This is a genomic window from Pseudomonas sp. 1152_12 (assembly GCF_052850675.1).
On sequence record NZ_VXCW01000008.1, the window covers coordinates 1 to 112023 of the forward strand.

At 57.8% G+C, this 112023-nt stretch carries 118 protein-coding genes, 4 tRNA genes and 2 pseudogenes (1 of these 124 only partly in view); 90 read left to right on the top strand and 34 right to left on the bottom strand.

The features are described from left to right. Positions 1-104: 104 nt before the first annotated feature. The 49 genes from birA (at position 105) to bfr (ending at position 35522) form a co-directional block, all read left to right on the top strand. Complete coding sequence (birA, locus tag FW764_RS16075; protein ID WP_446434755.1) at positions 105-1064, top strand: bifunctional biotin--[acetyl-CoA-carboxylase] ligase/biotin operon repressor BirA; 960 nt, start codon at positions 105-107, stop codon at positions 1062-1064. After that, complete coding sequence (locus FW764_RS16080) at positions 1054-1803, top strand: pantothenate kinase (protein WP_446434756.1); 750 nt, start codon at positions 1054-1056, stop codon at positions 1801-1803. Before birA ends, FW764_RS16080 begins: the two co-directional genes overlap by 11 nt. 7 nt (positions 1804-1810) lie before the next feature. After that, entirely contained in the window at positions 1811-2257 is a 447-nt protein-coding gene (locus tag FW764_RS16085) for a hypothetical protein (RefSeq protein ID WP_446434757.1), read from the top strand. Positions 2258-2399: 142 nt separating this feature from the next. Then, positions 2400-2484 (top strand) — tRNA-Tyr (locus FW764_RS16090). Positions 2485-2508: 24 nt separating this feature from the next. Further along, positions 2509-2582 (top strand) — tRNA-Gly (locus tag FW764_RS16095). 26 nt (positions 2583-2608) lie between these two features. Next, positions 2609-2684, top strand: a tRNA-Thr gene (locus FW764_RS16100). Between the two features lie 156 nt (positions 2685-2840). Further along, a tRNA-Trp gene (locus tag FW764_RS16105) sits at positions 2841-2916 on the top strand. Between the two features lie 45 nt (positions 2917-2961). Further along, a complete protein-coding gene (secE, locus tag FW764_RS16110; protein WP_003232399.1) occupies positions 2962-3330 on the top strand; it encodes a preprotein translocase subunit SecE in 369 nt (122 codons plus the stop codon). Between the two features lie 9 nt (positions 3331-3339). Next, positions 3340-3873 (top strand): transcription termination/antitermination protein NusG, encoded by a 534-nt coding sequence (nusG, locus tag FW764_RS16115; RefSeq protein ID WP_003176436.1) that lies wholly within the window; start codon positions 3340-3342, stop codon positions 3871-3873. 116 nt (positions 3874-3989) lie between these two features. Further along, the gene (gene rplK, locus FW764_RS16120; RefSeq protein ID WP_003176435.1) at positions 3990-4421 is read left to right on the top strand and encodes a 50S ribosomal protein L11; all 432 of its coding nucleotides are present in this window, start codon (positions 3990-3992) and stop codon (positions 4419-4421) included. Then, a complete protein-coding gene (gene rplA / locus FW764_RS16125; RefSeq protein ID WP_003232403.1) occupies positions 4421-5116 on the top strand; it encodes a 50S ribosomal protein L1 in 696 nt (231 codons plus the stop codon). The genes rplK and rplA overlap by 1 nt, the downstream gene beginning before the upstream one ends. Positions 5117-5315: 199 nt before the next feature. Continuing rightward, positions 5316-5816, top strand: coding sequence for a 50S ribosomal protein L10 (gene rplJ / locus FW764_RS16130; RefSeq protein WP_010174464.1), 501 nt, complete (start codon positions 5316-5318; stop codon positions 5814-5816). A gap of 78 nt (positions 5817-5894) precedes the next feature. Then, positions 5895-6260: a 50S ribosomal protein L7/L12 gene (gene rplL, locus FW764_RS16135; protein ID WP_083356522.1), complete on the top strand. Its 366-nt coding sequence runs from the start codon at positions 5895-5897 to the stop codon at positions 6258-6260. A 219-nt stretch (positions 6261-6479) separates the two neighbouring features. Continuing rightward, positions 6480-10553 (top strand): DNA-directed RNA polymerase subunit beta, encoded by a 4074-nt coding sequence (gene rpoB, locus FW764_RS16140; protein WP_446434758.1) that lies wholly within the window; start codon positions 6480-6482, stop codon positions 10551-10553. A gap of 64 nt (positions 10554-10617) precedes the next feature. Next, the gene (rpoC, locus tag FW764_RS16145) at positions 10618-14817 is read left to right on the top strand and encodes a DNA-directed RNA polymerase subunit beta' (RefSeq protein ID WP_446434759.1); all 4200 of its coding nucleotides are present in this window, start codon (positions 10618-10620) and stop codon (positions 14815-14817) included. A 216-nt stretch (positions 14818-15033) separates the two neighbouring features. After that, positions 15034-15405: a 30S ribosomal protein S12 gene (gene rpsL, locus FW764_RS16150; RefSeq protein WP_002555494.1), complete on the top strand. Its 372-nt coding sequence runs from the start codon at positions 15034-15036 to the stop codon at positions 15403-15405. Positions 15406-15523: 118 nt separating this feature from the next. Continuing rightward, positions 15524-15994 carry a 30S ribosomal protein S7 gene (rpsG, locus tag FW764_RS16155; RefSeq protein ID WP_002555493.1) on the top strand — a complete coding sequence of 157 codons (471 nt, stop codon included), beginning with the start codon at positions 15524-15526 and terminating at the stop codon, positions 15992-15994. A gap of 30 nt (positions 15995-16024) precedes the next feature. Next, positions 16025-18130, top strand: coding sequence for an elongation factor G (fusA, locus tag FW764_RS16160; RefSeq protein ID WP_446434760.1), 2106 nt, complete (start codon positions 16025-16027; stop codon positions 18128-18130). A 30-nt stretch (positions 18131-18160) separates the two neighbouring features. Further along, positions 18161-19354 (top strand): elongation factor Tu, encoded by a 1194-nt coding sequence (gene tuf, locus FW764_RS16165; protein ID WP_003176426.1) that lies wholly within the window; start codon positions 18161-18163, stop codon positions 19352-19354. A 159-nt stretch (positions 19355-19513) separates the two neighbouring features. Continuing rightward, entirely contained in the window at positions 19514-19825 is a 312-nt protein-coding gene (gene rpsJ, locus FW764_RS16170) for a 30S ribosomal protein S10 (protein ID WP_003186070.1), read from the top strand. Between the two features lie 81 nt (positions 19826-19906). Further along, a complete protein-coding gene (rplC, locus tag FW764_RS16175) occupies positions 19907-20542 on the top strand; it encodes a 50S ribosomal protein L3 (protein ID WP_007253310.1) in 636 nt (211 codons plus the stop codon). Between the two features lie 12 nt (positions 20543-20554). Beyond that, entirely contained in the window at positions 20555-21157 is a 603-nt protein-coding gene (gene rplD, locus FW764_RS16180; protein WP_017135963.1) for a 50S ribosomal protein L4, read from the top strand. Continuing rightward, positions 21154-21453, top strand: coding sequence for a 50S ribosomal protein L23 (rplW, locus tag FW764_RS16185; protein WP_002555488.1), 300 nt, complete (start codon positions 21154-21156; stop codon positions 21451-21453). The genes rplD and rplW overlap by 4 nt, the downstream gene beginning before the upstream one ends. Positions 21454-21467: 14 nt before the next feature. Continuing rightward, positions 21468-22292 carry a 50S ribosomal protein L2 gene (rplB, locus tag FW764_RS16190; protein ID WP_003176423.1) on the top strand — a complete coding sequence of 275 codons (825 nt, stop codon included), beginning with the start codon at positions 21468-21470 and terminating at the stop codon, positions 22290-22292. Positions 22293-22308: 16 nt separating this feature from the next. Then, entirely contained in the window at positions 22309-22584 is a 276-nt protein-coding gene (gene rpsS / locus FW764_RS16195) for a 30S ribosomal protein S19 (RefSeq protein ID WP_003232420.1), read from the top strand. Positions 22585-22595: 11 nt separating this feature from the next. Next, on the top strand, positions 22596-22928 hold the full coding sequence (gene rplV / locus FW764_RS16200) for a 50S ribosomal protein L22 (RefSeq protein ID WP_003103908.1): 333 nt from the start codon (positions 22596-22598) through the stop codon (positions 22926-22928). 13 nt (positions 22929-22941) lie between these two features. Next, positions 22942-23628 (top strand): 30S ribosomal protein S3, encoded by a 687-nt coding sequence (rpsC, locus tag FW764_RS16205; RefSeq protein WP_003176422.1) that lies wholly within the window; start codon positions 22942-22944, stop codon positions 23626-23628. A gap of 12 nt (positions 23629-23640) precedes the next feature. Continuing rightward, positions 23641-24054: a 50S ribosomal protein L16 gene (rplP, locus tag FW764_RS16210; protein WP_003232424.1), complete on the top strand. Its 414-nt coding sequence runs from the start codon at positions 23641-23643 to the stop codon at positions 24052-24054. Continuing rightward, positions 24054-24245, top strand: a complete 192-nt coding sequence (gene rpmC, locus FW764_RS16215) for a 50S ribosomal protein L29 (protein WP_002555481.1) — start codon at positions 24054-24056, stop codon at positions 24243-24245. The genes rplP and rpmC overlap by 1 nt, the downstream gene beginning before the upstream one ends. A 2-nt stretch (positions 24246-24247) precedes the next feature. After that, a complete protein-coding gene (gene rpsQ, locus FW764_RS16220; RefSeq protein WP_003176419.1) occupies positions 24248-24514 on the top strand; it encodes a 30S ribosomal protein S17 in 267 nt (88 codons plus the stop codon). A 23-nt stretch (positions 24515-24537) separates the two neighbouring features. Continuing rightward, a complete protein-coding gene (gene rplN, locus FW764_RS16225; RefSeq protein WP_002555479.1) occupies positions 24538-24906 on the top strand; it encodes a 50S ribosomal protein L14 in 369 nt (122 codons plus the stop codon). Positions 24907-24917: 11 nt separating this feature from the next. Beyond that, a complete protein-coding gene (rplX, locus tag FW764_RS16230; protein ID WP_003176416.1) occupies positions 24918-25232 on the top strand; it encodes a 50S ribosomal protein L24 in 315 nt (104 codons plus the stop codon). Between the two features lie 20 nt (positions 25233-25252). After that, positions 25253-25792, top strand: a complete 540-nt coding sequence (rplE, locus tag FW764_RS16235) for a 50S ribosomal protein L5 (RefSeq protein WP_003176415.1) — start codon at positions 25253-25255, stop codon at positions 25790-25792. A gap of 13 nt (positions 25793-25805) precedes the next feature. Continuing rightward, positions 25806-26111, top strand: coding sequence for a 30S ribosomal protein S14 (gene rpsN, locus FW764_RS16240; protein ID WP_003176414.1), 306 nt, complete (start codon positions 25806-25808; stop codon positions 26109-26111). Between the two features lie 208 nt (positions 26112-26319). Next, the gene (gene rpsH, locus FW764_RS16245) at positions 26320-26712 is read left to right on the top strand and encodes a 30S ribosomal protein S8 (RefSeq protein WP_010566853.1); all 393 of its coding nucleotides are present in this window, start codon (positions 26320-26322) and stop codon (positions 26710-26712) included. 12 nt (positions 26713-26724) lie between these two features. Then, positions 26725-27258, top strand: coding sequence for a 50S ribosomal protein L6 (rplF, locus tag FW764_RS16250; RefSeq protein WP_003176412.1), 534 nt, complete (start codon positions 26725-26727; stop codon positions 27256-27258). Between the two features lie 10 nt (positions 27259-27268). Beyond that, positions 27269-27619: a 50S ribosomal protein L18 gene (rplR, locus tag FW764_RS16255; RefSeq protein ID WP_017135964.1), complete on the top strand. Its 351-nt coding sequence runs from the start codon at positions 27269-27271 to the stop codon at positions 27617-27619. A gap of 3 nt (positions 27620-27622) precedes the next feature. Further along, positions 27623-28123, top strand: a complete 501-nt coding sequence (rpsE, locus tag FW764_RS16260; RefSeq protein ID WP_003176409.1) for a 30S ribosomal protein S5 — start codon at positions 27623-27625, stop codon at positions 28121-28123. A 2-nt stretch (positions 28124-28125) separates the two neighbouring features. Continuing rightward, complete coding sequence (gene rpmD / locus FW764_RS16265; RefSeq protein WP_003176408.1) at positions 28126-28302, top strand: 50S ribosomal protein L30; 177 nt, start codon at positions 28126-28128, stop codon at positions 28300-28302. Positions 28303-28305: 3 nt separating this feature from the next. Beyond that, positions 28306-28743 carry a 50S ribosomal protein L15 gene (gene rplO / locus FW764_RS16270; RefSeq protein WP_003176407.1) on the top strand — a complete coding sequence of 146 codons (438 nt, stop codon included), beginning with the start codon at positions 28306-28308 and terminating at the stop codon, positions 28741-28743. After that, the gene (gene secY, locus FW764_RS16275) at positions 28744-30072 is read left to right on the top strand and encodes a preprotein translocase subunit SecY (RefSeq protein WP_083356525.1); all 1329 of its coding nucleotides are present in this window, start codon (positions 28744-28746) and stop codon (positions 30070-30072) included. It abuts the gene before it with no gap. A 28-nt stretch (positions 30073-30100) separates the two neighbouring features. Beyond that, on the top strand, positions 30101-30217 hold the full coding sequence (rpmJ, locus tag FW764_RS16280; protein WP_002555468.1) for a 50S ribosomal protein L36: 117 nt from the start codon (positions 30101-30103) through the stop codon (positions 30215-30217). A 129-nt stretch (positions 30218-30346) separates the two neighbouring features. Beyond that, positions 30347-30703, top strand: coding sequence for a 30S ribosomal protein S13 (gene rpsM, locus FW764_RS16285; RefSeq protein ID WP_003210063.1), 357 nt, complete (start codon positions 30347-30349; stop codon positions 30701-30703). A 30-nt stretch (positions 30704-30733) separates the two neighbouring features. After that, the gene (rpsK, locus tag FW764_RS16290) at positions 30734-31123 is read left to right on the top strand and encodes a 30S ribosomal protein S11 (protein ID WP_002555466.1); all 390 of its coding nucleotides are present in this window, start codon (positions 30734-30736) and stop codon (positions 31121-31123) included. Positions 31124-31141: 18 nt separating this feature from the next. Next, positions 31142-31762 carry a 30S ribosomal protein S4 gene (gene rpsD, locus FW764_RS16295; protein WP_003210056.1) on the top strand — a complete coding sequence of 207 codons (621 nt, stop codon included), beginning with the start codon at positions 31142-31144 and terminating at the stop codon, positions 31760-31762. Between the two features lie 22 nt (positions 31763-31784). After that, complete coding sequence (locus FW764_RS16300) at positions 31785-32786, top strand: DNA-directed RNA polymerase subunit alpha (RefSeq protein ID WP_003176403.1); 1002 nt, start codon at positions 31785-31787, stop codon at positions 32784-32786. A 41-nt stretch (positions 32787-32827) separates the two neighbouring features. Next, the gene (gene rplQ / locus FW764_RS16305; RefSeq protein ID WP_007918448.1) at positions 32828-33214 is read left to right on the top strand and encodes a 50S ribosomal protein L17; all 387 of its coding nucleotides are present in this window, start codon (positions 32828-32830) and stop codon (positions 33212-33214) included. A gap of 242 nt (positions 33215-33456) precedes the next feature. Next, positions 33457-34902: a catalase gene (locus FW764_RS16310; RefSeq protein ID WP_446434761.1), complete on the top strand. Its 1446-nt coding sequence runs from the start codon at positions 33457-33459 to the stop codon at positions 34900-34902. Between the two features lie 155 nt (positions 34903-35057). After that, complete coding sequence (gene bfr, locus FW764_RS16315) at positions 35058-35522, top strand: bacterioferritin (RefSeq protein ID WP_015886133.1); 465 nt, start codon at positions 35058-35060, stop codon at positions 35520-35522. Positions 35523-35587: 65 nt separating this feature from the next. Here bfr and uvrA read toward each other — a convergent pair whose 3' ends face one another. Next, positions 35588-38422: an excinuclease ABC subunit UvrA gene (gene uvrA, locus FW764_RS16320; protein ID WP_446434762.1), complete on the bottom strand. Its 2835-nt coding sequence runs from the start codon at positions 38420-38422 to the stop codon at positions 35588-35590. 178 nt (positions 38423-38600) lie between these two features. Here uvrA and FW764_RS16325 point away from each other — a divergent pair, with 178 nt between their 5' ends. The 4 genes from FW764_RS16325 (at position 38601) to tam (ending at position 43055) form a co-directional block, all read left to right on the top strand. Beyond that, positions 38601-39995, top strand: a complete 1395-nt coding sequence (locus FW764_RS16325) for an MFS transporter (protein WP_446434763.1) — start codon at positions 38601-38603, stop codon at positions 39993-39995. Positions 39996-40004: 9 nt separating this feature from the next. Further along, positions 40005-40532 carry a single-stranded DNA-binding protein gene (locus tag FW764_RS16330; protein ID WP_010467282.1) on the top strand — a complete coding sequence of 176 codons (528 nt, stop codon included), beginning with the start codon at positions 40005-40007 and terminating at the stop codon, positions 40530-40532. A 121-nt stretch (positions 40533-40653) separates the two neighbouring features. Continuing rightward, complete coding sequence (locus FW764_RS16335) at positions 40654-42243, top strand: hypothetical protein (protein ID WP_446434764.1); 1590 nt, start codon at positions 40654-40656, stop codon at positions 42241-42243. Between the two features lie 50 nt (positions 42244-42293). Further along, on the top strand, positions 42294-43055 hold the full coding sequence (tam, locus tag FW764_RS16340; protein WP_446434765.1) for a trans-aconitate 2-methyltransferase: 762 nt from the start codon (positions 42294-42296) through the stop codon (positions 43053-43055). A gap of 21 nt (positions 43056-43076) precedes the next feature. Here tam and FW764_RS16345 read toward each other — a convergent pair whose 3' ends face one another. Further along, on the bottom strand, positions 43077-43637 hold the full coding sequence (locus FW764_RS16345) for a cysteine hydrolase family protein (protein WP_446434766.1): 561 nt from the start codon (positions 43635-43637) through the stop codon (positions 43077-43079). Between the two features lie 321 nt (positions 43638-43958). Here FW764_RS16345 and FW764_RS16350 point away from each other — a divergent pair. Continuing rightward, a pseudogene (locus FW764_RS16350) lies at positions 43959-44042 on the top strand (alpha/beta hydrolase); the annotation flags it as partial. A gap of 126 nt (positions 44043-44168) precedes the next feature. Here the strand turns inward: FW764_RS16350 and FW764_RS16355 are convergent. The 3 genes from FW764_RS16355 to FW764_RS16365 are packed head-to-tail and all read right to left on the bottom strand — an operon-like array spanning position 44169 to position 47150. Beyond that, positions 44169-45125, bottom strand: coding sequence for a lysylphosphatidylglycerol synthase domain-containing protein (locus FW764_RS16355; RefSeq protein WP_446434767.1), 957 nt, complete (start codon positions 45123-45125; stop codon positions 44169-44171). Further along, entirely contained in the window at positions 45115-46377 is a 1263-nt protein-coding gene (gene clsB / locus FW764_RS16360) for a cardiolipin synthase ClsB (protein ID WP_446434768.1), read from the bottom strand. Before clsB ends, FW764_RS16355 begins: the two co-directional genes overlap by 11 nt. After that, a complete protein-coding gene (locus FW764_RS16365; protein WP_446434769.1) occupies positions 46374-47150 on the bottom strand; it encodes an endonuclease/exonuclease/phosphatase family protein in 777 nt (258 codons plus the stop codon). Before FW764_RS16365 ends, clsB begins: the two co-directional genes overlap by 4 nt. 476 nt (positions 47151-47626) lie before the next feature. On the opposite strand from FW764_RS16365, the gene FW764_RS16370 reads away from it, so the two are divergent. Beyond that, the gene (locus FW764_RS16370) at positions 47627-49738 is read left to right on the top strand and encodes a mechanosensitive ion channel family protein (protein ID WP_446434770.1); all 2112 of its coding nucleotides are present in this window, start codon (positions 47627-47629) and stop codon (positions 49736-49738) included. A 538-nt stretch (positions 49739-50276) separates the two neighbouring features. Next, entirely contained in the window at positions 50277-51161 is an 885-nt protein-coding gene (locus tag FW764_RS16375) for a sugar nucleotide-binding protein (protein ID WP_446434771.1), read from the top strand. 137 nt (positions 51162-51298) lie between these two features. Here the strand turns inward: FW764_RS16375 and FW764_RS16380 are convergent, their stop codons facing one another. The 5 genes from FW764_RS16380 to FW764_RS16400 form a co-directional block, all read right to left on the bottom strand. Then, on the bottom strand, positions 51299-51997 hold the full coding sequence (locus tag FW764_RS16380; RefSeq protein ID WP_083356539.1) for an OmpW/AlkL family protein: 699 nt from the start codon (positions 51995-51997) through the stop codon (positions 51299-51301). 96 nt (positions 51998-52093) lie between these two features. After that, positions 52094-52615: a DUF3299 domain-containing protein gene (locus FW764_RS16385; RefSeq protein ID WP_446434772.1), complete on the bottom strand. Its 522-nt coding sequence runs from the start codon at positions 52613-52615 to the stop codon at positions 52094-52096. 11 nt (positions 52616-52626) lie between these two features. Continuing rightward, positions 52627-53892, bottom strand: coding sequence for an ABC transporter permease (locus FW764_RS16390; protein WP_446434773.1), 1266 nt, complete (start codon positions 53890-53892; stop codon positions 52627-52629). Between the two features lies 1 nt (position 53893). Next, entirely contained in the window at positions 53894-54604 is a 711-nt protein-coding gene (locus FW764_RS16395) for an ABC transporter ATP-binding protein (RefSeq protein WP_446434774.1), read from the bottom strand. 90 nt (positions 54605-54694) lie between these two features. Further along, a complete protein-coding gene (locus tag FW764_RS16400) occupies positions 54695-55300 on the bottom strand; it encodes a DUF2796 domain-containing protein (RefSeq protein WP_446434775.1) in 606 nt (201 codons plus the stop codon). 130 nt (positions 55301-55430) lie between these two features. Here FW764_RS16400 and FW764_RS16405 point away from each other — a divergent pair, with 130 nt between their 5' ends. Continuing rightward, on the top strand, positions 55431-55772 hold the full coding sequence (locus FW764_RS16405) for a hypothetical protein (protein ID WP_446434776.1): 342 nt from the start codon (positions 55431-55433) through the stop codon (positions 55770-55772). Here FW764_RS16405 and trxA read toward each other — a convergent pair. The 3 genes from trxA to FW764_RS16420 form a co-directional block, all read right to left on the bottom strand. Then, positions 55769-56641, bottom strand: coding sequence for a thioredoxin (gene trxA / locus FW764_RS16410; RefSeq protein WP_446434777.1), 873 nt, complete (start codon positions 56639-56641; stop codon positions 55769-55771). The two genes, FW764_RS16405 and trxA, sit on opposite strands and share 4 nt — an antisense overlap. 150 nt (positions 56642-56791) lie before the next feature. Next, on the bottom strand, positions 56792-57448 hold the full coding sequence (locus FW764_RS16415; protein ID WP_446434778.1) for a class I SAM-dependent methyltransferase: 657 nt from the start codon (positions 57446-57448) through the stop codon (positions 56792-56794). Then, the gene (locus FW764_RS16420; protein WP_446434779.1) at positions 57445-57900 is read right to left on the bottom strand and encodes a YbaY family lipoprotein; all 456 of its coding nucleotides are present in this window, start codon (positions 57898-57900) and stop codon (positions 57445-57447) included. The genes FW764_RS16415 and FW764_RS16420 overlap by 4 nt, the downstream gene beginning before the upstream one ends. A gap of 139 nt (positions 57901-58039) precedes the next feature. On the opposite strand from FW764_RS16420, the gene nrdR reads away from it, so the two are divergent. From nrdR to FW764_RS16485, 13 genes are all read left to right on the top strand, one after another. Beyond that, entirely contained in the window at positions 58040-58510 is a 471-nt protein-coding gene (gene nrdR, locus FW764_RS16425) for a transcriptional regulator NrdR (RefSeq protein ID WP_053258286.1), read from the top strand. After that, complete coding sequence (gene ribD, locus FW764_RS16430; protein ID WP_446434780.1) at positions 58507-59643, top strand: bifunctional diaminohydroxyphosphoribosylaminopyrimidine deaminase/5-amino-6-(5-phosphoribosylamino)uracil reductase RibD; 1137 nt, start codon at positions 58507-58509, stop codon at positions 59641-59643. The genes nrdR and ribD overlap by 4 nt, the downstream gene beginning before the upstream one ends. 47 nt (positions 59644-59690) lie before the next feature. Then, positions 59691-60353 (top strand): riboflavin synthase, encoded by a 663-nt coding sequence (locus FW764_RS16435; RefSeq protein WP_242152935.1) that lies wholly within the window; start codon positions 59691-59693, stop codon positions 60351-60353. Positions 60354-60368: 15 nt separating this feature from the next. Then, positions 60369-61460, top strand: a complete 1092-nt coding sequence (ribBA, locus tag FW764_RS16440) for a bifunctional 3,4-dihydroxy-2-butanone-4-phosphate synthase/GTP cyclohydrolase II (protein ID WP_446434781.1) — start codon at positions 60369-60371, stop codon at positions 61458-61460. Positions 61461-61548: 88 nt separating this feature from the next. Next, positions 61549-62025, top strand: coding sequence for a 6,7-dimethyl-8-ribityllumazine synthase (ribH, locus tag FW764_RS16445; RefSeq protein WP_122486058.1), 477 nt, complete (start codon positions 61549-61551; stop codon positions 62023-62025). Then, the gene (gene nusB, locus FW764_RS16450; RefSeq protein ID WP_446434782.1) at positions 62022-62522 is read left to right on the top strand and encodes a transcription antitermination factor NusB; all 501 of its coding nucleotides are present in this window, start codon (positions 62022-62024) and stop codon (positions 62520-62522) included. Before ribH ends, nusB begins: the two co-directional genes overlap by 4 nt. 18 nt (positions 62523-62540) lie before the next feature. Continuing rightward, positions 62541-63506 (top strand): thiamine-phosphate kinase, encoded by a 966-nt coding sequence (thiL, locus tag FW764_RS16455; RefSeq protein WP_446434783.1) that lies wholly within the window; start codon positions 62541-62543, stop codon positions 63504-63506. A 55-nt stretch (positions 63507-63561) separates the two neighbouring features. Next, entirely contained in the window at positions 63562-64287 is a 726-nt protein-coding gene (locus FW764_RS16460) for a substrate-binding periplasmic protein (RefSeq protein ID WP_446434784.1), read from the top strand. Between the two features lie 129 nt (positions 64288-64416). After that, positions 64417-65034: a GTP cyclohydrolase II gene (ribA, locus tag FW764_RS16465; protein ID WP_446434785.1), complete on the top strand. Its 618-nt coding sequence runs from the start codon at positions 64417-64419 to the stop codon at positions 65032-65034. Continuing rightward, on the top strand, positions 65031-65450 hold the full coding sequence (locus FW764_RS16470; protein ID WP_446434786.1) for an MFS transporter: 420 nt from the start codon (positions 65031-65033) through the stop codon (positions 65448-65450). The genes ribA and FW764_RS16470 overlap by 4 nt, the downstream gene beginning before the upstream one ends. Beyond that, entirely contained in the window at positions 65447-66247 is an 801-nt protein-coding gene (locus FW764_RS16475; RefSeq protein WP_446434787.1) for a cobalamin-binding protein, read from the top strand. The genes FW764_RS16470 and FW764_RS16475 overlap by 4 nt, the downstream gene beginning before the upstream one ends. 266 nt (positions 66248-66513) lie before the next feature. Then, positions 66514-66750: a hypothetical protein gene (locus FW764_RS16480; RefSeq protein WP_446434788.1), complete on the top strand. Its 237-nt coding sequence runs from the start codon at positions 66514-66516 to the stop codon at positions 66748-66750. Positions 66751-66786: 36 nt separating this feature from the next. After that, the gene (locus tag FW764_RS16485; RefSeq protein ID WP_446434789.1) at positions 66787-67293 is read left to right on the top strand and encodes a lipoprotein; all 507 of its coding nucleotides are present in this window, start codon (positions 66787-66789) and stop codon (positions 67291-67293) included. 9 nt (positions 67294-67302) lie between these two features. On the opposite strand, the gene FW764_RS16490 is transcribed toward FW764_RS16485, so the two are convergent. The 6 genes and pseudogenes from FW764_RS16490 to FW764_RS16515 form a co-directional block, all read right to left on the bottom strand. Further along, a complete protein-coding gene (locus FW764_RS16490; protein WP_446434790.1) occupies positions 67303-69204 on the bottom strand; it encodes a TonB-dependent receptor domain-containing protein in 1902 nt (633 codons plus the stop codon). A gap of 158 nt (positions 69205-69362) precedes the next feature. After that, a complete protein-coding gene (gene dxs, locus FW764_RS16495; protein ID WP_446434791.1) occupies positions 69363-71261 on the bottom strand; it encodes a 1-deoxy-D-xylulose-5-phosphate synthase in 1899 nt (632 codons plus the stop codon). Between the two features lie 110 nt (positions 71262-71371). Beyond that, entirely contained in the window at positions 71372-72259 is an 888-nt protein-coding gene (gene ispA / locus FW764_RS16500; protein WP_446434792.1) for a (2E,6E)-farnesyl diphosphate synthase, read from the bottom strand. Beyond that, positions 72256-72498, bottom strand: coding sequence for an exodeoxyribonuclease VII small subunit (locus FW764_RS16505; RefSeq protein WP_446434793.1), 243 nt, complete (start codon positions 72496-72498; stop codon positions 72256-72258). Before FW764_RS16505 ends, ispA begins: the two co-directional genes overlap by 4 nt. Before the next feature lie 100 nt (positions 72499-72598). After that, a pseudogene (locus tag FW764_RS16510) lies at positions 72599-72760 on the bottom strand (DUF4172 domain-containing protein); the annotation flags it as partial. 51 nt (positions 72761-72811) lie between these two features. Beyond that, complete coding sequence (locus FW764_RS16515; protein ID WP_446434794.1) at positions 72812-75979, bottom strand: hypothetical protein; 3168 nt, start codon at positions 75977-75979, stop codon at positions 72812-72814. 495 nt (positions 75980-76474) lie between these two features. Between FW764_RS16515 and FW764_RS16520 the strand changes: the two genes are divergently transcribed. From FW764_RS16520 to FW764_RS16555, 8 genes are all read left to right on the top strand, one after another. Beyond that, entirely contained in the window at positions 76475-77164 is a 690-nt protein-coding gene (locus tag FW764_RS16520) for a YjfI family protein (protein WP_446434795.1), read from the top strand. Positions 77165-77181: 17 nt separating this feature from the next. Beyond that, positions 77182-77880 (top strand): PspA/IM30 family protein, encoded by a 699-nt coding sequence (locus tag FW764_RS16525; RefSeq protein ID WP_446434796.1) that lies wholly within the window; start codon positions 77182-77184, stop codon positions 77878-77880. Positions 77881-78130: 250 nt separating this feature from the next. Further along, on the top strand, positions 78131-78691 hold the full coding sequence (locus FW764_RS16530) for a rhomboid family intramembrane serine protease (RefSeq protein ID WP_446434797.1): 561 nt from the start codon (positions 78131-78133) through the stop codon (positions 78689-78691). A gap of 54 nt (positions 78692-78745) precedes the next feature. After that, the gene (locus FW764_RS16535; protein WP_446434798.1) at positions 78746-79780 is read left to right on the top strand and encodes an ion channel; all 1035 of its coding nucleotides are present in this window, start codon (positions 78746-78748) and stop codon (positions 79778-79780) included. Next, positions 79767-80441: a DUF2491 family protein gene (locus FW764_RS16540; protein ID WP_446434799.1), complete on the top strand. Its 675-nt coding sequence runs from the start codon at positions 79767-79769 to the stop codon at positions 80439-80441. Before FW764_RS16535 ends, FW764_RS16540 begins: the two co-directional genes overlap by 14 nt. Before the next feature lie 15 nt (positions 80442-80456). Then, positions 80457-80885 carry a DUF350 domain-containing protein gene (locus FW764_RS16545; protein WP_446434800.1) on the top strand — a complete coding sequence of 143 codons (429 nt, stop codon included), beginning with the start codon at positions 80457-80459 and terminating at the stop codon, positions 80883-80885. Positions 80886-80903: 18 nt separating this feature from the next. Continuing rightward, positions 80904-81617, top strand: a complete 714-nt coding sequence (locus FW764_RS16550; RefSeq protein WP_446434801.1) for a DUF1190 domain-containing protein — start codon at positions 80904-80906, stop codon at positions 81615-81617. Positions 81618-81629: 12 nt separating this feature from the next. After that, positions 81630-82787 carry a glutathionylspermidine synthase family protein gene (locus tag FW764_RS16555; protein ID WP_446434802.1) on the top strand — a complete coding sequence of 386 codons (1158 nt, stop codon included), beginning with the start codon at positions 81630-81632 and terminating at the stop codon, positions 82785-82787. Positions 82788-82971: 184 nt separating this feature from the next. On the opposite strand, the gene ycaC is transcribed toward FW764_RS16555, so the two are convergent. Continuing rightward, positions 82972-83604, bottom strand: coding sequence for an isochorismate family cysteine hydrolase YcaC (gene ycaC / locus FW764_RS16560; protein ID WP_446434803.1), 633 nt, complete (start codon positions 83602-83604; stop codon positions 82972-82974). A gap of 452 nt (positions 83605-84056) precedes the next feature. On the opposite strand from ycaC, the gene FW764_RS16565 reads away from it, so the two are divergent. Beyond that, complete coding sequence (locus FW764_RS16565; protein WP_446434804.1) at positions 84057-84293, top strand: DUF6124 family protein; 237 nt, start codon at positions 84057-84059, stop codon at positions 84291-84293. A gap of 271 nt (positions 84294-84564) precedes the next feature. Here FW764_RS16565 and FW764_RS16570 read toward each other — a convergent pair whose 3' ends face one another. From FW764_RS16570 to exaC, 9 genes are all read right to left on the bottom strand, one after another. Next, positions 84565-85335, bottom strand: a complete 771-nt coding sequence (locus FW764_RS16570; protein ID WP_446434805.1) for a LexA family transcriptional regulator — start codon at positions 85333-85335, stop codon at positions 84565-84567. Positions 85336-85549: 214 nt separating this feature from the next. Further along, complete coding sequence (gene ppa, locus FW764_RS16575) at positions 85550-86077, bottom strand: inorganic diphosphatase (protein WP_003176323.1); 528 nt, start codon at positions 86075-86077, stop codon at positions 85550-85552. Between the two features lie 93 nt (positions 86078-86170). Then, on the bottom strand, positions 86171-87001 hold the full coding sequence (locus FW764_RS16580; RefSeq protein WP_446434806.1) for a M90 family metallopeptidase: 831 nt from the start codon (positions 86999-87001) through the stop codon (positions 86171-86173). Between the two features lie 6 nt (positions 87002-87007). Then, on the bottom strand, positions 87008-87664 hold the full coding sequence (locus FW764_RS16585) for a DedA family protein (RefSeq protein ID WP_446434807.1): 657 nt from the start codon (positions 87662-87664) through the stop codon (positions 87008-87010). Positions 87665-88016: 352 nt separating this feature from the next. Beyond that, positions 88017-88475, bottom strand: coding sequence for a GNAT family N-acetyltransferase (locus tag FW764_RS16590; protein WP_094953341.1), 459 nt, complete (start codon positions 88473-88475; stop codon positions 88017-88019). A 97-nt stretch (positions 88476-88572) separates the two neighbouring features. Beyond that, positions 88573-89403 carry an ethanolamine ammonia-lyase subunit EutC gene (gene eutC / locus FW764_RS16595; protein ID WP_094953342.1) on the bottom strand — a complete coding sequence of 277 codons (831 nt, stop codon included), beginning with the start codon at positions 89401-89403 and terminating at the stop codon, positions 88573-88575. Beyond that, on the bottom strand, positions 89400-90794 hold the full coding sequence (locus tag FW764_RS16600) for an ethanolamine ammonia-lyase subunit EutB (protein ID WP_446434808.1): 1395 nt from the start codon (positions 90792-90794) through the stop codon (positions 89400-89402). The genes eutC and FW764_RS16600 overlap by 4 nt, the downstream gene beginning before the upstream one ends. 63 nt (positions 90795-90857) lie before the next feature. Further along, on the bottom strand, positions 90858-92291 hold the full coding sequence (gene eat / locus FW764_RS16605; protein WP_446434809.1) for an ethanolamine permease: 1434 nt from the start codon (positions 92289-92291) through the stop codon (positions 90858-90860). Positions 92292-92417: 126 nt separating this feature from the next. Beyond that, a complete protein-coding gene (gene exaC, locus FW764_RS16610; RefSeq protein ID WP_446434810.1) occupies positions 92418-93938 on the bottom strand; it encodes an acetaldehyde dehydrogenase ExaC in 1521 nt (506 codons plus the stop codon). 277 nt (positions 93939-94215) lie between these two features. Between exaC and FW764_RS16615 the strand changes: the two genes are divergently transcribed. The 7 genes from FW764_RS16615 to FW764_RS16645 all read left to right on the top strand — a co-directional run bounded on the left by FW764_RS16615 (position 94216) and on the right by FW764_RS16645 (position 104066). Next, positions 94216-96123 (top strand): sigma-54-dependent Fis family transcriptional regulator, encoded by a 1908-nt coding sequence (locus FW764_RS16615; RefSeq protein ID WP_446434811.1) that lies wholly within the window; start codon positions 94216-94218, stop codon positions 96121-96123. 248 nt (positions 96124-96371) lie between these two features. Then, positions 96372-96962: a hypothetical protein gene (locus FW764_RS16620; RefSeq protein WP_446434812.1), complete on the top strand. Its 591-nt coding sequence runs from the start codon at positions 96372-96374 to the stop codon at positions 96960-96962. Positions 96963-97216: 254 nt separating this feature from the next. Then, positions 97217-100417 (top strand): hypothetical protein, encoded by a 3201-nt coding sequence (locus tag FW764_RS16625; RefSeq protein ID WP_446434813.1) that lies wholly within the window; start codon positions 97217-97219, stop codon positions 100415-100417. Between the two features lie 336 nt (positions 100418-100753). Continuing rightward, positions 100754-101575 carry a hypothetical protein gene (locus FW764_RS16630; protein ID WP_446434814.1) on the top strand — a complete coding sequence of 274 codons (822 nt, stop codon included), beginning with the start codon at positions 100754-100756 and terminating at the stop codon, positions 101573-101575. A gap of 238 nt (positions 101576-101813) precedes the next feature. Continuing rightward, a complete protein-coding gene (gene mpl, locus FW764_RS16635) occupies positions 101814-103163 on the top strand; it encodes a UDP-N-acetylmuramate:L-alanyl-gamma-D-glutamyl-meso-diaminopimelate ligase (protein ID WP_446434815.1) in 1350 nt (449 codons plus the stop codon). Then, positions 103160-103789 carry a flavin prenyltransferase UbiX gene (gene ubiX, locus FW764_RS16640; protein WP_017735613.1) on the top strand — a complete coding sequence of 210 codons (630 nt, stop codon included), beginning with the start codon at positions 103160-103162 and terminating at the stop codon, positions 103787-103789. The genes mpl and ubiX overlap by 4 nt, the downstream gene beginning before the upstream one ends. Next, on the top strand, positions 103782-104066 hold the full coding sequence (locus FW764_RS16645; protein ID WP_446434816.1) for a YceK/YidQ family lipoprotein: 285 nt from the start codon (positions 103782-103784) through the stop codon (positions 104064-104066). Before ubiX ends, FW764_RS16645 begins: the two co-directional genes overlap by 8 nt. 112 nt (positions 104067-104178) lie before the next feature. Here FW764_RS16645 and FW764_RS16650 read toward each other — a convergent pair whose 3' ends face one another. The 3 genes from FW764_RS16650 to FW764_RS16660 form a co-directional block, all read right to left on the bottom strand. Next, a complete protein-coding gene (locus FW764_RS16650; RefSeq protein WP_134660531.1) occupies positions 104179-104820 on the bottom strand; it encodes an oxidoreductase in 642 nt (213 codons plus the stop codon). Between the two features lie 29 nt (positions 104821-104849). Further along, on the bottom strand, positions 104850-106568 hold the full coding sequence (locus FW764_RS16655) for a C13 family peptidase (protein WP_446434817.1): 1719 nt from the start codon (positions 106566-106568) through the stop codon (positions 104850-104852). A 105-nt stretch (positions 106569-106673) separates the two neighbouring features. Further along, entirely contained in the window at positions 106674-107129 is a 456-nt protein-coding gene (locus FW764_RS16660; RefSeq protein WP_083356598.1) for a MaoC family dehydratase, read from the bottom strand. Positions 107130-107286: 157 nt separating this feature from the next. Between FW764_RS16660 and FW764_RS16665 the strand changes: the two genes are divergently transcribed. The 3 genes from FW764_RS16665 to FW764_RS16675 are packed head-to-tail and all read left to right on the top strand — an operon-like array spanning position 107287 to position 108968. Beyond that, on the top strand, positions 107287-107640 hold the full coding sequence (locus FW764_RS16665; protein ID WP_446434818.1) for a CidA/LrgA family protein: 354 nt from the start codon (positions 107287-107289) through the stop codon (positions 107638-107640). Then, positions 107637-108353: an LrgB family protein gene (locus tag FW764_RS16670; protein ID WP_446434819.1), complete on the top strand. Its 717-nt coding sequence runs from the start codon at positions 107637-107639 to the stop codon at positions 108351-108353. Before FW764_RS16665 ends, FW764_RS16670 begins: the two co-directional genes overlap by 4 nt. A 21-nt stretch (positions 108354-108374) precedes the next feature. Beyond that, positions 108375-108968, top strand: coding sequence for an LON peptidase substrate-binding domain-containing protein (locus FW764_RS16675; RefSeq protein ID WP_446434820.1), 594 nt, complete (start codon positions 108375-108377; stop codon positions 108966-108968). Here FW764_RS16675 and FW764_RS16680 read toward each other — a convergent pair. Together FW764_RS16680 and FW764_RS16685 are read right to left on the bottom strand one after the other, a co-directional pair. Next, entirely contained in the window at positions 108962-110278 is a 1317-nt protein-coding gene (locus tag FW764_RS16680; protein WP_446434821.1) for a bifunctional DedA family/phosphatase PAP2 family protein, read from the bottom strand. The genes FW764_RS16675 and FW764_RS16680 overlap by 7 nt on opposite strands. A 75-nt stretch (positions 110279-110353) precedes the next feature. Then, positions 110354-111037 (bottom strand): DNA-3-methyladenine glycosylase, encoded by a 684-nt coding sequence (locus FW764_RS16685; protein WP_446434822.1) that lies wholly within the window; start codon positions 111035-111037, stop codon positions 110354-110356. A 173-nt stretch (positions 111038-111210) separates the two neighbouring features. On the opposite strand from FW764_RS16685, the gene FW764_RS16690 reads away from it, so the two are divergent. Continuing rightward, a protein-coding gene (locus FW764_RS16690; RefSeq protein ID WP_446434823.1) for a glutamate-5-semialdehyde dehydrogenase crosses the window boundary here: on the top strand, positions 111211-112023 show its 5' portion. Its footprint extends 453 nt past the window's final position; only the first 813 of its 1266 coding nucleotides appear in the window; its start codon is at positions 111211-111213; the stop codon falls past the right edge of the window.

Consider the following 112023-nt stretch of genomic DNA (forward strand, 5'->3'; position numbering starts at 1 on the left):
GGAATGGGCTCATCTCAGCGGGCATCAATGCTAAACCCTGCCCTTTCTATGCAATGGCCTTATGCATGGCTATCATGCCTGCCTCATTGTGAGGCGATATTTGCATGCTGACGTTGTTAGAACTTCTGAAAGATGGCCGATTCCATTCCGGAGAAGCGCTGGGTGCCGCCTTGGGCGTCAGCCGCAGCGCTATTTGGAAGCAGCTCCAGCATCTCGAAGTAGAGCTGAATCTGCCCATTCACAAAGTCCGTGGTAAGGGGTATCAACTTGCGGCCCCGTTGGTGTTCTTAAATGCAGGGGAGATTGAGGCGAATGCCGCCCCTCTGGCGTGGCCTGTTTACATCTATGACTCTGTTGACTCCACGAATGCTGAGGCTTTGCGTCTGGTCGAGGCAGGCGGCGCTGCGCCGTTTCTGGTGCTTGCGGAGCAGCAAACGGCGGGAAGAGGTAGGCGAGGCCGTAAGTGGGTGAGCCCGTTCGCTCAGAATGTCTATTACAGCCTTGTATTGCGCATCGAGGGTGGGCTGCGACAGTTGGAAGGCCTTAGTCTCGTCGTCGGGTTGGCAGTCATGCAGGCTCTGCGTGAATTGGGTGTGCAGGGGGCGGCCTTGAAGTGGCCTAATGACGTCTTGGTTGGGCACAAGAAAATTGCCGGAATCTTGCTTGAGTTGGTTGGCGATCCTGCGGACATCTGCCACGTTGTTCTCGGCATAGGAGTTAACGTCAATATGCAGCAAGCGGCTGAGGTTGATCAGCAGTGGACCTCGGTGCAATTGGAGGCTGGTTCTCCCGTCGACCGCAATTACTTGGTTGCACAGCTAAGTCTGCAGCTGCAAAGTCACCTTGAGCGTCATAATGCCTTTGGTTTTGGCGAGCTCCAGGAAGAGTGGGAGCGGAATCATTTATGGCAGGGCAGGGCCGTCTCCCTCATTGCGGGCGTCAACCAGATTGACGGGGTTGTGCTGGGGGTCGACCACCGGGGCGCGCTACGCCTGAGCGTCGACGGTGTCGAGCAAATATATAGCGGTGGTGAGTTAAGCCTGAGGCTGCGTGATGATTCTTGAGCTCGACTGTGGAAATAGCTTTATCAAATGGCGTGTGCTCGATCCACAGGTGGCTGGCACCTCTGTGGAGGGTGTTGTCGATTCGGATCTGGCGTTGATTGAGAGTCTGATAGCGGTTCCAGGGTTGTTGTTGACGCGTTGCCGTCTAGTGAGTGTACGTGCTTCGGAGGAGACCGCTAAGCTGGTTGCTGCACTGCAAGAAGCCTTTGGTGTCACCGTCTCCTGTGCTACTTCAGCGCGAGAAATGGCAGGGGTGCGCAATGGCTATGAAGAGTTCGAGCGCCTTGGACTTGATCGTTGGTTAGCTATGTTGGGTGGATTCAAGTTGGCATCAGGTGCTTGTCTGGTGCTCGATTTTGGTACAGCGGCGACAGCGGACTTTATTGCTGCTGATGGCAAGCATCTCGGCGGCTTTATATGTCCAGGCATGCCCTTAATGCGCAGCCAGTTGCGAACGCACACCCGCAAGATTCGCTACGACGACGCTGCGGCCGAGCAGGCCATGGCGCGCCTCTCGCCGGGCCGGACAACCGTTGAGGCTGTCGAGCGAGGCTGTACGTTGATGCTCAGAGGGTTTGTATTGACTCAGTTGGAGCTGGCTCGCGGCTATTGGGGTGATGACTTCACTGTTTTCCTGACCGGGGGGGATGCTGACCTGGTCGCGGATGCTGTGCCGCAGGCACGCTTTATTCCTGATCTGGTCTTTGTCGGTCTGGCGATGGCGTGCCCTTTGTCCTGAGGTATTTATGCGTTGGCTATTTTTGCTTTTGCTCGTTCTTAATGCCTTCTATTACATATGGCATCAACAAGAAGCGCCTCTACGTGCCAAGGATGTCACGCCCCTGAGTCTCTACCGAGGCTCTCAGCAGGGCATTCGCTTGTTGAGTGAGTCCTCTGATTCGGTGGTCCGTCGTGGCCGAGCGAAAGCCCCTGATTCACAAAATACTTGCTTATACATAGGCGGTTTCGCTGATCAGCGGCAGGCGCAGTCCCTTGAGCAGCGCCTGATGAGTCTGGATATAAAGGCTAAGGTGCAACTGCTGAATGAGCCTGACGTTTCCGGCTACTGGCTCCGTGTGGCTCCTGAAAGCAGGCGCCTGGCCGATGATCTGCCCTTTGAATACCTTGCTAAGGAATTCAATGAGTTAAAACATAAAATAATGTTGTGCGAAGGCGTTGCAACTGTCGAATAGTTTGCATAGAATGGCGCCCGCTTCGCAGTGAAGACCTTTACGGTCTACAGCGTGAAGCGAAGGTCAACGCAGCTAACCTCATATTTTTAATGAGAAAATGCTTGACAGAAGGTCGGCGTGATGTAGAATGCCGGCTCGCTTAGGAGGGGTTCCCGAGCGGCCAAAGGGATCAGACTGTAAATCTGACGTCTACGACTTCGAAGGTTCGAATCCTTCCCCCTCCACCATTTTTAGCGTGAGCTGCAAGCTCCGCGGGTATAGTTTAGTGGTAGAACCTCAGCCTTCCAAGCTGATGATGCGGGTTCGATTCCCGCTACCCGCTCCAAGTTTGCAGGTTGTGCACGGTGTTTTGCTCTTGTAGCTCAGTTGGTAGAGCACACCCTTGGTAAGGGTGAGGTCAGCGGTTCAAATCCGCTCAAGAGCTCCATATAACAAGGCAGATATGAAAATATCTGCCTTTGTTTTAACGGCTGCCTCGGCTTGATTATGTCTGGCTTTATCATCAGGTGATTTCAAGTCTGTTGGGGTTGGTTGTTGTAATGTCTTTTTCAGGTCTGCATAATGGTCGGCCTGATTTTGTTTTAGGTCAGTAGCTCAATTGGCAGAGCGACGGTCTCCAAAACCGTAGGTTGGGGGTTCGATTCCCTCCTGACCTGCCAGATTCACGTGGTGTATCTGGCTTTCTTTTCACAGGATCTTCATAGATGACTCCTAAGGCTGAAGCTCAAAGCTCTCGTTTCGATCTCGTCAAGTGGCTGGTCGTAGTCGCGTTGGTGGTCGTAGGCGTTGTCGGCAATCAGTATTATTCTGCTTCGCCGATCCTGTACCGTGTCCTCGCTTTGCTGGCCCTTGCTGCTGTAGCTGCCTTTGTAGGCCTGCAGACTGCCAAAGGCAAGTCTTTCGCGGTCCTGGTAAAGGAAGCTCGCACCGAAATCCGTAAAGTCGTTTGGCCGACTCGCCAAGAAACCACGCAGACCACGTTGATCGTTGTGGCTGTTGTTCTGGTTATGGCGTTGCTGTTGTGGGGGCTTGATTCCCTGCTCGGCTGGCTTGTTTCCTTGATTGTTGGCTAAGGGTGTCCCGTGGCTAAGCGTTGGTACGTTGTGCATGCTTACTCGGGTTACGAGAAGCATGTTATGCGCTCTTTGCTGGAGCGCGTAAAGCTGGCAGGCATGGAAGATGGCTTCGGCGAAATTCTGGTTCCCACTGAAGAAGTGGTTGAAATGCGGAATGGTCAGAAGCGCAAGAGCGAACGCAAGTTCTTCCCTGGCTACGTGCTGGTTCAGATGGACATGAATGAAGGTACTTGGCACTTAGTCAAGGATACCCCTCGTGTCATGGGCTTCATTGGCGGTACTGCCGATAAGCCTGCTCCTATCACCGATAAAGAGGCGGAAGCGATTCTGCGTCGTGTTGCTGATGGTAGCGACAAGCCTAAGCCGAAGACGTTGTTCGAGCCGGGTGAGGTTGTTCGTGTCACAGATGGTCCGTTTGCTGATTTCAACGGCACCGTCGAAGAAGTTAACTACGAAAAGAGCCGGATCCAAGTGGCAGTGCTCATTTTCGGTCGCTCTACTCCGGTAGAGTTGGAGTTCAGCCAGGTCGAGAAGGTCTAGCTGAGCAAGCATCCCAACCCCGCAGCCTAGGCTGTGGGGTTTTTTCGTCACTGGGATAAACGCGCAAGTAGCCGGGGAGCCTTTCGAGGCGTTCGAACCCGTAATTGGAGTGCCTCATGGCCAAGAAGATTACCGCTTACATCAAGCTGCAAGTGAAGGCCGCTCAGGCCAACCCAAGTCCACCTGTCGGCCCGGCTCTGGGTCAGCACGGCGTGAACATCATGGAATTCTGCAAGGCCTTCAACGCCCGTACTCAGGGTCTTGAGCCAGGTCTGCCGACTCCAGTGATCATCACTGTATACAGCGACCGTAGCTTCACTTTCGAAACCAAGTCGACCCCGGCTTCGGTTTTGCTGAAGAAGGCTGCAGGTCTGACTAGCGGTTCCGCTCGTCCTAACACCGTTAAGGTTGGCACCGTGACTCGTGCTCAGCTGGAAGAAATCGCGAAAACCAAAAACGCGGATCTGACTGCAGCTGATATGGATGCAGCCGTGCGTACCATCGCCGGTTCTGCTCGTAGCATGGGCCTTAACGTGGAGGGTGTGTAATGGCTAAGCTGACCAAGCGTCAAAAGGCTATCGCCGGCAAAATCGAAGCAGGCAAGGCCTACAATTTTGTAGACGCTGCTGCCCTGCTGACCGAGCTGTCGACTGTCAAGTTCAGCGAGTCCGTTGACGTTGCTGTAAATCTGGGTGTTGATCCGCGTAAATCTGACCAGGTCGTTCGTAGCGCTACTGTGCTGCCACACGGTACTGGCAAGACTGTACGTGTTGCTGTCTTCACCCAAGGCCCGGCAGCTGAAGCTGCTCTGGCCGCTGGCGCTGACCGCGTTGGCATGGACGACCTGGCTGCCGAAATGAAAGGCGGCGACCTGAACTATGACGTAGTTATTGCTTCCCCGGATGCAATGCGCGTTGTAGGTCAGTTGGGTCAGATCCTCGGTCCACGTGGTCTGATGCCTAACCCTAAAGTCGGCACCGTAACGCCAGACGTAGCTACCGCGGTTAAAAACGCCAAGGCTGGTCAGGTTCGTTATCGCACCGACAAAAACGGCATCATTCACACCTCCGTTGGCAAAGTCGGCTTCGACGCAGTCAAGCTGAAGGAAAACGTTGAAGCCCTGATCGCTGATCTGAAGCGTATCAAGCCAGCTTCCTCGAAAGGTATCTACGTCAAGCGCGTTACCCTGAGCACCACTATGGGCCCAGGTCTGGTCATCGACCAAGGCTCGCTGGACGTATAAGACATAAGTTGGCGCAAGCGATTGCGGCAACTGAAAAAATTGGGGTCCCTGCCTGGCGGGGGCTATCCAAGACCGTAGGCGGCGCAAGTCTTAAACCACAAGCCTACGCAGATGGTGCTCCCGGTTCCTTACCGAATCAGACACCAAAACGACATCCGGCTTCGGCCAGATGAAACGGTAACAAGCAGGAGTTAAACCCGTGGCAATTAATCTCGAAGACAAGAAGGCCATCGTCGCTGAAGTCAACGAGGCTGCCAAAGCTGCTCTGTCCGCTGTCGTGGCTGATGCCCGTGGTGTGACAGTAGGCGCTATGACCGGACTCCGTAAAGAGGCTCGTGAAGCTGGCGTATACGTACGTGTAGTACGTAACACCCTGCTCAAGCGCGCTGTTGCTGACACTGAATACAGTGTCCTCAACGACGTGTTCACCGGCCCGACTCTGATCGCGTTCTCCAAAGAACATCCAGGCGCTGCTGCCCGTTTGTTCAAAGAATTCGCCAAGAGTCAGGATAAGTTCGAGATCAAGGCAGCTGCGTTCGAGGGCAAGTTCCTCGCAGCTAACCAAATCGACGTACTGGCAACACTGCCGACCCGTAACGAAGCTATTTCTCAGCTGATGAGCGTGATTCAAGGCGCTACCAGCAAGTTGGCTCGTACTCTGGCTGCAGTTCGCGAGCAAAAAGAAGCTGCCGCAGCCTAAGGCTGAGCATCTCCTTTCGCGTATTTTTGTTTATTTCGATGGCCGCGTAGGCCGTCCCCCAATTCAGGAAATACAGTAATGTCTATCTCCCAAGAAGATATCCTCAACGCCGTAGCTGAAATGTCGGTTCTGCAGGTTGTTGAGCTGATCAAAGCTTTCGAAGAAAAATTCGGCGTTTCCGCTGCCGCTGCTTCCGCTGGCCCAGCTGTTGCTGCTGTTGCTGCTGAAGAGCAAACCGAATTCAACGTCATGCTGCTGGAAGCTGGCGAGAAGAAAGTGAACGTGATCAAGGCAGTACGTGAACTGACCGGTCTGGGCCTGAAAGAAGCCAAGGCAGTAGTTGACGGCGCTCCTGCCCAGGTTCTGGAAGCAGTGTCGAAAGACGCCGCTGACAAAGCCAAAGCTACTCTGGAAGAAGCAGGCGCTAAAGTCGAGCTGAAGTAAGCATCGACCTTGCGTCTCCAGCCCAAGCGTTAAGCTGAAGGCTGATGGCTGGTGGCTCTTGCCACCGGCCTTTTTCCGTTCTTGGCTGTCGACTCGGTCGCCGCCATTAACGCGCTGTAGCCACCCGATGCGGTGGTGCAAACCATGGGGTTTGCAAGATTTTCTGGCTGCTCCCGTCGGGAGGGCCAAACAAGCAGGTGACCAAGCTGGGGAACGCTGATGGCTTACTCATATACTGAGAAAAAACGTATCCGCAAGGACTTTAGCAAGTTGCCGGACGTCATGGATGTCCCGTACCTTCTGGCTATCCAGCTGGATTCGTATCGTGAATTCTTGCAGGCGGGAGCGACCAAAGATCAGTTCCGCGACGTGGGCCTGCATGCGGCCTTCAAATCCGTTTTCCCGATCATCAGCTACTCCGGCAATGCTGCGCTGGAGTACGTGGGTTATCGCCTGGGCGAACCGGCATTTGATGTCAAAGAATGCGTGTTGCGCGGTGTTACGTACGCCGTACCTTTGCGGGTAAAAGTCCGTCTGATCATTTTCGACAAAGAATCGTCGAACAAAGCGATCAAGGACATCAAAGAGCAAGAAGTCTACATGGGCGAAATCCCACTGATGACTGAAAACGGTACCTTCGTTATCAACGGTACCGAACGCGTTATCGTTTCCCAGCTGCACCGTTCCCCGGGCGTGTTCTTCGATCACGACCGCGGTAAGACGCACAGCTCCGGTAAGCTCCTGTACTCCGCGCGGATCATTCCGTACCGCGGCTCGTGGTTGGACTTCGAGTTCGACCCGAAAGACTGCGTGTTCGTGCGTATCGACCGTCGTCGCAAGCTGCCGGCCTCGGTACTGCTGCGCGCGCTCGGCTATACCACCGAGCAAGTGCTGGATGCTTTCTACACCACCAACGTATTCAGCCTGAAGGATGAAACCCTCAGCCTGGAACTGATTGCTTCGCGTCTGCGTGGTGAAATTGCCGTCCTGGACATCCAGGATGAAAATGGCAAGGTCATCGTTGAAGCTGGCCGCCGTATTACTGCGCGCCACATCAACCAGATCGAAAAAGCCGGTATCAAGTCGCTGGACGTGCCCCTGGACTACGTTCTGGGCCGCACTACCGCCAAGGTCATCGTTCATCCGGCTACAGGCGAAATCCTGGCCGAGTGCAACACCGAGCTGAACACCGAGATCCTGGCAAAAATCGCCAAGGCTCAGGTTGTTCGCATCGAGACCCTGTACACCAACGACATCGACTGCGGTCCGTTCATCTCCGACACACTGAAGATCGACTCCACCAGCAACCAATTGGAAGCGCTGGTCGAAATCTATCGCATGATGCGTCCTGGTGAGCCACCAACCAAAGATGCTGCCGAGACCCTGTTCAACAACCTGTTCTTCAGCCCTGAGCGTTATGACCTGTCTGCGGTCGGTCGGATGAAGTTCAACCGTCGTATCGGTCGTACCGAGATCGAAGGTTCGGGCGTGCTGTGCAAGGAAGACATCGTCGCGGTACTGAAGACCCTGGTCGACATCCGTAACGGTAAAGGCATCGTCGATGACATCGATCACCTGGGTAACCGTCGTGTTCGCTGCGTAGGCGAAATGGCCGAAAACCAGTTCCGCGTTGGCCTGGTGCGTGTTGAGCGTGCGGTCAAAGAGCGTCTGTCGATGGCTGAAAGCGAAGGCCTGATGCCGCAGGATCTGATCAACGCCAAGCCAGTGGCTGCGGCGGTGAAAGAGTTCTTCGGTTCCAGCCAGCTCTCGCAGTTCATGGACCAGAACAACCCGCTCTCCGAGATCACCCACAAGCGCCGTGTTTCCGCACTGGGCCCGGGCGGTCTGACCCGTGAGCGTGCTGGCTTTGAAGTTCGTGACGTTCACCCGACTCACTACGGTCGTGTATGCCCGATTGAAACGCCGGAAGGTCCGAACATCGGTCTGATCAACTCCCTGGCCGCCTATGCGCGCACCAACCAGTACGGCTTCCTTGAGAGCCCGTACCGTGTGGTGAAAGACGCTTTGGTCACCGACGAGATCGTGTTCCTGTCCGCCATCGAAGAAGCTGATCACGTGATCGCTCAGGCTTCGGCCACGATGAACGACAAGAAAATGCTGATCGACGAGTTGGTAGCTGTTCGTCACTTGAACGAGTTCACCGTCAAGGCGCCGGAAGACGTCACCTTGATGGACGTATCGCCGAAGCAGGTAGTTTCGGTTGCAGCGTCGCTGATCCCGTTCCTGGAACACGATGACGCCAACCGTGCGTTGATGGGTTCCAACATGCAGCGTCAAGCTGTACCCACCCTGCGTGCTGACAAGCCGCTGGTAGGTACCGGCATGGAGCGTAACGTAGCCCGTGACTCCGGCGTTTGCGTCGTGGCTCGTCGTGGTGGTGTGATCGACTCTGTTGATGCCAGCCGTATCGTGGTTCGTGTTGCCGATGACGAAGTTGAAACTGGCGAAGCCGGTGTCGACATCTACAACCTGACCAAATACACCCGCTCCAACCAGAACACCTGCATCAACCAGCGTCCGCTGGTGCGCAAAGGTGATCGAGTGCAGCGCAGCGACATCATGGCTGATGGCCCGTCCACTGACATGGGTGAGCTGGCGCTGGGTCAGAACATGCGCATCGCGTTCATGGCCTGGAACGGTTACAACTTCGAAGACTCCATCTGTCTGTCGGAACGAGTTGTTCAAGAAGACCGCTTCACCACGATCCACATCCAGGAACTGACCTGTGTGGCGCGTGACACCAAGCTTGGGCCAGAGGAAATCACTGCAGACATCCCGAACGTGGGTGAAGCTGCACTGAACAAACTGGACGAAGCCGGTATCGTTTACGTAGGTGCTGAAGTTGGCGCAGGCGACATCCTGGTGGGTAAGGTCACTCCGAAAGGCGAGACCCAACTGACTCCGGAAGAGAAGCTGTTGCGTGCCATCTTCGGTGAAAAAGCCAGCGACGTTAAAGACACTTCCCTGCGCGTACCTACCGGTACCAAGGGTACTGTCATCGACGTACAGGTCTTCACCCGTGACGGCGTTGAGCGTGATGCTCGCGCACTGTCGATCGAGAAGACTCAACTCGACGAGATCCGCAAGGACCTGAACGAAGAGTTCCGTATCGTTGAAGGCGCGACCTTCGAACGTCTGCGTTCCGCTCTGGTAGGCCACAAGGCTGAAGGCGGCGCAGGTCTGAAGAAAGGTCAGGACATCACCGACGAGATCCTCGACGGTCTTGAGCACGGCCAGTGGTTCAAACTGCGCATGGCTGAAGATGCTCTGAATGAGCAGCTCGAGAAGGCCCAGGCCTACATCGTTGATCGTCGCCGTCTGCTGGACGACAAGTTCGAAGACAAGAAGCGCAAACTGCAGCAGGGCGATGACCTGGCTCCAGGCGTGCTGAAAATCGTCAAGGTTTACCTGGCAATCCGTCGCCGCATCCAGCCGGGCGACAAGATGGCCGGTCGTCACGGTAACAAAGGTGTGGTCTCCGTGATCATGCCGGTTGAAGACATGCCGCACGATGCCAATGGCACCCCGGTCGACGTTGTCCTCAACCCGTTGGGCGTACCTTCGCGTATGAACGTTGGTCAGATCCTTGAAACCCACCTGGGCCTTGCGGCCAAAGGTCTGGGCGAGAAGATCAACCGTATGATCGAAGAGCAGCGCAAGGTCGCAGACCTGCGTAAGTTCCTGCACGAGATCTACAACGAGATCGGCGGTCGCAACGAAGAGCTGGACACCTTCTCCGACCAGGAAATCCTGGATCTGGCGAAGAACCTGCGCGGCGGCGTTCCAATGGCTACCCCGGTGTTCGACGGTGCCAAGGAAAGTGAAATCAAGGCCATGCTGAAACTGGCAGACCTGCCAGAAAGCGGCCAGATGCAACTGTTCGACGGCCGTACCGGCAACAAGTTTGAGCGCCCGGTTACTGTTGGCTACATGTACATGCTGAAGCTGAACCACTTGGTAGACGACAAGATGCACGCTCGTTCTACCGGTTCGTACAGCCTGGTTACCCAGCAGCCGCTGGGTGGTAAGGCTCAGTTCGGTGGTCAGCGTTTCGGGGAGATGGAGGTCTGGGCACTGGAAGCATACGGTGCTGCTTACACTCTGCAAGAAATGCTCACAGTGAAGTCGGACGATGTGAACGGTCGGACCAAGATGTACAAAAACATCGTGGACGGCGATCACCGTATGGAGCCGGGCATGCCCGAGTCCTTCAACGTGTTGATCAAAGAAATTCGTTCCCTCGGCATCGATATCGATCTGGAAACCGAATAACACGTGACGCGAATCGAGAGCGGGGCTGTTTAGCCCGCTCTCTGCTCCGCCAGGAGGAAAGGCCTTGAAAGACCTACTGAATTTGCTGAAAAACCAGGGTCAAGTCGAAGAGTTCGACGCCATCCGTATTGGACTGGCATCGCCTGAGATGATCCGTTCGTGGTCGTTCGGTGAAGTAAAAAAGCCGGAAACCATCAACTACCGTACGTTCAAACCTGAGCGTGACGGCCTGTTCTGCGCCAAGATCTTTGGCCCGGTTAAGGATTACGAGTGCCTGTGCGGTAAGTACAAGCGCTTGAAGCACCGTGGTGTGATCTGCGAGAAGTGCGGCGTTGAAGTTGCACTGGCTAAAGTTCGTCGTGAGCGCATGGCCCACATCGAGCTGGCTTCGCCGGTTGCCCACATCTGGTTCCTGAAATCGCTGCCGTCCCGTATCGGCTTGCTGATGGACATGACCCTGCGTGATATCGAACGCGTTCTCTACTTCGAGAGCTATGTCGTTATCGATCCAGGCATGACCACCCTTGAGAAAGGTCAACTGCTGAACGACGAGCAGTACTTCGAAGCGCTGGAAGAGTTCGGCGACGATTTCGATGCCCGCATGGGTGCCGAAGCTGTCCGTGAACTGCTGCACGCTATCGACCTGGAGCACGAGATTGGCCGTCTGCGTGAAGAAATTCCGCAAACCAACTCCGAAACCAAGATCAAGAAGCTGTCCAAGCGTCTGAAGTTGATGGAAGCCTTCCAGGGTTCCGGCAACTTGCCAGAGTGGATGGTGCTGACCGTTCTGCCGGTTCTGCCGCCAGACCTGCGTCCGCTGGTACCGTTGGATGGCGGTCGTTTCGCGACTTCCGACCTCAACGACCTGTACCGTCGCGTGATCAACCGTAACAACCGCTTGAAGCGTTTGCTCGATCTGTCCGCTCCGGACATCATCGTGCGCAACGAAAAGCGTATGTTGCAAGAAGCTGTCGATGCGTTGCTCGACAACGGTCGTCGTGGCCGCGCTATCACCGGTTCGAACAAGCGTCCTCTGAAATCCTTGGCTGACATGATCAAGGGTAAGCAAGGTCGTTTCCGTCAGAACTTGCTCGGTAAGCGTGTTGACTACTCCGGTCGTTCGGTAATTACCGTAGGCCCGACCTTGCGTCTGCACCAGTGCGGTCTGCCTAAGAAGATGGCGCTTGAGCTGTTCAAGCCGTTCATCTTCGGCAAGCTGGAAATGCGCGGTCTCGCGACCACCATCAAAGCGGCCAAGAAAATGGTCGAGCGCGAACTGCCAGAGGTTTGGGACGTTCTCGCTGAAGTGATTCGCGAACACCCGGTTCTCCTCAACCGTGCACCGACCCTTCACCGTCTGGGCATCCAGGCGTTTGAACCGGTACTGATCGAAGGTAAGGCTATCCAGCTGCACCCTCTGGTCTGTGCTGCGTACAACGCCGACTTCGACGGCGACCAAATGGCCGTGCACGTACCGCTGACACTGGAAGCCCAGTTGGAAGCGCGTGCGTTGATGATGTCGACCAACAACATTCTGTCGCCAGCCAACGGTGAGCCAATCATCGTTCCGTCGCAGGACGTTGTATTGGGTCTGTACTACATGACCCGTGAAGCGATCAACGCCAAGGGCGAAGGTCGTGTGTTCGCTGACCTGCAAGAAGTTGACCGTGTGTTCCGTGCCGGCGAAGCCGCACTGCATGCCAAGGTCAAAGTGCGGATCAACGAAACCGTCAACGACCGTGACGGCGGCAGCGTGACCGGTACTCGTATCGTCGACACCACTGTCGGCCGTGCGCTGCTGTATCAAGTTGTGCCAAAAGGTCTGTCGTACGATGTCGTCAACCTGCCGATGAAGAAAAAGGCGATCTCCAAGCTGATCAACCAGTGCTACCGCGTGGTTGGTTTGAAAGAGACCGTGATCTTCGCCGACCAGTTGATGTACACCGGTTTTGCTTACTCGACCATTTCCGGCGTTTCCATCGGTGTTAACGACTTCGTTATCCCGGATGAAAAAGCCCAGATCATCGGTGCTGCTACCGATGAAGTGAAAGAAATCGAGAGCCAGTACGCCTCTGGCCTGGTAACCCAGGGCGAGAAGTACAACAAAGTGATCGACCTTTGGTCCAAGGCCAACGACGAAGTGTCGAAGGCGATGATGGCTAACCTCTCGAAAGAGAAGGTTATCGACCGTCACGGCGTAGAAGTCGATCAAGAGTCGTTCAACTCGATGTACATGATGGCCGACTCGGGCGCACGGGGTTCTGCTGCGCAGATCCGTCAGCTCGCCGGTATGCGTGGCCTGATGGCCAAGCCGGATGGTTCCATCATCGAAACGCCGATTACTGCGAACTTCCGTGAAGGTTTGAGCGTACTTCAGTACTTCATCTCCACTCACGGTGCTCGTAAGGGTCTTGCGGATACCGCGTTGAAAACCGCTAACTCCGGTTACCTGACTCGTCGTCTGGTAGACGTTGCGCAAGACTTGGTTGTGACTGAAGTCGACTGCGGCACCGAACACGGTCTGCTGATGACTCCGCACATCGAAGGCGGCGACGTTGTAGAGCCACTGGGTGAACGCGTACTGGGTCGAGTAATCGCCCGCGACGTATTCAAACCAGGTACTGAGGAAATTATCGTTCCTGCCGGCACGCTGGTAGACGAGAAGTGGGTCGAGTTCATCGAACTCAACAGCATCGACGAAGTGATTGTTCGCTCGCCGATCAGCTGCGAAACCCGCTATGGCATTTGCGCCAAGTGCTACGGCCGTGACTTGGCTCGTGGTCACCAGGTGAACATCGGTGAAGCGGTTGGCGTTATCGCTGCCCAGTCCATCGGTGAGCCGGGTACCCAGCTGACCATGCGTACGTTCCACATTGGTGGTGCGGCAAGCCGGACCTCCGCAGCTGACAGTGTTCAGGTGAAGAATGGTGGTACCGTCCGTCTGCACAACCTGAAACACGTTGAGCGAGTGGATGGTTGCCTGGTTGCTGTGTCCCGTTCCGGTGAGCTGGCAATCGCTGATGACTACGGTCGTGAGCGCGAGCGTTACAAGCTGCCGTACGGTGCCGTGATTTCGGTTAAAGAAGGTGACAAGGTCGACGCTGGCGCAATCGTGGCCAAGTGGGATCCGCACACTCACCCAATCGTTACCGAAATGAAAGGTACCGTGACCTACGTGGGCATGGAAGAAGGCATCACGATCAAGCGTCAGACTGACGAATTGACCGGTATGACCAACATTGAAGTACTCGACGCGAAAGATCGTCCAGCTGCCGGTAAAGACATCCGTCCTGCCGTGAAGATGGTCGATGACAACGGCAAGGACTTGTTGCTGCCAGGTACTGACGTAATCGCTCAGTACTTCCTGCCAGCCAACGCCCTGGTCGGTGTAGCGGATGGTGCGAAGATCGCGATCGGTGATGTTATCGCTCGTATCCCGCAAGAAACTTCGAAGACCCGTGACATCACCGGTGGTCTGCCGCGTGTTGCCGACTTGTTCGAAGCTCGTCGTCCGAAAGAGGCGTCGATTCTGGCTGAAGTCAGCGGCACCATCGCGTTCGGTAAAGAAACCAAAGGCAAGCGCCGTCTGGTCATTACCCCGAACGACGGTAGCGATCCGTACGAAGAGCTGATTCCGAAGTGGCGTCACCTGAACGTCTTCGAAGGCGAACAGGTAAATCGCGGCGAAGTTATCTCTGACGGTCCGAGCGATCCACACGACATCCTGCGTCTGCTGGGTGTGAGTGCGCTGGCCAAGTACATCGTCAACGAGATCCAGGACGTTTACCGTCTGCAAGGCGTGAAGATCAACGACAAGCACATCGAGACCATCCTGCGTCAGATGCTGCGTAAAGTTGAAATCGCTGAATCCGGCGATTCCAGTTTCATCAAGGGCGACCAGATGGAACTGACTCACGTATTGGTAGAAAACGAACGTCTGGGCGCGGATGACAAATTTGTCTCCAAGTTCACTCGTGTGTTGCTGGGTATCACCAAGGCGTCGTTGTCCACTGAGTCGTTCATCTCGGCGGCCTCTTTCCAAGAGACCACTCGTGTACTGACCGAAGCAGCGGTAACCGGCAAGCGCGATTACCTGCGCGGCCTGAAAGAGAACGTGGTCGTGGGTCGTCTGATCCCGGCTGGTACCGGTTTGGCTTACCACAGCGAGCGTAAGCGCCGCCGTGATGCTGACAAGCCGCTGCGCGTAAGCGCCAGTGAAGTGGAAGCTGCGCTGACCGAAGCGCTGAACTCAAGCGGTAACTGAGTTCTGCGATAGATAAGTCTGGGCCCTGGCAGCCCCATTCGTCGGATCGAGGCAGTTTTGCCCCGGTTCGATGAGAGGGGAGGTCGGGGCCTTGCCTTGACTGGGGGCAAGATCCTCTTTAGACTCTTGTACCCCTAAATTTGGCGGGAATTCGTTCCTGCCATTTTGCTTTTCTTGCAAGACAATAGCGTCGCAAGACAACAGTGGAGCTAGTAGATGGCAACTATCAACCAGCTGGTACGTCAGCCGCGTAAGCGTATCGTCGAGAAATCCGACGTACCTGCGCTGCAGAACTGCCCGCAACGTCGTGGCGTATGCACTCGCGTGTATACCACTACGCCGAAAAAACCTAACTCGGCACTGCGTAAAGTATGCCGTGTGCGTCTGACCAACGGTTTCGAGGTTTCCTCGTACATCGGCGGTGAAGGCCACAACCTGCAAGAACACAGCGTGGTACTGATCCGCGGCGGTCGTGTAAAAGACTTGCCAGGTGTTCGTTACCACACCGTACGCGGCTCCTTGGATACTTCCGGCGTTAAAGGTCGTAACCAGGGTCGTTCGAAGTACGGTACCAAGAAGCCTAAGTAGTAGCGGCTTTTTGTAAAACTGAATCATCTTATTTTCTGAGTCGATAAGAGTAAGGTCGGAGGCGTCCCGAAAGGGCACTGATTCCGAGCGAACCTGAAGACCGTTTGAGGGCTTATCCATGCCAAGAAGACGCGTAGCAGCCAAGCGCGAAGTGCTTGACGATCCAAAATACGGAAGCCAAATTCTGGCCAAGTTCATGAACCACGTGATGGAAAGCGGCAAGAAAGCCGTTGCCGAGCGTATCGTTTATGGCGCGCTGGAAAAGGTTAAAGAACGCAAGAACAGCGACCCCCTGGAAATCTTCGAGAAAGCTCTCGACGCCATCGCTCCGCTGGTCGAAGTGAAGTCGCGCCGTGTAGGCGGTGCTACTTACCAGGTTCCGGTTGAAGTTCGTCCGTCCCGTCGTAACGCTCTGGCAATGCGCTGGTTGGTAGACTTCGCCCGTAAGCGCGGCGAGAAGTCTATGGCCCTGCGTTTGGCTGGCGAACTGTTGGACGCTGCTGAAGGTAAAGGTGCTGCTGTTAAGAAGCGTGAAGACGTGCACCGTATGGCTGAAGCTAACAAAGCTTTCTCGCACTACCGCTTCTAATCTTAGCTTCACTAATTTTGCGAGGGCTTTATGGCTCGTACTACTCCGATTAGCCGCTACCGTAACATCGGTATTGTTGCTCACGTGGATGCTGGTAAAACCACCACCACCGAGCGCGTACTGTTTTACACCGGCAAAAGTCACAAGATGGGCGAGGTGCATGACGGCGCCGCGACCACAGACTGGATGGTTCAGGAGCAGGAGCGTGGTATTACCATTACTTCTGCTGCTATCACCGCCTTCTGGAAGGGTTCCGAGAAGCAGTACAAAGATGAACACCGCTTCAACGTAATCGATACTCCGGGCCACGTAGACTTCACCATTGAAGTTGAGCGTTCCCTGCGCGTACTCGACGGCGCTGTCGTTGTGTTCTGCGGTACCTCGGGTGTTGAGCCTCAGTCGGAAACCGTATGGCGTCAGGCCAACAAATACGGCGTTCCACGTCTTGTTTACGTAAACAAGATGGACCGTGCTGGTGCGAACTTCCTGCGCGTGATCGGTCAGATCAAGCAGCGCCTGGGTCACACTCCGGTGCCAATCCAGTTGGCTATCGGTTCCGAAGACAACTTCCAGGGTCAGATCGATCTGTTGACCATGGAAGCTGTTTACTGGAACGATGCTGATAAGGGTATGGTTCCTGTTCGTAAGCCTATCCCTGCTGAGTTGCAGGAACTGGCTGACGAATGGCGCAACAACATGGTTGAAGCTGCGGCCGAAGCCAACGAAGAGCTGATGAACAAGTACCTCGAAGGTGAAGAACTCACCAACGTGGAAATCAAGGCTGCTCTGCGTCAGCGTACTATCGCTGGTGAGATCGTCTTGGCTGTTTGCGGTTCGTCGTTCAAGAACAAGGGTGTTCCCCTGGTTCTCGATGCTGTGATCGACTACCTGCCTGCGCCAATTGATATTCCTGCCATCAAGGGTACTGACCCGGATGACGAGAGTATCGAGTTGGAGCGTCATGCAGACGACGCAGAACCGTTCTCCGCTCTGGCATTTAAAATTGCCACTGACCCATTCGTGGGTACCTTGACCTTCGTCCGCGTTTACTCGGGCGTGTTGAACTCCGGCGACGGCGTGATCAACTCGGTTAAGGGTAAGAAAGAGCGCGTGGGCCGTATGGTGCAAATGCACGCAAACGCCCGCGAAGAGATCAAGGAAGTACGCGCTGGTGACATCGCGGCCTTGATCGGCATGAAGGACGTCACCACCGGTGAGACTTTGTGCAACGCTGACAAGCCAATCATCCTGGTTCGCATGGACTTCCCGGAGCCGGTTATTTCGGTTGCCGTAGAGCCTAAGACCAAGGATGACCAGGAAAAAATGGGTATCGCTCTGGGCAAGCTTGCTCAGGAAGATCCATCTTTCCGCGTAAAAACTGATGAAGAGACGGGTCAAACGATCATCTCTGGTATGGGCGAGCTGCACCTGGACATCCTGGTTGACCGGATGCGCCGTGAGTTCAACGTCGAAGCCAACATCGGTAAGCCTCAGGTTTCCTATCGTGAGCGCATCACGAAAAACTGTGAAATCGAAGGCAAGTTCGTTCGTCAGTCCGGCGGTCGTGGTCAGTTCGGTCACTGCTGGATCCGTTTTGCTCCTGCTGACGAAGGTCAGGAAGGTCTGCAATTCGTGAACGAAGTAGTGGGTGGTGTTGTTCCTAAGGAATACATCCCTGCTATCCAGAAGGGTATCGAAGAGCAGATGAAGAACGGTGTTGTTGCCGGCTATCCGCTGATCGGCCTGAAAGCAACCGTTTTTGACGGTTCTTACCACGACGTCGACTCCAACGAGATGGCGTTTAAGGTGGCTGCTTCCATGGCAACCAAGCAACTGGCCCAAAAGGGCGGTGGTGAGTTGCTTGAGCCAATCATGGCGGTAGAAGTTGTTACACCTGAAGACTATATGGGTGATGTCATGGGCGACCTTAACCGTCGTCGCGGCATGATCTTGGGCATGGAAGACACGGTTTCCGGCAAAGTGATTCGCGCCGAGGTTCCGTTGGGTGAGATGTTCGGTTATGCGACCGACGTTCGCTCCATGTCTCAGGGTCGCGCAAGCTACTCTATGGAATTCAAAAAATACAACACAGCTCCGGCGCACATCGCTGAAACTGTATCCAAAAAACAAGGCTGATTCAGTCCTTTAGGCAAGGAGTTAATTGTCGTGGCTAAAGAAAAATTTGATCGTTCCCTACCGCACGTCAACGTTGGCACCATCGGTCACGTTGACCACGGTAAAACCACTCTGACTGCTGCTCTGACTCGCGTTTGCTCCGAAGTATTCGGTTCGGCAATCGTTGATTTCGATAAAATCGACAGCGCACCAGAAGAGAAAGCTCGTGGTATCACCATCAACACCGCGCACGTTGAATACAACTCGCTGATCCGTCACTACGCTCACGTTGACTGCCCAGGTCACGCTGACTATGTGAAGAACATGATCACCGGTGCTGCCCAGATGGACGGCGCAATCCTGGTTTGCTCGGCCGCTGATGGTCCGATGCCGCAAACCCGTGAGCACATCCTGCTGTCCCGTCAGGTAGGCGTTCCGTACATCGTGGTTTACCTGAACAAGGCTGACCTGGTAGACGACGCTGAGCTGCTGGAACTGGTTGAGATGGAAGTGCGCGATCTGCTGAGCACTTACGACTTCCCAGGCGACGACACTCCGATCATCATCGGTTCTGCTCGTATGGCTCTGGAAGGCAAAGACGACAACGAAATGGGCACCACGTCCGTTCGTAAACTGGTTGAAACTCTGGACAGCTACATCCCAGATCCAGTTCGTGTTATCGACAAGCCGTTCCTGATGCCAATCGAAGACGTGTTCTCGATCTCCGGTCGCGGTACTGTTGTGACTGGTCGTATCGAGCGCGGTATCGTTAAGGTTCAAGATCCACTGGAAATCGTTGGTCTGCGTGACACTACCGTCACCACCTGCACCGGTGTTGAAATGTTCCGTAAGCTGCTCGACGAAGGTCGTGCTGGCGAGAACTGCGGCGTTCTGCTGCGTGGTACCAAGCGTGACGACGTTGAGCGTGGCCAGGTTCTGGTTAAGCCAGGTTCGGTTAAGCCGCACACCAAGTTCGAAGCTGAAGTATACGTACTGAGCAAAGAAGAAGGCGGTCGTCACACTCCGTTCTTCAAAGGCTACCGTCCACAGTTCTACTTCCGTACTACTGACGTGACTGGTAACTGCGAGCTGCCGGAAGGCGTAGAAATGGTTATGCCAGGCGACAACATCAAAATGGTTGTTACCCTGATCAAAACCATCGCAATGGAAGACGGTCTGCGTTTCGCTATTCGCGAAGGCGGCCGTACCGTTGGTGCTGGCGTTGTAGCTAAAATCATCGAGTAATTATCTCTTTTGAGATTGCCTTGATGTTTTGAAAAGGCCCCCGCTCAGCGGGGGCCTTTTTTATTGGGTTGACACCTATCTGGGCCGTCTATAGAATTGCGCCTCCTTTTAACGGGCGTATTGCGCTCGCTGGGAATAGCAGCCGGAGTCTGAAATCCAATGCAAAATCAGCAAATCCGTATCAGGTTGAAGGCTTTTGACCATCGCCTGATCGACCAATCCACCCAGGAAATCGTGGAAACCGCGAAACGTACTGGTGCTCAAGTGCGTGGTCCAATTCCACTGCCTACCCGTAAAGAGCGGTTCACCGTTCTGGTCTCCCCGCACGTCAACAAAGACGCGCGTGACCAGTACGAGATCCGTACTCATAAGCGTGTACTGGACATCGTCCAGCCAACGGATAAAACCGTTGATGCGCTTATGAAGCTTGATCTGGCGGCCGGTGTGGAAGTACAGATCAGCCTCGGCTAAGACTTGGGTCTTAGTCGTGTAACGCTCTGAAATGGGCGGCCATAGCGGGTGAAAGCCCCGTACACTCATGAGGTTTACAACATGACTATTGGTGTAGTCGGTCGTAAATGCGGTATGACCCGTATTTTCACCGAAGAAGGTGTCTCCATTCCGGTCACGGTCATTGAGATCGAGCCGAATCGCGTCACCCAGTTCAAAACTGAAGAAACCGATGGCTATCGTGCAGTGCAAGTCACTGTCGGCGAGCGTCGTGCTTCGCGCGTGACTGCTGCTCAGGCAGGTCACTTCGCTAAAGCAAACGTTGCAGCTGGTCGCACTGTTATGGAGTTCCGTCTTGAAGAGGGTGACTACCAGGCTGGCGATCTGATCAACGCTGAAATCTTCGCTGCTGGTCAGCTGGTTGATGTAACCGGTCAGTCCAAAGGTAAAGGCTTCCAGGGTACGATCAAGCGTTGGAATTTCCGTGGCCAAGACAACACTCACGGTAACTCCGTCTCCCACCGCGTCCCGGGCTCTATTGGCCAGTGCCAGACTCCTGGTCGTGTATTCAAGGGCAAAAAAATGTCCGGTCATATGGGCGCTGAGCGCGTGACCGTGCAGTCCCTCGAAGTAGTGCGCGTCGACGCTGAACGCAATCTGTTGTTGGTCAAGGGTGCTGTTCCTGGCGCTACTGGCGGCAACCTGGTTGTACGTCCAGCGGCCAAGGCTCGCGGTTAAGGGGAAGCTGACATGCAATTAAATGTAAATGACGCTCAAGCGATCGAAGTTTCCGAACTGACATTTGGCGGCGAATTCAACGAGACGCTGGTTCACCAAGCAGTCGTGGCCTACATGGCTGGCGGCCGTCAAGGTAGCAAGCAGCAAAAGACCCGTTCCGACGTTCGTGGTGGCGGTAAGCGCCCATGGCGTCAGAAAGGCACTGGCCGTGCTCGTGCCGGTACTATCCGTAGCCCAATCTGGCGCGGCGGTGGTACCACTTTCGCAGCTCGTCCACAGGATCACACTCAGAAGCTCAACAAGAAGATGTATCGCGCAGCTCTGCGCTCCATCCTTGCTGAACTCGTGCGTACTGATCGTCTGGTCGTGGTTCAGGACTTCGCTGTTGAAAGTCCAAAAACCAAAGATCTGCTGGGCAAACTGAACAACATGAGCCTGACCGATGTTTTGATCGTGTCTGAAGCTGTTGATCAGAACCTGTACCTGGCTGCTCGCAACCTGCCACACGTTGATGTACGTGATGTGCAAGGTTCCGATCCAGTTAGTCTGATCGCATACGACAAGGTGTTGATCACCGTGTCGGCCGTGAAGAAATTCGAGGAGCTGCTGGGATGAACCAGGAACGCGTATTTAAAGTTCTGCTTGGCCCGCACGTTTCCGAAAAGGCTACGGTTCTGGCTGACAAGAAAGGCCAGTTCGTTTTCAAGGTTGCAACTGACGCAACCAAGCTGGAAATCAAGAAGGCCGTCGAAAGCCTGTTCAGCGTGAAAGTAGAGCGTGTTACTACCCTGAATGTTCTGGGTAAGAGCAAGCGCACTGCTCGCGGTCTGGGCAAGCGTAATGACTGGAAGAAGGCAGTTATCTCCCTTCAGCCAGGCCAAGATCTCGATTTCAGCAGCAGTGCTGAGTAAGGAAGGGGTGCATCATGGCAATCGTTAAATGCAAACCGACTTCCCCTGGCCGCCGTTTTGTGGTCAAGGTGGTCAACCAGGAGCTGCATAAAGGCGCTCCTCACGCACCGCTGCTCGAGAAAAAATCGAAGACTGGTGGTCGTAACAACAATGGTCGTATTACCACTCGTCACATCGGTGGTGGCCATAAGCAGCATTATCGTCTGGTCGACTTCCGTCGCAACGACAAAGATGGCATCTCTGCCACTGTCGAGCGTATCGAATACGATCCAAACCGTACTGCTCACATCGCTCTGCTGTTGTACGCAGATGGCGAGCGTCGCTACATCATCGCGCCTAAGGGCGTGAGTGCTGGCGACCAGCTGATCGCAGGTGCTCTGGCGCCGATCAAGCCGGGTAACGCTCTGCAGCTGCGTAACATTCCAGTTGGTAGCACCGTACACGGCATCGAATTGAAGCCAGGTAAAGGCGCGCAAATCGCTCGTTCCGCTGGTGCTTCGGCTCAGCTGATCGCTCGTGAAGGTGTCTACGTGACCCTGCGTCTGCGTTCTGGTGAGATGCGTAAAGTGCTGGCTGAATGCCGCGCGACCCTGGGTGAAGTCTCGAACTCCGAGCACAGCCTGCGTTCGCTGGGTAAAGCTGGTGCCAAACGCTGGCGTGGCGTTCGCCCAACCGTTCGTGGTGTTGCCATGAACCCGGTTGACCACCCACACGGTGGTGGTGAAGGTCGTACCTCTGGTGGTCGTCATCCGGTATCGCCATGGGGCTTCCCGACTAAGGGCGCGAAGACTCGTGGTAATAAGCGTACCGACAAAATGATCGTCCGTCGTCGCAAGTAAATAGAGGGATACGACAGTGCCACGTTCTCTGAAAAAAGGTCCTTTTATTGATCTTCACCTACTGAAGAAGATCGAAGTGGCGGCGGAAAAGAACGATCGCAAGCCGGTGAAAACCTGGTCGCGTCGTTCGATGATCCTGCCACAAATGGTCGGTCTGACCATCGCTGTACACAACGGTCGCTTGCACGTCCCAGTTCTCGTGAACGAAGACATGGTCGGCCACAAACTAGGCGAGTTTGCCGGTACCCGCACTTATCGTGGGCACGTGGCAGACAAGAAAGCCAAGCGTTAAGGGGTTAGGAAATGGAAGTAGCCGCTAAGTTGTCGGGCGCTCGAATCTCCGCCCAGAAAGCCCGCTTGGTCGCCGACCAGATCCGCGGGAAGAAGGTGGGCGAAGCGCTCAACCTGTTGGCTTTCAGCAGTAAGAAAGCCGCCGAGATCATGAAGAAAGTGCTGGAGTCGGCCGTAGCCAACGCCGAGCATAACGAAGGCGCAGACGTTGATGACCTTAAAGTCAGCACCGTTTTCGTCAACGAAGGGCGTTCGCTGAAGCGCATCATGCCACGTGCCAAAGGCCGTGCTGATCGCATCGTCAAGCGGTCTTGCCATATCACTGTCAAGGTTGCTGACAAGTAACGGAGTCGAAGAGATGGGTCAGAAAGTACATCCCATTGGCATTCGCCTGGGAATCGTCAAGGAGCACACCTCCGTCTGGTACGCAGACGGTCGGACTTATGCGGACTATTTGTTCGCTGATCTGAAGGTGCGTGAGTATCTCCAAGACAAACTAAAAAGCGCGTCCGTAAGCCGTATCGATATCCATCGTCCGGCGCAAACTGCACGTATCACCATCCACACCGCTCGTCCAGGTATCGTTATCGGGAAGAAAGGTGAAGATGTTGAGAAACTGCGTCAGGACCTGACCAAGCAAATGGGTGTGCCTGTGCACATCAATATCGAAGAGATCCGTAAGCCGGAGCTCGACGGTATGCTGGTTGCGCAGAGCGTAGCTCAGCAGCTGGAGCGTCGCGTAATGTTCCGTCGTGCTATGAAGCGCGCCGTACAGAACGCCATGCGCATTGGTGCCAAAGGCATCAAAATCCAAGTGAGCGGTCGTCTCGGCGGTGCTGAAATCGCACGTACTGAATGGTATCGCGAAGGTCGTGTGCCACTGCACACCCTGCGTGCCGACATCGACTATGCCAACTACGAAGCTCACACCACTTACGGTGTGATCGGTGTAAAGGTTTGGATCTTCAAAGGCGAAGTAATTGGTGGTCGCCAAGAAGAACTGAAACCACAAGCACCAGCGCCTCGTAAAAAAGCTGCTAAGTAAGGGGTACGCCAAATGTTGCAACCAAAGCGTACGAAGTTCCGCAAGCAGATGACAGGCCACAACCGTGGTCTGGCTCAGCGCGGTAGCAAAGTCAGCTTCGGCGAGTTCGCGCTGAAGTCTGTAGCTCGTGGTCGTCTCACCGCTCGTCAGATCGAGTCAGCGCGTCGTGCACTGACCCGTCACGTTAAACGTGGCGGCAAGATCTGGATCCGTGTATTCCCGGACAAGCCGATCTCCAAAAAGCCTCTCGAGGTTCGTATGGGTAAAGGTAAGGGTAACGTGGAATACTGGGTAGCCCAGATTCAGCCAGGCAAAGTCCTGTATGAAATCGAGGGTGTAACTGAAGAGCTGGCGCGTGAGGCTTTTGCCCTGGCTGCTGCAAAGCTGCCGCTCGCCACCGCCTTTGTTAAACGGACGGTGATGTGATGAAAGCGAATGAACTTCGTGAAAAATCCGCACAGCAGCTGAACGAGCAACTGCTCGGCCTGCTGCGCGACCAGTTCAATCTGCGTATGCAGAAAGCAACTGGCCAGTTGGGGCAGTCTCATCTGCTCTCGCAAGTTAAGCGTGACATCGCTCGCGTGAAGACTGTGCTCAACCAGCAGGCAGGTAAGTGATCATGGCTGAAGCCGAAAAGACTGTCCGTACGCTGACTGGCCGTGTTGTCAGCGACAAGATGGACAAAACCATCACCGTTTTGATCGAGCGTCGCGTTAAGCACCCGATCTACGGTAAATATGTTAAGCGTTCGACTAAGCTGCACGCGCACGACGAAACCAACCAGTGCCACATCGGCGACAAAGTCACTATTCGTGAAACTCGTCCGCTGGCCAAGACCAAGTCTTGGGCGCTGGTTGATGTTCTCGAACGCGCTGTGGAAGTCTAAGGACTAGGGGTCGGAGAAATTATATGATTCAGACTCAATCCATGCTCGATGTGGCCGATAACAGCGGCGCTCGCCGTGTTATGTGCATCAAGGTGCTGGGTGGCTCCCATCGTCGTTACGCTGGTATCGGTGACATCATCAAAGTTACCGTTAAGGAAGCAATTCCTCGCGGTAAAGTGAAAAAAGGCCAAGTGATGACTGCTGTTGTAGTCCGCACTCGTCACGGCGTGCGCCGTGCAGATGGCTCCATTATCCGCTTTGATGGCAACGCTGCTGTTCTTCTGAACAACAAGCAAGAGCCGATCGGCACCCGTATCTTTGGGCCAGTGACCCGTGAGCTTCGTACTGAGAAGTTCATGAAGATCGTCTCGCTCGCCCCAGAAGTGCTGTAAGGAGATCCGACATGCAAAAGATTCGTCGTGACGACGAGATCATCGTGATCGCCGGCAAAGACAAAGGTAAGCGCGGTAAGGTGCTTAAGGTTCTCGCGAATAACCGTCTGGTTATTGGTGGTCTGAACCTGGTTAAGCGCCATACCAAGCCTAACCCTATGTCGGGCGTACAAGGCGGTATCGTCGAAAAAGAAGCTCCGCTGGACGCTTCTAACGTCGCCATTTTCAACGGCGAAACCAACAAGGCTGACCGCGTTGGTTTCAAAGTTGAAGATGGCAAGAAAATTCGTGTCTTCAAGTCGACCCAAAAAGCGGTTGATGCTTGAACACTGCTAGGTAGAAGACCATGGCACGACTAAAAGAGATTTACTGGAAAGAAATCGCACCGAAGCTTAAGGAAGAACTTAAGCTCTCGAACGTGATGGAAGTTCCACGCGTTACCAAAATCACCCTGAACATGGGTCTGGGCGAAGCGGTCGGTGACAAAAAAGTCATCGAGCACGCTGTCGCTGACCTGGAAAAGATCACCGGTCAAAAAGTCGTTGTGACTTACGCTCGGAAATCCATCGCTGGCTTTAAAGTCCGTGAAGGTTGGCCGATCGGCGTCAAAGTGACTCTGCGCCGTGAGCGTATGTACGAATTCCTGGATCGTCTGCTGTCGATCTCCCTGCCTCGGGTCCGCGACTTCCGCGGCCTGAATGCCAAGTCCTTCGATGGTCGTGGTAACTACAGCATGGGCGTGAAAGAGCAGATCATCTTCCCGGAAATCGACTACGACAAGATCGATGCTCTCCGCGGTCTGGACATCACCCTGACCACCACTGCCAAGAACGATGATGAAGGTCGCGCCCTGTTGCGTGCTTTCAAATTCCCGTTCCGCAACTGATTGGAGTAGGACCATGGCCAAGATGAGCATGAAAAACCGCGAGCTGAAGCGTCAGCTCACGGTTGCCAAGTACGCCAAGAAGCGTGCAGCACTGAAAGCAATCATCGTTGATCTGAACGCAAGTCCAGAAGCACGTTGGGAAGCGACAGTTGCTCTGCAGAAGCAGCCACGTGACGCAAGCGCTTCGCGCATGCGTAACCGCTGCCGCCTGACCGGTCGTCCACACGGCGTTTACCGCAAGTTCGGCCTCGGCCGTAACAAACTGCGTGAAGCGGCAATGCGTGGTGACGTACCAGGTCTGGTTAAAGCCAGCTGGTAAGTACTTTCAACGTCCAGGTGGGCAGAATCGCAAGATACTGACCGCCGGTGACCTTGAATCTGGAACAAGCCCCTTTTGGGGCTTGTTTCATTTCCGGAGTATGTCTAAAATACGCGGCTCGCCTGAGCCCGTGTTTTTTATGCTCGGAGATTCTCGGCGACATATATAGCCGCAAGGCTAATTTTTTTGTATTAGGAGCGTCTAGCCCATGAGTATGCAGGACCCGTTAGCGGACATGCTAACTCGTATCCGTAATGCCCAGATGGCTGAAAAGTCCGTCGTAAGCATGCCATCTTCCAAGTTGAAGGTAGCTGTTGCCAAAGTCCTGAAAGACGAAGGCTACATTGCGGGTTATCAGATCAGCAGCGAAACCAAGCCACTGCTGTCCATCGAGCTGAAGTACTTCGAAGGCCGTTCGGTCATCGAGGAAGTGAAGCGCGTTAGCCGTCCAGGCCTGCGTCAGTACAAGTCCGCCGAAGATCTGCCGAAAGTTCGTGGCGGTCTGGGCGTGTCTATCGTCTCCACCAACAAAGGTGTGATGACGGATCGTGCTGCGCGCGCTGCCGGTGTCGGCGGCGAAGTTCTTTGCACTGTGTTCTAAGGGGGGATAAGCATGTCTCGCGTCGCTAAGAACCCCGTTAAGCTGCCAGCCGGTGTCGAAGTAAAATTCGCAGGCCAACAGCTTTCGGTGAAGGGTGCCAAGGGCACTCTTGAACTGAACATCCATTCGTCCGTTGAGATCGTTGAAGAAGCTGGTGAGCTGCGTTTCGCTGCTCGCAATGGCGATCAACAAACTCGCGCAATGGCCGGTACCACGCGTGCGTTGGTAAACAACATGGTCCAAGGCGTAAGCCAAGGCTTCGAGCGCAAGCTCCAGCTGGTCGGTGTTGGTTACAAAGCGCAAGCAAAAGGCACGGTTTTGAACCTTGCCCTTGGCTTCTCGCACCCAGTGGATTACGAACTGCCGGAAGGCATCACCGCTGAGACCCCTAGCCAAACCGATATCCTGATCAAGGGTATTGATAAGCAGCTGGTAGGTCAGGTGGCCGCTGAGATCCGCGACTTCCGTCCACCAGAGCCGTACAAAGGCAAAGGTGTGCGCTACGCGGACGAAGTCGTCCGTCGTAAAGAAGCCAAGAAGAAGTAGGGCATAGCAAATGACCGACAAAAAAGTTACTCGACTGCGTCGCGCTCGCAAAGCACGCCTGAAAATGCACGAACTCGAAGTCGTGCGTCTCTGCGTGTACCGCTCGTCGCAGCACATCTACGCCCAGGTCATCTCGGCCGACGGCAACAAAGTCCTGGCAAGCGCCTCGACTTTGGATAAAGAACTGCGTGATGGTGCCACCGGCAACATCGACGCGGCCACAAAGGTTGGCCAGCTGGTCGCTACACGTGCTAAGGCCGTGGGCGTCTCGCAAGTGGCTTTCGACCGCTCTGGCTTCAAGTACCACGGTCGCGTGAAAGCGCTGGCTGATGCTGCTCGTGAAGCTGGGCTGGAGTTCTAAGTTATGTCAAATAACGACCAAAAGCGCGACGAAGGCTACATTGAGAAGCTGGTTCAAGTTAACCGCGTAGCCAAAACCGTTAAAGGCGGCCGTATCTTCACTTTCACCGCGTTGACCGTGGTGGGTGATGGTAAAGGGCGCGTTGGCTTCGGCCGTGGCAAGTCACGTGAAGTGCCTGCTGCGATCCAGAAGGCAATGGAAGCTGCTCGTCGCAACATGATCCAAGTTGATCTGAACGGCACCACGCTGCAGTACGCAATGAAGTCCGCCCATGGCGCTTCGAAGGTGTACATGCAGCCTGCTTCTGAAGGTACCGGTATCATCGCTGGCGGCGCTATGCGTGCTGTCCTCGAAGTTGCTGGCGTTCAGAACGTTCTGGCCAAGTGCTACGGCTCGACTAACCCGGTAAACGTGGTTCACGCCACTTTCAAAGGTTTGAAAGCTATGCAATCTCCTGAGTCCATCGCTGCGAAGCGTGGTCTGACTGTCAAGGAGATCTTCTGATCATGGCTACCGTTAAAGTAACGCTGATCAAAAGCATGACCGGCCGCATCCCTAACCACAAACTGTGCGTTAAAGGTTTGGGTCTGCGTCGCATCGGTCACACTGTAGAAGTCCAGGATACTCCCGAGAATCGCGGGATGATCAACAAGGCTTACTACATGCTGCGTGTAGAGGGTTAATCGATGAAACTCAATGATCTGAGTCCAGCGCCGGGTTCCCGTCGCGAAAAGCATCGTCCGGGCCGTGGTATCGGTAGCGGTTTGGGTAAGACTGGTGGCCGTGGCCACAAAGGTCAAACCTCCCGCTCCGGTGGCACCATCGCTCCAGGCTTTGAAGGCGGTCAACAGCCGCTGCATCGTCGCCTGCCTAAGTTCGGTTTCGTATCCCTGAAAGCCATGGACCGCGCAGAAGTGCGTCTGTCCGAGCTGGCTAAAGTGGAAGGCGACATCGTTACTGTGCAGACCCTGAAAGATGCCAACGTGATCAACGTCAACGTACAGCGTGTGAAAATCATGCTGTCCGGTGAAGTGACTCGCGCTGTCACTATCGGCAAGGGAATCGGCGCCACCAAAGGTGCGCGTTCGGCTATCGAAGCAGCTGGCGGCAAGTTCGAGGAATAAATGGCTAAGCAAGGTGCTCTCTCAGCGCTCGGCAAAGGCGGTATGTCTGAACTTTGGGCTCGTCTGCGTTTTCTGTTCCTGGCGATTATCGTCTACCGAATAGGCGCACACATCCCGGTTCCAGGTATCAACCCGGACCGACTCGCAGACCTGTTTCGACAGAATGAGGGGACCATTCTTAGCTTGTTCAACATGTTTTCTGGCGGCGCGCTGGAACGGATGAGCATCTTTGCACTGGGGATCATGCCGTACATTTCGGCATCGATCATCATGCAACTGATGACCGCCGTCAGCCCGCAGCTGGAGCAGTTGAAGAAGGAAGGTGAGGCTGGCCGTCGCAAGATTAGCCAGTACACCCGCTACGGCACTGTCGTCCTCGCCCTGGTTCAAGCTATCGGCATGTCCGTCGGCTTGGCGGGGCAGGGGATTGCGTTCACTGCTGACTTTGGCTTCTATTTCGTCGCGGTATCCACTTTTGTGGCTGGTGCGATGTTCATGATGTGGCTGGGTGAGCAGATTACTGAGCGTGGTGTTGGTAACGGTATCTCGATGTTGATTTTCGCAGGTATCGTCGCCGGTCTTCCGCGAGCAATTGGGCAGTCTTTCGAGTCTGCGCGTCAGGGTGATATCAATATTTTCGCCTTGGTTGCTATCGGTTTGCTGGCAGTAGCGATTATCGGTTTTGTGGTGTTCATTGAGCGTGGTCAGCGACGTATTGCTGTTCACTACGCCAAGCGTCAGCAGGGCCGTAAGGTCTTTGCTGCGCAGACCAGCCACTTGCCGCTGAAAGTGAATATGGCCGGTGTTATTCCGGCAATTTTCGCGAGCAGCATTTTGCTGTTTCCGGCTTCGTTGGGTACCTGGTTTGGTCAGTCTGAAAATATGGGCTGGCTGCAGGACCTCTCTCAGTCGATCGCTCCTGGTCAGCCGTTGAATATTCTGCTGTTTAGTGCAGGGATTATTTTCTTCTGCTTCTTCTATACGGCGTTGATGTTCAATCCGAAAGACGTAGCGGAAAACCTGAAGAAGTCCGGTGCCTTTATTCCGGGTATCCGTCCAGGTGAGCAGTCTGCGCGCTACATTGATGGCGTTCTGACTCGTTTGACCCTGTTCGGTGCTCTATATATGACGGCCGTGTGCTTGTTGCCCCAGTTCTTGGTGGTTGCAGCAAACGTTCCGTTCTACCTTGGCGGGACCTCGTTGCTGATCGTGGTCGTGGTTGTGATGGACTTCATGTCCCAAGTACAATCGCACCTCGTTTCGCACCAGTACGAATCCCTGATGAAGAAAGCCAACCTGAAGGGCTACGGCAGCGGCATGTTGCGCTGAGTACCCCATAAGGTTCGAGGAGTTGGTGATGAAAGTTCGTGCATCGGTGAAAAAGCTGTGCCGTAACTGCAAGATTATTCGCCGCGAAGGTGTTGTTCGAGTAATTTGCAGCGCGGAACCGCGTCACAAACAGCGCCAAGGCTGAGTGTGATCCGCTTGAAGCCCGGCAGCTAGTGCGCTGCCGGGTTGATTATTTGTTATTACAGCGATATTATCTCGCGCCCTATTTCTTGGCTTCCGGGGCGTAGGTAGCTGTCAATTGGAGTCCCACTGAATGGCCCGTATTGCAGGCGTTAACATTCCAGATAACAAGCACACTGTTATCTCGCTGACCTACATCTATGGTGTTGGTCGCACTACTGCGCAGAAAATTTGCGCAGACACTGGGGTAAACCCAGCCGCTAAGATCAAAGATCTGAGCGACGAGCAGATTGAGCTGTTGCGTGGCGAAGTGGCGAAGTTCACCACTGAAGGTGACCTGCGTCGCGAAATCAACATGAAAATCAAGCGTTTGATGGACCTCGGTTGCTACCGTGGTCTGCGTCATCGTCGTGGTCTTCCAGTACGCGGTCAGCGTACCAAGACTAACGCGCGTACCCGTAAAGGTCCGCGTAAGCCGATCCGCAAGTAATCGCCCACGCGAATCGACAGGAAATTAATCATGGCAAAACCTGCTGCTCGTCCTCGTAAAAAAGTTAAAAAGACAGTGGTTGATGGCATCGCCCACATCCATGCATCTTTTAACAACACAATCGTGACCATCACCGACCGTCAAGGTAACGCGCTTTCTTGGGCTACCTCCGGTGGTTCGGGTTTCCGCGGTTCCCGCAAGTCCACCCCGTTTGCTGCTCAAGTAGCTGCTGAACGTGCTGGCCAAGCTGCGCTGGAATATGGCCTGAAAAACCTCGACGTTAACGTCAAAGGTCCAGGTCCAGGTCGTGAGTCTGCTGTCCGTGCTTTGAACGGCTGTGGCTATAAGATCGCCAGCATCACCGACGTGACGCCAATCCCGCACAACGGGTGCCGTCCGCCGAAGAAGCGCCGCGTGTAATCCAGGAGATTGTAAAGAATGGCTCGTTACATTGGTCCAAAATGCAAACTCGCTCGTCGCGAAGGCACCGATCTCTTCCTGAAGAGCGGCGTGCGCGCGATCGAATCGAAGTGCAACATTGAAGCAGCACCTGGTATCCACGGCCAACGCCGCGGTCGCCAGTCCGATTACGGCACCCAACTGCGTGAAAAGCAGAAGGTCCGTCGTATCTATGGCGTTCTCGAGCGTCAGTTCAGCGGCTACTACAAAGAAGCTGCTGGCAAAAAAGGTGCAACCGGTGAAAACCTGCTGCAACTGCTCGAATGCCGTCTGGACAACGTTGTATACCGTATGGGCTTTGGTTCGACTCGTGCCGAATCCCGTCAGCTGGTATCGCACAAATCCGTCAGCGTAAACGGCCAAACCGTTAACGTTCCGTCTTACCAGGTTCGTGCTGGTGACGTAGTCGCGATTCGCGAGAAAGCAAAAAACCAACTTCGCATTGTCCAAGCTCTCGATCTGTGTGCCCAACGTGGCCGCGTAGAATGGGTAGAAGTAGACACTGAGAAGAAGTCGGGCGTTTTCAAGAACGTTCCTGCTCGCAGTGATCTGTCCGCCGACATCAACGAAAGCCTGATTGTCGAGCTCTACTCCAAGTAAGGGCTAGAAAATAGGTGCATCCATGCAGATTTCGGTAAATGAGTTCCTGACACCCCGCCACATTGATGTGCAGGTTGTCAGTCCAACCCGCGCCAAGATCACTCTCGAGCCTCTCGAGCGTGGTTTTGGCCACACCCTGGGCAACGCGCTGCGCCGCATCCTGTTGTCCTCAATGCCCGGCTGTGCAGTAGTCGAGGCCGAGATTGACGGTGTGCTCCACGAGTACAGCGCCATCGAAGGTGTACAGGAAGACGTAATTGAAATCCTGTTGAACCTTAAAGGTCTGGCTATCAAGCTGCACGGCCGTGACGAAGTTACGCTGACCTTGTCGAAGAAGGGTTCGGGGGTGGTTACCGCTGCCGATATTCAGCTGGATCATGATGTCGAGATCGTTAACCCCGATCACGTAATCGCTAACCTGGCGTCTAACGGCGCCCTGAACATGAAGCTCACCGTAGCTCGTGGTCGTGGTTATGAACCGGCCGACTCGCGTCAGAGCGATGAAGACGAAAGCCGCAGCATTGGTCGCTTGCAGCTTGACTCTTCGTTCAGCCCGGTTCGCCGTATCGCATACGTGGTTGAAAACGCCCGTGTCGAGCAGCGTACTAACCTGGACAAGCTGGTTATTGATCTGGAAACCAACGGTACTCTGGATCCTGAAGAGGCAATCCGCCGCGCTGCAACCATTCTGCAACAGCAGTTGGCTGCGTTCGTCGACCTCAAAGGTGACAGCGAACCAGTGGTAATCGAGCAGGAAGACGAGATCGATCCGATCCTGCTTCGCCCGGTTGACGATCTGGAACTGACTGTACGTTCGGCTAACTGCCTTAAGGCGGAAAACATTTACTACATCGGCGACCTGATTCAGCGTACCGAAGTAGAACTGTTGAAGACTCCGAACCTGGGCAAGAAATCCTTGACTGAAATCAAGGACGTTCTGGCCTCCCGCGGTCTGTCCCTCGGCATGCGCCTCGACAACTGGCCGCCTGCAAGTCTTAAGAAGGACGACAAGGCGACTGCCTGATCGTCGTAATCACCGAACGTGAGTTTGGTAAGGAATGAACCATGCGTCATCGTAAAAGTGGTCGTCACCTGAGCCGTACCAGCTCGCACCGCAAGGCCATGTTTCAAAACATGGCGGTGTCGCTGTTCGAGCACGAGCTGATCAAAACTACACTGCCGAAAGCTAAAGAACTGCGTCGCGTTGCTGAGCCGCTGATCACTTTGGCCAAGACAGACAGCCTGGCTAACCGCCGTCTGGCTTTCGACCGTACTCGTTCGAAAGCTATCGTTGGTAAGCTCTTCAACGACCTGGGCAAGCGTTACGCTACCCGTGAGGGTGGCTACCTGCGCATCCTCAAGTGCGGTTTCCGCACTGGCGACAACGCGCCTATGGCGTACGTCGAGTTGGTTGATCGTGCTACTGCCGGCGAAGCTGTAAGCGCCGAGTAAGACGACAGTCTGCAACGAAGAACCGGGCCTAGTGCCCGGTTTTTTGTGGGCGACTGAAAAGCTGTCTATATTCCTTACGTCGCTGCCGATGCTCTTATTAAACTAATAGCTACTTGCTGGGGTGCGTCGTTAGTTATTTTCTATCAGAGTCCATGATTTAATGCATTTGATGGTGTCATCTTGATGGTCAATACTCCCTCCAAGCCGATGAGTCGGCAGTTCCTAGACTGACCTGAGGAAGATTGAGCATGAGTAAAATTCTTACTACCGCCAGCGGTGCACCCGTTGCGGATAACCAGAACTCTCGTACCGCCGGCCCGCGCGGCCCCTTGCTCTTGGATGACTTTCATCTGATCGAGAAGCTTGCGCACTTCAACCGTGAAAACATCCCGGAACGCCGTGTGCATGCGAAAGGTTCGGGTGCACACGGTACGTTCACCGTGACCCGAGATATTACCCAGTACACCCGCGCAAAGCTGTTCGAATCCGTCGGAAAAAAAACGCCAACCTTCCTGCGTTTCTCTACGGTAGGCGGCGAACGTGGTTCAGCGGATACAGCTCGCGATCCGCGTGGTTTCGCTTTGAAGTTCTACACCGAAGAGGGCAACTGGGACATCGTTGGCAACAACACCCCGGTGTTCTTCATCCGCGACCCGCTGAAGTTCCCTGACTTTATTCATACCCAGAAGCGTTTGCCGCAAACCAATCTGAAAAGTGCACAGATGGTATGGGATTTCTGGTCACTGTCTCCCGAGGCGCTGCACCAGATCACCATTCTGTTCTCAGATCGTGGCACTCCAGATGGCTACCGCCATATGCACGGTTTCGGCAGTCATACCTATAGCCTGATCAACGCCAAGGGTGAACGTCACTGGGTGAAGTGGCACTACAAAACCAAGCAAGGTATAAAAAACCTGACGCCTGAGGAGGCGACCCGCATTGCCGGCACTGATCCTGATTACGCTCAACGTGACCTGTTCAGCGCTATTGAGCGCCGAGACTTTCCCAAGTGGAGCGTCAACATTCAGGTCATGACCGAGGCTCAGGCCGTTGCTCACTACGAAAACCCGTTTGACGTGACTAAAACCTGGTCACAGCAGGAGTTTCCGTTGATTGAGGTTGGCGAACTGGAGTTGAACCGTAATCCGCTGAATTACTTTGCTGAAGTCGAGCAGGCATGCTTTGGCCCAAGCAATATGGTTCCGGGCGTCGGCCTGTCGCCAGACCGCATGCTGCAAGGCCGTGTTTTTGCTTATGCCGACGCTCACCGCTATCGTGTCGGAACCAACCACCAGCAGTTGCCGGTCAATGCCCCGTTGAGTCCGGTTAGCAACAATCAGCGTGACGGTGCAATGTCCCTTGGTTTCGGTGGCGCGTCTCCTAACTATGAACCAAACAGCGTCGTTGGTACCCCACAACAGGCGCCTCAGTACGCTGAGCCGCCTCTGGCGCTGAATGGTGCGGCGGATCGTTACGATCAGCGTGAAGACACCGATTACTACAGCCACGCCGGCGCGCTTTTTCGCCTGATGGACGATGGTCAGAAAACCCTGCTGATCAACAATATTGTCGGTGCGATGACTGGAGTGACTAGCGATGTGGTTCAGCGGCAGCTGCAACACTTTGTCAAAGCTGATGCTGATTACGGCCAACGCATCGCAAGAGGATTGGGCGTAACAATTAACTGACTCTAAACGATAAGCAGAACCGCCCTCATTTGGGCGGTTTTTGCGTTATTTCAGCTATTTTTCACCGGAAATCTTCACTTTTCTGCCGTTGATCCCGTGACCTCCAGGTCATCATGGTTCAAACTACAGACTTTAAAGCAGGGAGATGTAGGGCGATGCAAGGTCACCCCGACGTAATCGATTACCTCAACACGTTGCTGACGGGCGAACTGGCAGCTCGTGACCAATATTTTATCCACTCGCGCATGTACGAAGACTGGGGCTTTACCGAGCTCTACGAGCGTATCAACCACGAAATGGAAGAAGAGGCGCAGCACGCCGACGCATTGATGCGCCGCATCCTGATGCTCGAAGGCACGCCGCGTATGCGCCCAGACGACCTGGATGTGGGCACCACGGTGCCTGACATGCTCGCCGCTGACCTTCGCCTCGAGTACAAGGTGCGTGCCGCGCTCTGCAAGGGCATCGAACTCTGCGAGCAGCACAACGACTATGTCACCCGCGAGATTCTGCGGGTGCAGTTGAATGATACCGAAGAAGATCACACCTACTGGCTGGAAAAGCAGTTGGGCCTGATCAAGCTGGTTGGCCTGGAAAATTACCTGCAATCGCAGTTCTGATTCCCGGTTACATAAAAGCCCCTGTCACCGCAACGTGACAGGGGCTTTTTCATGCGCCCGATAAATCAGGCTTTGTCGCGCGCCAATAACGGCTTCAAGTAGTAACCGGTATGTGACTGCGGCATCTCCGAGACCTGCTCCGGCGTACCCACCGCAATGATCTGGCCGCCTTTGGAGCCACCTTCCGGCCCCAGGTCCACCAGCCAGTCGGCAGTCTTGATCACATCCAGGTTGTGCTCGATCACCACCACCGTGTTGCCGTGATCGCGCAAGCGATGCAGCACGTCCAGCAATTGCTGGATATCCGCGAAGTGCAGACCCGTAGTCGGCTCATCAAGGATATACAGGGTCTTGCCGGTATCGCGTTTGGACAGCTCGCGTGACAGCTTCACCCGTTGCGCCTCGCCACCGGACAACGTAGTCGCCGACTGCCCCAGCTTGATGTACGACAGGCCCACATCCATCAACGTCTGCAGCTTGCGCGCCAGCGCTGGAACTGCGTCGAAGAACACCCGCGCTTCCTCGATGGTCATCTCCAGAGTCTCGTGGATGCTCTTGCCCTTGTACTTGATCTCCAAGGTTTCGCGGTTATAACGCTTGCTTTTGCACACATCGCACGGCACGTAGATATCCGGCAGAAAGTGCATCTCCACCTTGATCAGGCCATCGCCCTGGCAGGCTTCGCAGCGACCACCCTTGACGTTGAACGAGAACCGCCCAGGCCCATAGCCCCTCGAGCGGGATTCCGGAACGCCAGCGAACAGCTCACGAATCGGCGTGAACAAGCCGGTATAGGTCGCGGGGTTGGAGCGCGGTGTACGGCCGATCGGGCTTTGGTCGATGTCGACGACTTTGTCCAGATGCTCCAGGCCCTTGATGCTGTCATGTGCGGCCGCTTCCAGAGTGGTCGCGCCGTTCAAGGCGGTAGCACTCAGTGGGAACAGCGTGTTGTTGATCAACGTTGACTTGCCCGAACCGGAAACACCGGTGACACAGGTCAGCAGGCCCAGGGGAATTTCCAGGTCGACATTGCGCAAGTTGTTGCCGCGTGCGCCCTTGAGGTGCAACGCCATCTTCTTGTTGCGTGGCGTACGCTTGGCCGGCACTTCAATCTTCACGCGGCCGGACAGGTACTTGCCGGTCAACGAGTCCGGGTGAGCCATAACTTCGGCAGGCGTGCCCTCGGCAACGATATGCCCACCGTGCACACCGGCGCCCGGGCCGATGTCGACCACGTAGTCGGCCAAGCGAATCGCGTCTTCATCGTGCTCGACCACGATCACCGTGTTGCCGATGTCCCGCAGATGCTTCAGCGTTCCCAGAAGGCGATCATTATCCCGCTGGTGCAGGCCAATCGACGGTTCATCGAGAATGTACAACACGCCCACGAGGCCGGCACCAATCTGGCTGGCCAAGCGAATCCGCTGGGCTTCACCGCCAGATAAGGTATCCGCGCTACGATCCAGCGACAGGTAATCCAGGCCGACGTTAACCAGGAACTGCAGGCGCTCACGGATTTCCTTTAGGATCTTGTCGGCAATCTCCCCGCGGCGTCCTGTCAGCTTGAGCCCGGCAAAATACTCACAGGCATCGCCGATCGGCAGGTTGGTCACCGCTGGCAACGTCTTCTCGCCCACCCACACATGCCTCGCCTCACGACGTAGGCGAGTGCCGCGGCAGTCCGGGCATGGCTGAGTGCTGAGGAACTTGGCCAGCTCTTCGCGCACACTTGCCGACTCAGTCTCGCGGTAGCGGCGTTCCAGGTTCGGCACGATGCCTTCGAACGGGTGCGAGCGCTTGACGATATCGCCACGGTCGTTCAGGTATTTGAAGTCGACGTTCTGCGAGCCGCTGCCGTGCAGGATGACCTTTTGCTGATCCGCCGGTAGCTGGTTGAACGGCACTTCCAGACTGAATGTGTAGTGGGACGCCAATGAGCCCAGCATCTGGAAGTAGTAGACGTTACGCCTGTCCCAGCCGCGTATCGCACCCTCCGCGAGTGTCAGGTCGCCATTGACCAGGCGCTTGATGTCAAAGAACTGCTTTACCCCAAGGCCATCACAGGTCGGGCAGGCGCCGGCTGGGTTGTTGAAGGAAAACAGCTTGGGCTCCAGCTCGCTGATGGCATGGCCACAGATCGGGCAGGCAAAGCGCGCGGAAAAAATGATCTCTTCGCCCGGCTCGTCATCCATCGGTGCAACCAGTGCAATACCGTCCGCCAGCTTCAGCGCAGTCTCAAACGATTCGGCCAGGCGTTGCTGCAAGTCGGCGCGTACTTTGAAGCGGTCGACCACCACGTCAATGGAGTGCTTTTTCTGCTTGTCGAGCTTCGGCGCTTCGTCCAGTTCGTAGAGCTTGCCGTTGATGCGCGCGCGAACAAAGCCTTGCGCACGCAGCTCTTCGAAGACCGAAAGATGTTCACCCTTGCGCTCGCGAATCACGGGTGCCAGCAGCATCAGCTTGGCGCCCTCCGGCTGGGCAAGCACCAGGTCGACCATCTGGCTGACGGTCTGGGCTTCCAGGGGAATATCGTGGTCCGGGCAGCGCGGAATACCCACACGTGCATACAGCAGACGCAGGTAGTCGTAGATTTCAGTAATGGTGCCCACGGTAGAGCGTGGGTTATGGGAGGTCGACTTCTGCTCGATGGAGATGGCCGGCGACAGACCTTCAATGGTGTCGACGTCAGGCTTTTCCATCATCGACAGGAATTGCCGGGCATAGGCCGACAGCGATTCCACATAGCGACGCTGGCCTTCGGCATACAACGTGTCGAAAGCCAGGGACGATTTGCCGGACCCCGACAAACCGGTGATGACGATCAGTTTGTCCCGGGGCAGGGTCAGGTCGATGTTCTTCAGGTTGTGGGTTCTAGCCCCACGAATCAGGATCTTGTCCAAGATGGCCTCGCACGGCGGGCGTAAATAATGCAGGAGTATACGGCTAAAGACTGGATGAATATACACTGTCACATTGCCGGGTGCAGCCTTACATGAAAGCTGCGTGGCAAAGCGCCGCATATACCCTCTCAATCGATGGGACTGGTAGAATCGCCGCCGGTTCACACGAGGTTTTTCCATGCACGATCCCCACAGCGAACGCATGAGTAGCGGCGAGACCCGAGCGGCAAGTGGTCTGGCCCTGGTGTTCGCCTTCCGTATGCTTGGCATGTTTATGGTGTTGCCGGTGCTGGCGACCTATGGAATGGATCTCGCAGGCGCGACCCCCGCCCTGATAGGCTTGGCGATTGGCGCCTATGGCCTGACCCAGGCCCTGTTTCAGATTCCGTTCGGGATCATTTCCGACCGTATCGGCCGTCGTCCGGTTATTTACCTGGGGCTTATCGTGTTTGCCTTCGGCAGCGTGCTCGCGGCGCAGTCGGATTCGATCTGGGGTGTTATCGCCGGGCGTATCCTGCAGGGCGCCGGTGCGATTTCCGCCGCTGTCATGGCGCTGCTCTCGGACCTGACCCGCGAACAACACCGCACCAAAGCCATGGCTATGATCGGCATGACCATCGGCCTGTCGTTTGCCGTGGCCATGGTAGTTGGCCCATTGCTGACGCGCGCATTCGGTTTGCACGGGCTGTTTCTCGCCACCGGCGGTATGGCATTGTTCGGGATTGTGATCGTGGCCTTCATGGTGCCGCGCTCCACCGGCACCTTGCAGCACCGCGAGTCCGGCGTGGCGCGCAAGGCATTGTTGCCGACACTCAAGCACCCGGACCTGCTGCGCCTGGATTTGGGTATCTTCGTGTTGCACGCAATGCTGATGTGCAGCTTCGTCGCGCTGCCACTGGCCCTGGTGCAAAAAGCCGGGCTGCCCAAGGAGCAGCATTGGTGGGTCTACCTTACCGCGCTGCTGATCTCGTTCTTCGCCATGATCCCGTTCATTATCTACGGCGAGAAGAAACGCAAAATGAAACGAGTTCTCCTGGGCGCCGTCGCGACATTGATGCTCACTGAGCTATTCTTCTGGCAGTTCGGCGACAGCCTGCGGGCGCTGGTAATCGGCACGGTGGTGTTCTTCACCGCGTTCAACCTGCTGGAGGCCTCATTACCTTCGCTGATCAGTAAAGTTTCACCGGCCGGTGGCAAGGGCACGGCGATGGGGGTGTATTCCACCAGCCAGTTCCTGGGCTCTGCGCTGGGCGGCATAATGGGTGGCTGGGTGTTCCAGCATGGCGGTTTGTCAGTTGTGTTCCTCGGATGCGCCGGGCTGGCTGCACTTTGGCTGGCCTTTGCTGTTACCATGCGCGAACCTCCCTACGTCACAAGTCTGCGTTTGCCGCTATCGCCCGAGGCGATCCGTGAGAGCGGTCTGGTAGAGCGCCTGAAGGCCGTCGTAGGGGTAACAGATGCAGTTGTGGTCGCTGAAGAGGCGGCCATTTACATCAAATTGGACACCGAATTATTGGATCGCGCGACGCTTGAGCAACTGGTCAACCCAGTGCCGACAGCGCGCCCAGCTTAGGAGAACGTTATGGCCCGTGGGGTTAACAAAGTCATATTGGTCGGTACATGCGGCCAGGATCCCGAAGTTCGCTACTTGCCTAACGGTAACGCCGTGACCAACCTGAGTCTGGCGACCAGCGAACAGTGGACCGACAAGCAGACCGGCCAGAAGGTCGAAAAGACCGAATGGCACCGTGTGTCGATGTTCGGCAAGGTTGCAGAGATCGCCGGTGAGTACCTGCGAAAAGGTTCGCAGGTCTACATCGAAGGCAAACTGCAAACCCGCGAGTGGGAAAAAGACGGCATCAAGCGTTACACCACTGAAATCGTGGTAGACATGCAAGGCACCATGCAACTGTTGGGCGGTCGTCCACAGCAGGGCGATCAACAAGGCGGGGGCAATAACTACCAGCAGTCCGCTCCGGCCCCACGCCAGCAGGCTCCGCGTCCGCAGCAGTCGGCACCGCAGCAATCGCGTCAGGCGCCGCCGCCACAGCAGGCTGCTCCTCAGCCGGCTCCGGATTTCGACAGCTTTGATGATGATATTCCGTTCTAACCCGGCAGTCCCAGCGTTTGCCGAATGTGAAAATAAAGCCCCTGACGTATGGCGTCAGGGGCTTTATTTTTGCCTGTAGAAATGGCCTGGGCCTCTGCAGTACCACGTAATGGATAACAGGATGGAACAGGAGTTGAAAGTGGGTGTTGAAACGGATGTACCGCACGCTTTATCGCAGGCCTTGGAGTCCTTTCGAGACCAGGCTCAGGATGCCGAAGAACGAATTGAGGAAGCCGTCGAAAAAGTCAGGCAGCTTGAAAAGGATCAGGCAACTCAACTGGCCAATCTAAAATATGAGCTGAGTAAAGAAATTCTAAAGCAAGCTAACGCCCCCATCACTAGGGCTACCCAAGCGCTCGTCTTTATCATTTCGGTCGTGGTGGTGGGCGGGTCTACGCTGACCTACTTCGTCAGTAACAATTTGCAGACAACCTTTGAGTCGCAAATGAAACATCAGGTTGAGTCCTGGCTTTCATTGGAGAACGAGTCCTCAATTGCGAGCAGAACGCTGGATGCCTATCGAACCCGGGCATTGCTTGATTCCTACATGATTCAGCTGGCCCGTCAAAAGGCCTCGCGCGGATCGAGCGTGCGGCTGGACTTCAGAAAGGGCGATCAAGACAGGTTGTTGTCGATAATCGAGTCGATTGATTCGCAAGCCTCTGACTTTCTCGATGCGCTCAATCTGCTTTCGGTTTCCCGCGGAGGCTGGGGATTCGGGGCTCGTAACGATTCGGTCAGCCAGCGCTTGAGAGCACTGTTTAAGAGTGCTGAGTTTGACATCAATCGTAAGCTCTCCATTCTTAACGTTATGGACCGTGACGAAGGCTTGATGCCTGTGGCAGCCGATATCATCGAGGACCCTAGTCAGCCGCAGCCACTTAGGTTTCAGGCGTTTAGAATGTTTCAGAACGAGGGCCTTGATACCAGCAATGGAGTGCTTGCTCACCGCTATGCGTTGCAGCAACTCACGTCCTCTCAGGACCCGGACCGTGCAATGGAAGTGGTGCAATATCTGGCAAAGATCGACCCCTTCAGTCAATCGTTAGCGGCCTTTCTCCAAACACTTGATGAGCAGCCACGCGCCTCGAAAATCGTGCTGCGCATGGCGGCAGCTGACGGTTGGATTAGCCTGTTACCTGACACCAGCTTTCAGTCCATGGTCGATATTGATAGGACGAACCCGCCAGCGGACCGGGAAAAATTACGCCAATTGATCGCCACAAACCTCTCCTTGGCCATGGGCGATGGCTTGAGTATGGGCGTCGTAGAGAATAATTACGGTAGGCCGGCGCTCTCCCTGCATTTCTTTAACACTTCCGGATCCCGGCGCGACATAGATTTCCGTCTCGACCGGCTGTTCACTGATACCCAACTGCTAAGTGCGTTGTTCGAGATAGAGCAACCGAATAACCTGGCGTCATTCGTGGGTTTCTTTAATACGGTCTATCACGACGAAGGCATTACCAATCTGCGTTTGAAAGTGCCTGTCGCGGCATTTGATGTTGCGCAAAGGCAGGCGCTGGGAGATCAAGTAGAGGTCCAGTTGAAGGTTTCGCCGGAGGGTGTCGTCAATTATCGGTGGACGGACCGTGACGGCAACGTTCATCAGCAGCCACAGCTCGGAGCCTTTAAACCTACAGATATCAAGATTGTGTTTGATCGCGACTACCTGCTCTACAAAGCACCCTACGATACGTTGATGTTTTAACTGCCTGAGCTGGGTGCCTTTTAAATCAACGCTTAGAGAGGAACTCCCGCATGACCTGGTCAGCCAAGCAGTACACGATGTTTGAACAGCAGCGCACCCGTCCCGTCCGTGACTTGGTCGCGGCCATCCCCACTACGGATGTGCGTGCCGCCGTCGACCTGGGCTGCGGCCCTGGCAATTCCACCGAGGTGCTGGCCGAGCGTTTTCCGCAGGCACACGTCACCGGCCTGGACAGCTCCGACGATATGCTTGTCGATGCGCGCAAACGCTTGCCGGCGCTGAACTTCGAATTGGCGGATATCGGCGCCTGGAGTCCGGCACAAAAATTCGACGTGATTCTGGCCAACGCTTCCCTGCAATGGCTGCCGAACCACGCCACACTCTATCCGCACCTGGTCAACCAACTGACGCCCGGTGGCACGCTAGCGGTGCAAACCCCGGACAACCTTGATGAACCGGCGCACCGCCTGGCCCGCGAAGTCGCAGCCGAGGAGCCGTGGGTGGCGAAGATCGGTTCGGTCAAACACAATGAGCGGCATACCGCGAGCTACTACTACGAGTTGCTGAGTAAACACTGCGGCACCGTTGACGTCTGGCGCACCACCTACCTACACCCGCTGGCGGACCACGCGGCCGTAGTGGAATGGTTCAAGGCTTCAGCGTTGCGGCCCTTTCTCGCACCGTTGAGCGATAGCGAAAAAGCCGCCTTCCTACACGAATACGAGGGTCGGATTACCCAGGCTTACCCAGCGCTGGCCGATGGCACTGTGTTGCTGCCATTTCCTCGATTGTTCATCATCGCGATCCGCTGACATGCGGTAAACAAGTGGCGGTTATACCGCCGCTTGCGCTTTCAAATACTCATCCGTCGACACCACGCCCGCATAGCCAAAGGCCAGCGACGCCATATAGGCCCCATGCACCTGCGCCGCGGGAATCACCTGCCCATTGAACTCCAGGTCTCGCGTTGCACACGCATCATGCAGCACGGTGACCTTGTAGCCCAGGTCCGCAGCCGCACGCACCACCGCGTCGATGCACATATGGCTCATGCTACCGACGACCACCACTTCGGTAATGGCGCGTTGTTCCAGCAACGCGCGCAGATCAGTGCCGCGAAACGCGTTCACGAAGTGTTTAAGCACCACGGGTTCATTCGCCTCATTCAGCACCTTGGCATGCAAGTGCGCGCCCTCGGAACCCGGCGTGAAAAACGGCGCGTCTTCAGAGGTGAACTCATGGCGCACATGAATGACTGCATAGCCCGCCTGACGAAAGGCCTGCAACACCTGCGCGGCCTTGTCTGCCGCTGCTTCTACGCCTTCGAGCGGCCACTTGCCTTGTGGGAAGTAGTCGTTCTGGATGTCGATCAAGATGAGCGCTTGCTTGGCCATGCGTGATGCCTCGTGATAGGTGGAAGAGCTCCAACATTTTAGCGGGTGCTGGGGCTAGGGCCGGGTGAGTCGTGCAAAACGCCGCGCGTTTAAAGCCGCATCGTGCAGAGTCAAGCAGGCTTACTGCCACTACTTTTCCAGTAACCGGTTGATTTAACAACCCTCCTTTACGCCGCGCTTTGGCTTGATCCCTGCAACCTTCTCTGCACACATAGGCGGGGACGCATGACCCCAACTCAACGCAAGAAAATCGTGGTTGCTCAGTCCACACGAGAGGGCGCACCACAGCACGAAGTCGAAGCCAACCGCACCCCGGTGTCCCAGCAAGCCTGCACCTCGATCCTGGTGGACTGGATTACCGAGATGGTCGTGAGCGAACGGTTGAGCATTATCCAATCCCGCTGATGATGCAGTGCTCTCCAGGGCCCCTTCGTGAGCAAGCTCGCTCCCACCTTCGACCGGGTACATCCTTGAAATAGGGGCAAAATGTGGGGGCTCGCTCGCTGAGAGGGCGGTCCTGTCAACACTCTATCAAGCAGGTGTCTTCCTGACCCGCAACGCCTTGGCCTTAGCCTCAACCCCGAGGTACATCACCAGCGCAATCAACAGCGGCAAAATAAAGTAGATCGCCCGGTAGGCAATCAACCCCGCGAGCAAACTGCCCCGCGACGCCTCATGCTGCAGCAGTCCGATAAACACAGCTTCCAGCACCCCGAGCCCCGCCGGGATATGAGTGACCACACCGGCAATCGCGCTGATCAGCAACACCCCCAACACCAGTGGATAGTCCAACTTGGCCGGTAACAAGGTAAAGATCACTGCCGCCATCAATGACCAATTCAACGCGCCCAACGCCAACTGCAAACAGGCCATGCGCAAAGAAGGCAGGTTGATCTCGATGCCCTTGATCGACCACGCGCGCTTTTTTGAAAACCGGCACGCCCCGAGATAACCCAGGCTGACCAACACCAGCAGCACCCCAATGCCCTGCAAGGCAAACGTGCTGACTTTCCAGCCCGGCGGCATGGTCACCCACCCGCTGGTGAACACCACGCCGGCCAGTGCCATGTAGCCAAACCAATTGGTGGCCAGGCTCAGGCCAAGAATCTTGGCGATATTGCCGGTGCTCACCCCGAGCCGCGAATACAGTCGATAACGCATGGCGATCCCACCGACCCAAGCGCTCAGGTTGAGGTTAAACGCATAGCTGATAATCCCCACCGGCAGGATCTGCTTCCACGACAGAGATTGGCGAATGTAAGTGCGGCCGATCAGATCGAAGCTGGCGTAGACCAGAAAGCTGCACAAGGTCAGCGCGCCAGCGATCAACAGCGTACGTAGTTTGAAGTCACCCAGCGTGCCCAGCACTTCGCTCCAGTCGATGCGCCGGGCGAGCAAGGTGAACAGCACGATCAGTATCAGAAAGAAGGCGATCGTCAGCGGTTTCTTCCAGCGCGTGAGGCGCGAGCCGCCGGCCTTAGCGGTCATGGGCCTGGCTCTGAAAGGGTTTCAAACGCGGTTTGTGCGCCGGTAGCCAGCCCGTCAATGCGGGGAAATGGCGCATCACATGAAACACCAGAAACCCCACGGTCAACCGCCATAACCACAGGCGTGGCTTGCGGTTTTCCGGCATGGTCTGACAATGGTTTTTCGCGAGTATTTCGAGGCGCTCGTACAGTTGCTGATTGAACGCACGGTCGCGAATCAGCACGTTGGCCTCCAGGTTCAGTGACAGGCTCAAGGGGTCCAAGTTGCTCGAGCCCACGGTGCTCCACTCGTCATCCACCAACGCGACTTTACCGTGCAGCGGTCGCTGGCAATACTCGTGAATCACCACGCCATCCTTGAGCAGATAGTCGTAGAGCATGCGCGCCGCCAGCTTGGCCAACAGCACATCCGGCTGGCCCTGCATGATCAGTTGCACGTGCACGCCACGGCGCGCGGCATTGCGGATCTCGCGCAGCAAGCGGTAGCCGGGGAAGAAGTAGGCGTTGGCAATCACCACGCGTTTTTGCGCCTTGCTCAGGGCGTGGACATACGCCTCTTCGATGTCGTCGCGGTGCTGCACGTTGTCGCGATAAATCAGGCGCACGAGGCCTTCGCCGTCAGCATTCGTCCACAGCGCCGGACGTTGCTGGCGCCGTCGCCAGCCGCGCCGGGAGCGAACCTGGCGACCGCTTTGTGCGAGGGCAAAGTGGTGAAGGTCTGACACTGCTGGGCCGATGATTTGTACGGCGTAATCCTGCTTGGCTTCGGGACCGAAATCAGCCAAGTGATCAGCCGAAAAATTGATCCCGCCAATAAACGCCACCGTCGCGTCCACTACTACAATCTTGCGATGCAGACGACGAAACCAATTGGTGCGAACCCCCAACATTTTCGGCGCCGGGTCGAACATCTGCACCAACACGCCCGCCTGCGCCAACTCGCCGAGAAAGGCAGGGCTCAGCTCGCCGCAGCCGAACCCATCCAGGCTGGCCACCACCTTCACGCCGCGCTGCGCCGCCTCGATCAGAATGCCTTTGAGTTCATGACCGACCTTGTCTTCAAAAAGAATAAACGTCTCCAGCAGAATCTCCCGCTGCGCCTCGCGCATCGCGTCAAACACCTTCGGAAAGTACGCCTCGCCGTTCTCCAGCAGCTCGATCTGGTTGCCGCCTTGCCAGCCATAATCGAGATCACGCGCCTTGGACTCATCCGGCGGCTGATCGGTGGCGATGTGCTCTACCGCGACGTTCATAGCTCGATCTCCACTGACAGCGGCACGTGGTCCGACAGGTGGGACCAAGGCCGGGTGGTGAGCACTCGGGGGTTATGAACCTTCAGGTTGCGCACATAAATGCGATCCAGCGGCAGCAACGGTAAACGCGCCGGGAACGTGCGCGCGGGCTTGCCATTGGCTTCGACGAAGACTTCCTTGAGGCCGCTTTGGCTCAGGTCGGCCTTCTGGCGCCAGTCGTTGAAATCACCGGCGACCACCAGCGGTGCGTCAGCGGGGATTTCGCTGATGCGCTGTTGGAGCAAACACAATTGCTGCTGGCGATGCACCTCGCGCAAACCCAGGTGCATGCAAATGGCATGCACCTCCTGCCCGGTGTTTGGCAGGCGCAACACACAGTGCAATAGGCCACGGCTTTCATGGCCGCTTTGCGAGATGTCGAGGTTGTCATAGCGCACGATCTGGAATTTCGACAGCAGCGCATTACCGTGGTCGCCATGCGGGTAAATCGCGTTACGCCCATAGGCGAACTGCGGCCAGATGCTGTCGGCGAGGAATTCATACTGCGGCATTTTAGGCCAATCGCTGTAGCGCTGTGGATGGCGTTCGTGGGTGCCGTGAATTTCCTGCAGGAACACCATGTCGGCACCCACGCTGCGCACCGCTTCACGCAACTCGGGCAGGATGAAGCGTCGATTCAACGCGGTGAAGCCCTTGTGAATATTCACCGTCAGCACCGTGAAGCGGGTGATGGCTGTGGTGGGCGTGGCGGGGATCAATTCCGGATGAGTCATGGCAGCCCCCCAGGCTCCGCCAACCTGCCCGGCGCAAATTGAAATTCGCTTTTCGGGGTCAGCCTGTCGGGGTAGACGCCCTCGCGCCAGCCGGAAATGCCGATGTAAATCGCCGCCATGGTTGCTCCCGTGGATGTAGGGGTCAAGTGACCTCCGTTTTGGGATGACTGCCGTTTTTGCCGGAAAGTTTCCACGGTCCTACAGACGGTACACGGTAAAGAAATGTGCGAGCAGGCAAGCCCGGACATTAGATTAATGGTGTTGCTGAATCAGTGCCCCGTAACCATGCGCTTAGAGCTCTCGACATACACCGGCCCCGGCATCCCGCGATCCCCCCGTTAATCGCCGCAATGGTCAATCTGAGGCTTCAATCAGGCGTGCAGTGTCGGAGGTTGGCTTGTGCGGACAACGCCAGGGAACGATCAGGATGAAAACCCGTCAGTTCCTTACAGACCCTGCTGAAGGAGCGCGGTGTTTTGCTGAATCTAAAGGCTGCATTACTGCTCGGGGCGCTGCTGTTTTGTGGTAGCGGTGCACTGCACGCGGCGGCGCCCGCGCCCGCGCCCGCACCGCAAACGCCCGCTAAGCCGGAGTTGTTGGTAGAGGGCGGCTTGCTCGGCGCTATCAGCTCCAGCATCGACGACGTTCAAGATAAACTCGACCGCAATCAACATCTCATCGACGCCTGGCGTTTACGCGCCGATCGTGCGGCGGACGAAGTAGGGCGGTTGGTCGGCCAGACCGCCGAACGTTCGCCATGGAGCGCGGCCGGTGACTTCCTGTTGCTGTCCGGGGTGTGGGGTGGCACCTTTGCGGTGTTGACGCTGCTGGGGCGATTTATGGTGCAACGCTTGTCTCGGCGGCATTTCGTCGAACAGCGCGAGCGCCTGCGAGCGGTACTTGGGTATGTGGTGCCCTATACGATGGCGGCTATTATCTGCCTGCCGCTGACCCTCTACGTCAGCCACTTCTTGCCCACGTCGGTGGGGCGCGCGCTGGCGCTGTGTTTCGCCTACGCGACCAGCAGCGGCATTTTTTCCACGTCAATGTTGTTGTGCGTCAACGTCATGTTCAACGTCGGTCACAAACGCCCCGCGGTACGGATCATTCGTGATTATTGCCCCAAGCCGCTGTTCCTGATCGGGTTCCTCGCCGCCCTCAGCGACGCGCTGACCAGCCCGCAAATCGCTCGGCAACTGGGTGGCAATATCACCAGCAGCATCGCGGTATTCACCGGCCTATTCGCGGCGCTGATTTTCGGTGTGTTGGCGGTGCGCCTACGCCGTCCGGTGGCGCATTTGATTCGCAATCGGCCACTGGCCCAGCGCCTCAAACACCCAGAGATGCAGCAATCGCTGCGGGTGTTTTCCGGGCTGTGGTATTGGCCGATTCTATTGATGGTGCTGGTCTCTGGCATCAACTTGATCGGCGCTGGCGACGATAACCAGAAGGCCCTGCGCTGCGCGTTGTTCACCACCCTCTTGCTGATCGGCACGGTGTTTCTCAGCACGGTGTTGCAGCACCTGTTCAAATCCCGCAGCCAGGTGGCGATTCAGCGCAGCAGTGCCTACAAGGAACGTTTCCTCAGCCTGTTACACGCGATTTTGCGCATCGCCATGGCCATCGCCTTTATCGAAATCCTCGGGCGCATTTGGGGTATTTCGCTGTTCGAGTTCGCCCAGCGCAACTCGGTCGGCCGAGCGATCAGCGATTCCCTCAGCAGCATCGGCCTGATCCTGCTGGTGACCTGGCTGTTCTGGGTCGTGCTCGACACGGCGATCCAGGAAGCGTTGAAACCACCGGTGAATAAACGCTCCAGCCGCCAGCCGAGTACGCGGGTCAAAACCATCCTGCCGCTGTTGCGTAATGCGGTGAAAATCGTCCTGGTGGTGATCTGCGCGATCACCACCATGGCCAATCTGGGCATCAACGTTGCGCCGCTGCTGGCCGGTGCCGGCGTGGTCGGCCTGGCCATCGGTTTCGGTTCCCAGCAACTGGTGCAAGACGTGATCACCGGTCTGTTCATCATCATCGAAGACACGCTGTCCATCGGCGACTGGGTGGTGCTCGACTCCGGCCACGCTGGTACGGTCGAAGGCCTGACCATCCGCACCCTGCGTCTGCGCGACGGCAAGGGTTTTGTGCACTCGGTGCCGTTCGGGCAGATCAAGGCGGTCACCAACCAGTCACGGCAGTTTGCCTATGCGTTCTTCTCGGTACAGTTCACCTATGACACCGACGTGGACAAGGCCTTGGAGCTGATCCGCGAGGCCGGGCAGTCGATTCGCGACGACGTGTTCCTCAAGTACAACCTGCAAGGGCCGCTGGAGGTGTTTGGCGTCGACAAAATGGACCTCAACGGCGTGGTGCTGACCGCGCAATTGCGCACGGTATCGGGTGGGCAATATGCGGTGAGCCGCGCGTTCAACCAGCGGTTGAAAAAGCGTGTGGATAACTGTGATGAGGTGCACTTCGCGCAAACTTATCCACAACCGGTGTGGTTGCCTAAGCGCACAGCCGAGCTGGATGAGCCGGATGCCGAGGTGCAGGCTTCGGTGGTGTTGACCGAGCAGCCCAGGTCTCAATAATTCGTGGTGGCCGTGCGGGCCTCATCGCGGCTTAGGTATCTACGCAATTTTTTGTGTTGCGCTAAGCTTTTTTACGGGGTTTTTAGGTAGATATGAGTACATATCCGTTACCCAAATTACGGATACATACCCAGCGCCCCCGCGACAACCAAAGAATTCAACCCATAAAAAGATGTGTAGATACCTAAGCCGCGATGAGGCCAGTGCGGTCAATACAGATTTCACTGCCTGATCAACTTCTCCTGCACCGCCTACTGATCCCGCGCCACTCACCGCCGGCACCTTACTGCCCGGCAACAGTGTGCCGACAAGGTGCTGACGGCGGGGTGAAAGCCGTCCAAGACCGTGTCGGTCGATTCAGGAAGGTTCATAACCCTCATATGCAACCAGCGGTGCCAAGTTGCAACCCCGCACTTTATCCGTGACGGTTGCGCTACAAACCCGCAAAATGCAACGATTCTGGAATAAACCTACGGCAGGCGTTACCCGCCCGTCGATAATAACCATCGTTCCAAACAGACCGGGCCTGCTCAATACTATGCGAATGCGCCTTATGTTACTGGGCGGCGGGAATGCCCTCGGGCAGGCGCTGATTCGCCTCGGTGCAGAGGAAGACATCGGTTTCCTCGCCCCCAAACCGCCCCAAGACGGCTGGGATGCCGCGAGCCTTACCCAACTGCTCGACGACACCCGTCCCGATGCGTTGATCAACCTCGCCTACTATTTCGACTGGTTCCAGGCCGAAGCCGTCAGCGAAACCCGTTTGGCCGCCCAGGAGTTTGCTATCGAGCGCCTGGCCGAGCTGTGCCAACACCACAGCATCACCTTGCTGCAACCGTCCAGTTACCGCGTATTCGATGGCTCCCGCGCGACCGCCTACAGCGAAAAAGACGAGCCGGTGCCTCTGGGCCTGCGCGGCCAGGCGTTGTGGCGCATCGAACAGAGCGTGCGCGCCACGTGCCCGCAGCATGTGTTGCTTCGCTTTGGCTGGTTGCTCGATGACAGCGTCGACGGCACCCTCGGGCGCTTCTTGGCCCGGGCCGAGAAGCCGGATGAGTTACTGATGGCCGATGATCGGCGCGGCAACCCGACGCCGGTGGACGATGCCGCGCGGGTGATCATTTCGGTGCTCAAGCAACTCGATTGCGCGGCGCCGCTGTGGGGCACTTATCACTACGCCGGGCACGAGGCGACCACGCCGTTGGCGCTGGGCCAGGCGATTCTTACCGAAGCGCGCAATTTCCACCCGTTGGCGATTGAATCCCCTACAGCCCAGGCCCATGCGGCCCGGCCGGATGCGGCGGATGAACCGCAACATGCGGTGCTGGCTTGCAAGAAGATCCTGCACACCTTCGGCATCAAGCCACGAGCGTGGCGGGCGGGGTTGCCGGCGTTGCTGGATCGGTTCTACCGGCGCAGCTGACACCACACAAACCAAAAATGTAGGAGCGGGCTTGCTCGCGAATGCGCAGTGTCAGTCAACAACTCAGTCGACTGACCCTCCGCTTTCGCGAGCAAGCCCGCTCCCACATGGGTTATGCAGTGTGACTTAAACCGGGTTTAGAACTTGTAGCCGATACCGACCATGTAAACCATTGGATCGACGTCCACATTGACCTTGGCGCGGGTGCCTTGGCCCAGCGCGTTATTGTCCACGGTGGCCTTGGTGCTGATGTCGATGTAACGCGCCTGGGCGTTGATCATCCACTTGTCGTTGATCATGTAGTCGGCACCGATCTGTGCGGCCCAGCCCCAGGAATTCTCGGCCTTGAAGTTGCTGAAACCGGCTTGTTCCGCGCGGCTGCTGACGTGCTCGTCGTAGATCCAGGTGTAGTTGATACCGGCGCCCACGTACGGCTGGAAGGCGGATTTATTGTCCAGTGGGTAGTACACGACGCTCAAGGTTGGCGGCAGGTGTTTCAGCGTACCGAGCTTGCCGTTGGCAGCGCCGAGGGCCGTGTTCTTGATCTTCACGTCATGCTCGAACGGTGTGGCCGCCAGCAATTCGATACCAACGTGGTTGGTCAGCATGTAGGCGAAGTTGAGACCCAATTGAGTGTCGCTGCTCATGGTCGCCTTGCCGCCCAGGTTGGTGCCCGCCAAAGGGCCCTGATCAACCTTGACGCTGCTGCTGTCTGCCTTCGGATTCACGGTGATTGCACCGGCTCGAATCAGAATATCGCCCGCTTCATGAGCATGGGCAGCAGGGGCGCAGAGGGCGAGCGCGACAAGGGACGCGCCGAGCAGGGACTTGTTCATGGGAGCTCCAGAGGATGTATTAAAAGAGATACATCCAATGGTAAAGATCGTTCCTGTCTGGCTTTTGACTCAGCTCAATGAAACCGTAATAACCCGCTACTCTTGAAGTTCGTAGACGTAAATTTTCTGCGCATCCATCTGATAACCGGCATCCGCCAACTCACTCGACGACGGCTTGACCTGCATCTCGCCCTCGATCCAATACGGCTGGTACAGCTCATCGAGCTTCACCCCGATTTCGCTTTTCACATGCACGATCTGGTTTGACGGTGGCGGCGGCACATGGATGCACGCGCCGAAATAGGGAACTAGCAAAAACTCGGTGGTACGCCCTTCTTCGCTGACTTCCAGCGGCACGATATAACCCGGCAAACGGATGTGCTTACCGTTGAGGCTCTGCACCACCGGTGCGTTGGGCAAGTCCTGTTTGGCGGCCGGCGCCGACTCGACCGACAACGCGTCGGCCATGTTCGACAGGTCGTGCAGCGGCTTCATATTGGGAATTTCCGGCGGCGCATCCGGCGGGATCATCTCCTGCCAGGACAGGTCCTTGGGCTGATCTTGCGCCCAGGCGGGCACCACCACCAACAGCAACAATGCAAACAGGGCACGACGCATCGACGCCTTCCTTATAAACGTATGGACAGGCCATCGGCCAGGGATTGTCTGTAGGCGCGCCACGCGGGCACGCTGCCCATCAACAGCGCCGCCGCGAGGATACCGGCGAGCAACGTCCATTCATATTCGCTGGGCCACGACATCGGCAGGTCCAGGCCATAGTTGGCCTGCAAATACCCGCGCGACGCGGCGATGCACACGTACAACAAGCCGACGCCCGCCACCACACCGGACAAGGCCAGGGCGAAGGCTTCGAAGATCAGCAAGGTTGCAATATGCCACGGCCTGGCGCCCACCGAACGCAGGATCGCCATTTCGCGGCGGCGCTCGTTGAGGCTGGTGAGGATCGCCGTGAGCATGCCAATCAACCCCGTCAGCACCACGAACAGCGAGATCACGAACAGCGCTTTTTCGGCGGTGCCCATCATGCTCCACAGCTCTTGCAGGGCCACGCCGGGCAGGATCGCCAGCATCGGTTCACCGCGGAAATCGTTGATCTCGCGTTGCAGGGCGAAGGTGGAAATCTTGTTGTTCAGGCCGAGCATAAACGCGGTAATGGCTTGCGGGGTCAGGTCCATGTTGCGTGCCTGATCGGCGCTGATGCGGCCTTTGCCTTGGGCCGGCACACCGTTGTGCCAGTCAATATGAATCGCTTCCATACCGCCGAGGCTGATGTGCAGCGTACGGTCAACCGGCGTGCCGGTGCGCTTGAGAATGCCGACCACGGTGAACGGTTTGTCATCGTGTTTAACCAGGCTGACCACCGCGACACCGTGCGCCAGTACCAGCTTGTCGCCCAGCTTGTAATGCAGCGCATCGGCCACTTCGGCACCGAGCACCACTTCAAATGGGTCGGTGGCGAAGGCGCGGCCGCTGGCCAGTTCGAGGTGTTGCTTGCGGCCGTACTGGTAGTGCTCGAAGTAGGATTCGTTGGTGCCCATCACCCGATAGCCACGGTGCGAGTCGCCGAGGGAAATCGGGATTGCCCATTTCACCTGCGGGCTGGCGGCGAAGTGTTCAAAGCTGTCCCAACGGATGTTGTTGGTGGCGTTGCCGATGCGGAACACCGAGTACAGCAGCAAGTTGACCGAGCCCGAACGCGCGCCGACGATCAGGTCGGTGCCGCTGATGGTGCTGGCGAAACTGTTGCGCGCTTCAACCCGTACGCGTTCCACCGCGAGCAACAAGCAGACTGAAAGCGCGATGGCGAAGGAGGTGAGGATCGCGGTAAAGCGGCGGTTAGCCAGGCTGGCCATGGCTAGACGAAACAAATACATCTCAAACCTCTGCGGGCGTGGCGGCGCGATTGAGTTCGGCCAGCGACAGGTGGCGGTCGAACAGCGGCGCGAGGCTCTGGTCATGGCTGACAAACAACAGGCTGGCACCGGCGTCACGGCATTCGGCAAACAACAGCTGAATGAAGGCTTCGCGGGCGTCGTAGTCCAGGGCCGAAGTGGGTTCGTCGGCGATCACCAGCTCTGGTTGGCCGATCAGCGCGCGGGCGGCGGCTACACGTTGTTGCTGGCCGATAGACAGCGAGTCTGCGCGGCGCTCCAGCAGGTCTTTGTCTTTGAGGCCCAAATGCGCGAGCAAGGTCGCGGCGGCCTTGTCGACACTGCCGTGGCGCTGAATCGCCCGTTGTGCGCGCAGTTTGGAAAAGTGACACGGCAGCTCGACGTTCTCGCGCACCGACAGAAACGGCAGCAAGTTGAACTGCTGGAAGATGTAGCCGGTGTGGTCCACGCGAAAGCGGTCACGAGCGCCGGCCGACAGCTTGGTCAGCTCCTGGCCGAGCAGGCGAATGCTGCCTCCAGTGGGTTTCTGCACGCCGCCCAAAAGCCCGAGCAGAGTGGTTTTGCCACTGCCGCTGGGGCCTTTGAGAAACAGGGTTTCGCCAGCTTCCAGGCGGAATGCGGGGATGTCCAGCAACTGCGGGTGGCCGGGCCAGTTGAAGCCCAGGTCGGACAGTTCGATTAACGCTTGGGTCATGGGGAATCAGTGTCGCCTGGTTGTAGGAAATAGCGCCGATCAACTGTGGGAGCAGGCAAGCCAGCTCCCGCAGTGATTGGTTTTTTCAGATCAGAACTTCAGGGTGGCTGCCTGGGCTGTTGCTTCCACACCTTGCTGGCCGCTTGGGCCGATCAGTTGTACCTGAATTTTCTGGGTAGCGGGGAAGGTCTTAAACACCTGGCTCAGGTCCAGCTTGCTCAGCGCCGTCGGCGTGGCGCAGGTGAACTGGTAGTGCGCGTGGATTTCGCTGTGGTCGTGATGATGCGCGTGGGCGGCTGTGCCTTTGCCGTCGGTGGCGTGGTCGTCATCATCGTCGTCGTGCTCGGTTTCAGGCTTGTCGCCGAACAATGGGCTGTTGAGTTCCTGGGAGCTGATCACGCAACCTGCGGACTTGGGCAGGTTGAACAGGGCCAGCGGGTTTTCCAGCTGTTTGCGTGCGGCGGCGACCTTAGCCTTGTCGGCGGCGGTGGTTGCCAGGTGTTCGAAACCCACCAGGTTCATCGCCGGGCTGTCTAGCTCAAGCTCCAGGGCCTGGCCGTCGAGCACTGCGTTGAGGCGGCCGACGCCGTGTTCATGAGCGCCGAGGCTGCCGTGCTCATGGTCATGATCGTCGTGAGCATGGGCGATAGCCAATGGCAACAGGGCAAACGGCAAAGCAAGCAGCAGACGGCGCATGAGAGGGCTCCAGAACATGAAAGTTTTGTTATGTGATCTTATAACAATAGTCGCAGAGTTTGACCGCCCGCTTGGCGTTGCGCAAGCCGCGTGGGAGCATGCCGGTCAGAAAAGTGCAGGAGTAAGGACGATGTTGCGAATTCGTGGAACCATCGGCGACCTGCCGGTGGACTTGACCCTGGAGCTGGACGACGGCGATTGGGCGCGCTTGGGCGCCCACTTGCAGGCGGCCCCCGCGCCGAGCGAGCCAACTGCTGCGCCGGTCAAACAGAACGATGATCTGTGGCAGAGCGCCCAGGACCTGTTGCGCAAGGCCAGGCAACTCAACGGGCTGGAGTTGCTCGACCAGTTGGAAGGCTTGGCCGGCGACGCCGCATCAGGCAAGCGCCTGCTGGTGCGCCTGCGCCATAGCGCCCATGTGAAAGTAGCCAGCGGCGGGGATACGCCGCTGTACAGTTGGATCGGCGATTAATACAGCGCGGCGAACAACTTGCGGCGGTACACGGTGACCAGCGGGTGGTCATTGCCGAGCAGTTCGAACACCTGCAGCAAGGTCTTGTGCGGCAGGCCTTCGCTGTAGCTGCGGTTGCGGATAAACAGTTTGAGCAAGCCTTCCAGCGCCGCATCGTATTGCTGGCGCGCCAGTTGCTGAATCGCCAGTTGGTAGGTCGCTTCATCGTCCTGCGGGTTTTGCGCCAGGCGGCTTTTCAATTCGGCGGCGTCCGGCAGGTCTGCTGCCTGGCGCAGGAAGGTGATTTGCGCCTTGGCCCCGGCGAGGGCGGCTTTGTGATCATCGCTTTTCACGGCGTCGAGCACGCTCTGGGCTTCGCCCAATTCACCGCGTTCGGCCAGGCAGCGCGCGTACAGGATCAGGGCGGCGGCATTGGTGTTGTCCTCACCCAGCAGCACGACCAGCACCGCTTCGGCGTCGCTGATACGGCCTTCGGCAAACAGCGCCTGGGCCTGTTCCAGCGGGTCAGCCGCGGCGGGCGGCGGCATCTGCACATGTGGCTCCAGCATCGCCCGCACCGCCGACTCCGGCTGCGCTCCGGCAAACCCATCCACCGGCTGGCCGTCCTTGAACAGCACCACGGTGGGCAGGCTTTGAATGCCAAAGCGCGCGACGATATCCTGCTCGGCCTCGCAATCGACCTTGGCCAGCAGCAACTCGCCCTGATAACTCTCGGCAATTTTCGCCAACATGGGCATCAACGCCTTGCACGGCGCGCACCACTCGGCCCAGAAATCCACGAGTACGGGTTTTTCGAAGGAGTTCTGGATAACCGCCTGGTCGAAGTTGGCGGTGGTGACGTCGAAAATGTACGGCGTGGGCTCACTCATGGGGCATCTCGAATAAAGCGGGAATGGGGCAACTATAAGGGCTGGCGTGGTTGGCTGAAAGCGTGGTTGATTCAAGATCGCTCTCGCAGGCACGCCAGCGCCCACAGAGGGGCGCGGTCAACTGTGGGAGCGGGCTTGCCCGCGATGGCCTCAAGGGCGCCGCGAATGGTACAGGCTCACCTTGCGAAACTCCCAAGGCTCGGCCAAGTCGGGCAGCGTCAGCGCATCAAGGATTCCCAGACGCTGATAAGCCGGGTGCTGGAAGTCCCGCACCCGCGAGTCCGCCACCAGGGCTTCACGGCCGCGCGTCAGGAATTGATCCAGCAGCGGCAGGTTGGCGCGGTCGTAGAGCACATCGGCGACCAGGATCAGGTCGAAGCGGTCGGCTTCGGCGAAAAAATCCGCTGAATAACCCAGCGCCACACCGTTGAGATCAGCATTTGCCCGGCAGGACGCCAAGGCCAATGGATCAAGGTCGCAGACCACCACTTCCTGTGCGCCCGCTTTGACGGCGGCGATCCCGGCCACGCCGGAACCGGCGCCGAAATCCAGCACACGTTTGCCGGCGACCCACTCCGGGTTCGCCGCCAGGTAGCGCGCCAGCGCCAAACCGCTGGCCCAGCAAAAACTCCAGTACGGCGGCTCATGCAGGATGCGCCGGGTTTCTTCGGGGCTGAAGGCGCGGTCCATGTTGTCCGCGTCCAGCAGCCACAACGATAACTCGGTGCCGGGCAGCGGGCAGGCTACCAAGTGTGCGTCGCCGATTAGTTCGCTGAGGGCTCGTTGCAAGTCCAGCGGTGGCGTCATGGTGCTTTGACGAGTTGCAGGGGACCGGTGGTCTGGGTAATCGCCTGTGAGATGTGCACGGCGGGCAGGTGCAAGATCAACTGACCGGACTGGCTGGCGCGCCCACGCAGTTCAACGCGTGCACCGGCCGGGAAGGCTTCGGGGTTGAAGCGCAGGCGGAAGGCCAGGGGCTTGCCGTTGCCGCTCAATACGCTGCTTGCGAGCAGTTGCTGCGGGCGATTGCGCTCGTCGATCACCAGCAGCGCCAGTTCGACTTCGGCACCGGCAGGGATGTTGGTGAGGTTGCCATTGATTTCCCGTTGATAGGCCGGCAGGGGGCCGAGGTCTTCAATGCCGGGGACTTTTTTCTCTTGGGCGGGCGTTGGTTGAGGCGTCGAAGGCTTGGTGGCTTCGCTGCTGCAGGCGACCAGAAAACTGAACAGGGCGAGTAAAACAAGTGGTCGTAACTGCATGTACGGCTCCAGAAAGGACAAAATCCGTGGCTTAAAAAATATGAAACATAATAGTCAGCCTATATACCGTAAAGGCTATGGCTTGTCTTGCCACGGGGATGCGCTACCATGGCCCTCCCTTTTTTTGTTGCCTGCCACCATGCACTGTCCCTTCTGCGGTGCCAACGACACCAAGGTCATTGACTCGCGTCTGGTCGCCGAGGGCGATCAAGTACGTCGCCGGCGCGAATGCCTGGCCTCTGGCTGCGGTGAACGTTTCACCACCTTCGAAACCGCCGAACTGGTACTGCCACGTCTGATCAAGTCCGACGGCAGCCGCCAACCTTTCGACGAAGAAAAACTGCGCGCCGGTATGCAGCGCGCCCTGGAAAAACGCCCGGTGAGTGTCGAGCGGCTGGAGGCGGCGCTGGCGCATATCAAGCACAAGCTGCGCGCGACCGGCGAGCGCGAGGTCAAGAGCCTGGTGGTTGGAGAACTGGTGATGGGCGAGCTGCAAAAGCTCGACGAAGTCGCCTATATCCGTTTCGCCTCGGTGTATCGACGCTTCCAGGACCTCAATGAGTTCCGCGAAGAAATCGACCGCCTGGCCCGTGAGCCGGTCAAGAAATGAACCCACCCTCTGCTGAACAGGCTGTGCTCGACGCCCATTACATGGCCCGCGCCCTCGAATTGGCGCGCAAGGGCCTGTACACCACTCATCCTAATCCGCGTGTGGGCTGCGTGATTGTGCGTGATGGGCAGATTGTCGGCGAAGGCTGGCACGAGCGCACCGGCGAACCCCACGCCGAACCGAATGCGCTGCGCGCCGCTGGCGACAAGGCGCGCGGCGCCACGGTCTACGTGACGTTGGAACCTTGCAGCCATCATGGGCACACACCGCCGTGTGCCGACGCACTGGTGACTGCCGGTGTTGCGCGGGTGGTGGCCGGGATGGAGGACCCGAATCCTGAAGTGGCCGGACGCGGTTTGCGGCGTTTGGCGCAAGCGGGTATCGAAACCCGCAGTGGCGTGCTGGAAAGTGAAGCGCGCGCGCTGAACCCGGGTTTCCTCAAACGCATGGAACACGGCCTGCCGTTTGTGCGGGTCAAGCTGGCGATGAGCCTGGACGGCCGCACCGCGATGGCCAGCGGTGAAAGCCAATGGATCACCGGCCCAGCTGCCCGCGCCGCCGTGCAGCGCCTGCGTGCCGAGGCCAGTGTGGTGTTGACCGGTGCTGATACCGTCTTGGCCGACGGCGCCCGGCTGACCGTACGTGCCGCCGAACTGGGCCTGGACGAAGTCACCACGGCGCTGGCCATGTCCCGCCCGCCGTTGCGCGTGTTGATCGACGGGCGCCTGCGGGTGCCGCTCAACGCGCCGTTCTTTAAGGCTGGCCCGGCGTTGGTGATCACCTGTGTGACGCCGGAAAACCAATTCCCCCGTGGCCCCGAGTGCCTGGTTGTGCCGGGCGTTGACGGTCAGGTTGACCTGCGTTCGGCGCTGGTCGCTCTGGCCGCCCGTGGCGTCAACGAAGTGTTGGTCGAAGCCGGGCCGAGCCTGGCGGGCGCGTTTGCCCAGCAAGGGCTGGTGGACGAGTACGTGATATTCGTCGCCGGCAAGTTCCTCGGCTCTGCCGCCCGGCCTTTGCTGGACTGGCCGCTTGAGAAACTGGCCGATGCCCCCCCACTCAAGATCACTGAAATGCGCGCTGTTGGCGATGACTGGCGAGTCACTGCCATACCTATGCCGGCAGCGAGCGTATAATTCTGACCGGGCGCTCAAACGCCCGTCCCGTTTTCCAGGAGAAGGCCATGTTCACCGGCATTATCGAATCCATCGGCAGCATCCGTGCCATGACCCCCAAAGGCGGCGATATCCGCCTGCTGGTTGAAACCGGCAAGCTGGACCTCGGCGACGTCAAGTTGGGCGACAGCATTGCCGTAAGCGGTGTGTGTCTGACCGTCATCGAGCTGCCGGGCAACGGCTTTGCCGCAGATGTCAGCCGGGAAACCCTGGACTGCACCGCGATGAACGACCTCAAGGCTGGCAGCCCGGTCAACCTGGAAAAAGCCCTGACCCCGACTACCCGCCTGGGCGGCCACTTGGTCAGCGGCCACGTCGACGGCGTTGGCGAAGTGGTTTCGCGTAGCGAAAACGCGCGCGCCGTGGAGTTTCGCATCCGTGCGCCAAAAGAACTGGCCAAGTACATCGCCCACAAAGGCTCGATCACCGTCGACGGCACCAGCCTGACCGTGAACGCCGTGAATGGCGCCGAATTTGAACTGACCATCATTCCCCACACCCTGAGCGAAACCATCATGGCGTCCTACCAGCCAGGTCGCCGGGTGAATCTGGAAGTCGACTTGCTTGCCCGTTACCTGGAGCGCCTGTTGTTGGGCGATAAGGCCGCAGAGCCAGCATCTGGGAACATCACTGAAAGTTTTCTGGCCGCTAACGGCTACCTGAAATCCTGACCAAGGGGGTGCCGCGTGGCGCTCAATAGCATCGAAGAACTGGTTGAAGACATCCGCCAAGGCAAGATGGTCATCCTGATGGATGACGAAGACCGTGAGAATGAAGGCGACATCATCATGGCCGCCGAAGCCTGCAAAGCTGAGCACATCAACTTCATGGCCAAGCACGCTCGCGGGCTGATCTGCATGCCCATGAGCCGTGAGCGCTGCGAATTGCTCAAGCTGCCGCTGATGGCGCCGCGCAATGGCTCGGGGTTTGGTACCAAGTTCACCGTATCGATTGAAGCGACCACCGGCGTGACTACTGGTATTTCCGCGGCCGACCGTGCACGTACCGTGCAGGCCGCCGCCGCGAAAGACGCCAAGGCCGAAGACATCGTCAGCCCAGGCCACATCTTCCCGCTGATGGCCCAGCCGGGCGGAACCCTGGCCCGCGCCGGCCACACCGAAGCGGCCTGCGACTTGGCACGCATGGCCGGTTTCGAGCCGAGCGGCGTGATCTGTGAAGTGATGAATGACGACGGCACCATGGCCCGTCGCACTGAACTTGAAGCGTTTGCCGCCGAACACAGCATCAAGATCGGCACCATTGCCGACCTCATTCACTACCGTATGATCCACGAACGTACCGTTCAGCGGATTGCCGAGCAGCCGCTGGACAGCGAACTGGGCCAATTCAATTTGGTGACCTACCGTGATTCAGTGGAAGGCGACGTGCACATGGCGCTGACCCTGGGCAAAATTTGCGCTGAAGAGCCGACCCTGGTGCGCGTGCACAACATGGACCCGTTGCGCGACCTGTTGATGGTCAAGCAACCGGGCCGTTGGAGCCTGCGCGCCGCCATGGCGGCGGTCTCCGAGGCAGGCAGCGGTGTGGTGTTGCTGTTGGGCAACCCGGTGGATGGTGACGTGTTGCTGGCGCATATCCGCGAAACCGCCGATCAGGTGCCAGTGAAAAAACCGACGACCTACAGCATCGTCGGTGCCGGTTCGCAGATCCTTCGCGACCTGGGCGTGCGCAAAATGCGCCTGATGAGCGCACCGATGAAATTTAATGCGATATCCGGTTTCGACCTGGAAGTTGTAGAATACGTGCCCTCCGAATAAAGGCTGGCGATTTTTGCCCCTTGTTCGCGGTTAAAACATCACTGAGGGACGCACTTTTCGCGTCCCGGCTCTTTAAGAGATTTGTCGAATGACCCTGAAGACCATCGAAGGTACCTTCATCGCCCCCAAAGGCCGCTATGCCCTAGTGGTTGGCCGTTTCAACAGCTTCGTGGTTGAAAGCCTGGTAAGCGGTGCCGTTGACGCCCTGGTTCGCCACGGTGTGAGCGAGAGCGATATCACTGTCATCCGTGCCCCTGGCGCCTTCGAAATTCCACTGGTTGCGCAAAAAGTTGCACAGCAGGGTGAATACGCGGCGATCATCGCCCTGGGCGCGGTCATTCGTGGCGGCACTCCGCACTTCGAATACGTGGCCGGTGAATGCACCAAGGGCCTGGCCCAGGTGTCCATGGAGTTCGGCGTGCCAGTCGCTTTCGGCGTACTGACCGTAGATTCCATCGAACAAGCCATCGAGCGTTCCGGCACCAAGGCGGGTAACAAAGGCGCTGAAGCTGCTCTGTCCGCGCTGGAAATGGTTAGCCTGCTGTCGCAGTTGGAGGCCAAGTGATTTCCGACGAAAGCGATCAGTTCAACCCTAAGGACCCGCGCCCCTCCGACGCTGGTAAGCCATCCAAGAGCGAAAAGCGCCGTGGCGCCCGCCAGCTCGCGACTCAGGCGCTTTACCAGCGCCACATGTCTAAAACCTCGCTGAACGAGATCGAAGCGCAGTTTCGCGTCGATAACGACTTTACGTTTGCCGACCAGAACTACTTCCACGACATCCTGCACGGTGTGCATGCCAATCTGACCGAGATCGACACGGCCCTGGCACCTTGCCTGGACCTGACCATCGAAGAACTGGACCCGGTTGAATTGTGCGTGATGCGCCTGTCCACCTGGGAGCTGCTCAAGCGCGTCGACGTGCCGTATCGCGTGGTGATCAACGAAGGTATCGAGCTGGCGAAAGTCTACGGTTCGACCGACGGCCACAAGTTCGTCAACGGCGTGCTCGACAAACTGGCCCCGCGCCTGCGTGAAGCCGAAGTGAAGGAACACAAGCGCTAAGTAGCGCTTGAGTCCCGAATGGGCGAGTTTGAGCTGATCCGCCAATTCTTCGCCGCCGCGCCCTGTGCGCAAGGCGGCGAAGGCATTGCCTTGGGGATCGGCGACGACTGCGCCTTGCTGACGCTCCCCGCTGGGGAGCAGTTGGCAATCTCCACCGATACCTTAGTTGCCGGCGTGCATTTTGCCGACCCGTGTGACCCGTTCCTGCTCGGCCAGCGCTCGCTGGCCGTAGCCGTGAGCGACTTGGCCGCCATGGGCGCCCATCCCCTTGCCTTTACCCTTGCCCTTACCACGCCGACGGTCGATGCCGATTGGCTGCAACGCTATGCCCAGGGTTTGAACGCCATGGCGCAAAGCTGCGGCGTGGGTTTGGTCGGTGGCGACACCACGCGCGGGCCGCTGAGCCTGACGCTGACGGTATTTGGCCGTGTGCCTGCCGGGCAGGCGTTGACGCGTGGCGGCGCGCAGCCGGGCGATTTACTGTGTGTGGGTGGAGAACTGGGCAATGCGGCGGGGGCTTTGCCACTGGTGTTGAAACAACGCACGGCTGACGCCTCCCTCGCCGAACCCCTGCTGGCCCATTACTGGTCGCCACAACCACAGCTGGCGCTGGGCCTGGCTTTGCGGGGTAAGGCGACATCCGCCATGGATATCTCCGACGGGCTGTTGGCCGATTGCGGGCATATCGCCAAGGCATCGGCTGTCAGCCTGCTGATCGAGCGCCAGCGGTTGCCGTTGTCCAAGGCCTTGTTGGCGTTTGTCGGCGATGCCGAGGCGCGCGTGGCGGCCTTGAGCGGAGGCGACGACTACGTGTTGGCGTTTACCCTGCCACCTGCCGAGCTGGCGCCCTTGTTGTCCGATGGTTGGCCGATCAACGTGATTGGCCGGGTGGAGGCCGGGCAGGGTGTAACGCTGCTCGATGCCACTGGGCAAGACATCACCCCGGTCGTGCGCGGCTATCAGCATTTTCGCGAAACGCCCTAAACCGGCCACCTGCGCTACCCTTTATACGGTTGTCACGGTGTAGGAGGTTGTCACCATGGATGTACGCCGCCGCTTGCTGGTTATGCTGTGTGCCGTCGTGTCGCTGGTGCAGGCGCAAGAAGCGACGGTGCCTGGCAAGATGGTGCTGGCCAGTGAGGAATGGAGCGACTACACCAACAAAGATGGCAGCGGTCTGGGGTGGGATTTAGTGCGACAGATCTTTGAGCCGGTTGGTATCACCGTGCAAACCCGCAGCGAGCCCTATACCCGCTCGATCGGCCTGGCTCGGCGTGGCGAAGTGGATGGCTGGCTCGGCTCTTACCGCGATGAGGCCAGCGGCGTGTCGTACCCGCACTGGAACTTCGACGCCGACCACATCTACGCTCTGGGCTTGGCGACTACGCCGACGCCTAGCATTGCCACGCTGGGCAACTACCGTTTGGCCTGGGTGCGCGGCTATAAGTACGAGAAGTACCTGCCGAATCTGCGCCGATTTCATCAGGTCGAACGCCGAGACGGCATTTTGCCCATGCTGCAGCACGCTCGCGCCGACTTCTATATCGATGCGCTCACCGAAGCCAAGTACGTCTTGAGTCAGTCTGATGACCCGTCGCAATTCAAGCTTACGCATATCGCCGAACTGCCGCTTTACATAGGCTTTGCCGACACTGAGCGCGGGCGGGCATTGATGGAGGTGTATGACCAGCGCATGGCCGCCTTGGTTAAAAGTGGTGAGCTGAAGCCGATTTTCGACCGCTGGAAACAGCCGTACCCGTTTTGACTCGCATAGAACCGAGACGAAGGCCAATCGAACCGATTGATCTTTATCAGCGATAATTCAGCTTAAGCGTCTGTAGGAACCTGCTGTTACAATGGCGCCCTCTGTGAAATCTGAAATCAGGAGCACACGGTGCCCGTCGTTTTCGTCGCCGCTTCCAAGCTGCCTACCCCTTTTGCCACGTTCACCATGAACGGCTTTCTCGAAGAAGCCACTGGGCGCGAGCACGTCGTGCTCAGCCTGGGTGACCTCACTGACGGCGCGCCGGTGCTGGGTCGCGTGCACTCCGAGTGCCTGACTGGCGATGCGTTGTTCAGCCAGCGCTGTGACTGTGGTTCGCAACTGGAAGCCGCCATGCGCGCCATCGCCCGAGAAGGCCGTGGCGTGTTGTTGTACTTGCGCCAGGAAGGCCGTGGCATTGGCCTGATGAACAAAATCCGTGCCTACGAGCTGCAAGACGGCGGCGCCGATACCGTTGAAGCCAACGAACGCCTGGGTTTCGCCGCCGACCAGCGTGACTACGCGATCTGTCTGCCGATGCTTGAGTACCTGGGCGTGAAGTCCCTGCGCCTGATGACCAACAACCCGCGCAAGGTCAAAGCCTTGACCGAAATGGGCATCACCGTGGCCGAGCGCGTGCCACTGCACACCGGGCAAAACCCGCACAACAAACTCTATTTGGCCACCAAAGCCAGCAAGCTCGACCACATGATGGGCAACGAGCATCAGGGCGAGGTCGACCGCGCGTGACCCGTGGTCAGGTGAAACGCCGGCTGTCCTTCAACTGGTGGCAGTACCTGGCCCTGGCATTGCTGCCGCTATTTGTGATCAACCTGGTGTTTGGCCAGGCCGAACCTTTGCTTCCCGTGTTGGCTATGCCGTTCTTTATTGCAGGCGTGGCCTCAATGTTTCTGAGCCTGCGTTATTTTCATGGCTATAAACACGCGCTGATCGCCACCGCCAAAGCCCTCGACACCGCTGAAGAACCGGCTGCCTGGATTACCCTCGCGGCCCGACGTCGCACGGCTTTGCTGGTGGCGGCGATACCGGCCTGGATCGGCGCGCTGGCGGTGTTTGTCGGCCTGGAAGCCGTGCCGCTGTTCCTGCTGGCGCTGTCGACGCTGGTACTGTTTTACCTCTACCGCATCCCGCGTCAATTGGGATGATGCGCTACTGGCTGGCGGTGCTGCTGCTGGCAGTCAGTGCCCAGGCGTTGGCGGTCGAGCGCGTCGTCAGCCTGGCGCCGTCACTCTCTGAAATCGTGCTTGAACTGGGCGCCGCCGACCTGCTGGTGGGCGTGCTCGATGGCGGCGAACGCCCGGCGGCATTGGCGCAAGTGCCCTCGGTTGGGCAATACGGGCAATTGAACATGGAGCGCCTGCTCAGCCTCAAGCCTGACCTGATCCTGCTCTGGCCCGGCAGCGTTGGTCCTGCGCAACGCGAGCAGTTGCAGCGCCTGAATATCCCCGTCTACGTCGCCGAACCGCATAGCCTTGAACAGCTGACGTCCCAGATCCAAGCCATCGCTCAACAACTGGGCCGTGAAGAGGCGGGTCGACAATTAGCGGCGCAGTTACGCCAGCGCCTGGCCGAACTGCGCCAACGCTATCAGCGTGCCGAGCCCTTACGGGTGTTTTACCAAGTGTGGAACCAGCCGCTGTACACCGTGGGCGGTGGGCAAATCATCAGCGATGCGCTGAGTGTGTGCGGCGCGCGTAATGTATTCGACGACCTGAAGCTGCCCGCGCCACAGGTCAGCATTGAGTCGGTGTTGCAGCGTAATCCGCAGCTGATTCTGGCTGCCGATCAGGTGCAACTCGATGCCTGGAAGGCCTGGCCGCAAATAGCGGCGGTGGCCGAAGGCCGGTTGCAGATAGTCCCGGACAAGGGGCTGGAGCGGCCGAGCGGGCAGATGATCGAGGCTATCGCGAAGCTCTGTCAGTCAGTGGCCCCCCAGCGCTGACAATCCGTTGTGTTTCCATCCTGGTCGGTGCGATTGATCTACCAAGATGTCGGACTTTGCCTCCAGATTTACGCACCCAGGGTTGCTAGTGTCGCCGGTCCCCCATTCGGGTTAATTAGGCAGCATAAGGACACATCATGCGTTATCTCTTCGCGTTTGCGGGTACAGCCCTCGTATTGACGCTGATAAGCGGGTGCGATCTGTCACAAAGACTCTCTGAGCTCAGGACATTTGGTAACCATCCTATAGTCGACAGGACTTCTTCGATGGACAGCACCCAGCAAGACATCCTGAACATTCAGAAACCCACGAAAATCACCTCTATCCGTGGCGGCACCGCACAGTGCTTCGACTACGCATTGGCGCGTGATGGAAAAAGCGCCGATTATTTCGTCTCTTTCACCTCCAGTGGGTGGGTTAACGCCTGGGGCTACGCAACCTGCAGCACCGCGTTGGCCGAGGGTAGCCTGGCGTCCAATGAGCGGGTCAGCAGGAAATACTGATCATTGATGCTGTGTTGCGAGGGTGGCGCGTGAGCGTTGATTGCGCTGCAACGCTCGCGTGAACGTTACGTGTTCTCCTACCGGTTATTAAGAGTTGTCCATCGGGTAGTTTCGGCGCCAGGGCGATACGCTGCTGTCCGCGATGCGTGCTGCATAGCGATCGTTCAAAAACAGGAGGTGGCCATGCGCCGTTTGATATTCGGTATTTCTACCGCTCTTTTGCTCACCGGTTGCAACACACTGGAAGGCGTCTCAACGTTGATGGATTTCAGCAACCACCCCGTCGCAGCCAAAGCCGCAGAGGGCAGCAGGGCTACAAAGCAGGACATTCTTGCGATCCAGCAACCCACGCGCGTTACCCCGGTTCGCAATGGCAGTTCACAGTGCTTTGACTATGAGTTGGAAAACAAAGGTAAGAAAAAGGATTTGTATGTCGGCTTTACCGATACGGGCACCGTCAACGCATACGGGTACATAACCTGCACGGAAGCCATCAAGGCCGGCTACCTGAACAGCAACGCGCCTTCCCGGCAGATTTACTGAGCCGGATCGTTACAGCTGCGGTGTCCACGTCAGGCCCAGCATCCAGGTCTGGCCCTCTTCGCGGTAGTCCTGATTATTGGAAAAGTCGGGCGAATTGTAGCTGTAGCGAGCACGTGCATACTGGCGGTCCAGCAGGTTGTCGACCTTCAGCGAAACACGGACTTCATGAGTGATCGCCCAACTGCCACGTACCCCGAGTAGCGCATAACCGCCCAGGCGATTGCGGTTGTCTTCATCGTCATAGCTGCTGCTGATGGCTTGCCAACTGGCACCCACACCCAACTTATCGAATTGCCGGTCCAGATCCAGGCTCAAGGTGCGCCGTGCGCGACGCGCCAGGGTGTGGCCGGTATCGCGGTCGCGCGGGTCGATAAATGCCACGCCCAGGTTGCCCTGCCAGCCAAACAGTTCCTGCTTGAGCGCCGCTTCAAAGCCATTGATGCGTGCCGACGCCACGTTTTGTGGCTTGTAGTTACTGTCGGCAACGATCGCGTCGCTTAAATCCGTGCGGTACAGCGAAGCTTCCAGGCGCGTACTGTCACTCAGTTGGCTACGCCATTGCAGCTCGTAGCTTTTCGAGGTCTCGGGCAGCAGGTTGGGGTTGCTGTACCTGGTGTCGGGGTAATAAAGGTCGTTGAAGGTCGGCGCACGGAAGCCTTCGCTGTAGCTCAGCAGTACGTCATTGTCGGCGTTGATCGGCACGGTAAGGGTGCCGCTCCAACTGTTCTGGCCACCGAATTGCTGGTTCTGGTCGCGGCGCAGGCCCAGTTCGGTGGAGAACCACTCGCCGTGGAAACGATGCTGCACAAAGGCGGCCCGGTTCCAGCGGCTGTTCTCGGTAAAGGCGCTGGAGCCGTTGAAGCGGTCTTCGTACCAGTCGCCGCCGAGGATCAGGCTGTTTTGCTCATCCAGCGTCAGGTCGTTTTGCCAGTTGACCGAGTCGCGGTAGGTGTTGAACACGCTGAAATCATCACTGAGCTTATCGCGCTTGGTATCACGGTTCTCGCTGTGGCCCAGCTCCAGGCGCGACTGCCAGCGTTCATTCAACTTGGCGTCGACATAGCCGCTGGCGCTGCTCACGGTGTAGTCGGTGTAGGGTTTTTGCCCAACTGTCTGTTCGGTAGTGGCGTCGTAGCGACCAAAGCTGTTGTCGTATTCCGACTTGCCGCGGTTATCCAATAGGTTGAAACCCACTTCCAGCTCATCTTTGAAGGCATGGCTGAGGTTCAGGCTGATGGACTGATTGCGATAGGCATCATGGTCGCCATCGCTGGGGAACGATTCGTGTGTAGCGTTGATACCCGCCGTGTCATCCAGGCTCGCTCCCACGTTGAAGCGCGTGTGCTCATCACCGCCAGACAGGCCAAGGCTGCGCTCCCAGGTCTGGTGGCTGCCAAACCCCAGTTTCAAGCGTGGCTGCAGGCCCTGCTCGGCATTGCGCCGGGTAAAAATCTGGATCACCCCGCCAATCGCGTCGCTGCCGTAGATCACCGAGCGCGAGCCGCGCAGCACTTCCACGCGTTCAATCTGGTCGACGTTCAGGTATTGCAGCCCGCTGTCGCCGGAGGTGGTATTGGCGATGCGCTGGCCATCGACCAGTACCAGGCTTTGTGCGGCCTTGGTGCCGCGAATGAAAATCCCCGGCAGGCTACTGCGACCACCGGTGGGCGCGACTTGCACACCGGGCACGCGGCGGAGCAAATCGCTCACGCTGGTGGGTTGCAAGCGGTCGATGTCATCGCGGGTAAACACGGTGTTGGCGGCGCTGCTGTCATTGCGCGCCTGGACCTGGCGGTTGGCGCTGATCACCACGTTGGCAAGTTTCAGCGCATCGTCACGCTCAAAACTGTCGGCCAACAGGTCAGTGGCGGGAAGCAGCAGCAAGGGCAGGGCGAGGTGAAGGCGGTTCATGGGCTGTCCATAGCATTTAAAAATGGCACAAAAACCAATGTGGGAGCGGGCTTGCTCGCGAATGCGGTGGCACATTCAACATCCCAGTTGACTGACACTGCGCATTCGCGAGCAAGCCCACTCCCACATTTAGTCCCGGTTTCCACCGGGAGGTCGGGTTACAGGCCCAGCAGCGCCATGCGCTCGCGCACCGAAGCCTCAATCCCGGCTTCATCCAGCCCACACTCAGCCAGCATCTGCGCCGGCTTGGCATGTTCGACATACACATCCGGCAAGCCCAAGTGCAGCACCGACTTGAGGATGTTCTCGCGCGCCAGGAATTCACTGACCGCCGCACCGGCGCCGCCCATGATGGCGTTTTCTTCGACGGTTACCAGTAACTCATGGCTACCGGCGATCTCGCGCACGAGTGCCTCGTCCAGCGGTTTGACGAAGCGCATGTCGACCACAGTGGCGTCGATCTTCTCGGCCACCTTCAGCGCTTCGGCCAATTGCACGCCAAACACCAGGAACGCCGTCTTGCTGCCTTGGCGCCGCACGATGCCTTTGCCGATCTCAATCGGTTCAAGGTCTTTCTCGATCACGGCATTCGGGCCATTACCGCGCGGGTAACGCACGGCAGCGGGGCCGTTGTACAGGTGGCCAGTGCTAAGCATCTTGCGCAGTTCGTTTTCGTCGCTTGGCGTCATCACCAGCATGCCGGGGATGCAGCGCAAGTAAGACAAGTCGAAGCTACCCGCGTGCGTCGGGCCGTCTTCGCCGACCAAACCGGCGCGGTCGATGGCGAACAGTACGTCAAGGTTCTGCACCGCTACGTCATGCACCAGTTGGTCATAACCGCGTTGCAGGAAGGTGGAGTAGATCGCTACCACCGGCTTGGCGCCTTCACAGGCCATGCCGGCAGCGAACGTAACGGCGTGCTGCTCGGCAATTGCCACGTCGAAATAGCGCAGCGGGAAACGCTCGCTGAACGCCACCAGGTCGGAGCCTTCCTTCATCGCCGGGGTAATGCCCATCAGGCGCGGGTCGGCGGCAGCCATGTCGCACAGCCATTCGCCAAACACGCCGGAATACTTCGGCCCGCTGGCTTTTTTCGGCGCGGCGGCGGGGGCGTCCAGCGGGTCGAGCTTGGTGATCGCGTGGTAACCAATCGGGTCGACTTCCGCCGGGGCGAAGCCTTTGCCTTTTTTGGTGACGATATGCAGGAACTGCGGACCTTTGAGGTCACGCATGTTACGCAGCGTGGCGATCAGGGTGGGCAGGTCATGGCCGTCTATCGGGCCGATGTAGTTCCAACCAAGCTCTTCGAACAGGGTGCCGGGCACCAGCATGCCTTTGGCGTATTCTTCGGTACGCCGAGCAATTTCCCACGCGCCGGGCAGACGCGAGAGCACCTTCTTGCTGCCTTCGCGCATGCTGGCGTAAGTGCGGCTGGAAAGGATTTTTGCCAGGTAATTCGACAGTCCACCGACATTGCGCGAAATCGACATGTCGTTGTCGTTAAGGATCACCAACATGTTGGCGTTCACTTCCGGCGCATGGTTCAGCGCTTCGAAGGCCATGCCGGCAGTCAGTGCGCCATCACCAATCACCGCAATCGCCTTGCGCTCACTGCCTTGCAGTCGGGCGGCAATCGCCATGCCCAGTGCGGCACTGATGGAGGTGCTGGAGTGGCCGACGCCAAAGGTGTCGTACTCGCTTTCTGAGCGGCGTGGGAAGGCGGCCAGGCCGTCTTTCTGGCGCAGAGTGGCCATGCGCTCGCGACGGCCGGTGAGAATTTTATGCGGATACGCCTGATGGCCCACGTCCCACACCAGCCGGTCGTCCGGGGTGTCGAACACGTAATGCAGGGCAATAGTCAGCTCGATGACGCCTAAGCCGGCACCGAAATGCCCACCGGTCTGACCGACCGTGTAGAGCAATTCCAGGCGCAACTCATCGGCCAGGGTTTCCAGCTCGGCTTCACCCAGTCGACGCAGGCCGTCCGGCGTGGCAGCACGGTCGAGCAGGGGCGTGGACGGGCGCTTGCGGGGAATCTCTTGAAACGTCGTGGGCATCAGGCGAATCGTTATAGGTATAGAAGAGGCGGCAGTTTACCTCAAGCCGTGCAAACTGCCCACGCAGAGCGCCGAACTTGGCCGATATGCGGCTGCAATGGCCGCCGTTATCAGTGGCGGCGTTCGACGATATACCGCGCCAGGTCACGCAATGGCTCAGCCGCCGCGTCGAAAGGTCGCAGGGCGTCCAGGGCTTGGTCGCGCAGTTCCAGGGCATACGCCTTGGCGGCTTTGAGGCCGAGCAGGGCCGGATACGTCGGTTTATCGCGTGCGGCATCCGCACCTTGGCGTTTACCCAGGGTCGCGGTATCACTTTCAACGTCGAGAATGTCGTCCTGCACCTGGAACGCCAGGCCGATGGCCCGCGAATAGGTCTGCAGTGCGGTCAATTGCTCAGCTTCGGCACGGCCACTGGCCAGGGCGCCTAAGTGCACGGCGGCTTCGATCAGCGCGCCGGTCTTATGGCGATGCATGTGTTCGAGGGCTTGCTGGTCCAGCTTGAGGCTGACCGAACCCATGTCGATCGCTTGCCCGCCGACCATGCCGGCCGGGCCTGCGGCCAGAGCGAGGGCGGTCACCATACGCAGGCTGATCTCAGCGTTCACGCTGTTCAGGCGCGGGTCCAGCAAGGCGCTGAATGCCAGGCTCTGCAGGCCATCACCGGCCAGGATCGCATAGGCCTCATCAAAGGCTTTGTGGGTGGTTGGCTGGCCGCGACGTAAATCGTCGTCGTCCATTGCCGGCAAATCGTCATGCACCAGGGAGTAGGCGTGAATCAGCTCAACCGCACACGCCGCGCCATTGGCTTGCTCGGCACGCACGCCCAAGGCTTCACAGGCCGCATATGCCAGCAACGGGCGCACGCGCTTGCCGCCATTCATCACGCTGTAGCGCATGGCTTCATAGAGGCGATTCATTTGCGGGCTTGGCGCAACAAACAAGGGCTCGAGCGCCGCATTCACCCGGGCTTGGCTACTGGCCTGATACGCGTCGATCATTCGGGCTGTTCCGCATCGAAAGATTCTTCGGCCAACTCCCCGTCACGTTCCAGCAATACCTGGACCTTCTGCTCTGCCTGCGCCAATGCGCTCTGGCAGTCGCGCGTCAGGCCGATGCCTTGCTCAAACGCTGTCAACGAGTCCTCCAGCGACAACTCGCCGTTCTCCAGACGCTCGACCAGGGTTTGCAGGTCGGCGAGGGATTGTTCGAAATCGAGTGCAACTTTTTTGCGGGCCATGGCGGCTATTCCGGTAGACGGTAAACCGGCGCGACACTAGCAGACATGGGGATTGTGGGCAAATGAGTGGGTGGCTTCAGTCGCTTCAGTCATTGATTTGCTAGCGCGTACTACGGCCTCCGCCAGGCAAACGGACCAGACAGTTTTTTTCCAACAGGTCAGTAAGATGCCGGGTTGTGGTGGCCTTGGACGCCTTCGCTACTGCCTGGTACTGCGCGGCGTTGGTGCCGTGTTCGAAGCTTTTTTCATCGCCGTCGAACAGGCCAGCTCCCACAGGGGGATTTGCGCTTGCAGGATAAACGTCTACCTGAAATCAAGCCGTGTGCTTGCTCCCTGTCTCCATGTCCGTGCTGCCCCAAGGCCGCCAGTCGTCGGTGTGCCGCTCACTGCCATGCGGCCCACTGGAACTGGTCCCGCCGGCCAGGAATTTCTCCCACAGGTTCTTGCTGTCCGGGTCGCTGTCTTTGTGCAGGTACGGCGCCAATCGCGCCAAGGAGCTGCCTTTTTTGTCTTTGGTTTCCTTGAAGTGTTTCCACTCGTCCGACTGATACTCGAACATCGATTTGTCGTCCGGCGTGTCGCGGCCGCCGTACATGTAGGTTGCATAACGCGCGTATTCGAGCTTGTCGCCCCAGTCCTCCTTGGTCACGCCAGCGTCGGCCAGGTCCTTGAAGAACTTGCCTTGTGAGTCGGTCAGCTTTTGCATTTTTGCGTGTTCGACCGCCTCGGCAATCAGGGTGCCTGCGACCCCGAAGATCACACCTGCCACGGCGAAAATCGGACCTGCAACACGCGCGCCGATGGCGAGCCCACGTATAACCGTCGCGGCAACATCACCGGCCAGTTTGCCTGCCAGATGAGCACCTTTGGGGGCGAACATCGCGATGGTATTGGCGATCGCCATACCGGTACCGGACGCACCACCGCCCAGCGTGAAGGCAGCGTCAGTTTTTTCCAATGCGGTCTTGGCATTTTTCAGTTTGCGCGCGCCGGAAACGATGTCCATCACGCCGCCGGTCAAGTCCAGGCCAGCACCGCCCATAAAGCGCAGGAACGAGCGCCCGGAGGCGATCGCAATTTCGGATTTTGACGCCGGAGTACCTTTGCCGGGAATGTCCTTGACGCCCATGTGTTCGCCAAGGGATTTGGCGGCGTTGTTGTACTCCTTTACCTCGTCGGCCGACAGGTTGCCCACGTCGAGTTTCTTGAGGGTTTCGGATGACTCTTTGACGCGGGTGCTGATGGCGGCGGCCAGTGCGTCAGATTTTTTAGTGGCTTTTTTACCCCAGATATCCGGGAGATTCTCATCAAGCAGGCCCAGCCAATCAGTGGCTTTGCTTTTTGCCGGGCCTTTATTCTCTTTGTTCACGTCAGGGTCATCGGGCTCAGTGCCACCCAGGGTTTTCGCAATATTCGAACCGAACTTGAGGAAGTCGTTCGTAAAGCTCAAACCGGCGACCAGGTCTTTCGCGGCGGCGATTTTCTGGTCGTCGGTCATGTTGCCGCCGCCATTGGCGATCTGCAGGGCGCCGCTGACCAGGTTCATGGTGCCCGCCATGGCACTCAGCCCGCCAGTGGAGCTGGCGGTGTGCAGCACCTTCTTCAAGGAGCCTGCGGACGCCTCGCGCTTATCGCCCAGGCCCTTCAACTGAGTGTCGACCACCTTGTCGATGGCTTTCGGGTCGCCGCTGGCGGCGGCGAGACGAATGGCGGCTGCGATCTGTTTGTTTTCGGCCGGAGTCAGCCCTTTGATATGGCCGTCGAGGATGTCGATCTCATCCTTCATCTTCTTGTACATGTCGTAGGTTTTGTCGCCCTTGTCCAAGCCACCGAGGACGGCGTTGATACCGCCCTTGATCATCGTGAACGAGGCCTTCAGGCCGCTTTCGGCATTTTCCGGCGAGACCTTGTCGGGGTTTTCCATATAGGTGTCGAGTTGGTGCGTCATCATGTTCTGGTCGAACGTCTGACGGCGCGCGGTGTAGCTGTCCGGTTCGAGAATGCGCAGCGACTCGAAATAGCGGTCTACATCCAACTCGGCTATTTCAGCTTTTTTCGGATCGCCCGAGTCATTCATCGCGATTACATACTCTTCGAAGTTCAAGTTGGCATCACGGGTGCCCTCTTTGAAGAGTGCGGGGAAGACTTGTTCGCGCACGTCGTTGAGTCGATCTTCCGACAAACTACCGACACTTTTCTTTAGTTCTGCATCGTAACGGTCCTTAATGCCTTCTTTGCCCATCAATGTGGAAATTTCTTTGGCGAGTTTGTCCTCGTCGACCATTTCCTTGACGTCTTTGCCGTTCAACTTGGTCGGGCTCTTATCCGTCTCACGGTAAGTGCCGCTGCCCAGGTTGATGCTCTCGGCGTAGCCGTACAAGTCGTAGCCGCTATCCAGTGCGGCCTGGGCGTCCATCAGCTTGACGATCTTGGCTTCATCCGAGTCTTCGGTCAGCTTGCCGCTCTTGATGTCATCGCGAATACCCTGCACAAAGTTCTCGGCCGTCTGGCCGCCCACGGTCTTGTCGTTGGGCAACTCCATGTCCATCAGCCCTTCGGCACCGAAGGTGGGGATGTTGTACTTGTCGCGCAGGGCCTGTACGTCTTCGGGCTCATCGGGCGGCGCGGCCTTGTCGGTGTGGGTCGCGTCTTTGACGTGCATCAGGTCGCCTTTGAGGCTTGAGTAGCCGTACTTGCCGAAATCCTGCAAGCGGCCAGCCTCGGTGCCGTGGCGGGCTTCTTTGTCTTTGGTGAAGCCATCGATGCTGTCGTTGTCTTTGTTGCGGGCGTCGTAACCGGTCAGCAGTTTGCCGTTTTCGTCAATGCTGACCACGTGCTCCAGCACCTGGGTGGCGCGGTACGCGGCGTCGGCGTCATTCTCGAAATCACCCACTTGCTTCTTGAGGTTGTCCTTCACACCGCTCTGGTTGCCGAGGTTTTTCAACAGCGGTGTGGCGTCGATAATCTCTTTGGCCGAGCGCGTGTCACCGTCGGGGCGCTTCTGCCTGTCGCCCAAGTCGGACTTGACCACCTCGCCGCGCAGGCTCGAATAGCCATACTTGCCAAAGTCCTGCAGCCGGCCCGCCTCGGTACCATGACGAGCTTCGCCGTCTTTGGTAAACCCGTCGATGCTGTTGTTGCCGACATTTTCACCATCGGTAAGCTTGCCGCTCTCATCGACGTACTCCACATGCTCCAGCACTTTGGAGGCGCGGTAGGCGGCATCCGCGTCTTTCTCAAAATCACCGACCTGCTTCTTAAGGTTGTCCTTCACTCCGCTTTGATTGCCGAGTTGCGCGAGCAGCGGCGTGTCATCAATGATTTGCTGGGCTGAGCGGTTGTCACCTTCCGGCCGCTTCTGGCCTTTGCCCAGCTCATCCTTCGGTGCAGACGCTTTTTTGACCGATTTTTCCCAGGCAGCGACGGAGCTTTTATTATTGACCGCGGCGTCTTTTGGGGTCGTTTCTACCTTCGCTACCATGGTGCTTCTCCTGATGTGATTGTTGCACCGAGCCCTTTTTAAACGCGCAGGGCCGCACAACTTCCTGGTTAACTACCCGAGGCTGTTTATTGAATAGCAAGAGGGCGGCCTTAGTGGCTCGGCCGCTGTACATGAATGCTATGAACTGCAATGTCACGGAACTTAGCACGGGCCTTTGCCCAATTTGCAAAGCCTTCACAACAATTCACAACGCCAAGGCTATTTCGGAACATTTATGCAGTAAGACAGGCACACGCAAAAAAGTCCGCCGTTCAAGGCGGGGTTATCGTAGAGCGCGGCGCTCTGGGGGGGATGAACTGCCTGCGCCGAATAACCGTTGATCAGATTGAGAGGTTGGCAGGGCTACTCTTGAGCGAAGGGGGATTTCGGCGGTGTTGAGCACCGGGGGAAAATCTCACGCGTGAGCTATTGAGCCTTATGAGAATTACCTGTAGATTTTCTCACGCGTGAGTTTTTCACAACGAGGTCAGCACCATGAAAAGCAGCTCTCCATCGAACCCGCAAGCCGGGGTCGATACCGATTCCGCAAGCCGCAAGGGAGAGCGCTTGAAACCGCCTGCGAAAAAGCCATCGAGCTTTTACATGAAGCAGATGCGCGCGGGCCTGGCGGCCGCCGGGTATGTGAAACACGAGACTTGGGTGCTTCCCGAAAATCGAAGCCTGCTCAAGCAAATGGAGAAACAGCTTCGCCAACCGATTCTGGCTGGCTCATTCATGTCGGAGAATTTCATGAGCGCAGGTACTAACTGGAATATCGATCGCCTCTTCACGGCGCTTCAGGCCTTGGATGAAGTGGTTTCCAACGACATTACGCTTTCTCTCGTTCAAGGCTCCGAGTCCAGCATCAAGCTGGAAATGAACGACTTCGGGGGCCTGCCGATTTACATCGCGGTGGTGGGCGAGCAGATCATCGTGGACACCGTGCTGGTCGACGTCGAGTCCATCAGCGACGTAACGGCGTTCAATGACGCGGTGCTGCGCAGCCGGGAGATGTTCCCGTTGTCTTCGATCGGTATCGAGTCCATGCCTAACGGCCAAGTTGTTTACAACATGTTCGGCGCGCTGAGTTCCGACTCCAGCCTGACCAACATCGTGACCGAGGTGAAAACCCTCGTCGACAACGTGCAGCGCGCCAGCGAAGCCTTTGAACGTTTCTTCAACTAATTATTCGGGAGTATCCAATGACTCAGTCCATCTGGAGCAAATTGTTCACTGCGGTACGTGGCGGTGCCAGCGAAGTCGGTGAATCGATCGTCGACCAACAAGCCCTGCGCATCCTCGACCAGGAAATTCGCGACGCTGACAGCGCGCTGGCCAACGCCAAGCGTGAACTGGTCAGCATCATGGCCAAGCACAAACTGGCGGCTGATCGCGTCAGCGAGTACGACGCCAAGATCAAGGACCTGGAGTCCAAAGCGATGGCGGCTATCCAGGCCAATCGTGAAGACCTGGCGATGGAAGTTGCCGAAGCTATTTCAACCCTGACCAACGAACGTGATGTCGAGCAAAAGCAGACCACCGAGTTCGGCGGGTACGCTGAGAGCATGCGCAAAGACATCACCAAAGCCGAAAGCCGGATCAAAAGCCTGCGCCAGCAAGTGGACATGGCCAAGGCGCGCGAAAGCGTACAGAAGGCCCAAGTCAGCGCGTCCATCGCCAATGGCGGTGCCAACGGCAAGCTGGAAACCGCCGTCGGGACGCTGAACCGCTTGCAAGCCAAGCAGCAGCAACGCGCCGCTGAACTGCAAGCCCAGGATGAGCTGGCGGATGCATCCACGGGTACTGACCTGGAGCGCAAGTTGCGCGAAGCCGGTATCACGCCGGACACAGGCAGCGCCAATGCGATTCTGGAACGCCTGAAGCAAAAGTCGGCTGAGTAAACAACGCCGCAGCAGGAAGGGCAGGTCAGTTAAGTGGACGAAATGCTCAAAGCAGTGAAGATCAAATGTGGGAGCGGCGGTGCGACGATTCGACTTGCTCGCGAATGCGTCGGCCCGGCAAGCATTGATGTTGGCTGACCCACCGCTTTCGCGAGCCAGTCGAATCGTTGCGCCGCCGTTCCCACAGGGTCGTTGCGCTTAACTGACCGGCATTAAGGTCTGCCCTTCCTTTTTCTACGTCGAGGTCAGGATGGATACCCTGAAGGGTTTCAAAACAATCGCAGGCTTGGCGCTCTTTATGGTCGTCCTGCAACTGATCAATGTAGCCACCGGTTACAGCCTCATGGTATTCGGCCTGATCCCGAGAACGGTGCAGGGGCTGTTCGGCATCCTCGCCTCACCTTTTTTACACGCGTCCTTCGCGCACCTGAGCGCCAACCTGATTGCCTTTTTGGTACTGGGCACCCTGGTCATTGTCGAAGGGCTCAACCGGTTCATCGCCGTCAGCGCGATCATTATTCTGCTGGGCGGCTCGCTGGTCTGGCTGTTCGGTTTTACCGGCGTACACGTCGGTGCCAGCGGCTGGGTATTCGGGCTCTGGGCCTACCTGCTGTCTCGCGCCTGGTTCCACCGGAGCTGGAGCAACCTGATCACGGCCGCTGTCGTGGCGCTGCTGTATGGCGGGCTGATCCTTGGCTTCCTGCCGCGCCAGGGGATTTCCTTCGAAGGCCATCTGTTTGGTGCGCTCGCCGGGTTTATTGCGGCCAAAGTACTTCTCTCTACGCCGCGCAGCAGGTTTAATGCCGGGTGAATGCTGAGGCGATGACGTCATCAGGAATCAAGTACCCAGGGAATCAGGGACGATATGTCGATTTTTCTTTTGTTGCGTCTCTACGCGTCCTCCCTCTTTCACCGCTTCGGTTGGGCAGGGCTGGTCATTGCCTTGGGTGTACACCTGGGCACGGCGTATCTGGGTTTGGTGTTTCTGGGCGAACAACACCTCACCGCTCCCGCCACGTTTATTTACTTCTATCTCACCACCACGCTCACTGTCGGCTATGGCGACCTCGCACCGCAGACCTCGGCGGGGCGAATTTTTGTCGCCACTTGGGTCATGCTCGGGGGCATTGCGCTGCTGACGGCAGCCATCGGCAAAACCACCAGCAGTGTTATTGATGCATGGAGAAAAGGCATGAAGGGCAAAGGCAATTTCACCGGCAAGGTCGGCCACACCGTGCTCATCGGCTGGGAGGGCGCGTCCAGCGAGCGGGTCATTGAGTTGTTGCTTCAAGATGAAACCTCGAGCGACAACCTGATCGTCATCTGCGACTGCACGCTGGAAGAAAACCCGATGCCTGGAAAGGCGGCGTTCATCAGAGGCGAAAGCCTGTCCTCCACCGCATTACTACTGCGTGCAGGTGTTCCCGGTGCCGAGCGGGTGCTGGTGCGAACCCCGTCCGATGACCTGACACTGGCCACCGTGTTGGCGGTGAATCAGTTGAGCCCTGTGGGGCACGTGGTCGCCCACTTCAATGAAAGTGAAATTGCCGCACTCGCCAGCTCCTATGCGCCCAGCCTGGAATGCACCTCAAGCATGGCCATCGAAATGTTGGTGCGCGCCTCTCAGGACCCAGGCTCGTCCGTGGTCATCAATGAGCTGCTGTGCGTGGGGCAGGGTGCTACCCAATACCTGATGAAATTGCCCGAGGCCTTTGAGGCAACGTTCGGCGACCTGTACACGCACATGAAAGAGCAGCACAACGCCACCCTCATCGGCTATCGCGCCAAAGGAGCTCAACAACCGTCAATCAACCCGCCTGGCGCCACCCGCGTTGAAGGCGGCGAACTCTTCTACATCGCCTCTACCCGCCTCAAGGAAATCTCCAATGGGATGGTTTAAACAGTTGATGGGGCTTGAAGCCCCACACGCGAAATCTGAGTCGAAATGGACTGCCGGCGAAGCTCTGCCAGTCACCGGCCCATTGGGCCTGGCACCGGGCAAAGGCGTGATATTCGACACGAGCCTGAAATTGCTGCTCGATGAGAACTCCACGGTAGTGATCCCCGGCTCCCAGGAAATCTGGGCCAACGGCACCGTTGATCTCGGGCAATCGACCTGGCTGTCGCGCTATTACATGAACGACGAAGATTACTGGCTGCAGGTGCACACCACTGGCGAGATCGCCGGGCAGGTCGAATCGGTGATCCTGTTCAACTACCTGAGCGTCGTCACTATCAGCAGTGAAGCGGAACTGCGTCGGCTGGCCGGGCCACAGAGCCTGATCGGGCTGCCGACCTACACCCATAACGGCGTCGAATACGCCCGTGTATGGGGCAGCGAGCCTGGCCAGACAGAACTGGTGGCCATGAGCGAACAGGTGATAAACCCCGAGAACACCTACACCGTCGAGCACCGTTCGATGCTGTACGCCCGCGAGACAGGTCTGACCGATCGTCGAGAGTTTCTGCTGTTTTCCGTCGAAGAAGACGCTGAGGGCTCCATCAGCTTGAGCACCTCGCTGGGCATTTCGCTTTACACAACCGACTTGAATGCGCTCTAAAAAAGGAAGAAGTCCATGCTAGAAGCTCTCTCCATCTCCCTGAACAAAGCTGCGGTGCTTGGGTTTGTCACTTACATCCTCGGCGCAGCGGTCATCTTCGCGCTGTTCCAGTTCATCTACACCCGCGTCACCCCGCACAAGGAGTTCGAACTGATCCGTGCGGGCAACGTGTCGGCGGCGATCGCCCTGGGCGGTGCCATCATCGGTTTCGCCATTCCGGCCAGCAACGTCATTGCCTATTCGATCAGCATCCTCGACTTCGTCGTCTGGGCTGTGATCGCAGCCCTCGTCCAACTGTTGGCCTTTTTGGTGACCAGCCTGGTGCTCAAAGGCGCGTCCGAGCGCATCAAAAACGGCGAACTTGCGGCCGGTATCTACGTGGCCGCCGTGGCCATCAGCGTCGGCATGTTGAATGCTGCGTGCATGACGCCCACCCAGAACTGATTGCGCACGGAGCTCCCGATGAAACGAAGCAAGTACGTCCAGCTGTCGCTGGCAGCGTCGGTCGCCATGGCGATCTCTGGCTGTGGGCCGACGGAAAAAACCTACGATTTGCAAAAGAAGTACAACTTCCAGTCTGTGCAGCAATGCGCCGATGAAAAGCTTCCGGTAGACGTGTGCTCGGATGCCTACATGACGGCCATGGCCGAGCATCGGCGCATTGCCCCGGTGTACGACAGCCAAGCTGATTGCGATGCCGACTTTGTCGCCGACTGGTGTCAACAGGACTCCAGCGGCAAGTTCATCCCAAGGCTGGGCGGTTTCGAACTGACCGCAGCCGGCCAAGTGACGCAATCGCAGGTCGATGCGGCCAATGCTCAAGCCGGCGGTTCCCAAGCGAACAGTGGCGGCTCGGGTTTCTCCACCAGCAGCCTGCTGACGGGCCTGCTGATCGGCAACATGCTCAGCAACAACCGCAACAGCTACCGCTCCGAGCCCGTGTACCGCTATCGCGATGATCGCGGCAACTACGGCAACTCGACGCTCAATCAGCGTGTCTCCAATGGGGCAACCTTCGGCCGCTCCAACCAGGCCCGGTACGGCAGCAGCAACTACACGAGCACGCTTCGTTCCTCCAGCAAGCCGGTGTCCGTGGCGTCCTCTACCTCCCGTGGCGGCTTCGGCAGCAAGGCCAGCGCACGCAGCGGCTGGGGCGGCGGCGGGTCGAGCAGTTAAGGAAACCGGGCGATGAAAAAGATCCACTGCGCAGAGCGTCATGACTGGAAACAGACCGCCGATAGCCTCGGCTTTCTGTTCCACACCATCGACGACGAACCTTACTGGGACGAGCGCGCGTATTACCAGTTCACGCTCCAGCAAATCGAGCGCGACCTTGAAGACCCGACCACCGAGATTCATGACATGTGCATGGACCTCGTGGCCCGCGTGGTGCAGAGCGAAGAACTGCTTGAGCGGCTGAGCATCCCCGCGCCGTTCTTCGACATGATTCGAACCTCATGGCTCGAAGGCCACCCGCACCTGTACGGGCGCATGGACTTCTCCTACAACGGCACCGGGCCCGCCAAGCTGCTCGAACTCAACTACGACACGCCGACCAGCCTCTACGAGGCCGCGGCGTTTCAATGGGGTTGGCTGGAACAGTGCATTGAACGCGGCCTGCTGCCCAAGCATGCCGACCAGTTCAACAGCATCGACACCAAACTGCACCAGGCCTTCGCCCAATTGCAGGTTAACCAGCCGTTCTACTTCGCCTCGATGAAAGACTCGGTCGAAGACAAAGGCACCACCGACTACCTGCGCCTCGTCGCGGAAAAGGTCGGCATCGAATCACGCCACATCGACATCGAAGACATCGGCCTGACCAGCGACGGCCGTTTCGTCGACCTCGAAGATCGCTGGATTCCCCACCTGTTCAAACTGCACGCCTGGGAATTCATCTTTCACGAGCCCTTCGGCGCCGCGATTGCCCAGTGCGATACCCAGTTCTTCGAGCCCGCCTGGAAAGCCATCCTCTCCAACAAAGGCATCCTGCCGCTGTTGTGGGAATTCAATAAAGGCCACCCCAACCTGCTCGCGTCCCACCTGGATACCGACCCCGGCAAAGCCGTGCCAAAGGGCTGGGTGCGCAAACCGTTCTTCTCCCGCGAAGGCGCCAACATCGAACTGCAAACCGCCGACGGCCTGATCGTAAAAGAAGACGGCCCCTACACCGACGCGCCGTTCATCCTCCAGGAATTCGCACCGCTACCGCGCTTTGGTGACAGCTACACACTGATCGGGTCCTGGGTGATCGGCGATCAAGCCGCAGGGATTGGCGTGCGAGAAGACAATAGCTTGATCACCAAAGACTCCAGCCGTTTTCTCCCGCACCTGATCCTCGACTGAGTGAGTTAAAGGCAAACACCAACGCAATGCTCAAAGCAGCAAAGATCAAATGTGGGAGCGGCGGTGCGACGATTCGACTTGCTCGCGAAGACGGTGTGTCAGTCACCTAATATATGACTGATTCACCGCCATCGCGGGCAAGCCCACTCCGACAGTTTTTTGCCAGCCACACAGCCCCTCAACCTCAGCCCTGACGCGCCGTCACCGCCGCATACCCATTCATCAAATTGCGGTAGTTAGGAATCCGCTGAGACAACAAATTCCCCAACCCTTCCATGTCATTGCGCCAGTCACCCTGCAACTCACACGCTACCGAAAACCAATTCATCAACTGCGCCCCCGCCTGCGTCATCCGGCTCCACGCCGCCTGCTGCACCGTGGTATTAAACGTGCCCGACGCATCCGTCACCACAAACACCTCAAACCCCTCCGCCAGCGCCGACAACGTCGGGAACGCCACACACACATCCGTCACCACACCCGCAATGATGATCTGCTTACGCCCAGTCGCCTTGACCGCCTTAACGAAATCTTCGTTATCCCACGCATTAATCTGACCAGGACGAGCGATATACGGCGCCTGCGGGAACATCTCCTTCAACTCCGGCACCAACGGGCCGTTAGGGCCTTGCTCGAAACTGGTGGTGAGGATCGTCGGCAAGTTGAAGAACTTGGCCAAATCCGCCAGGGCCAGCACGTTATTCTTGAACTCGTTGGGGGAGAAGTCCTGCACCAGCGAGATCAGGCCGGTTTGGTGGTCGACCAGCAGAACTACGGCGTCGTCTTTGTTCAAGCGGTTGTAGGTTGCAGTGCTCATGGTTGAAGTCCTTTTTTTTGGTTGGGTTGGTTGGGTGGTGTGTTCAACATGGGCACAGATTAATGGGTGGGAAGCGGGGGGATAAATCGGGTAGAAGGGGTAAGACTGTCAACTCAGAGATGACAATGGTTGGACGGCCAGCAGTACCCGTCCCTTTCATTTGAAGGACGTTTCCTAGAGAATCCCAGCGGCTTGCGCCAGCAAAATCCCGCGACTAGGCTGCGGACCGTCACTGCACATTCAGTGATCGGGTTTAGTCGCCCGGATTCGATTGGCGCATAAGCAATTCATGAGTCAGGCACCCCTTCGCCTGCATCTTATGGTGGCTGTGCGCAGGGCACCTCCGGGTGCGCCGGGTTCCCAATCGACCGGTCGACTAACCTGCGTACAGCTGCCGCCTTTCGTTTAGTCGCGGATCTTGGCAGCTCCAAATTATCGATTGGAGTTTTGCTATGGATAACGTTGTTTCGGATTTGCCAGCGTCGGCCGCGACTAAGCCATTTACTGTCAATGAAGAGCTGAGCTTTGAAGATGCCTGGGTGCGAGTGGCCGAGTTGCTGCAGTGTGCGGTGGCTACATCGCAAGCACTTGGTGAACCACTGGGTGCGCCGCATCGGGCGGTGATGCATTTAGTGGAGATGGCGAAGATGGTGGCAGATCGGGCTGTGGAGTGTTTGCAGCCGAGGTGACCCGCCTTTGCTTATCCAATTGTCCAACAGCCGTTTGGACAATTGGTTTGTATTTCTCACGGGCATTAAAAAGCCGGCTTGTGGCCGGCTTCTCGGGGACTGCCTCAGCTTGTTTTTGACAAACCTCACCAGCCTTCAAATCGCTCAGCCAACATCACGTCTGGCTGAATAGTAGGGGGCATCCGCGGGAACTCCTCCGCATCGCCAAGCAGGGTGGATAGCGCAAAGCCACCCCCTGCCAAATGTGCGGCGCATGATACCCACATTCACCTCACATGCCTACCTCCGGGTCCGATTTAGAGCCTTCCCAGCCCAACAAGTGTTCGTCCAATGGCACCGGTCGGCGGTTGTTTAGCGTGGACCACCAGAACACCCACCCGATAATCTCGAAGTTTTGCTCAAAGCGTTGTTCGTGGGTGAGGTATTCGTCGGGGTGTTCGCTGGCGTTGTGGCTGCGCATGCGCAGCCCACCGCCGGGGCGGTTGTAGAGGTATTTGATGCGCAGCATGCCGTCGTGTTCGACGGCGTAGATTTCGCCGTCGGTGATTTGCGTGCGGCCGCGGTCGATGGCGAGGGTGGCGCCCTGTTGGATGATGTCGATCATGCTGTTGTCGACCATGTAGGCGCCTACGGCGCGGTCGGGGTTTACGTTGAGGGTTTCGAGGGTGTGCAAGGAGACGCGGATGCGTTCGTTGGAGGTGAAGGTTGGGTGGAGGGCGATCTCCACGTCGATTTTTTCCGGGGGGCAGGCCGGGCCTGTGAGGTATTTGCCGCTTTCTTCGCGGGCGAGCAGTCCTTTGGTGGTGTCGGGGCCTTCGAGCAGGAAGTTGGCCGGGGGGTGTTTGAGGCCTTCGCCGGTGCGTAGCCAACGGCTGGAGACGCAGAGCAGTTCTGCGATCTCGTTGAGTCTGCCCATGGGCACGCCGCGTTTGAACCAGTTGTTCACGTGTTGAGGCGTGACGCCGCGGTTCTTGGCGAAGTCGGAAGCGGAAAGATGAACTTCCCGCAGTAGTGCTTTTAGTCGATCACCTGATGTATTCATAAACAACGAGTTTACTGGCGGGGAAAACACATCAAATAAACCATGCGTTGAATTTCGCGTGTAGGTATTTGCTTAGTTGTAGGGCGATATTTCAATGTTTTTGCTTTATTAAACGCATAGAGTTAAACATTGAACTTTCGGTTTATTTTTTCCCACAAAAAAAGCCCCGAGTAGTCGGGGCTTTTTTGATTGCCGGGGCAATGAGGAGCGGGTATCAGCCTTTGTAGGCAGCGACCGACTTCATGATCTCGGCACGGGCGGCGTCTGCGTTGCCCCAACCGTCGATCTTCACCCATTTGCCTTTTTCGAGGTCTTTGTAGTTCTCGAAGAAGTGCTTGATCTGTTCCAGCAGCAGTGGCGGCAGGTCAGTGTATTCCTTCACGTCCACGTACAGCTGGGACAGCTTGTCGTGTGGCACGGCGATAACTTTGGCATCGCCGCCGCCGTCGTCGGTCATGTTCAGGATGCCGACTGGGCGCGCGCGGATCACCGAGCCAGGGGTAACCGGGTAAGGGGTTACGACCAGCACGTCGAGGGGGTCACCGTCGTCAGCCAGGGTGTTGGGGATGAAACCGTAGTTGGCCGGGTAGAACATCGGGGTGGCCATGAAACGGTCAACGAACAGGCAGTCGCTGTCTTTGTCGATTTCGTATTTGATCGGCGCGTGGTTGGCCGGAATTTCGATGGCGACGTAGATGTCGTTCGGCAGGTCTTTGCCAGCCGGAATCTTGCTGTAGCTCATTGGGCGATGCCCCCGTAGTTGGCCATGGAACATGGCCGGATTGGCCTAAAAGTGGCGGCGATTATAGGCATATTCTGACGCCGATGCCATGCGTCAGACGTCGTACGGCGCGTGGCGTTCCGTCTGATAGCGTGCATCGCTGGCCTGCAGTTGGTGCAGGCGGGCCAGGGGGTCCTGGCGATAAAAGCGGCTCAGTTGCGCGTACACCTGCGGATAACGGTTGGTCAGTAAGTCTGGGGCGCTGAAAAAATATTCGCTGGTGACGGCAAAGAACTCTGCCGGGTTTTCGGCGGCGTAAGGGTCTATTTCGGTGTCTGCGTCCGGGTGGGCGTCCAGCTGGCGATTGAGGTCGTCAAACGCGCTTTGCATCACGCTGGCCCATTCCTGCACGCGCATGTCGTGGTGCAGCGGCGGCAGGCCGTTGGCGTCGCCGTTGAGCATGTCCAGCTTGTGGGCCAGCTCGTGGATCACCAAGTTGTAGCCTTCCCATTGGCCGCTGGCCAAGACGCCAGGCCAGGCGAGGATCACCGGGCCTTGTTGCCAGGCTTCGCCGCTGTGTTCGCCGTCCCACTCGTGCTCGACGCCGCTGGCATCGCGATGACGCTGGGGGCTGATGAAATCGTCGGGGTACAGCACGATTTCGTGAAAGCCTTGGTACCAGTCGAGGTCGCCGAGGTTCATCAACGGCAGTTGCGCCTGGGCGGCGAGCAGCAGGCGTTGTTCCTGGTGCAGGTCGACGCCGGGCAGGGCGGTGAGGTGTTTTTCGGCGAGGAACACCACGCAGGCTTCGCGCAGCCACTGGTCTTGCTCGGCGCTGATGCCGTCGAGGAAGGTCAGGTGGTGGCGCACCCGTTGCCAGGTCTCATCGGCAATCGGGTGCTTGGCCAGCAGGCGCCGGCGACGCCAGGCGCTGAGGGACCACATCGCAGGTTACTGCGGTTTGGCTTCGGAGGAGTTGCTGCCAAAACGGCTGCGGACTACGCCGATGATCATCGGCACCAGCGACAGCAGGATGATGAACACCACCAGCAGCGACAGGTTCTTCTTGATAAACGGCACGTTGCCGAAGAAGTAGCCCAAGGTCACCAGGCCGCCGACCCAGATCACGGTGCCGAACACGCTGAACCCAAAGAAACGAGGGTAAGGCATTTTGGCGATGCCAGCGACGAACGGTGCGAAGGTGCGCAGGATCGGCAGGAAGCGCGCCAGGGTCACGGTTTTGCCGCCGTGCTTGTCGTAGAAGTCGTGGGTTTTTTGCAGGTAGTCGCGGCGGAAGATTTTCGAATTCGGGTTGCTGAACAAGCGCTCTCCGGCTGTTCGTCCGATCACGTAGTTGGTGCTGTCGCCGAGGATTGCCGCCAGCATCAGCAGGCCGCCGAGTAAGACTGGGTCCATGCCGCCGCCTGCGGCCACGGCGCCGGCGATAAACAGCAACGAATCACCCGGCAGGAACGGCATGACCACCAGGCCGGTTTCGCAAAAAATCACTAGAAACAGAATGGCGTAGATCCACACTCCGTAGTTTCTTACCAGCATGTCGAGGTACACGTCGAGATGCAGAATAAGGTCGATCGGGTTGAAATCCATGGATGGCACCTGTGTGAATGGCCCGGCTCAGCAGGCCAGTGCGGGGGCTACGGGTAAGTAAGGCTACGAATGTATGCCGTATTTCTTACAATCCTGAAAGGTCGGCATTATACGTATTGGAAGGTGAAAAGCGTGTGGGTTTTGTAGCGGGGCGTTTCGTGATATTCGCTCATCAATTCACTGCAGATCTGAAGCAACCCTCAGAGGCCCCGCATTCCTTCAGGTGTAATTTGGCGTTTGCTTTTGGGGCTGCTGTGCAGCCCAACGCGAGGCCAGCCCGCTTGCCACAGGAAGCGGGCTGGCCCAGGGACGCTCATTTGCCACGCTGGGAAGCAGAAGGGATTCGGCGTTATCAGTCCTCACTGATCGGCAACACGTAGTTCTTGAACTCCGTATCTTCACGAAACCCAATCGACTCATAGGTCTTCTGTGCCACGTCGTTGTCACTGCTGGTCGACACTCGCAGCCGCACGGCGTGGGTCTCTTTGGCCATTTTCTTGGCCGTGCGCATCAGGTTGTCGGCCACCAGTTGTCGGCGGGCGTCTTCGGCCACGTAGATGTCATTGAGGATCCACACGCGTTTAAGCGACAGCGAGGAATAGCTCGGGTACAGCTGGCAAAACCCCAGCAGTCGTTTGTCGTCATCATCAGCCAGGGCCAGGTAGATCACCGACTCCTTACGGCGCAGGCGCTTTTCCAGAAAGGCCCGCGACGAGTCTGGGAACGGCAGCGCCCCGTAGAACTCGCGGTACTTGACGAACAATGGCGTCAACAGGTCCAGGTGTTCCAGGGTCGCTTGAGTAATCCGCATGCCAGGCCTCAACTTCCAAAGGGGTGATGACCACACACGCGGCCGTGACTGGATGCTGCCTAATGGCGCAAAAAAGCGCAATCATGCGGCTGATAGGTCATTCTGGTGGGCTGAGCAGGAAATTGCCTTTCATCAGGTCAGGATCATCCGATTCGATGGTCTGTACCTGCGCCTCGTCCTTGAGATTGACCCCCGACAGCTGCCGACGACACGCCTCTTTCATCAAGTAAAGCAGGCGATGCGCGGCCATGCCGTAGCTCAAACCCTCAAGGCGCACATTAGAGATGCAGTTGCGATACGCATCGGTGAGGCCGACTTTGGGGTTGTAAGTGAAATACAGCCCCAGGCTGTCCGGCGAGCTGAGCCCTGGCCGTTCGCCAATCAAAATCACCACCATCTTGGCGCCCAGCAACTGGCCGACTTCATCCGCCACCGCTACACGCCCCTGTTCCACCAGAATCACCGGCGACAAGGACCACCCTTCGGCGTGAGTCTGTTCCTCCATCCGTGTAAGAAACGGCAGCGTGTGTTTATGCACGGCCAGCGCCGACAGCCCATCGGCCACCACCACGGCCAGGTCCACGCCGCCAGGGTTGGCGGCGGCATAGTCGCGCAGGCTTTGCGCCGACTCGTCACTCAAGCGCCTCCCCAGGTCTGGGCGTTGCAAATACATATGCCGGTCCACGGCGGCGCTGTGCAGCAACAAGCTGTCACGGCCGCGCTCGGCCATTTGGCTGCTGAGCGCTGCGTGGTCGAAAGGCAGGTGCACGGCATCACGCGCCTGGGCGTGGGCGAATTGAAAGTCCAGCTGCGCGCTGGTGGGAATGCTGGTGCCGGTGCGGCCCAGTGCGATGCGCGCCGGGGTCAGGCGGCGCAGCTCTAGCCACGGGTTATCAGGCAATTCTACTTGCACAGGCGGCTCCTTCATCCCAATTGCTTCAAGGCGTGGCGAAACGCCGGTGGCAGGCTGCTGCCGAAGTGCACCTTGCCGTCGGCTTGCGTGAATATGCCCATTTTCGCCAGCCACTGTTCAAACTCCGGCGCCGGTTTTAAACCCAGTGTTTGGCGGGCGTATAACGCGTCGTGGAACGAGGTGGTCTGGTAGTTGAGCATGATGTCGTCGGAGCCGGGGATGCCCATGATGAAGTTGATCCCGGCCACGCCCAGCAGGGTCAGCAGGGTGTCCATGTCGTCTTGGTCGGCCTCGGCGTGGTTGGTGTAGCAGATGTCGCAGCCCATCGGCACGCCGAGCAGCTTGCCGCAGAAGTGGTCTTCAAGGCCCGCGCGGATGATCTGCTTGCCGTTGTACAGGTACTCAGGGCCGATAAACCCTACGACGGTGTTGACCAAAAACGGCTTGAAATGCCGCGCCACCGCGTAGGCGCGGGTTTCGCAGGTTTGCTGGTCAACGCCAAAGTGCGCGTTGGCCGACAAGGCGCTGCCCTGGCCAGTTTCGAAGTACATCAGGTTCTGGCCCAGGGTGCCGCGGTTCAGGCTCAAGCCCGCGTCATAACCTTCCTGCAGCACGCTGAGGCTGATGCCGAAACTGGCGTTGGCGGCCTCGGTGCCGGCAATCGACTGAAACACCAGGTCCAGCGGCACGCCACGGTTGATGGCCTCGATGGAGGTGGTGACGTGGGTCAGCACGCAGGCTTGGGTGGGGATTTCGTAGCGCTGGATGATCGCATCGAGCATCTCCAACATGGCGCAGATCGAGGCGATGCTGTCGGTGGCCGGGTTGATGCCGATCATGGCGTCGCCGTTGCCGTAGAGCAGGCCGTCGAGAATGCTCGCGGCAATGCCTGCTGGTTCGTCTGTAGGGTGGTTGGGTTGCAAGCGCGTCGACAAGCGCCCGCGCAGGCCCAGGGTGCCGCGAAACTGGGTGACCACGCGGATCTTCTGCGCGACCAAGACCAAGTCCTGCACGCGCATGATCTTGGAGACGGCGGCGGCCATTTCCGGTGTCAAACCGGGCGCCAAGGCGCGTAGGGAGTGTTCGTCGGCCGCTTCGCTGAGCAGCCAGTCGCGCAGGCCGCCGACGGTCAGGTGGCTGACCACGCTAAACGCCTGTTTATCGTGGGTGTCAATGATCAGCCGGGTGACTTCGTCGCTTTCGTAGGGGATCAGCACTTCTTCGAGGAAGTGTTTCAACGGGATATTCGCCAGCGCCATCTGCGCCGCCACCCGTTCGCCGTCGTTTTGTGCAGCGACGCCGGCGAGGAAGTCGCCAGAACGCGCCGGGCTGGCCTTGGCCATCACGTCCTTGAGGCTGTCGAAGCGGTAGGTTTGTGCACCCACCGCGTGGGAAAAGCTTGCCATACAGTGTCTCCTTGGCGACGCGGGCAGGCTGTGAGTAAGCGCCCGCGTCGAGGTTTACGGCAGTTAGTGCAAGGCGGCCTCTGCGGCCTGGATCGCCGCGAATTCTTCTTCCGGCGTACCTGCTACCAAGTGATGCCGGCTGTAGAAAGCAAAGTAAGCAATTAATACTCCATAGATGATCGCGGCGCCAATCACCACCCGTGGATCCACCAGAAAGCCCGCCACTACGGCCACGCAGGCCAGTATCAGCGCAACGCCGGAGGTGAAGATGCCGCCCGGCGTGCGGTATGGCCGGTCCATTTTGGGGCGGCGGATGCGCAAGGTGATGTGCGCGGCCATCATCAGCACGTAGGAGATGGTTGCGCCAAACACCGCCACCAGAATCAGCAAGTCGCCCTGACCGGTCAGCGACAGGCCAAACCCGATGATGCCGGGGATCACTAACGCCAACACTGGCGCCTTGCTTTTGTTGGTCTGCGACAGCTTGCGTGGCAGGTAACCGGCGCGAGACAAGGCGAAAATTTGCCGCGAATAGGCGTAGATAATCGAGAAAAAGCTCGCGATCAGTCCAGCCAGGCCAACCAGGTTGACGAAGCTGCCCATCCAGGTCGAACCGCCGTAGGACAATGCCAATGCTTCAACGAGAGGGTTGCCCGACTTGATCAGGGCGTAAGTACCCGCGCCGCCCGGTGCGATCACCAGAATCAGCAGGGCAAAACTGGTCAGCACCACAATGGCGCCGATCAGGCCGCGCGGCAGGTCACGTTTGGGGTTCTTGGTTTCTTCGGCGGCCAACGGCACGCCTTCGACGGCGAGGAAAAACCAGATGGCATAAGGAATCGCCGCCCACACGCCGACGTAGCCGAACGGCAGGAAGGTGCTGGCGCCTTTGGCCTCGGTCACTGGGACATCCAGCAAATTGGCGACGTTGAAGTGCGGCACCATCGACACCAGGAACACACCCAAGGCAATCGCCGCGACGGCGGTAATCACAAACATCAGTTTCAAGGCTTCGCCCACGCCGAAGATGTGGATGCCGATAAAGATGATGTAGAACGCCAGGTAAATCATCCACCCGCCAATGCCGAACAACGACTCGCAATACGCGCCGATAAACACCGCGATGGCGGCGGGGGCGATGGCGTATTCGATCAGGATCGCGGTGCCGGTGAGGAACCCGCCCCAAGGGCCAAAGGCGCTGCGGGCAAAGCCGTAGCCGCCACCGGCGGTGGGGATCATGGACGACAGTTCGGCCAGGGAAAAACACATGCACAAGTACATGGTGGCCATGAGCAGGGTGGCGAGGAACATGCCGCCCCAGCCACCTTGGGCCAGGCCGAAGTTCCAGCCGGCGTAGTCGCCGGAGATCACATAGGCAACGCCAAGGCCAACTAACAGCACCCAGCCGGCGGCGCCTTTTTTCAGTTCGCGTTGTTGGAAGTAGTCGGTGCCGACTTTTTCGAAGTCGACGGATGAGCCAGTGGGTTCGCTAGGCATGGGGAAGCACCTTCATTGTTATTGTTCTAATTCGGCATCTTTGTGCCGAATGCGAGTTACAAGTACGTACGAAGAGCCCGCTCCCACATTTTTAAGTGCATTTCAAATGTGGGAGCGGGGTGTCAGTTAGAAAAAGCCCAACGGATTAATGTCGTAGCTCACCAGCAAGTTCTTGGTTTGCTGGTAGTGGTCCAACATCATCTTGTGCGTCTCACGGCCCACGCCCGACTTCTTGTAACCGCCGAACGCGGCGTGCGCCGGGTACAGGTGGTAGCAGTTGGTCCATACGCGGCCCGCCTTGATCGCGCGGCCCATGCGGTACGCGCGGTTGATGTCACGGGTCCACACGCCGGCGCCGAGGCCGAACTCGGTGTCGTTGGCGATTGCCAGGGCTTCGGCTTCGTCCTTGAAGGTGGTGATGCTCACCACCGGGCCGAAGATTTCTTCCTGGAACACGCGCATTTCGTTGGTGCCCTTGAGCAGGGTCGGCTGGATGTAATAACCGCCGGCCATGTCGCCGGTGAGCTGCTCGACCTTGCCGCCGGTCAGCAGTTGCGCGCCTTCGCCCTTGGCGATTTCCAGGTAGGAGAGGATCTTGTCGAACTGTTGCTCGGAGGCCTGGGCGCCGACCATGGTGTCGGTGTCGAGCGGGTCGCCGCGTTTGATCTGCTCGACCTTTTTCATCACCACCTTCATGAAGTCGTCGTAGATCGACTCTTCCACCAGTGCGCGCGATGGGCAGGTGCACACCTCGCCTTGGTTGAAGAACGCCAGCACCAGGCCTTCGGCGGCTTTCTCGATAAACGATGGTTCGGCTTTCATGATGTCAGCGAAGAAGATATTCGGCGACTTGCCGCCCAGCTCAACCGTGGACGGAATAATGTTCTCGGCCGCCGCGTGCATGATGTGCGAGCCCACGGGGGTTGAACCGGTAAAGGCGATCTTGGCGATGCGCTTGCTGGTGGCCAGGGCTTCACCGGCTTCTCTGCCGAAACCGTGCACCACGTTCAGCACGCCCGGTGGCAGCAGGTCGCCGATCAGTTCCATCAGCACGTTGATGCCCAGCGGGGTTTGCTCGGCGGGCTTGAGTACCACGCAGTTACCGGCGGCGAGGGCTGGGGCGAGTTTCCAGGCGGCCATCAGCAGTGGGAAGTTCCACGGGATGATCTGGCCGACCACGCCCAGCGGCTCATGGAAGTGATACGACGCGGTGAGTTCGTTGATTTCGGCGCTGGTGCCTTCTTGGGCGCGGATGCAGCCGGCGAAGTAGCGGAAATGGTCGGCCGCCAGCGGGATGTCGGCGTTGAGGGTTTCACGCACGGCTTTGCCGTTGTCCCAGGTTTCGGTGATGGCCAGCAGTTCGAGGTTCTGTTCGATGCGGTCGGCTATTTTCAGCAGCACCAGCGAACGGTCCTGAGCCGAGGTTTTACCCCAGGCATCCGCGGCGGCGTGGGCGGCGTCGAGGGCTTTGTCGATGTCTTTGGCTGTGGAGCGCGGGAATTCGGCGATTGGCTTGCCGTTGACAGGCGAGGTGTTGGTGAAATAGTTGCCGTCCACCGGCGCGACGAATTCGCCGCCGATGAAGTTGCCGTACTTGGCCTTGAACGAAACGATTGCGCCTTCAGTACCGGGATGTGCGTAACGCATGATGGTTATCTCCTGCTTTTATGTTTATTGGAGTACAGCGGTATTGCGCTTGATAAAGCGTAGAGCAAAGGTCGGGCCACTGCTTTGCAGGCCAGGCAAATCAAGGGGTTGGGCTTTGTTGCAAGGCGTTGCTGTGACAGGCGTGGTACAGGCAGCGTGACAGTTTGTGCCAAAAACGGTACAGCCTGTGACCGGGGGGCTGCTCGCGATTGCAATGGCCGGATGGCTGGGGGATGCTGGCTGTTCTCAAGCAGTACGCAGGGAGAATAATAAGAACATGCATAACGATCATTTCAGCCGCCATGCCCAGCAAGTCCTCACCGTCACCCGTGGTCAGGACCTTGCCCAAGGCCCCGGCAGTGACCCGTCCATCGCCCGCTCCTGGCTGCGGTGCCTGGAGGACTATCACCTCGACCCCGCGTTGAGTATCGCCCCCACCGTGCTCGAACACGGCCGCCTGCTGGAGAGCCGCGAACGCCTGCAGCAGGTGCTGCACATCGCCGGCAGTGAGATGAATAGCCTGCATCAGCAGCTTTCCGGCGCCGGCCACGCGGTATTGCTCACCGATGCGCGTGGGGTGATTCTCAACTGTGTCACAGCGCCGTCCGAGCGTAAGGTTTTTGAGCGCGCCGGGTTGTGGTTGGGGGCTGATTGGAGCGAGGCGTGCGAAGGCACCAACGGCATCGGCACTTGTCTGGTGGAGCGCCAGTCCCTGACCATCCATCGTGATGAGCATTTTCGTGGCCGTCATACTGGCCTGACCTGTTCGGCCAGCCCAGTGTTTGATCCACACGGTGAGCTGCTGGCCGTGCTGGATGTGTCATCGGCGCGCGAAGCGGTCTCGCGTCAGAGCCAGTTCCATACCATGGCGTTGGTAAACCTGTCGGCGAAGATGATCGAGAGTTGTTACTTCCTGCGTCATTTTGAAAACCATTGGCTGCTGCGGTTTCACCTGCAGGCGGAATCCGTGGGGCTGTTCAGCGAAGGGTTGTTGGCGTTCGATGGCGAAGGGCGTATTTGTGCGCTCAACCAAAGTGCGCTGAACCTGCTGGGGCAGATACGTAGCGGTTTGCTGGGGCAACCGGTGGAGGCTTTTTTCGACTGTTCCCTCGACCAGTTACTCAGCCGGGCCAGCGCCAATGCCACTGCGAGCTGGCCGTTGCGTACACGTGATGGCCGGCACTTATTCGCCGCGCTACGTGGCAAGGCGCACGGCGTGCCAGCGCCGCTGGCCAAGCCCGAGGCGCCACGCCTATCGGGTATCTGCCTGGGTGATCCCGCGCTGCAGAATGACTTTCGCAAGGCTGTGAAGGTCTTCGAGCGCGACGTGCCACTGTTAATCAACGGCGAAACCGGCAGCGGCAAAGAAGCGTTTGCCAAGGCCGTGCACCAGGCCAGTCAGCGTGCCGACAAGGCGTTTATCGCCCTCAATTGCGGCGCCATACCGGAAAGCCTGATCGAAAGTGAATTGTTCGGCTATCGCGGCGGCAGCTTCACGGGTGCCCGTAAGGAAGGGATGCAAGGCAAGCTGCAACAGGCGGATGGCGGCACGCTGTTCCTAGATGAAATCGGCGATATGCCCCTTGCCCTGCAGACCCGTCTATTAAGAGTGCTGGAAGATCGCATGGTGGTGCCCATCGGCGGTGAGCCCCAGGCGGTGAACGTCAGAATTATCAGCGCCACCCATCGCAATCTGCAGGCGCGCGTGCAGGACGGCGATTTCCGCGAAGACTTGTATTACCGGCTCAATGGCCTGGAAGTTGCTCTGCCGCCCTTGCGCGAGCGCAGTGACAAGGAGCAATTGCTGGATATGCTGCTGCTACAGGAAGCTGGGGGGCAAACGGTGGTACTCGACGGTGCTGCTCGTCAGGCACTGTTGGCGTTCGCTTGGCCGGGCAACGTGCGTCAGTTACGCACAGTGCTGCGTACACTGGCCGCCCTTTGTGAGGATGGAAAGGTCCGTGTCGCGGACCTACCGATGCTCATCCGGCAGGCACAACCTGAGCGGGTGATTGAAGCGGGTACGACATTCGCCTTAGGTGATGCAGAGCGTCTTACGCTGCTTAATGCACTGGAGCTTCAATATTGGCACATGACTCACACGGCAGCCTATTTGGGCATCAGCCGAAATACGCTTTACAGAAAGTTGCGCAAGTATGGAATCGCTCGTGGCTCGTTAACTTAACTTACAAGCTTTTAGGGAGCTTCCAATAGTGGGTGAAATATTAACGGTGAGGGCGATACGTTCAGTAACTTGGTAGCATCGTGTTGCATTGTAAGGGAAGGCTTTAATTCCGCTGTCTACAGACAAGGTAATGCTACTAAGTGAGATATTGTGGTACATGTTGGTGCGAGCATATCGTGTCATTTGTGGGCAACGCCACCACTCAATGTACGAACGGTAGGTGACCGTTTTTACACTGAGGTGACCAAATGAATAACATCAACAGCCCTTCCGGCCAAGCGGGTATAAATCCTGCTCTGGTTGCGCAGTCCACACCGGGGCGGTGGCGCACACAACTGGATAATGCATTCAAAAGCCCTGGCTTCTTAGGGGGGGCAAAGGACCAGGGGCTTGATACGACTGAGCTGAAGTTGAACCCTTCTACCGGGGAACTGACAGGCACTGTCGAAAAAATGCCTTATGCGTCGCGACGATCGCCAGAAGCATTGCCACAACAGCACATAGCGTTAGGAGATAACGTTAACACCCATGCGCTGATTAAGGCACCGGAGTTACAGGCTGACGACCCCAGGGGCAGAATTGATTTAAGCAAGGTCATCGTCCCCACCGATCCTCTCTCCACATATTGTCGCGAGCGTGATGAACCTCTCGGCGAGGTGAGCGTGGTCGACCCTCTGAAGGCTTATGCGCTGCATGTGCCAAAGAAACTAGAGCAAGCAAGTAATTTGGCGAACACGCTGCCCTTTAATCTTGCCCACAGAGGGCCTGGGGAGCACAAAGGTTGTGCGCCGTTTTTGATCAGGTCGTCGGACGCTGCCGTCCAGGCGCAGACAGTTTGATGGGGCGGTGAGCAGGCGAACTTCCCAGCAGTATAAGGCAGACGATAAAAGATAATCCGGCTGCGGTACTGGATAAGCTCATTCGGTGACAAGACGCGATGCAGTATCACACCTATTAGTTGCTTTTTTCGCGAGGAACTATTCTGGCGATAGTGTTCACCTAAATAGGGAACCTTATGAAGGCGTTAGGGGAGGCGGCTACAGCAGTCAGTGAGTGGTCAAGTGCCCCTGTTATTTTATCCGCGAGGTATCAAATGGCGGCTGTTTCGAGTTTTAGTTCAAGACCGATCTTTCTAAGTCATGTTGCCGCGCCGGCTGAAACCGTCGTCGTACCTGTCGTAAGGACCGCCACGGCGCACACGGATGCAGTCGCAGCACTGCCTGACAGCCCCGAAGTTCGTGCACATGCTGATGCTCAGTTGGCACAGTCTTTCGCAAGAGCATTGGCTACTCGTTCCTATCAGACCTCAATGGCGCCGCCCAATGTCCAGGTTCCTCTACAGTCCACACTCGGGCGTTGGCGCACTCACCTGGACAGCGCGTTCAAAGGCCCTGGCTTCTTGGCATGGGCGAAAGAGCAGGGGCTTGATACACGGCGCTTGAAATTGGATCCCGCCCGTGGGGAGCTCAGCGGCAGTGTGGACGGCAAGACGCAAACCTTTTCCTTAACGGACGATTCGGGCTGGTCCGATGTTTCCCGAACACTGTTGTCGATTGCCAAAGTGATCGCACCTGAAGCCGGGCAGGCGTTCAGTTACCCTTGGCCCGAAGGCGAAGTACCGTTCTACACGGTGGGGCGTTTTTACAATGAGCCTGTAGACCTCACGCCAGCGCAATTCACCTTGCACCGCAAGAAGTTGCTGAAAAACGTAGGGTTTGAATTCCCGCCCTTGGCGTATGCGTCGCTACGTTCGGCAGAGGCGATAGCAGGCCTGAGCGAGGCGCTGGGTGACGACGCTGACCGCCATGCGCTTATCTGCGCACTGACGTCTCAGGTGGATGATGCTGCTGGGAAAATCGACCTGGATAAAGTCAATATCCCCATTGATCCGCGCTCGAGCCGGTTTAAAAGCGAGCACCTGCGTGAGATGACCGTGGCGAACATTCTGACGCAAGATGGAAATAGAGTGCCCGTTAATAGTAAGCAGGCACTCAGTGTGGCTCTGGCGCTGTCTTTTGATCTTTCCCATCGCGCGCCGCGGATGGACGCTGGTGGGGTAAAGCCTCTGGCGGGAATATTGGGTGCCACTTCACTGCGCAAGATGCGAACACGGGTAGCTGAATGGAAAAAGAGACAACGTACTCACGGTTCAAATCCTCAGGCCGGGGGGGGAGCAGGCAGCTTATTAAGTAGGTTGATTGATGCGCTTCCTGAGAGAGCAAGGAAGGGGGTTGCGAGTAACCCATCGTTAGCACTGGACCTGCTCATTCGGTCAGCCGAGGCGCAGGGGTTGGGTAAAGAGATACAAGAAAAGCTAAAGTTAGTTGAGACACCGACCAGTGCAATTGAAAGCGTGAGTGCAGCGCTGGTGCAGGAACTTGATCCTGGCGCAGGGAAATCGGCTTTTAATTTGGCAGGTTATAACCTGTATAGCCCAGACAATGTGGGGGCGTCAGCGGCCGAAATTGCCAAGCGCTTCACCACTTATCTCGAACGGCAGGTCGGGGTTGAAGTAGCCCCTGTTGCTGCGCAGCTACTATTATCGGCAGCGGCGCCTGAGTGCGTGGTAAAAGAGATACCACCTAATCTTGTTTATGGCTCTCATACGTGGGCGAATTTCTGCATAGAGGTTTCGCGTATAGAGCTGCAAGTGCCTGGGGCGTCGGCAAACATGACATTTAGCCAGGTGATGGCATTCGGTAACGCTCCTCCAATCTCCCTTGAGGACGAGGCTCAGTTAGACGAGGTCGCGCGCGATCCGATACTCGCATGGGGGGTTGCCAACGGTGTTATCCAAAACCGACTCGATCGTGATTTCACGGGCGTTGACGCCGCACGTTCACAAGCGGCATTGAACAAGCAGCAAAAAGAGCTTCTGTGGGCAAAAAACATCTTGCAAATACCCGCCACAACGCGAGAGGAGTATGCGTTGACGGAGTTGAAGCGCGTGTTTCCGAATATAGATCCGACGTTGAACGTCTTGCAGGACACGTCAGTAAAACATACGCCCATTTCGCTGCTTGATATCTACATGACTGGGCCAATCAAAGCGGATAAGTGGAAATCGCTGGACAACAAAAAGTTTCCCTATGATGACATGAAGTCGCGGTTATCCCTGCTGAAGCCTGATATCAATACAACGTTCTCCGATAGTTTTCAGGCCTATAAGAAAACGCACGAAATAGCGTGGGCCATCCAGTTCAAATATCAGCTTTCTCTATTGCCCTTGGCTGATCAAGAGACCATAAAAAAATCCAACGTCAGCTTTATTGAAGTGTCTCGCCCTTTTTTGAAGACAGAGCTTGACCCGCGCGGGTCAAACTTGTTTCCCGGGCGCCGGCCTCGAACACCGAATGAGCTCGAGCTTGAGGCGCTAAAAGGCAGGCAGGGTTTACTCATGAAAGTGGAAGAGGCTGATGGGCGGGTGAGTGTCTATAGTTATCTCCCGGTCCAAGGAACGTTAGTCAAGGAAAAGGGCGATCCAAGTGAACGCACTGATTTTGACGACAGTGGCTATTTTAAAGGCGGCGCGGCGGGGCGTGTGCCGGGCAGTTCAAATGTCTTTGTGCCTTACGGTGTGGTTAATAGTGATCGTGACCCACCTGGTAACGCCGATAAAATACAAGGCGCGTACTTTTCTGAACGAAACGGCACGCTCGGCTTAACGGCAGGTGGTTTTTTTACCCGCGATTATGAAGCGTTAGAGTATCAGGCAGCAGGGGTGACAGCGCTAGAGAAAGGAAAAGCACTGGATAAAAAGTTAAAAGGTTTTTTCCTCGGCCTCGTCCCTTTTTACGATGGGGTGCAAGAGGCAATCAGTGGCAATGTCGGGAGTGCGATTTTTAACATAGGGTTTGATCTTTTTGGGTTTTTCCTTCCGGGATTAAATGCTGCTCGCAAGGCGTTCAAGGCGGGTAGGGGTTCACTTAACATTATCAAGAGCGGCGCTTTCGCTGGCGTCGGCGCTTCGGTGGGTTATACCGATACGGTAGACATTGCAAGAAATTTTAACAAGGGATCAAGGGCGGGATATAAAGATATCAACTACCTGGCTACTCACGCGCAAGCGTTACTGTCTCGCTTGAAAGGTAATTACCGAAGCTATGATGTGACAAAGCTATACCGTGAGGGTGATATCGTTAAGGGCTTTTTCCGTTCGGCAGAGGATAACGTATGGCGGCCGACGGTGGCTATTTTCAAGAAGGGTGGGTGGTACGCATATAATGTGATCACCAAGACACCGTTCGGTCTTCAGGCGGCACAGTTTGGTGTTGTGATGGCTGTGGCAGGTTAGTTGCTATCGAGGATGTGGCTGGCGTGCCTGGTGCGTTCTTCTGTTAACGCGCGGTTGGTGATCAGTGCTGTGTGGATTTTTTAATGGAGGTGTTTTTTTTATTATGGTTTGGAACTGCATTTGACGTTTCTCTCACTCATTAAATGAAAGTGATGAATGCCGTTCTAACGCCTAATAACTATAAGGTGACTTATTGTGATACTTTCAAACGCGACTCAAGAATATCGACGGTTTAAGTGCATACGCCTGGGTGATTTATTACCGTCAACGGGTGGTTTCCGACGTGGTGATATTGACGTGTCCTCTCGGGCTGTAAATCCTACTAGAGTAGGAGGCGTGTCGCAGGGCCACACCGCAGGGGGCGCCAGCGGGAGGTTTGATCAGGCTGCTGTTGACTCCAGAGTTGGAAGCTTCTCAGGGCCGGGCCACGCAAGCGGCACTCGATCGCCGCAAGATGCGCATGATGCGGCACCGGAGTTGGCTGATTACAAGGCTAAACATCAGAAAGAATGGCAAGCCCGTAAAGATGCAGACGCCCGGGATAAGTTGTTTGGCCAGTCGACGCCCGGCCGAGTCGATGGAGAAGACGTTCAGCCCTTCTCTTCACAGCGCCTTTCAAATGAATCGGAATCGCTGACAAGCGCCGCTAAGGCGAAGGCTGATAAAGCGCCGCCGGCCAGGAATAACACTTTATTGCGGACTGCAGCCATTGCCGTGCCGTTTACGACGGTGGGGCTGGTTGTTGCAGGTGCTATTAACGCCTATACCAAGACGCTTATCGATCCCACGCCTGCCCCCGATGCGCTTACAAAAGAAGATGTTAAGGCTGATCGACTGGTAGAACAGATCAGGCTGGATGTGTTCAAGGTAGCAAACGTCTGGAATGCGCTAAACGGATATAGAGACTTTGCTCCCGACTCGAGCTGGGCAATGAAAGACAATGATGAGCGCATGGATTTTCTGGAGGAGATGCTTGATATTTCAGAGAAACTGTTGAGTGTCGATGCCCAGAAGATGCTTATCTCCGTCTCATACGCTGTTACAGGGGCGCCGAAGGATGATGTCGAAAGCCGTGCATTGGCGATCAATTCCAGGCTCGCCGTGTTCATTGGATTGTTCCGTAGCATGTCAGCGAAATTGAGGACTGACGCTGCGTAAGCTCTACGTGGGTCTGGCTGCCGGCTGCAGCGCAATCGGTGAAGGTGGCGAGAGTAAAAAAGCGTCGTTGTATCAGGCTGACCTTAAAAAGTGAGATCGGATTCAACGACGCTTTATATCAAGCAGACCGCCAGCCGTGGTGCTTGTCCCACGTGTTCCTGGTGCAACCACCCACAGCTAAAGAGTGCGACTTTTCTCACCTTACGCTAACCTGCCTCGATGTTTTACGAGGTCGACTATGCACATTCATATTCTCGGTATTTGCGGCACATTCATGGGGTCGATGGCGGTTCTGGCTAAAGAGCTGGGCCACCACGTCACCGGCGCCGACGCTAACGTTTATCCGCCCATGAGCACGCAACTGCAGGCTCAGGGTATCGAGTTAACCCAAGGCTACGATCCCTCGCAATTCGACCCGGCTCCGGACTTGGTGGTGATCGGTAACGCCATGGTACGCGGCAATCCGGCGGTCGAATACGTACTCAATAAAGGCTTGCCGTATGTCTGCGGCCCACAATGGCTGGCGGACCATGTGCTGCAAGGTCGCTGGGTGCTCGCGGTGGCCGGTACTCACGGCAAGACCACCACCAGCAGCATGCTCGCCTGGGTGCTGGAGCACGCGGGCATGAGCCCGGGCTTTTTGATTGGCGGCGTGCCGCAAAACTTCTCGGTGTCGGCGCGCCTGGGCAAAACGCCGTTCTTCGTGATCGAGGCGGATGAATACGACAGTGCTTTCTTCGACAAGCGCTCCAAGTTTGTCCATTACCGCCCGCGCACGGCGATCCTGAACAACCTTGAGTTCGATCACGCGGACATCTTCCCCGATCTGCCAGCCATTGAGCGCCAGTTTCACCACTTGGTGCGTACCATCCCGAGTGAAGGCCTGGTGATTTATCCGACGACCGAGCCGGCCTTGCAGCGGGTCATCGACATGGGCTGCTGGACCCCGGTGCAAACCACCGGCGCCGGAGGGCAATGGCAGGTCAAATTGCTCAGCGAAGACGGCTCTAAATTTGAAGTGCTGTTTGAGGGGGAGTCTCATGGCATCGTCGAGTGGGACATGACTGGCCAACACAACGTCGCCAACGCCTTGGTCACCCTGGCGGCTGCGCGGCATGTGGGCGTGGTGCCATCGATGGGCATTGCTGCGTTGAGTGCATTCAAAAGCGTGAAGCGCCGTATGGAAAAAGTCGCCGATGTGAATGGGATTACAATCTACGACGATTTTGCCCACCATCCCACGGCAATTGCGACCACGTTGGATGGCCTGCGAAAGCGCGTTGGTGACGCTGACATCATTGCTATTGTGGAGCCGCGCTCCAACTCCATGAAGCTGGGCGCGCACCGTGATGGGCTGCCCGAAAGCGTCAACGATGCCGACCACGTGGTCTGGTATGCGCCGCCCAACCTCGGCTGGGATCTACCCGGCATTGCTGCGCTGTGCACCGTGCCATCCACTGTCTGCGATTCGATCGAGGGCATCATTGAACACGTCAAGCATCAAGCCAAGCCGGGCACCCATATCGTGGTGATGAGCAACGGCGGCTTCGGCGGCCTGCATGGCAAGCTGGCCGAGGCCCTCAAATGAGCGGCCCGGAACGCGTTACCCTGGCGATGACCGGTGCCTCCGGCGCGCCCTATGGTCTGCGCCTGCTCGATTGCCTGGTGCGCGAAGACCGCGAGGTGCACTTTCTCATCTCCAAGGCTGCGCAACTGGTGATGGCCACCGAGACCGATGTCGCGCTGCCGCCCAAGGTGCAGATGATGCAAGCCTTTCTCACCGAATATACGGGGGCGGCGGCGGGGCAGATCAAGGTCTACGGTAAAGAGGACTGGATGTCGCCCGTGGCCTCCGGCTCCGGTGCCCCGGCGGCGATGGTGGTGGTGCCGTGCTCCACTGGCACCTTGTCGGCGATCGCCACGGGTGCTTGCAATAACTTGATCGAACGCGCGGCGGACGTGACCTTAAAGGAGCGTCGCCAGTTGATTCTGGTACCGCGCGAGGCGCCGTATTCGAGCATTCATCTGGAGCACATGCTCAAGTTGTCGAACATGGGCGTGACCATCTTGCCAGCATCGCCCGGGTTTTATCACCAGCCCCAGACCATCGATGATCTGGTGGATTTTGTGGTGGCGCGGATTCTCAACCTGCTGAACATTCCCCAGGACATGCTGCCGCGTTGGGGCGAGCACCATTTGAGCAGTGATGAATAAGGCTCTGTTGGTGCTGCTGGCGCTGCAACTGACGGGCTGCGCCACTGCGCGCACGTTGGACGCGGCACACCCTGGCGCGCCGGTGGTGTATGCCGGGACGCGGCTGGATTTGTATGCGATTGACGGCGGCTGTTGCGCCAAGGATCGGTTTGGCGCGCAGGCGCCGAGCTATCCGCATATTGACCTGCCGGCCAGTGCGCTGCTCGACACGCTGCTGTTGCCGCTGTCGCTACTGACGGTGTTGGGGGTGGGGTTCAATGCAACCGGCGGTCTATAGATTGATAGCGCTGGGGCCGTCCCCATCGCAGGCAAGCCAGCTCCCACAGGGGAATGCATTCCAAGGTGGGGGCTGGCTTGCCTGCGATGAGGTCTGATCAATCACTGCAAACTTACTTGCCGAGCTTGCGCAACTCATCTGACTCCACCACCCGCACCCCATCCTGCTCTTCCAGCGCCAGGCGCCACATGGCCCGGGCCAGTTCGCACACTTCAATGCCGTGGTATTTGCCTGGAATCAATCGTGACAACGGCCCTGCCAGTTGTTCGGCCAGGCGCGGTTCCAAGCGTTCCCCCAACAACAGCGAAGGTCGTACGATGGTCAGCTGTGGCCAGTCCTGGGCCTTCAGCGCTTGTTCCATTTCGCCTTTGACGCGGTTGTAGAAGATCGAGGATTTCGGGTCGGCGCCAATCGCGCTGATCACGATCAGGTGGCGTGCCCCCATTTCCCGTGCGCGCTTGGCGAAGGCCACGACCATGTCCAAGTCGACGGCGCGGAAGGCCGCTTCGGAACCCGCCTGTTTGATGGTGGTGCCCAGGCAGCAGAAGGCAATATCGACCTGGCCGCTCAGTTGCGGCAGGAACACCGCCGGGTCGCCCACCGGGTTTTCCAAGCGTGGGTGTTCGGCCAGCGGCTTACGGCTAGGCGCCAGTACGCGGGTCACAGTCGGTTCGTTGAGCAGGCGGTCAAGCAGGTGTTCGCCGGTAAGGCCTGAGGCGCCAGCGAGCAAGATATGTTGTGGTGTCAAGTACATGGTGTTTCCCCCTTGTTACACGTTACAGCTTAGTTGCCTTTGGCTTCCTTGCTATTCATTGAGACGCTTTCGAGCGCTTTTCGTGCCTGCTGTTTACGTAATAATTGCCAATGGGTGATCACGCCTTTGGGGGCCCATATCTGCGGTTCTGAGGCTTCGAAGTTATCCGCCTGTTCGCGTTCGGCGACATGCACTTGTGCCAGTTTGAAGGCCTGCTGCAAGTCGTCGGTCTGATTGAGTGCCTGTGCGAAAAGGGCATCACCGAAGTAGGTGAAGTCTGCTTCTTCGGAGCAACCGAAGGACACGCGATCAGCGCGCGAGGCCGTCATGATCAGCGTGCGCTCATCCTTCAGTGCCGGAATGAACCCACCGGAGTAGCAGGCGGAAATCACAATGATCTTGTCGCGGTTTTTCAGCGGAGCGAGCACTGCCGCCAGCTCATCGGCAGGCAGGTCGGCCAGCTCCATGCGCGGTTGGTCGAGCACCAGTTCATGTTCATGGGTGCCGTGACTGGTCATGTAAATAAACACCAGGTCTTGCGGCCCTGTACGCTCGGCCAGGGTTTGCACGGCGCGTCGCAGGCTTTCGCGGGTGGCCAGCGGGCGGTCGGCGATGTGATCACGGTGATTGACCAGACGAATCTGCCCGCGCGCGCCGAAACGGCTCGCGAGCATATTGCTGACGTAATCGGCCTCGCGCAGGAACACGCTTTGTTTGCCGTCGCCGGCCACTGCCAAGGTGTACAGCTCTACCGCAGGAGTGGAGGCGGGCACGGCGGCAAGGGCGGCGTCCAGCAAGCGGCCTTGGGCCAGTATGCCGATTTCCAGAGGGTCGGGCAGCAGCTTGCCATCAGCATCGCGTACGCGCATGCCATTGACCCAAGTGCCGGCCTCTACAGTGCCGTCGGTGAGCACGAGCGTGCCTTTGCCTTGATAACTGTCGCTGTCGAAGCCGCCTATATAAAAGCTGCCATCGGTGAGGTTCAAACGGCCTTCGCCGGTGAAGCGCCAGTCGCGGAACTGGCCGACATAGTGGCTGGCGTCGACGCCGATCAATTCGCCTTTGCCGCTGAGCGCACCTTCCTTGAACTGGCCGATCCACACGTCGCCGTCGGCATTTTCGTAGCGGCCTTTGCCATTGAGCTGGTTCTGTTTGAACTGGCCGACATAGATGTCGCCGTCGGCGCTGTTGAAGGTGCCGTTGCCTTCGAGTTGGCCATCGACAAAGTGGCCGCTGAACTGGTTGCCGCTGTCATCGTTGCGTTGGCCTTCGCCATTCGGCTTGCCGTGGGCGAACTGGCCCTGGTATTGGCTGCCGTCGGCCAGCTCCAGGCGGCCGAGGCCCGAATACTGGTCATCCTTGAATTCGCCGCGATAGGTCATCTGCCCCTCTTTGAGGGTGCCTTCGCCGTTGCGCCGACCGTTCTTGAAACCACCGACATAGCTGCTGCCGGCGGTGGTCAGGCTGCCCTGGCCGTCGAACAGGCCTTGCTTGAACTGGCCTTTATAGACCTCGCCGTTGCTGCCATGCCATTCACCCTGGCCATGCCACTGGCCTTTGTCGAACTGGCCGGCGTACCAACTACCATTGGGGTAGTCGACCCGGCCCTGGCCTTGCAGCAAACCATTGACCACATCACCCCGGTAACGGCCGCCATCAGGCAGGCGCGCGTCGGGCGGCAACAGCGATTCACCGTCTCCGCACGCGGTGAGCAACAGGGCAAGGGCAAGGGGGGCGAGTGGGCGCATAGCGGGATCCGGATAATTAAGCGCCGAGTATGCCGCAGCCGCAGGATTCATACATAAATTTACATACACTGTGGCAAGGTTTATTGCCTCGCCACAGGCACGGCCTTACACGAAGTAGAGTGACAACGACTCAGCGACGTAAGCGGGCTTTTCCTGGCCTTCGATTTCCAGGGTGGCGGTGGCCTTAAGTAGCCATTGGCCAGGTTTTTTCTCGGTGACCTCGTTAAGTGTCACGTTCAGGCGGACTTTGGAGTCAACCTTCACCGGCTGGATGAAACGCACACTGTCCAGGCCATAGTTGACCGCCATCTTCAGGCCCTCGGGCATGATCAGGATGTCTTCCATCAGCTTGGGCATCAGCGACAGCGACAGGAAACCGTGGGCGATGGTGCTGCCGAATGGCGTCTTGGCGGCCTTGACCGGGTCGACGTGGATGAACTGATGATCGCCAGTGGCCTCTGCGAACAGGTTGATACGCGCCTGATCGATGGTGAGCCATTCGGAACGTCCCAGTTCCTTGCCGACATAATCTTTGAGCTGCGCTACAGGTACATAGGGCATTGCGACTCTCCTTGGTTCATCGTTTTTATGGGGGTGCGACATCCATGTTAGATCATCATGGGCCAGCTACCCGGTCAACCCACCATGCTTTCGGCGAATGCCGGAGCATAGGGCCGGCGTGCTTATAATGCGCACGAGTTTTTAGGGGGAAGAACGGATGCTGTTACGGGGCCTGTCCTGGCTGGTGCTGTTTCAATTGATCGGCACCGCGATCAACCATTTGCTGCTGCCGGTGCTGCCGGGGCCGATCATCGGCTTGCTGCTGATGCTCGGGTTTTTGATTTGGCGCGGCGAAGTCGGCGAGCCCCTGAGCCTGGCTGCCAGCAGCCTGTTGCGCTATTTGCCGCTGCTGCTGGTGCCGCCGGCCGTGGGCGTGATGGTGTATGCCAAGGATATCGTCGCCGACTTTTGGGCCATCGTCGGCGCATTGGTACTGTCGCTGGTGGTCGCCATGGCCTTTGTCGGCGTGTTCATGCAGCACCTGGTCAAGCGTAAGGAGAAGGATCAATGATCTTCGACTGGCACGGCGCGTGGACGGCTGTGATTCATCACCCGCTGTTCGGCATCGGTATCACCCTCGGCGCTTATCAACTGGTACTGGCAGCATTCGAGAAAACCCGCTGGGTCTTCCTGCAACCGGTACTGGTGTCCATGCTGCTGGTGATCGGCGTGTTGCTCACCTGTGGCCTGACCTACGCCGAGTACCGCAAGAGCACTGAGATCATGGGCATCCTGCTCGGCCCGGCGACGGTGGCCCTGGCTGTGCCGCTGTTCTTGAACCTGCGGCGGATTCGCCAATTGTTCTGGCCGATTTTTACTACGCTAGTGATAGGTGGCGTGTTGGTCACTGGCCTGTGTGTACTGCTGGGCTGGTGGTTTGGCGCTGAACATATGATGCTGATGACCATGGCGCCCAAGTCGGTGACGTCACCGATTGCCATGTTGGTGGCCGAGCAGATCGGCGGCGTGGCCGCATTGGCAGCGGTGTTTGTGCTGATCACCGGTGTGGTCGGCGCAATGATCGGTCCGGCGTACCTGTCGCGCCTGGGCGTGCACAGCCCTGAGGCACGTGGCATGGCGCTGGGCATGACGGCTCACGCCGTCGGCACTTCGGTGGCGCTGCAGGAAAGTGAAGAGTGCGGCGCCTTTGCGGCGCTGGCCATGAGTCTGATGGGCGTGGCCACGGCGGTGTTCCTGCCGCTGGCCGTCTCCGTGATTGTTTAAACCGGGTTTAAGGAAACCTCTATGAGTCTGGCGCTGTTCCCGCTCAATACCGTGCTGTTCCCTGGCTGCACCCTCGACTTGCAACTGTTTGAGGCGCGCTACCTGGACATGATCAGCCGCTGCATGAAAAAAGGCGAAAGCTTCGGCGTGGTGTGCATCTTAGGCGGCAGGGAAGTGGGCATGGCCCCGGACGGCTACGCGCTGATCGGCTGTGAAGCGCTGATTCGTGACTTCAAACAACAGGACAACGGGCTGCTGGGGATTCGCGTCGAAGGCGGGCGCAGGTTCCGCGTGCGTGACGCTGGGGTGCAGAAGGACCAGTTGCTGGTGGCTGAAGTGCAATGGCTCGAAGAACTGCCGGACCAGCCGCTGGACGAAGAGGACGCCGACCTGCAAGCGCTGCTCCAGGCACTGGCCGAACACCCGATGGTCGCCTCGCTGGCCATGGGCACTCATGCCGATGGCCAGCAAGCCTTGGCGAACCAGCTTGCTTATCTATTGCCGTTCACCGAGGCCGATAAGATCGACCTGCTGCAACTCGACGACCCGCAGCAACGCCTGGACGCAATCCAGATGTTGCTCGATGAGCTGCAGGGCGAACTCTTCACTCAGTAGGCGTAGCGCAGCAGCGCGTGGGGCGTGCCGGTGAGCGCGATAAAACTCAGTACCGCCACGATAGCGGGTAGCAGCAGCCACCAGGTTTTCTGCGGCATGGCTGGCAGCGGGCTTCGATACTGGATGGCGGTCAGGCTGAGCGCACACACCGTCATTGCCAGCAGCGTGCCGGCCAGGATGTCCGTCGGCCAATGCGCGCCGAGGTAAACCCGCGACAGTGCAATAAAAGCCGCCGGAATACAGCCCAGCAGCATCCAGGTCAGGCGCAACCTTGTGGGTTGCCCGCGCCCGGCCAGCACGGCCAGTGCCAGGAAAAACGCAAAGGCGCCGGAAGCGTGGCCGCTGGGCATGCTGAAACTGGTCAGTGGGTCCGTCAGGATTTCCGGGCGACCCCGGGCAAAAAACAGCTTGGTGCCGGTATTGATTACGGCCGCCCCGGCCAAGGTGGCGCCGACGAACACGGCATGGCGCCATTGTCGCGCCAGCAGTAACAAACCGGTGAATACCGCACTGGCGACAAACATCTTCTTGAACTCACCCAACTGGGTGATACGCACCATCACCTCGTCCAGCCATGGGCTGCGATGTTCCTGCACCAGCGCGCTCAGGCCTTGATCGAAATCGTTGAGGTGCGGGTAACCGATAAACAGGGCGATCAGCAATGTGAGGCTGGCGCAGCCAATCCACAAGGTGGCGCGACGATGGCCGCGCAGGCTGCTGTTCATACTGAGGCCCAGCAACACCGCCAGGCAGGCCGCGACAATACCCGCTTCCGGCCAGAAACCTGCCGGCAGCGGCAAGCGGAAGGCTGCGCCAGTGGCCCAGCCCGGCAACAGATACGCCACTGACCAGCCGGCTGCGGCGAGAACACTCACGGCGGCAAAGCGCGGGAAAGGCATGTCGCACATCCCTGCGACCATCGGCAGCATCGGGCGCAACGGGCCGATGAAACGTCCTACCAGCAGGCTGGCGATACCGTACTTATGGAAGTAGGTTTCTGCGCCGTTCATCCATTCTGGGTGGTGACGCAAGCCGGGCAGACGCCGGATGTTCTGATGGAAATGTCGGCCCAGGTAGTAGGAGACCCCGTCACCGAGCAAGCCGCCGAGGAACCCCATCAGCAGGGTTTCACTCAAGGACAACGCACCGCTGCCGGCCAGCGCCGCAATGGCAAACAGCAAGACGGTGCCTGGCACGATCAGACCGGCGATGGCCAGGCATTCAACGCATGCGACGATAAATACCGCCACCGCCAACCATTCGGGGTTCAGTGTGAGCCAGCCGGTAATGCTATCGAGCCATTGGCCCATAAAACTTCACTCCATTTATGCAAGACATAACCTAAGTCAGTTGATCTGCTGCGCTGCCGGTGTTGATGTTCTCAGTCAAATCAAAAAATAATCACGGCCTTCGACCTGGCCCCGGCGCAGCGGGTTCCGGGTGCAATACGGCGCATAACCCGCATCCACGAAGCGGTACATCAGGTGTTCATCACGCCCGCTGGGGATGCCCAGGCGGGTGGTCTGGATGATTTGCGTCGGGGTTTGGCCCACGTCTTCAACAAACAGCAGTTCCTGATCGAAGCGCTTGGCGTCCCACATCGGCACTTTCAGGCCCAAGGCTTTGCACAGCAGCGTTTGGCCGGCGCAGAGTTTTTGCGATGGGCGTGGATGGCCATTGGCGTCCGGGTTGTTGAGTAGCATCTGCGTCAGGCTCGCCGGGCCGGACAGCTCATCGACCCACGGGTAAGCCGATTTGATCAGCACCGCATTGCCGGGGCCGTGAGCGCTGAAGTTCAGTGAATCGCCGCCACGGGCGTAGTACATGTAGATGTGCCCACCATCCAGAAACAAAGCCTTACGCTTTTCTGTGTAACCGAGTGAGGCATGGCTGCCTTTTTCGGCCACGTAATAGGCTTCGGTTTCGATAATTCGCGCCGAAAGCCAGGTTTCACCGACGCGATGGCGGATGACTTTTCCGAGCAATTCGCGCGCAAGTATTTGCGCGTCACGGTCGAAGAAGCGGTCGGGCAGGGCGCTTGGGGGGCGCTGAGGGGCAGAACTGGACATGGCGACAAGGTTAATACGGCTAAATGTGACCGAATAATAACAACTCCGACCTTAATTACCGCTGAACCCCAAGTTTTTACAGTTCATTTCGACCATCCGCCCCACACCGCTGTCAGTCGGGCGGCGTCACAGCTATAATCTGCCGCTTTCCTATTTGCCAAGACTCCCTGACCATGACTGAGTCCGTTCTTGACTACATGACCCGCCTGGGTCGCGCTGCCCGTCAGGCTTCGCGGTTGATCGCCCGTGCGAGCACTGCGCAGAAGAACCGTGCCCTGCTGGCGGCCGCTGATGCTCTGGATGCTTCGCGCTCCGAGCTGGCCGCTGCCAATGAGCTGGACCTCGCCAACGGCCGCACCAACGGCCTGGAACCGGCCCTGCTGGACCGCCTGGCGCTGACCCCGGCGCGTATCGACGACATGATCGAAGGCCTGCGTCAGGTGGCCAAGCTGCCTGATCCTATCGGTGAAATCCGCGATATGCGTTACCTGCCGTCCGGCATTCAGGTCGGCAAGATGCGCGTGCCCCTGGGCGTGATCGGCATCATTTACGAGTCGCGCCCGAACGTGACCATTGACGCCGCGAGCCTGTGCCTCAAGTCCGGTAACGCCACCATCTTGCGTGGCGGTTCCGAGGCGATTAATTCCAACCGCGCGATTGCCGCGTGCATTCAGCAAGGTCTGGCGGTGGCCGAGTTGCCGCCTGAAGTGGTGCAAGTGGTGGACACCACCGACCGCGCCGCCGTGGGCGCGCTGATCACCATGCCAGAATTTGTCGACGTGATCGTGCCGCGCGGTGGCAAGAGCCTGATCGAGCGCGTCAGCCGTGACGCCAAAGTGCCGGTGATCAAGCACCTGGACGGCGTGTGCCACGTGTACATCGACATCGCTGCCGATCTCGACAAGGCGATCCGCATCGCCGACAACGCCAAGACCCACCGCTATGCCCCCTGCAACACCATGGAAACCCTGCTGGTGCACGTCGGC

What these genes read in the sequence shown, in the direction of transcription:
- FW764_RS16330 (WP_010467282.1), top strand. Translation starts at nt 40,005, where the DNA reads ATGGCCCGTGGGGTTAACAAAGTCATATTGGTCGGTACATGCGGCCAG.
- FW764_RS16525 (WP_446434796.1), top strand. Translation starts at nt 77,182, where the DNA reads ATGACTCAGTCCATCTGGAGCAAATTGTTCACTGCGGTACGTGGCGGT.
- ispA (WP_446434792.1), bottom strand. Translation starts at nt 72,259, where the DNA reads ATGATCGACGCGTATCAGGCCAGTAGCCAAGCCCGGGTGAATGCGGCG.
- FW764_RS16685 (WP_446434822.1), bottom strand. Translation starts at nt 111,037, where the DNA reads ATGTCCAGTTCTGCCCCTCAGCGCCCCCCAAGCGCCCTGCCCGACCGC.
- rplL (WP_083356522.1), top strand. Translation starts at nt 5,895, where the DNA reads ATGTCTATCTCCCAAGAAGATATCCTCAACGCCGTAGCTGAAATGTCG.
- eutC (WP_094953342.1), bottom strand. Translation starts at nt 89,403, where the DNA reads ATGAAGGAGCCGCCTGTGCAAGTAGAATTGCCTGATAACCCGTGGCTA.
- FW764_RS16385 (WP_446434772.1), bottom strand. Translation starts at nt 52,615, where the DNA reads ATGCGTCGTGCCCTGTTTGCATTGTTGCTGTTGGTGGTGGTGCCCGCC.
- rplP (WP_003232424.1), top strand. Translation starts at nt 23,641, where the DNA reads ATGTTGCAACCAAAGCGTACGAAGTTCCGCAAGCAGATGACAGGCCAC.
- bfr (WP_015886133.1), top strand. Translation starts at nt 35,058, where the DNA reads ATGCAAGGTCACCCCGACGTAATCGATTACCTCAACACGTTGCTGACG.
- thiL (WP_446434783.1), top strand. Translation starts at nt 62,541, where the DNA reads ATGGGCGAGTTTGAGCTGATCCGCCAATTCTTCGCCGCCGCGCCCTGT.
- rpsE (WP_003176409.1), top strand. Translation starts at nt 27,623, where the DNA reads ATGTCAAATAACGACCAAAAGCGCGACGAAGGCTACATTGAGAAGCTG.
- FW764_RS16380 (WP_083356539.1), bottom strand. Translation starts at nt 51,997, where the DNA reads ATGAACAAGTCCCTGCTCGGCGCGTCCCTTGTCGCGCTCGCCCTCTGC.
- rpsC (WP_003176422.1), top strand. Translation starts at nt 22,942, where the DNA reads ATGGGTCAGAAAGTACATCCCATTGGCATTCGCCTGGGAATCGTCAAG.
- FW764_RS16660 (WP_083356598.1), bottom strand. Translation starts at nt 107,129, where the DNA reads ATGCCCTATGTACCTGTAGCGCAGCTCAAAGATTATGTCGGCAAGGAA.
- rplO (WP_003176407.1), top strand. Translation starts at nt 28,306, where the DNA reads ATGAAACTCAATGATCTGAGTCCAGCGCCGGGTTCCCGTCGCGAAAAG.
- rpmC (WP_002555481.1), top strand. Translation starts at nt 24,054, where the DNA reads ATGAAAGCGAATGAACTTCGTGAAAAATCCGCACAGCAGCTGAACGAG.
- FW764_RS16415 (WP_446434778.1), bottom strand. Translation starts at nt 57,448, where the DNA reads ATGACGCCACCGCTGGACTTGCAACGAGCCCTCAGCGAACTAATCGGC.
- FW764_RS16655 (WP_446434817.1), bottom strand. Translation starts at nt 106,568, where the DNA reads ATGCGCCCACTCGCCCCCCTTGCCCTTGCCCTGTTGCTCACCGCGTGC.
- FW764_RS16375 (WP_446434771.1), top strand. Translation starts at nt 50,277, where the DNA reads ATGCGAATGCGCCTTATGTTACTGGGCGGCGGGAATGCCCTCGGGCAG.
- FW764_RS16475 (WP_446434787.1), top strand. Translation starts at nt 65,447, where the DNA reads ATGATGCGCTACTGGCTGGCGGTGCTGCTGCTGGCAGTCAGTGCCCAG.
- rpsK (WP_002555466.1), top strand. Translation starts at nt 30,734, where the DNA reads ATGGCAAAACCTGCTGCTCGTCCTCGTAAAAAAGTTAAAAAGACAGTG.
- ppa (WP_003176323.1), bottom strand. Translation starts at nt 86,077, where the DNA reads ATGAGCTACAGCAAGATTCCGGCTGGCAAAGACCTGCCGAACGACATC.
- dxs (WP_446434791.1), bottom strand. Translation starts at nt 71,261, where the DNA reads ATGCCCACGACGTTTCAAGAGATTCCCCGCAAGCGCCCGTCCACGCCC.
- FW764_RS16650 (WP_134660531.1), bottom strand. Translation starts at nt 104,820, where the DNA reads ATGTACTTGACACCACAACATATCTTGCTCGCTGGCGCCTCAGGCCTT.
- rpmD (WP_003176408.1), top strand. Translation starts at nt 28,126, where the DNA reads ATGGCTACCGTTAAAGTAACGCTGATCAAAAGCATGACCGGCCGCATC.
- FW764_RS16585 (WP_446434807.1), bottom strand. Translation starts at nt 87,664, where the DNA reads ATGGATTTCAACCCGATCGACCTTATTCTGCATCTCGACGTGTACCTC.
- FW764_RS16535 (WP_446434798.1), top strand. Translation starts at nt 78,746, where the DNA reads ATGTCGATTTTTCTTTTGTTGCGTCTCTACGCGTCCTCCCTCTTTCAC.
- ribD (WP_446434780.1), top strand. Translation starts at nt 58,507, where the DNA reads ATGAACCCACCCTCTGCTGAACAGGCTGTGCTCGACGCCCATTACATG.
- FW764_RS16085 (WP_446434757.1), top strand. Translation starts at nt 1,811, where the DNA reads ATGCGTTGGCTATTTTTGCTTTTGCTCGTTCTTAATGCCTTCTATTAC.
- secY (WP_083356525.1), top strand. Translation starts at nt 28,744, where the DNA reads ATGGCTAAGCAAGGTGCTCTCTCAGCGCTCGGCAAAGGCGGTATGTCT.
- FW764_RS16520 (WP_446434795.1), top strand. Translation starts at nt 76,475, where the DNA reads ATGAAAAGCAGCTCTCCATCGAACCCGCAAGCCGGGGTCGATACCGAT.
- secE (WP_003232399.1), top strand. Translation starts at nt 2,962, where the DNA reads ATGACTCCTAAGGCTGAAGCTCAAAGCTCTCGTTTCGATCTCGTCAAG.
- rpsH (WP_010566853.1), top strand. Translation starts at nt 26,320, where the DNA reads ATGAGTATGCAGGACCCGTTAGCGGACATGCTAACTCGTATCCGTAAT.
- FW764_RS16405 (WP_446434776.1), top strand. Translation starts at nt 55,431, where the DNA reads ATGTTGCGAATTCGTGGAACCATCGGCGACCTGCCGGTGGACTTGACC.
- rplQ (WP_007918448.1), top strand. Translation starts at nt 32,828, where the DNA reads ATGCGTCATCGTAAAAGTGGTCGTCACCTGAGCCGTACCAGCTCGCAC.
- rpsQ (WP_003176419.1), top strand. Translation starts at nt 24,248, where the DNA reads ATGGCTGAAGCCGAAAAGACTGTCCGTACGCTGACTGGCCGTGTTGTC.
- rplX (WP_003176416.1), top strand. Translation starts at nt 24,918, where the DNA reads ATGCAAAAGATTCGTCGTGACGACGAGATCATCGTGATCGCCGGCAAA.
- FW764_RS16300 (WP_003176403.1), top strand. Translation starts at nt 31,785, where the DNA reads ATGCAGATTTCGGTAAATGAGTTCCTGACACCCCGCCACATTGATGTG.
- birA (WP_446434755.1), top strand. Translation starts at nt 105, where the DNA reads ATGCTGACGTTGTTAGAACTTCTGAAAGATGGCCGATTCCATTCCGGA.
- FW764_RS16515 (WP_446434794.1), bottom strand. Translation starts at nt 75,979, where the DNA reads ATGGTAGCGAAGGTAGAAACGACCCCAAAAGACGCCGCGGTCAATAAT.
- FW764_RS16570 (WP_446434805.1), bottom strand. Translation starts at nt 85,335, where the DNA reads ATGAATACATCAGGTGATCGACTAAAAGCACTACTGCGGGAAGTTCAT.
- rplF (WP_003176412.1), top strand. Translation starts at nt 26,725, where the DNA reads ATGTCTCGCGTCGCTAAGAACCCCGTTAAGCTGCCAGCCGGTGTCGAA.
- rpmJ (WP_002555468.1), top strand. Translation starts at nt 30,101, where the DNA reads ATGAAAGTTCGTGCATCGGTGAAAAAGCTGTGCCGTAACTGCAAGATT.
- rplA (WP_003232403.1), top strand. Translation starts at nt 4,421, where the DNA reads ATGGCTAAGCTGACCAAGCGTCAAAAGGCTATCGCCGGCAAAATCGAA.
- eat (WP_446434809.1), bottom strand. Translation starts at nt 92,291, where the DNA reads ATGCCTAGCGAACCCACTGGCTCATCCGTCGACTTCGAAAAAGTCGGC.
- nrdR (WP_053258286.1), top strand. Translation starts at nt 58,040, where the DNA reads ATGCACTGTCCCTTCTGCGGTGCCAACGACACCAAGGTCATTGACTCG.
- FW764_RS16680 (WP_446434821.1), bottom strand. Translation starts at nt 110,278, where the DNA reads ATGGGCCAATGGCTCGATAGCATTACCGGCTGGCTCACACTGAACCCC.
- rpsM (WP_003210063.1), top strand. Translation starts at nt 30,347, where the DNA reads ATGGCCCGTATTGCAGGCGTTAACATTCCAGATAACAAGCACACTGTT.
- FW764_RS16325 (WP_446434763.1), top strand. Translation starts at nt 38,601, where the DNA reads ATGCACGATCCCCACAGCGAACGCATGAGTAGCGGCGAGACCCGAGCG.
- fusA (WP_446434760.1), top strand. Translation starts at nt 16,025, where the DNA reads ATGGCTCGTACTACTCCGATTAGCCGCTACCGTAACATCGGTATTGTT.
- trxA (WP_446434777.1), bottom strand. Translation starts at nt 56,641, where the DNA reads ATGAGTGAGCCCACGCCGTACATTTTCGACGTCACCACCGCCAACTTC.
- rpoB (WP_446434758.1), top strand. Translation starts at nt 6,480, where the DNA reads ATGGCTTACTCATATACTGAGAAAAAACGTATCCGCAAGGACTTTAGC.
- FW764_RS16565 (WP_446434804.1), top strand. Translation starts at nt 84,057, where the DNA reads ATGGATAACGTTGTTTCGGATTTGCCAGCGTCGGCCGCGACTAAGCCA.
- FW764_RS16600 (WP_446434808.1), bottom strand. Translation starts at nt 90,794, where the DNA reads ATGGCAAGCTTTTCCCACGCGGTGGGTGCACAAACCTACCGCTTCGAC.
- ycaC (WP_446434803.1), bottom strand. Translation starts at nt 83,604, where the DNA reads ATGAGCACTGCAACCTACAACCGCTTGAACAAAGACGACGCCGTAGTT.
- FW764_RS16670 (WP_446434819.1), top strand. Translation starts at nt 107,637, where the DNA reads ATGATCTTCGACTGGCACGGCGCGTGGACGGCTGTGATTCATCACCCG.
- FW764_RS16435 (WP_242152935.1), top strand. Translation starts at nt 59,691, where the DNA reads ATGTTCACCGGCATTATCGAATCCATCGGCAGCATCCGTGCCATGACC.
- rplV (WP_003103908.1), top strand. Translation starts at nt 22,596, where the DNA reads ATGGAAGTAGCCGCTAAGTTGTCGGGCGCTCGAATCTCCGCCCAGAAA.
- ribH (WP_122486058.1), top strand. Translation starts at nt 61,549, where the DNA reads ATGACCCTGAAGACCATCGAAGGTACCTTCATCGCCCCCAAAGGCCGC.
- FW764_RS16460 (WP_446434784.1), top strand. Translation starts at nt 63,562, where the DNA reads ATGGATGTACGCCGCCGCTTGCTGGTTATGCTGTGTGCCGTCGTGTCG.
- FW764_RS16645 (WP_446434816.1), top strand. Translation starts at nt 103,782, where the DNA reads ATGAATAAGGCTCTGTTGGTGCTGCTGGCGCTGCAACTGACGGGCTGC.
- FW764_RS16675 (WP_446434820.1), top strand. Translation starts at nt 108,375, where the DNA reads ATGAGTCTGGCGCTGTTCCCGCTCAATACCGTGCTGTTCCCTGGCTGC.
- tam (WP_446434765.1), top strand. Translation starts at nt 42,294, where the DNA reads ATGACCTGGTCAGCCAAGCAGTACACGATGTTTGAACAGCAGCGCACC.
- FW764_RS16355 (WP_446434767.1), bottom strand. Translation starts at nt 45,125, where the DNA reads ATGACCGCTAAGGCCGGCGGCTCGCGCCTCACGCGCTGGAAGAAACCG.
- FW764_RS16615 (WP_446434811.1), top strand. Translation starts at nt 94,216, where the DNA reads ATGCATAACGATCATTTCAGCCGCCATGCCCAGCAAGTCCTCACCGTC.
- rplC (WP_007253310.1), top strand. Translation starts at nt 19,907, where the DNA reads ATGACTATTGGTGTAGTCGGTCGTAAATGCGGTATGACCCGTATTTTC.
- mpl (WP_446434815.1), top strand. Translation starts at nt 101,814, where the DNA reads ATGCACATTCATATTCTCGGTATTTGCGGCACATTCATGGGGTCGATG.
- exaC (WP_446434810.1), bottom strand. Translation starts at nt 93,938, where the DNA reads ATGCGTTACGCACATCCCGGTACTGAAGGCGCAATCGTTTCGTTCAAG.
- FW764_RS16625 (WP_446434813.1), top strand. Translation starts at nt 97,217, where the DNA reads ATGGCGGCTGTTTCGAGTTTTAGTTCAAGACCGATCTTTCTAAGTCAT.
- rplW (WP_002555488.1), top strand. Translation starts at nt 21,154, where the DNA reads ATGAACCAGGAACGCGTATTTAAAGTTCTGCTTGGCCCGCACGTTTCC.
- FW764_RS16665 (WP_446434818.1), top strand. Translation starts at nt 107,287, where the DNA reads ATGCTGTTACGGGGCCTGTCCTGGCTGGTGCTGTTTCAATTGATCGGC.
- FW764_RS16400 (WP_446434775.1), bottom strand. Translation starts at nt 55,300, where the DNA reads ATGCGCCGTCTGCTGCTTGCTTTGCCGTTTGCCCTGTTGCCATTGGCT.
- FW764_RS16550 (WP_446434801.1), top strand. Translation starts at nt 80,904, where the DNA reads ATGAAACGAAGCAAGTACGTCCAGCTGTCGCTGGCAGCGTCGGTCGCC.
- FW764_RS16365 (WP_446434769.1), bottom strand. Translation starts at nt 47,150, where the DNA reads ATGACTCATCCGGAATTGATCCCCGCCACGCCCACCACAGCCATCACC.
- FW764_RS16620 (WP_446434812.1), top strand. Translation starts at nt 96,372, where the DNA reads ATGAATAACATCAACAGCCCTTCCGGCCAAGCGGGTATAAATCCTGCT.
- rplR (WP_017135964.1), top strand. Translation starts at nt 27,269, where the DNA reads ATGACCGACAAAAAAGTTACTCGACTGCGTCGCGCTCGCAAAGCACGC.
- FW764_RS16390 (WP_446434773.1), bottom strand. Translation starts at nt 53,892, where the DNA reads ATGTATTTGTTTCGTCTAGCCATGGCCAGCCTGGCTAACCGCCGCTTT.
- rpsD (WP_003210056.1), top strand. Translation starts at nt 31,142, where the DNA reads ATGGCTCGTTACATTGGTCCAAAATGCAAACTCGCTCGTCGCGAAGGC.
- clsB (WP_446434768.1), bottom strand. Translation starts at nt 46,377, where the DNA reads ATGAACGTCGCGGTAGAGCACATCGCCACCGATCAGCCGCCGGATGAG.
- rplD (WP_017135963.1), top strand. Translation starts at nt 20,555, where the DNA reads ATGCAATTAAATGTAAATGACGCTCAAGCGATCGAAGTTTCCGAACTG.
- FW764_RS16395 (WP_446434774.1), bottom strand. Translation starts at nt 54,604, where the DNA reads ATGACCCAAGCGTTAATCGAACTGTCCGACCTGGGCTTCAACTGGCCC.
- rplE (WP_003176415.1), top strand. Translation starts at nt 25,253, where the DNA reads ATGGCACGACTAAAAGAGATTTACTGGAAAGAAATCGCACCGAAGCTT.
- rplN (WP_002555479.1), top strand. Translation starts at nt 24,538, where the DNA reads ATGATTCAGACTCAATCCATGCTCGATGTGGCCGATAACAGCGGCGCT.
- FW764_RS16420 (WP_446434779.1), bottom strand. Translation starts at nt 57,900, where the DNA reads ATGCAGTTACGACCACTTGTTTTACTCGCCCTGTTCAGTTTTCTGGTC.
- FW764_RS16545 (WP_446434800.1), top strand. Translation starts at nt 80,457, where the DNA reads ATGCTAGAAGCTCTCTCCATCTCCCTGAACAAAGCTGCGGTGCTTGGG.
- rpsG (WP_002555493.1), top strand. Translation starts at nt 15,524, where the DNA reads ATGCCAAGAAGACGCGTAGCAGCCAAGCGCGAAGTGCTTGACGATCCA.
- rpsL (WP_002555494.1), top strand. Translation starts at nt 15,034, where the DNA reads ATGGCAACTATCAACCAGCTGGTACGTCAGCCGCGTAAGCGTATCGTC.
- FW764_RS16580 (WP_446434806.1), bottom strand. Translation starts at nt 87,001, where the DNA reads ATGTGGTCCCTCAGCGCCTGGCGTCGCCGGCGCCTGCTGGCCAAGCAC.
- FW764_RS16555 (WP_446434802.1), top strand. Translation starts at nt 81,630, where the DNA reads ATGAAAAAGATCCACTGCGCAGAGCGTCATGACTGGAAACAGACCGCC.
- rplB (WP_003176423.1), top strand. Translation starts at nt 21,468, where the DNA reads ATGGCAATCGTTAAATGCAAACCGACTTCCCCTGGCCGCCGTTTTGTG.
- rpsJ (WP_003186070.1), top strand. Translation starts at nt 19,514, where the DNA reads ATGCAAAATCAGCAAATCCGTATCAGGTTGAAGGCTTTTGACCATCGC.
- FW764_RS16590 (WP_094953341.1), bottom strand. Translation starts at nt 88,475, where the DNA reads ATGCGGATTACTCAAGCGACCCTGGAACACCTGGACCTGTTGACGCCA.
- rpsN (WP_003176414.1), top strand. Translation starts at nt 25,806, where the DNA reads ATGGCCAAGATGAGCATGAAAAACCGCGAGCTGAAGCGTCAGCTCACG.
- FW764_RS16490 (WP_446434790.1), bottom strand. Translation starts at nt 69,204, where the DNA reads ATGAACCGCCTTCACCTCGCCCTGCCCTTGCTGCTGCTTCCCGCCACT.
- rplK (WP_003176435.1), top strand. Translation starts at nt 3,990, where the DNA reads ATGGCCAAGAAGATTACCGCTTACATCAAGCTGCAAGTGAAGGCCGCT.
- FW764_RS16345 (WP_446434766.1), bottom strand. Translation starts at nt 43,637, where the DNA reads ATGGCCAAGCAAGCGCTCATCTTGATCGACATCCAGAACGACTACTTC.
- FW764_RS16335 (WP_446434764.1), top strand. Translation starts at nt 40,654, where the DNA reads ATGGAACAGGAGTTGAAAGTGGGTGTTGAAACGGATGTACCGCACGCT.
- FW764_RS16540 (WP_446434799.1), top strand. Translation starts at nt 79,767, where the DNA reads ATGGGATGGTTTAAACAGTTGATGGGGCTTGAAGCCCCACACGCGAAA.
- FW764_RS16530 (WP_446434797.1), top strand. Translation starts at nt 78,131, where the DNA reads ATGGATACCCTGAAGGGTTTCAAAACAATCGCAGGCTTGGCGCTCTTT.
- FW764_RS16080 (WP_446434756.1), top strand. Translation starts at nt 1,054, where the DNA reads ATGATTCTTGAGCTCGACTGTGGAAATAGCTTTATCAAATGGCGTGTG.
- ubiX (WP_017735613.1), top strand. Translation starts at nt 103,160, where the DNA reads ATGAGCGGCCCGGAACGCGTTACCCTGGCGATGACCGGTGCCTCCGGC.
- FW764_RS16505 (WP_446434793.1), bottom strand. Translation starts at nt 72,498, where the DNA reads ATGGCCCGCAAAAAAGTTGCACTCGATTTCGAACAATCCCTCGCCGAC.
- FW764_RS16480 (WP_446434788.1), top strand. Translation starts at nt 66,514, where the DNA reads ATGGACAGCACCCAGCAAGACATCCTGAACATTCAGAAACCCACGAAA.